The organism is Gaetbulibacter sp. M240, assembly GCF_043876815.1.
In the GTDB taxonomy this organism is placed as follows: Bacteria; Bacteroidota; Bacteroidia; order Flavobacteriales; family Flavobacteriaceae; genus Gaetbulibacter_A.
This window is the reverse complement of sequence record NZ_JBAWKA010000002.1, coordinates 749730-843440: the sequence shown is the minus strand read 5'-3', so window position 1 is coordinate 843440 and position 93711 is coordinate 749730. Positions and strand designations below refer to the sequence as shown.

Here is a 93711-nt window from a genome sequence, read left to right as displayed (position 1 = left end):
TATCAGATGTATCAGATGGTAACACCTGTCCTGAGATCATCACAAGAACATACAACATTGCTGATGATTGTGGTAACCAAACTTTAGTAACACAAACTATTACAGTAGATGATAATATTGCGCCTGCATTCACAGCACCTGCCGATGTTGAAATATATACCGATGCCTCATGTAACTATGATATCAGTGTAGCCAATACTGGTGATGTAACCGATGAAGCCGATAACTGTTCTACAGGTATTGAAGCCACCTATACAGATAGCGATCCTGTGGCTGGCCCATGTGAAGGCACTTTTGTAATTACCAGAACCTGGTCACTAGTAGATAACTGTGGTAATGCCGCTGAGAATCAAACACAGACCATTACTGTCTCTGATGATACTGCGCCTATAATCGACAATACGAACACAAATAATATTGAAATTGAATGTGGTATTGGTGATACACAAACTGAATTAGAAGCATGGTTGAACTCCAATGCCGGAGCAATTGCCAGTGACAACTGTAGCACAGTGACCTGGACAAATGATTATGGTTCAGATACTTCTGTGCAATGTGATAATGGAGCCATTACCGTAACATTTACTGCAACGGATGTTTGTGGAAACTCTTCTACAACTACGGCTACCTATCTTATCAAAGATACAACAGCACCAATTGTTGAGACTACTGCAGGAGCTTTTGATGCAACATTAGAATGTAGTGATACTGATGGTATTGCCGCTGCTCTAGCTCAAGCACCAACTGCAACTGACGATTGTTCAACAGTAACTATGAATTTAGTTAGTGATGATACCACTGTAGATCCAAATTGTCCTAATGCATATGTTCAAGTTCGCGTTTGGAACTTTACAGATGCTTGTGGAAATATTTCTGATGACTTTACACAAACCATCACAGTTCAAGATACGACAGCCCCTATGTTCGTTGAAGCCTTACCAGCTGATGCTACCGTGGAATGTGATGCTGTACCTACTGCTGAAACACTTACCGCTACCGATAATTGTGGGGTAGCTATAGTAACTTATGAAGAAGTAAGAACCGATGGTGATTGTCCATCTAGCTATACCCTAGCCAGAACTTGGACAGCAACAGACGAATGTGGTCTAACAACCGTACATACTCAAACCATTACGGTTCAAGATACTACTGCTCCTGTGTTTGTAGAAACCTTACCGGCTGATGCTACCGTGGAATGTGATGCTGTACCTACTGCTGATACACTTACCGCTACTGATAATTGTGGCGCGGCTATAGTAACTTATGAAGAAGTAAGAACCGATGGATCTTGTCCTTCTAGCTATACCTTAGCTAGAACATGGACTGCTACAGATGAATGCGGACTAACAACTGTACATACTCAAACCATTACCGTTCAAGATATTACAGCGCCTGCTTTTGTAGAAACCTTACCGGCTGATGCTATCGTGGAATGTGATGCAGTACCAACTGCTGAAACACTTACCGCTACCGATAACTGTGGTGCTGCTATAGTAACTTATGAAGAAGTGAGAACCGATGGTGATTGTCCGTCTAGCTATAGCTTAGCTAGAACTTGGACTGCTACAGACGAATGTGGTCTAACGACTGTACATACTCAAACCATAACTGTTCAAGACACTACTGCTCCAGTTTTTGTAGAAACACTTCCAAACACCAATATTATGGTAGAGTGTGATGCTGTGCCTATAGCTGAAACACTTACCGCTACGGATAATTGTGGTGCAGCTACAGTAACTTTCGAAGAAGTGAGAACTGATGGAAGTTGTGCTAATGATTATACTTTAACGAGAACATGGACCGCTACAGATGAATGTGGTATAACAACGGTATTCGTTCAGAATATTATGGTTCAAGACACAACAGCTCCTGTGTTCGTTGAAGCATTACCAAGTGATATTACCGTGGAATGTGATGCTATACCAGAACCCGAGACTTTAACAGCGACGGATAATTGTGGAACAGCTAACGTAACAGTTCAAGATGAAATAACCGATGGAGCTTGTTTAAACAGCTATATCATCACAAGAACTTATACAGCTGTAGATGAGTGTAATTTAATTACAACACATGTACAAACAATTACTGTCCAGGATACAACAGCTCCTGAAGTAATAACACCTTTCGATCAAAACTTAAATGTAAGTTGTGCAGATATTACCGAAGTACCACAACTGGAATTTTCAGATAATTGTTCGACTGATGTAAACGTTGTTTTCAATGAAACAAGTACGCTTGATCCGAATTCAACCGATGATTACGTAATTACCAGAACATGGACAGCGACTGATTCCTGTGGAAATGAAGCAACTTTTACACAAGTTCTGAATGTTTCCCGAGATGAGATCATTACTGAAATTACGGCACAAGACAGATGTTTTGATGACGGTATTGTGAACCTAAATGATATATTAGATTCAGATATAAGCACTACTGGTATCTGGGAAATGCTTTCCGGAGATACGGCAGCTACCTTGAGCTCTAATGGCGTGTTTGATCCATCCGGTTTAGAAGTAAGTCAAACCTTCTTGCCAAGTGACGGTGGAATCGATTACTTGTTCCGATACACAACAACTGATGGAAGTTGTATTAACATAACTGAGATCACCATGAATATTAATGCAGATTGTGTTGTTTTACCATGTGGTGAGAATGATATTGAAATTTCCAAAGCTGTAACACCTAATGGAGACAACATAAACGATTACTTCTACATTTCTGGAATTGATTTATGTGGTTTTGAAGCTGAAGTTCAGATCTTCAACCGTTGGGGTGCTTTGATATTCAAATCAGATAATTACCCATTAATCAACGAATTTGAAAAAGGTATTGCACCTCCTTCAGGCAGTTGGGATGGAAGATCCCCTAAGAATTCGTTAGGAAATAACGGAAGAGTCCCCAATGGCACCTATTACTATATCATAACCCTAAAAAATAGTGGATTGAACCCATTTACAGGTCCGGTTTACTTAGGAACCAAATAATTTAACCTATGAAATGTATTAAGTTTAACATAATTGCTTTTGTATTGTTAATCGGAACTTTTGGCTTTGCACAACAATTGCCGCAGTTCACACAATACATGTACAATACTATTTCTATAAACCCTGCCTACGCAGGAAGTAGAGAAGCCTTAAGTATTATCGGCCTCCACAGAAGTCAATGGGTTGGGTTTAAAGGCGGCCCTATTACGCAAACCTTATCCATTCACTCCCCTACCAGAAACGATCGTGTAGGTGTTGGTTTATCTTTTATTGAAGATGATTTAGGCCCTGAAAATTTCACCTATTTATATGGGGATTTTTCATATGCGATTCCTGCCGGAGTTGATGGTAAAGTTGCTTTCGGAATTAAGGGTGGGTTTACCCAATACAGCCTGGATGATGATTTTAGAAATTACGAGAGCTTCGACCCTACTATTTACGGTATTGAAAATCGTTGGACGCCCAACGTTGGGTTGGGGGTTTACTGGAGTACAAATAGGGTTTATGCCGGATTATCCGTACCAAGAATCCTAAATTGGGATAGAAATACTGATAACGCATACCAAGCACTCGATCGCTTAAGTTATTATTTTACAGTAGGTGGTGTTTTGGATGTGACTGAAGATATTAAATTCAAACCAGCCTCTTTGCTTAAAGCTACTAATGGGGCACCAATATCTGTCGATTTAACAGCGAATTTTTTATTTTATGAAAAATTCTGGTTTGGTGCTTCTTACCGGATGAGTAATGAAACGGCAGCGATTGGTGGTATTGTAGATTTACAAGTTTCAAGACAATTACGTGTGGGATATGCCTATGAAAAACCAATATCTGATATTGCCGCATATACCTCAGGAACGCATGAAGTTTTGGTTATTTTCGAATTTAATTTTATAAATTCCAGACTTAGATCACCTCGATATTTTTAATAAACATATCCATGAAGTTTAAAAAATATATCCTCTTTAGTTTTATCCTCTTGGTGGGTTTTTCCGGGTTTTCCCAACAAGGAAGACAACGCCGGGCCGACACCCTCTTTAATAAATTTTCGTTTGTTAAAGCTGCCAAGGTATATCAGGAACTCGTTGAAAACAATTATAATAAAGATTATGCCTTACGGAAATTAGCCGATTGCTATACGTTTTTAAGGGATCCGCGAAATGCTTCCAGATATTACAAAACAGTTGTAGAGCAGGATTATGTGCCTATAGAGTATTACTATAAATACGCTCAGGCTTTACGGGGTATGAAAAAATATGATGAATCTGAAGCATGGCTTAAACGCTACAAAGATTCCGGAGGTGTTGTAAACACCAATGATTTCTCAAAGAATGCTAATTTTATAAGCTCCATTTTTACCGCAAAACAACAATATTTTTTAGATCGCGTCTATTTCAATTCAAAATTTAGCGATTTTGGAGCCTTTGAACAAAATGGCAAAGTATATTTTACCTCTTCAAGAGATGAAGGCCTTGGTATAAAACGTTTATACGGCTGGAACGAACAACCATTTCTGGATGTTTATGTTACTGACGCTAAATCCAAAAAAAATGTCGATTACACCAATAAGCTTCCGGGGGACGTAAACACGATGTATCATGATGGCCCAATTGCCATTACAAAGGATGGTAGAACCATGTATTTTTCCCGAAATAATTTCAACAAGGATATTGAGACCAAAGACAAAAAGGGGCTTACAAATATGAAAATTTACCGAGCTACTTTTGTTGACAGTGTTTGGACCAACATTGAGGATTTACCAATAAACGGAGCTAGTTTTTCAACGCAGCATCCGGCGCTTAATAACGATGATACCAGATTATATTTCGCCTCAGACCGAAAAGGATCTATTGGTGGATCAGATATTTGGTATTGTGATATTAATCCTGATGGCTCACTATCTAATGTTACGAATGTAGGACCTGTTGTAAACACTGAGAACGCTGAAGGATTTCCCTTTTTAAACAATGAGGGTGTACTTTTCTTCTCGTCCGACGGGCACGTTGGCCTCGGCTTACTCGATATTTACGCTACTATCAAGGGTGAAAATGAAGAGGAAATTGCCAGTATTATTAACCTAGGAACCCCTGTAAATTCTAGTTTGGATGATTTTTCATTTTTCATGAATCCAAATGGTATTACGGGCTACTTCGCATCAAATCGTAAAGGCGGGCGCGGTAGTGATGATATTTACGCTTATCACAGAGAACCTGAACTTCATGTGGAAGGGGTCGTAACTGATGCTATCAATACGAAACCAATTCCATTTGCCAGAATAACTCTTTTTAATGACAAGAACGAGCAGGTTGCCTATATGGAAACCGACGAAGAAGGTTTTTATCAAATTAATATTGATCGAAATCAGGATTACAAAATTGTGGCCAATCAAGACAAATATATTGATGATTACAGAACATTTACATCTAAAAATATTCAAACGGAATTAACCAGTATTACAGCTAATTTATTGCTTAATCCGAAACCAAACGTGGTTAAATTAGCGGAGCTTAACACCATTTATTTCGATTTTGATAAATTCAATATCCGTCCGGATGCTGCCTTGGAATTAGATAAAATAGTGGATTTAATGCTGAATGATTATCCTGAAATGGTAATCCGCATTGAATCATATACTGATCCTCGCGGTACCGATGAATACAATAAAAAATTATCAATTGACCGTGCTAATTCTACTTATGATTATTTAATTTCTAAGGGCATTGATCCCGATCGCATCACTTCGCACAAAGGTTTTGGTGAGCTCAAAAAATTAAAGGTAGATTGTGGTGATGATCAAAATTGTAAAGAAGAACAATATCAATTAAACCGTCGTACACAATTTATTGTGGAGAAAATGGAGTAAACAAACCTATTAAATACGTTTTTTGTGAAACATCCAAACACCAAAGCATTTCAGAGCTTTTTAAAAGTTCATCATAGCATCCTTTTAATCTTATTAGTGCTTTCAAGCCATACCGTATTCGCTCAACAAGGCACTCAAAAGAAAGCAGATCGATTATTCGATAAATATGCGTTTGCAGATGCCGCATTAACGTATAAAAAACTTATTGATAAAAACTACAATGCAGATTACAATACCAGGCAGCTGGCCGATTGCTATGCGTTTATGCGAAATCCTGATAGTGCTGTGGTATATTATCAAAAGGTTGTTGAACAAGAAAATTTTCCTATCGCTTATTATTATAATTATGCGCAAGCCTTAAGGGGCGTTGAAGACTTTAAGGGGTACAGAAAAAATATGCGTTTATTTAAAAAGGCAGGAGGGTTTCTAAATGATGAAAACCTACAAAATGACAAGGATTTTTTACAGATCATTTTTAATGCTAAGCAACGGTATTTTTTAGAACCCGTAAGCTTGAATTCTATATATAGTGATTTTGGAGCCATAGAAAATAATGGAAAAATTTATTTTACATCTTCACGCGATCGTGGAGCTGCTGTAAAACACACTTATGGTTGGAACAATGAACCTTTTTTGGATATTTATGCTGCTGATAGTATATCGGAGGTTTCAATAAACCATAAAAACAAAATCAAAGGTGATGTAAATACCTTATTCCACGAAGGGACTCTAACCATTTCCAAGGATGGAAAAACTATGTATTTCTCTAGAAATAATTTTAATGATCAGGTTTTAGGACAAGATGCCGAAGGAATTTCAAAATTAAAAATATACAAAGCTTCATTAGTCGATGGAAAATGGACTAATGTAACAGAATTACCATTCAATAGTAATCGTTATTCCACATCGCACCCGACTTTGAATGCCGACGAAACGAAATTATATTTTGCATCAGATAGACCGAGTAGTTATGGAGGAACGGATATTTTTTATGTGGATATTAATGCCAATAGAACTTATAGTAAACCCGTTAACCTAGGTCCCATTGTAAACACATCAAAAAATGAGCGTTTTCCGTTTATTAACAGTGAAGGTATTCTGTTTTTTGCCTCAGACGGTCATCCCGGTCTAGGATTGATGGATATATTTGGAACGGTTCAGGATAATAATAAAAAAATTACTGAAGTTTTCAATCTTGGTGTTCCGGTAAATTCAAGTAAAGATGATTTTTCATTTTTCATGAATCCTGATGGCCTCTCAGGTTATTTTGCCTCAAATAGAAATGGCGGAATTGGAGGAGACGACATCTATGCCTACAAAAGAGTTCCTCCCTTGAAACTGGAAGGGATTGTAACCGATGATTCTAACGCACCAATCGCTAATACCACAATCAAAATTTACGATTCAAAAGAGACTTTATTAGCTCAGGTTTTCTCAGATAGTGTTGGGAATTTTGAAATAAACATAGATCGCAATGCCGATTATAATGTATTGGCTGAGAAAGACACCTATGAAGCAGCCATGAAATTCGTTACTTCAAAGGATATTTCAGATACAGAAAAGATCATTTCAGTCGACTTTGTTCTCAACGAAGAAAAAATAGAATTACCATTTACTGAACTATACCCTATTTATTTTGACTTTAATAAATATAATATTCGAAAAGAGAGTACAAAAGAGCTAGATCGTATTGTCAACCTGTTGATGAATGTTTATCCGAACATGATTATAAAGATTGAATCCCATACAGATTCGAGAGGATCTGCTAATTACAATCAAAGGCTATCGATAGAGCGCGCACAGGCTACTTACGACTACCTTATTAGTAAAGGTGTACTATCGGATCGAATATCCAGTTATAAAGGTTTTGGCGAATCTCAATTAGTTAATGATTGTGACGGAACGAAACAATGTACAGAGAAACAACATCAGTTGAATAGACGCACACAATTTATTATCCTAAAAATGGATTAAATAAGAACAAAACAAAAACGCTTTCTAAAATTAGAAAGCGTTTTTGTTTGTTGTAATGAATTGCAGTACGATAATTGCAAAAAAAAACAGGGAAGTCATCCACTTCCCTTTAAAATATTTTTAAGCTTTACCAAGAATTCTAAACATTCCTGTTCCACAAGATGGACAAACGCCTTTCATAGCTTTTCTACCATTTTTCATAGTAACTTCAGCAGCGTTCTTGATTTCTTTCTTGTCTTTACATTTTACACAATATCCTTCCATAGTATAATTATTAGTTGATTAAAGTTAATTCTTTAAAGGTATATTATTATTTGAAGGATTACAAATAAAAATTAAATGCATTTGGCGTAATATTAAATTTTAACTTTTTAAGAAATTTTTCATAAAGCATAAATAACTAATAAATAGAGGTTTAAAAATTTATCCTAAAAAACGGTAATAAAAAAAATCCCCCCAAATAAATGAGAGGATTTCATACCTAAAGCTAAATTCAATAACAATTAAGTTATCAATAATAACCTGAAAAAGGTCATTCCTCAATGACAATCCTCAAGTTATGTCGTTATACTTTTCTTAAAAAAGTATCTTATTTCTTTATAAACATATTGGTATAATACCACTTTCCTTCACTATTTTGTTCTGCCGAAATTTCAAAGTAATTAAAATCTCCTTCAATAGTAGCTCTGTGAGAATCGCTATTTATCCAAGCGTTCACTAATGATTCTGAAGACGTGTATCCATAAGCAACATTTTCTGATACTTTGATAGCACCGGCATTTTCCTTTAAATACGAGCTACGTTGATAAAAATTATCATGATTTACCTCGTCCAATTGAACCATGTATTCAGTATGCGTTTCTGCTACTGATTTAATTAAGGTCATACTTCCCAGAGTATTTAAGCCCTTGGATGTACGATAATCATTTATAAGTTTTAGTGTTTCGGCCTCTATAGGCTTTGTTTTAACTGTAGTTATTTTGAGGTTCAGGTCACTGGGTGCGGCTTCAGGACTATCAACAGAACACGAAACCACTGAAAAGGCCAGGACCACCGCAAGGGAGAATTTAATTAGCTTCATAAGTAGGTATTTTTTGGGCTTAACCAAATTTAGTATCTACTTATGTAAAAAAGAATTAATTCGACCTAAATTCGACAAAATGCAACTTTTTATCTGATTTTAATGCATTTCATCGATTAAAATAATCCTGTTTGTAAGTTTTATTCGATATAATTAAGGAGAGAGTCGATCAATCTTCCAATAAAAATCGTTATCCAATTTATATCGAATGCGATCGTGTAGACGATTGGGACGACCTTGCCAAAATTCAATTTCTATGGGTTTTACAATAAAACCACCCCAATAATCAGGACGTGGAACTTCTTTTCCTTTAAAGGTTTCTTCCAACCCTTTTAATTTATTTTCTAAATATTCGCGACTTTCAATTATTTCACTTTGCCGTGAAACCATAGCACCTAGTTGACTACCTCTAGGGCGCGTTTCAAAATAACCGTCACTTAAATTTTCAGCAATCTTTTCCGCCCTACCCTTAACAATAACCTGTCGCTCTGCTTTTTCCCAAAAAAAGGATAAACACACGTTAGGATTTGCTGCTATGGCCCTACCCTTTTCACTTTCATAATTAGTAAAAAAAACAAAGCCTTCATCGGTATACCGTTTTAATAAAACAACTCTGTTTTTAGGGAATCCATCTAAACCAAAGGTGGAAATGGTCATGGCATTAGTTTCTTCACCTTCAAAATGGGAGTCTACCTCATAAAACCATTTTTGAAATAATTCCAGAGGATTTTCAGGCACTTCATTAAGTTCTAAACTTCCTTTATCGTATGTTTTTCTATAATTACTTAAATCCTTTTCCATAAATCAATTTTTTCAAAATCTTTTTTAGGCTATAACACGTATTTATTTGCAGAAATGAGGTTTTACCTAAATTAGAATAACCTCTCAACAAAGTTACTATGAAATTTGAAGATTCAGAATTTTTTGAACATTTAAAACCGCATACCCTTAAAATGTCGTTTGGAACTTTCTATTTATGTGATCGTTTTTTTGTTTCTGAATTAAATGAAGGTATTCATTTTGAATGGGATAAAATTGAAGCTGTTATAAGTGAACTATTCAATTATTATGGCGAAGATGCCCGTTTGGGGTATATTCCAAACCGGGTAAATTCATATTCTGTAAATCCCAATTACTGGGCAAGAGTAGACGAAAAATATGAAATTATTGCCGCCAGTGCTATTGTATATTATAATTATTCAAATGCAATAAATGCTCAGATTGAAGAGCGTTTTTATAAAAAACCAATGAAGCTCTTTAACGATTTAGGGGAAGCCATTACCTGGATGCAAAGTCTGGAAGTTCTTAACTAAAGTTAAATACTTTTCCGTCTTTACTCAGTTTAACCGGCTTAAAAACCGTTTCTGCTTCTTTCTTGAAGATATCAATATCATCATAGCGCGTAGAGTAATGCCCAAGCAATAACATGCCCGCCTGCGCTTTTTTGGCAATTTCTGCTGCTTGTTTAGCTGTTGAATGCTTAGTTTTCTCCGCTAAATGCTTATGCTTATCCAAAAAAGTTGATTCGTGGTACAAAACATCCACATGCTCAATAACAGGAACTATAGCCTCTCTGTAAAGCGTATCACTACAAAAGGCATAGGATTTAGGTTTTTTAGGATCGCTGGTTACAGTGGCGTTTGGAATGATTTCACCAACTTCATTTTCAACATCAAAGCCTTGTTTTAATTTGTTAAAATAAGCTTTATCAATATTTGCGCGCTTTGCCGCACTCGCATTAAGTTTACGCTCTCCTGGTTTTTCCTTGAATAAATAACCGTTTGTATAAACTCGATGGTCCAACGGAATGGTATACACTTCTACCTTCTCATCTTCAAAAATAAGTTCAGATTCTTTAGAGGTTAATTCATGGAAAATTAGATTATAATTCGTCCACGAATCAGCTAATCGCATTTGCAAAGTCACCACCTCCTTAATGCCTTTCGGACCATAAATATGAAGATCTGTTTCGCGAGTTAGTAACCTGAAAGTAGATATTAATCCTACCAAGCCAAAAAAATGATCGCCATGAAGATGAGAAATAAAAATGTGCTTAATGCGATTAAATTTAATTTTATGTCTCCTTAGTTCTACCTGAGTTCCCTCGCCACAATCAATAAGAAACATGTGGTTGTTCATTTCCAAAACCTGAGACGTGGTATTATTTAAAGTCCTTGGTGTGGCACTGTAACATCCTAGAATGGTTAATTTCATATATGCAATATGGTTTTTTTTAGATTCTGTAAACTTATTTTAGAATCCTAAATCGCGTTCCATTTCCTCCATTTCTATAACATCAAAAGCCTCCTGAAGCGTTGGAACCACAATAATTTCATCGGGGACCATATTCAAATCCATTTTATCAGAGACGATAACAAAAGAATTTTTAGCCTTTCTATGCAAATTCGACAACTGCAAAAACTCCAAAATATCTTCTAATACTATAGGTCGTAAAGAGGTTAATGAAATAATGATGTTATTACCTTTAAATTTCGGATAAAGGGTTTCAATTTTTTTAACCAATTCAATAATCGTGGCTTTTTCCTGAGTGATAATGGAGATATTATCCTTTTGATCAATAATCATAATGAACTATTTAATTTTTGATGCTAGCAAATAAATTACAGCCATCCGCACTGCAACACCGTTCTGAACCTGATCGAGTATGATAGCCTGTTTGGAATCTGCGACATCACTGGTTATTTCTACACCACGGTTTATGGGACCGGGGTGCATAATTGTAATTTCCTTATCTAAGGATTCTAAAATTTCCTTAGTCACTCCAAATTGTTGGGTGTATTCCCGGGTTGTGGGAAAATAACTGATAGCCATACGCTCGTTTTGAACGCGAAGCATATTAGCTACATCACACCAATTCAAAGCTTTTCTTAAATTGGTCTCGACCTTTACTCCTAGTGTATCGATGTATTTTGGTAATAAAGTTTTCGGACCACAGACCATAACCTCGGCCCCTTGTAATTGTAATGCAAAAATATTGGACAGCGCTACTCGGCTATGCAAGATGTCGCCAACGATAACCACTTTTTTTCCAGCGACGCCACCCAAACGTTCCCTGATAGAATACGAATCTAATAAGGCTTGTGTAGGGTGTTCATGTGCTCCATCTCCTGCATTAATAATACTGGCTTTCACGTGATTAGATAAAAACACACCTGCTCCGGGATTGGGATGTCGCATGACGATCATATCCACCTTCATGGATAGAATATTATTTACGGTATCAATAAGGGTTTCGCCTTTTTTTACTGAGGATTGAGCCGACGAAAAATTAATAACATCAGCTGATAAACGTTTTTCAGCAAGTTCGAAGGATAGTTTGGTTCGGGTAGAATTTTCAAAAAATAAATTAGCTATGGTAATATCGCGTAAAGAAGGCACTTTTTTGATGGGACGGTTAATAACTTCTTTAAAATGATCGGCAGTTTCAAAGATCAGATCGATATCTTTTTTAGTTAGATATTTAATCCCAAGTAAGTGATTTACACTTAATTCACTCATGCTTTTATTTTTATTTTTCTATTAGATAAACCGTGTCTTCCTGATCGTTCTCCATCCAGTTTACCTTTACTTTTTCATCATTTATAACATCTACCTGACGTCCTTTATAATCGGGCTGAATCGGTAAATGCCTGCTAAATCGCCTATCTATTAAGGTTAAAAGTTCTATTTCTTTAGGCCGTCCGAATGATTGGATGGCTGTTAAAGCCGCGCGAATACTTCGCCCGGTATATAATACATCGTCAATAAAGACTACTTTTTTATCTTCAACCAGGAAGTTTATATTGGTTTTATTTGCTTCCAGAGTTTTATCACCACGACGAAAATCGTCTCGGTAAAAGGTAATATCAAGCTGACCTAAATGAATTTTGGATACTTTATAATCTTCTTTTAAAATTTTAGCTAAACGGTTGGCCAGATAAATACCTCTTGGTTGTAGGCCAATAAGAACCGTATTTGAAAAATCGTGATGCCGCTCGATAAGTTGACAAGCCAATCGATGTAGAATGATGTTTACCTCTTTTGCGTTAAGTAAAACTTTTTGACTCATAGACTTCCCAAACGTATTCGGCTTACAAAGGTAATGTAAAAATTTAGAAGTTTATACATCTTTGTTTGTGAAAGGTTAGTTTTGTTATTATACGAAGAAGTAAGACGTTGTAATTTTATGAAATAACGTAATTAGTTTAAAAGATTGCTTCGATGCACTCGCAATGACGCTTCCTATTTGTCATTCAGAGGGAACGCAGTGACTGAAGAATCTCGGCTTTATAATATAGATTCTTCGCTTTGCTCGCAATAATGGTTGAGATTCTTCGCATTCGCTCTGAATGACAAAACGCTTTGCTCTGAATGACATAACTCTTCAGTCATTACGGTAGCCGCGTTAGGGATTGAGGCTTTGTTGGAGCGCCTTGAAAAGCGCGACTGCCGAAAGCCCGACCCTCAGGGGAACGCCCAAATAAAGATTCCAGCCTTCGCTCGCAATGACTTAAATAAAAAAAGCCCTCAGTTTCCTGAAGGCTTTTTTGCTTATAACTTTAAAACGTTACTACTCGCTTTTCTTAGCTTTTGTCGTTTTTTTCGGTTTCGCCGCTTTACCATCCATTTTGTCTTTAAGCGCTTGTAAAGCATCATTAGCATCACCTAAAGTTGGTTTTGCTTCTGCTGCTGCAGCTTCAGCTTTCTTAACTGCTTGCTTAACGATCTTAGCTTCTTCTGCTCTGAAAACAGCAGTATGAGACGCTACGACACGCTTAAATTCTTTACTGAACTCGATGATCTTGAATTCGGCTTCTTCACCTTTTTTAAGTTTAGAACCGTCTTCTTTCTCTAAGTGACGCGTTGGCACAAATGCCGTGATATCATCATTGAATTGAACAGTTGCACCTTTGTCTACGATTTCAGAAATAGCCGCTTTATGTGTTGTATTTAAAGCGAATTCTTTTTCGTATTTATCCCAAGGGTTATCTGTGGTTTGTTTGTGACCTAAACTTAATTTACGTCCTTCAACATCCAATTCTAATACGATAACATCTAACTTATCACCTACTGCACAGAATTCTGATGGGTGCTTAATCTTCTTAGTCCATGATAAATCAGAGATATAGATCAATCCGTCGATACCTTCTTCTAATTCAACAAAAACTCCAAAGTTTGTAAAGTTTCTAACAATTCCTGTATGCTTCGATCCTAATGGATATTTCGATGTGATATCGGTCCATGGGTCTGGTGTTAATTGCTTGATACCTAGAGACATTTTACGATCTTCTCTATCTAAAGTTAAGATAACCGCTTCAACCTCATCTCCTACAGAAACGAAATCTTGTGCAGATCGTAAATGCGTAGACCATGACATTTCAGATACGTGAATTAATCCTTCAACACCATCAGCCACTTCAATAAATGCACCGTAATCAGCAATAACAACTACTTTTCCTTTTACTTTGTCTCCAACTTTTACGCTGTCGGCTAAAGCTTCCCAAGGATGTTTTGTTAATTGTTTTAAACCTAATTGGATTCTTGATTTATCTTCATCAAAATCTAAAATCACCACGTTAAGTTTTTGATCTAAATCAACGATCTCATTCGGATGATTGATTCTAGACCATGATAAATCAGTGATATGGACTAGTCCATCTACACCACCAAGGTCAATAAATACACCGTAAGAGGTGATGTTTTTTACAACACCTTCCAATACCTGACCTTTTTCTAACTGGCCAATGATCTCTTTTTTCTGTTCTTCAATATCGGCTTCAATAAGCGCTTTATGAGAAACAACTACGTTTTTGAATTCATGGTTGATTTTTACCACCTTGAATTCCATAGTTTTATTTACATACTGATCGTAATCACGGATTGGTTTCACATCAATTTGAGAACCTGGTAAGAAGGCTTCGATACCGAATACATCGACGATCATACCTCCTTTAGTTCTGCATTTTACAAAACCATTCACGATTTCACCGGTTTCGTGTGCTTTATTAACACGATCCCAAGCTTGGATTACTCTGGCTTTTCTATGAGAAAGCACTAATTGTCCAGTCGCATCTTCACGCACGTCAATTAATACCTCTACTTTATCACCAACTTTTAAATCTGGGTTGTAGCGGAATTCATTTAAGGAGATTACCCCTTCTGATTTCGCATTGATGTCGATAATAGCATCACGATCAGTGATGTGTATTACCGTTCCTTCAACAACCTCATCATCAAGTGTGTCTACAAAATTTTCTTCTACTAATTTTTCAAATTCTTTTAATTGCTTGTCGTCAACTTCATCAATACCTTCTTGGTAATTGTGCCAGTTGAATTCTTTTAAGAATTTTTCGGGGTTTTTTTGAGCTTCCGACGGTTGTGGAGCTTCAACAGTTGTAGCTTCGATCGTTACTTGATCTTCAGCTTGCTTTTCTTGGTTTTCAGCCATGTGCTGATTAAGATTTGTATTCTGTGCAGTTCAAGAATTTTCGCGATTAACACACAGAAGGGTTAAATTAAATTTTATCTCGTTCCTTTTTATTCTTGACTATTCGCTAAAAGGAGTGCAAAATTAAATATTTTAAACCAATAAACCTAATATGAAAGTGAATTTTAAACAATTGATTTTTAAGTGAATAAATTGCGTGAATTTTGTGACTGAATCTATACTAAAACAAATTCCGAATTATTTAGACTCCATGGCCTTTTTTACGAGGTTTAAAATGGTATCGAATTGTTCTTCCAAACTGAGGTCTGAATTATCAATTTCAATAGCATCTTCAGCTTTGATAAGAGGTGAATCTTTACGCGTTGTGTCGATATGATCACGCTCCTGTACGTTCTTTAAGACTTCCTCATAGCTTACATCATCACCGCGTTCTTTTAATTCATTATAACGACGCATCGCCCTAGTTTCGGCTGAGGCAGTCATAAATATTTTGAGATCAGCATTTGGAAAAACTACTGTTCCTATATCTCTGCCATCCATCACCACACCAGCATGCTCTCCCATGTGACGTTGATATTGCACCAGTTTTTTGCGCACTTCAGGCGTTGCTGCCACCTTACTTACCAAATTTGAAACCGCCATAGTACGGATGGCCTTTTCTACGTTTTTTCCATTCAGATACATTTCGGCAAAGCCTTTTTTGGGATTGAACTTAAAAAGCAGATCAATTTCGTTTAAGGCGCTGATAAGTCCTTTTTTATCAAAATGGTCTGATGAAATCAATTGGTTTTGAATAGCGTATAGCGTAACGGCCCGATACATAGCTCCAGAATCAACATACACATACCCCAAATAATTGGCAATTTGCTTGGCTACAGTACTTTTTCCGGTAGAAGAAAAGCCATCAATGGCTACAGTTATTTTTGTCATAATGATTCTGCTGATGCAAAAATAGGTATTCTATTGTAAATTCAACTGCAATCCGAAGAAGTTTGCATTCGCAGCGCTGGTGTATTTTGCATGGGTGTAGCTGAAGCGCAGGGTATTCATTTTAATGGAAAACCCGGCTGATAGTCCCGAAAAATTCCGCTGATCGATAATCTTTAATTCTTCACCTCTTCTGAAATTATACCCTAATCGTATGTTGAATGCTCCTTCAGGAAAGAGCTCCGCTCCTACTATGGTGTGCCTAATAACCTGACCCAAAAACCCAACTTTCTCCTGACTTTGGTTGCCTCCCAAATCACTGCTCACACGAGCCGGATTTGGATTCGCGATTGGCCAGTCTTGTAAATTTTCAAAGGTGACATGCCAGCGTATTGGCACGTGTTCTAATCGTTGTGACATTCCAAAAGCGATCTCAAAAGGCAAAGGTTCCCTCTGGCCGGCATAGGTTGTTATTTGCGTTCCGAAATTCCGCACTACTAAAGCGGCATTGAAATCAATATCTTCATTAATGTATAATAACCCGAGATCAGTAGCCATACCGAAGGAACTGTATTGTTCTAACTTGGAAGTAATTAGCTTTACATTGGCCCCTGCATAAAAATCTGAATAACCAAGTTGTAAAGCATAACCAAAGGATAAAGCCGTTTCACTACCCGAAAAGGTTCCTGTAGGATTTCCTTGTTCATCATAACCATCAAAACTCCCATAATTCACATAGCTTATTCCGGCGTGAAACGTTTGTGTGCGTCGGTCTACGGTGTAAGCATAAGCTGCATTACCGTAGCTAATACCACCTAAATAACTGGAATAGTTAAGCGCCAATTGATTGTCCATGTCCACATTAATGGTTGCAGGGTTAAAAAGCCCTTGTGTAACGTCGTAATCAACGTTTGTTAAAACTTTACCACCCAAAGCAGCCTGCCGAGGCGAAGCCACAAGATTAAGAAATTGATACGTAGCTTCACCCCCAACCTGCGCCAGAGCTAGCGTACTCAAAAGAAGACAAAGCCATGTGGTAATTTTTCCAAGCATAAGCTACAAAGAAAGTAAATCTATCTTAAAACGAAGCGTCCTACCTTTTATTTTAAAGCATAAAAAAACCCCGCAAATATCGGGGTTTTTACACTTTGATTAAAGTTTATAGTTTTTTAGCGTTTTTAACCTTTTGATTGGTAAGAGCAAATTTAATAACTTCACTCATATCTGAAACATAATGGAAGGTCAAACCTTTTAGATAATCTTGTTTTATTTCTTCGATATCACGTCGGTTTTCTTCACATAACAGAATTTCCTTAATTCGAGCGCGCTTGGCAGCCAGAATTTTTTCCTTGATACCACCAACTGGCAATACTTTTCCTCTTAAGGTGATCTCACCGGTCATAGCTATATTTTTCTTTACTTTTCGCTGCGTAAATAAAGAAACTAATGAGGTTAACATCGTAACCCCGGCACTAGGACCATCTTTGGGCGTAGCACCTTCCGGAACGTGTATATGCACATTGTAATTTTCGAATACCGAAGGATCGATGCCAAAATCATCAGCATATGATTTTATGTATTCCATGGCTATGGTAGCCGATTCCTTCATTACGGTACCTAAATTACCTGTGATAGTTAAATTACCTTTTCCTTTAGATAACGTTGATTCAATAAATAAAATATCACCACCTACACGCGTCCAGGCTAAACCTGTTACCACACCTGCAACACTATTATTTTCGTATTTATTGCGCTCCATTTTTGGTCCGCCTAAAACTTCTAGAATATCCGCGGTGGCAACTTTCACGTTGTATTCCTCTTCCATCGCGATGTTCTTAGCAGCATATCGTACCATTTTTGCGATTTGTTTTTCCAAGGCACGCACTCCTGACTCCCTCGTATAACCTTCTACAATTTTTTCTAATTGTGGTTTTCCAATTTTAAGGTGACTCTCATCCAAGCCGTGCTCTTTTAATTGTTTTGGTAATAAATGACGTTTAGCAATCTCAACTTTTTCCTCTATGGTATAACCTGACACATTGATGATCTCCATACGGTCCAATAAAGCTGGTTGAATAGTTGATAAACTATTACAAGTGGCAATAAACATAACCTTCGACAGATCATAGCCCATTTCCAGGAAATTGTCATAGAATTCACTATTCTGCTCAGGATCCAGCACTTCTAACATGGCAGAAGAAGGATCACCCTGATGCGAATTAGACAACTTATCGATCTCATCAAGAACAAAAACCGGATTTGAGGTTCCTGCTTTTTTGAGACTTTTTATAATACGTCCTGGCATCGCGCCAATATAGGTTTTTCGGTGACCACGAATTTCAGCTTCATCCCGCAATCCTCCTAAGGACATACGAACATACTCACGACCAAGAGCTTCGGCTATCGATTTACCTAAAGAGGTTTTACCAACACCCGGAGGGCCATGCAAACACAGAATGGGAGACTTCATATCGTTTCGCAACTTCAAAACGGCTAGATATTCTATAATACGGCGTTTCACATCATCCAATCCAAAATGATCACGATCCAAAATCTTTCTGGCCCGTTTTAGATCGAATTTATCCTTGCTGAATTCATTCCAAGGAAGTTCTAAAAATAACTCCAAATAATTACGCTGTATGGAGTATTCAGACACCTGCGGATTCATACGTTGCATTTTCGCTAATTCCTTATCGAAATGTTTACCGACCTTTTCATCCCATTTTTTAGATTTTGCCTGTTTCCGCATCTCATCTATTTCTGCATCATGACTTACACCCCCCAATTCTTCCTGGATGGTTTTCATTTGTTGATGTAGAAAATATTCCCGCTGCTGCTGACTCATGTCGTTTTGAACTTTGGACTGAATATCATTCTTCAGTTCAAGCTTTTGAAACTCCACATTCATATACTTCAAAGTCGCCAGTGCCCGTTTCTTAAGATCGTTCATTTCTAAAAGCGATTGCTTTTCAGAAACCGACAGGTTCATATTTGAAGACACAAAATTGACCAAAAATGAGTTGCTCTCAATATTTTTAATGGCGAAGGATGCCTCCGTTGGAATATTTGGGCTTTCTTTTATGATCTGCAATGCCAGATCCTTGATCGAATCAATAATGGCCGTAAATTCCTTGTTCTTTAGAGTCGGACGAGCCTCAGGCAGATCCTGAATAGTGGCCGATATATAAGGAGTTTCAGTGATTACCTCTTCAACCTTAAAACGTTTTTTCCCCTGAATAATTACGGTAACATTCCCGTCAGGCATTTTAAGCACGCGAAGGATTCGTGCTACTGTACCAATATTATACATTTCATTGGCCGATGGATTTTCAACGGTCTCATCCTTTTGTGCAACAACACCAATGACCTTACTGCCATTATTGGCGTCATTGATCAATTTTATCGACTTGTCTCGTCCTGCGGTTATAGGAATAACGACACCTGGAAACAATACCGTATTACGCAACGATAAAATTGGGAGCGTTTCAGGCAGTTCTTCATTATTAATGGCTTCTTCATCCTCAGGTGTCATCAATGGAATTAATTCGGAATTTTCGTCAAATTCCTCTAATGACAAACTGTCAAATGTTATGAAATTAGATTTCTTCATATATATATTTAAGCCAATCTGTCATTAAAACAAACTGAACTATTAAATTTTGAGATTACTAAAATTAATTTAAATATTTGAAAAACAGGCTATTGTATTCAAATAAGTGTCTTTCTTCACCTTATTAGGTCAATTCCTATGCCACAGTCACCACATCAAAACTTCACCTCTTACAGCTGACCGGTTTTTTTCAAAATAAAAAGTAAAATAATCGGGATAGACAGTAAGCCGATCATTAAGAGGTCGGTTTCAAATAAACTAGGTTGGGCAATCAAGGTAATAACAAAACCACCTATAGCACCACCAAAATGAGCGTCGTGGCCAATATTACCCACGCGGTTTTTCATTCCATAAATGGAATACAGTAAATAAGCGATACCAAAAATATAGGCCGGTATTGGAATGGGAATAAAAAAGAGATACAGACTCATGCCAGGTTGCAATAGTATGGCCGAATAAAGTATCCCGGTTACCGCCCCACTGGCACCCACAGCACTGTAATAATATTCATCTTTGTGAAAGTAAAGAGACAATAAGCTTCCTAAAACCAGACTTCCCACATATACTAATATGAAATGAAAAGGATCCAGTAGCTGAATAACAATGTCTGCAAAGAAATAGAGCGTAATCATATTGAACAGCAAATGCTGCATATCGGCATGCAAAAATCCTGAACTGAAAATCCGGATTTGCTCCCCCTGTCGAATGGGACCTACCTGAAACTTATATTTTTCAAAAAAACCAAAATCGTTAAAGCCTTTAAAGGATACCAAGATATTGGCTGCAATAATAATTATAGTGATGGTACTTAAATTACCCATAAGGTCTGAAGGTTTAAATTCTATTTAATATATCTTTGCGGCTACAAAGCTAAAATTATTTCATGCAATTTCTAGCCTATATTCTGGTTTATCCGTTTTTGTGGTGTATTTCAATACTTCCCTTTAGATTATTATACGCTGTTTCAGATGGTGTATTTGTATTACTTTTTCACGTTTTTGGTTACCGAAAAAAAGTGGTCATAGAAAACTTAAGGTTGGTATTTCCTGAAAAATCTGAAAAAGAATTACGTGCTATTAGAAAAAAGTTTTACCATCATTTATGTGATATGATTCTGGAGTCTATAAAATCTATAACCATATCGGAAAAAGAGATGACACAGCGCTATGTTATTGGTAATGTAGATCAAATCCATCAATTAGAAAAAGAAGGGAAAAGTATTGTTTTAATGATGGGGCATTACGCAAGTTGGGAATGGGTTTTTATTCTGCAAACGTTAATAAATCATAAAGGCTATGCCATTTACAAACAGTTAAGTAATAAATATTTTGATGCTCTGGTAAAACGAATTCGGGCGAAATATAACAGTTATTTAATCACCACTAAAGACACTTTTTCCACACTTATAAAAGCCAAAGAAAACAATGAATTAACCATCAATGGTTTTGCCTTCGATCAATCTCCAAAACTAGAAAAAACCATTTATTGGCAAAAATTTATGGGTATTGAAGTTCCGGTTCATGTTGGTGCGGAGGTTCTGGCAAAACGTCTGGACATGGCTGTCGTTTTTCTAAAAGTAAAAAAAGTGAAACGTGGTTTTTACCATGGAACCTTTATTAACCTGACAAAAACACCTCAAGAGTATCCTGATTTTGATATTACCGATAAAGCTTTAAAATTAGTGGAGGAACAAATTCATGAAGCCCCCGAGTATTATTTATGGACCCACAAACGCTGGAAACATCGCGGGAAGAAACCTCAATAAAATAATTTTTTGGGCGTTACCCTGCGGGTCAGGCTATCCGCTGCAAGTCCTCGCTCGTACCTCGCTGTGGGCTTTTCACTACTATCCTTAACGCGGCTACCGGAATAACTTAGGTGTAATGTCATTCAGAGCGTAAGCGAAGAGTCCAAACCGCCATTGCGAACATGTTGTCATTCCAGCGAAGGCTGGAATCTCCTTCAACAGATTACCACGTCACTGCGTTCCTCGTAATGACGTTCCATTTCGTCATTGCGAGCGTAGCGAAGCAATCTGTCTATCGGTACTTTCTTAATTGCAACATTACTTTCATTCAGAGCATAGCAAAGAATCTTTAATTAATCTTAGAGATTCTTCAGTCGCTCCGTTCCTTCTGAATGACAAAAAAACAACTAATAATAAATTTATAATTTCGCAACCTCTCCTATTTCCGCTATAAATTTATCAGCCAAGTCATCAGCCTCTTTTTGAGATTTCGCTTCTGTGTAAATACGAATAATCGGCTCTGTATTACTTTTTCGTAAATGAACCCAGCTTTCAGGAAAATCTATTTTAACCCCATCTATAGTCGTAAGATTCTCATTTTTATAGCGCTCTTGAATCGTTTTTAAAATCCCATCAACATCCAGCCCGGGGATTAATTCAATTTTCTTTTTACTCATAAAGTAATTGGGGTAAGTTGCCCGCAATTCACTAACGGTCATATTTTTATCGGCCAACAAACTCAGGAACAAGCCAACACCCACTAAAGCGTCACGCCCGTAATGTGCATCAGGATAAATAATGCCTCCATTACCTTCACCACCAATCACCACGTTATTTTTTTTCATAAGTTTTACAACATTTACCTCCCCTACAGCACTAGCTTCATAAGTACCGCCATATTTTTCAGTAACATCGCGTAAAGCTCTGGTAGAACTCATATTACTCACTGTATTTCCCGGAGTCCGACTAAGCACATAATCGGCACAAGCCACCAAGGTGTACTCTTCGCCAAACATATCGCCGTTTTCATCCATAAAGGCAAGACGATCAACATCAGGATCGACCACAATACCAAGATCGGCATTATGTTTCTTTACAGCTTCAGACAAATCGCCCAAATGTTCTTTTAAAGGTTCGGGGTTATGCGGAAAATAACCATTGGGTTCGCAATGAATTTTAATAACATGAACACCAAGCCGCTCTAAAAGCAAGGGTATTGCTATACCTCCGGTGGAATTAACACCATCTACAACCACTTTGAAGCGGGCTTCTTCGATCGCTTTAACATTAACCAGATCCAAGTCAAGAACCTCAATAATATGAAGATCTATATAAGCTTTGTTTTTGGTAATCTTTCCAAGATCATCCACCTCAGCAAAAGTCATAGAATCACCTTCTGCGATTTCCAAAATCTTAGCACCGTCCTCGGCATCCAAGAACTCTCCTTTTTCATTCAATAGTTTTAAGGCATTCCATTGTTTGGGGTTATGGCTCGCCGTTAAAATAATCCCGCCATCAGCATGTTCTAGGGCTACAGCTACTTCCACCGTAGGTGTTGTAGACAAACCAATATCTACGACATCAATACCCATCCCGATGAGTGTATTCATTACCAGGTTTTGCATCATTTTACCTGAAATTCGGGCATCTCGGCCCACAACCACACGATAATGCTCTTTTCTGCGGTTTTGTTTTAACCAAACCCCATAAGCCGAAGCAAATTTTACAGCGTCTATAGGGGTTAAATTATCACCAACAGCACCACCAATAGTGCCTCTAATTCCGGAAATCGATTTGATTAATGTCATAATATTTTCAAAATATGATACAAATATACAATTAGAAACTTGTAATTCTTAGCGGGGAATTCGTAAATTTCCATAATGAATTATTTGGCTCATATTTATTTATCAGGAGATGACGAACTAATAACGATTGGTAACTTTATGGCCGATGGTATCAAAGGGAAACGCTATAAAAAATTCCAAAAGCCACTACAAATTGGAATTTTACTGCACCGCCATATCGACACCTTTACCGATGCTCATGAAACGGTAAGAAAAAGTACTAAACGCTTACACCCAAAGTACGGACATTATTCCGGTGTGATCGTCGATATTTTATACGATCATTTTTTGGCTAAAAATTGGGAACGTTATTCGAACATTCCCTTGGAACCTTATGTAAATGATTTTTATGATTCTTTGGAAAATTATTATGATCTCTTACCTGAACGCATTCAAAAAATGATGCCATATATGCTGACTGATAATTGGTTGCTAAGTTATGCATCTATCGATGGGATATCACGAGTATTACATGGCATGAATCGCCGAACCAAAAATAAATCGGGAATGGATCGTGCCGTAAACGAACTTGAAATATTTTATGAGGAATTTGAAACTGAATTTACCCACTTTTTTGAGGAGCTGCGTCATTTTTCAAATGAAAAATTAATCGAATTAAACAATCGTGTTTTATGAAAAAACTGATTTATTTTCTTTTTGTTCTATTTATTCTCGCCTATTCGTGCCAAAAACAAGAAAAAGCAGAACCTGTTCTAGGTTTAGTGACCGATCGTGCCATGGTAGTTTCGGCTCGTGAGGAGGCTTCAAAAATTGGCTCTGATATTTTACAACAAGGCGGCAATGCTTTTGATGCCATGGTTGGCACTGGTTTAGCCCTTGCCGTCACCTACCCTTTTGCAGGTAATCTTGGTGGCGGTGGCTTTATGGTTTACAGAAAGAACGATGGAAAAATCGGAGGTCTGGACTTCCGGGAAAAAGCACCGTTGCTCGCTACTAAAAAAATGTATCAGGATGAGAACGGTGATATTATTCCCGATAAAAGCACCTTGGGCTCAATGGCTATAGGGGTTCCGGGGAGTGTAGCAGGTCTATTCGCAGTACACGAGAAATTTGGATCGCTTCCACTGGAATCCATTTTTCAACCTGTTATCGCTTTAGCCAAAAAAGGTGTTGTGGTAACATCGAAACAGGAAGCCCGAATAAAAAAATACCAGCCTTTCTTTCGTCTGGTGAATAAAGATTCAATTCCGTTGGAATATGATTGGAAAACTAATGATACAATAAAATATTCTGCTCTAGCACTTACCTTAGAACGCCTTTTAGAAAATGGTCAGGATGAATTCTACAAGGGTGAAACCGCAAAAACACTTGTCTCATTTATTCAAAGTCAAGGTGGTATCATAACATTGGATGATCTGGCTAAATATGAAGTAAAATGGCGCCACCCGATTGAATTCAATTATGACAACTTAAAGATTATTTCAATGGCTCCGCCATCAAGTGGAGGTGTTTGTTTGGCAGAAATCATGAAAATGATCGAACCTTATAACCTGGATAAATACGGCCATAATACCGTAAAATCTATTCAGGTTATTACTGAGGCAGAACGCCGTGCTTTTGCAGACCGAAATTACTTTTTGGGTGATCCTGATTTTGCTACAATGCCACTAAAAACCTTGATGGATGATACCTACTTAAATGAACGCATGAACAGTTTTTCATTTAAAAAAGCAACGCCATCTGAAGAAGTCTCGCATGGTGACATTGAAATTATTGAGAGTAATGAAACAACCCACTATTCGATAGTAGATCAATTTGGAAATGCCGTTTCCGTTACAACCACCTTAAATGGTGCTTATGGATCGAAATTGTATTGTTCAGAACTTGGTTTTTTTCTGAATAATGAAATGGATGATTTTAGTAGCAAACCTGGAACACCCAATATGTTTGGGTTAATTGGGGCAGAGGCCAATAGCATTGCGCCTGAAAAACGTATGCTCAGTTCTATGACTCCAACTATCGTTGAAAAAGATGGTGCATTATATATGGTTGTTGGATCACCGGGAGGATCGACTATAATTACCTCTGTTTTACAAACGATACTAAATGTTCACGAGTATAATATGACGATGCAAGAAGCAGTTGACGCACCTAGGTTTCATCATCAATGGTTACCGGATGAGATCAGGATGGAACCCAATAGTTTTGACCCTGAAATAATAAAACAACTTCAGAAACGGGGTTTTACAACAAATGAAAAGGATTCACCTGTTATTGGTAAGGTCGATGCTATACGTATTTTACCTGATAAGCGGTTAGAGGGCGGTGCAGATCATCGAGGAGATGATACTGCTGTCGGATTTTAATTATTTTCCTTTAGCAACTTAATACTATTTAATACTTTGTAACATTATTAACCTGTTTTCCAAGGGACTTAGAACATGAGTTTTAAAAAAACACTAAAAATTATCGGTGGTATCGTTATCTTTTTAACGCTGCCAAGTCTGCTCCTATTTGGATTTTTATATTTCAAATATGACGAGGAGTTGCCTCAAGGTATTTCAGGCGAACAAGCCGATATTTTAGCCGAAAATATGTTGACAGCCCTAGACTACAAAGCGTTTGAGGATACTGTAATTATTGAATGGACCTTTAAAAACCGAAGACATTATAAATGGAATAAAGAAAAAAATACCTGCGCTGTAGAATGGCAGGATTATAAGGTGGTTCTAGATCTCAAAGATCATGATAAAAGTAAAGCTTTTGTGCATGGTTTCACTCTAGACAGCGACTTGGCTAAAGAGTATATCGCTAAAGCTTTAAAATACTACAATAATGACTCTTTCTGGTTAGTTGCGCCTTATAAAGTATTCGACCCCGGTACAAAACGACAAAAAATTGATCTTACATCAGACAAAACAGGACTCCTCGTAACCTATACCTCCGGCGGTACCACCCCCGGGGATTCTTATTTATGGATCCTGGATAAGGACTTTAAACCAACGGCCTTTAAAATGTGGGTTTCCATTATTCCAATAGACGGATTAGAAGCCTCATGGAGCGACTGGACTACAACTCAAACTGGAGCGCAACTACCTACTTTTCATAAGTTTTTGATCTTTGGGATTGAGAATACTGATATAAAAACAAGTGACTAACACTACCAAAAAAAGGCAGAAATATTGCTCAAGCTTTAAAAACCAAAATAAAACTTCACAGCTTTTTAACAGTTAAAATTGTACCTTTGCACTTTTGCTGATTTATGACCAAATTTGACGAATTTATTGAAGTAAAAGGTGCTCGTGTTCACAATTTAAAGGACATTGATGTTTCTATCCCTAGAGAGAAATTGGTGGTAATCACGGGTCTCTCAGGTAGCGGTAAATCATCTCTTGCCTTTGATACAATCTATGCAGAAGGACAGCGCCGATATATTGAAACATTTTCAGCTTATGCCCGTCAGTTTTTAGGAAGTTTAGAGCGGCCGGATGTTGATAAAATTGATGGTCTATCACCTGTTATTGCCATCGAGCAAAAAACAACCAGTAAATCGCCGCGATCTACGGTAGGTACTATTACAGAAATATATGATTTCATGCGATTGCTTTTTGCCAGAGCCAGTGACGCCTATAGCTACAACACGGGTGAAAAAATGGTGAGCTATAGCGATGAGCAAATTAAAGAATTGATCTTACAGGATTTTAAGGAAAAACGAATCAATGTGCTGGCACCGATTGTACGATCCAGAAAAGGACACTACCGCGAATTGTTCGAGCAAATCGCCAAACAAGGTTTTGTGAAAGTTCGCACCGATGGTGAGATTCGGGATTTGGTTAAGGGTATGAAATTGGATCGTTACAAAACTCACGATATTGAAATCGTGATCGATCGCCTCAAAATTGATGAAGGTGCCGATAATGACAAACGACTCACGGAAACCATCAATACAGCCATGTATCACGGTGATGATGTTTTGCTCGTAATCGATCAGGACACCCAAGAAACACGTTATTTTAGTCGTAATTTAATGTGTCCTAGTAGTGGGATCTCCTACCCAAACCCGGAGCCGAATAATTTTTCATTCAACTCCCCAAAAGGGGCCTGTGATCACTGTAATGGCATCGGCGAATTGTATGAAGTGAATGTGAAAAAAATTGTTCCTGATCCATCACTTTCAATTAAAAATGGTGCCTTAGCCCCTCACGGTCCAGAAAAAAAGAGTTGGATATTCAAGCAGTTTGAAACCATTGCACAACGCTATGATTTTAAATTGAGTGACCCATACAAGGATATTCCTGAGGAAGCTAAAAACATGATTCTATTTGGAGGTAATGAAAAGTTCACTGTTGAAAGTAAAACTCTTGGCGTAACTCGAAACTATAATATCGATTTTGAAGGTGTTGCTAATTTTATTGAAAATCAATATAAATCTGCTGAAACCACTTCTTTAAAACGTTGGGCTAAAAATTACATGGACAAAATTACCTGTCCTGTCTGTGAGGGCACCCGCCTTAAAAAGGAATCGCTTTACTTTAAAATAAACAATAAGAATATTGCCGAATTGGCGCAATTGGATATCATAGAATTAGCAGATTGGTTTGAAAACCTGAATAAAAACCTTTCTGAAAAACAATTAAAAATTGCCGAGGAAGTATTGAAAGAAATAAAAACACGTCTTCAGTTTTTATTGGATGTTGGTTTGGATTATTTAAGTCTTAATCGTAGCTCTAAATCCCTTTCCGGTGGTGAAGCCCAGCGTATTCGGTTGGCAACACAGATTGGTTCGCAGTTGGTTGGTGTATTATATATTTTAGATGAACCTAGTATTGGCCTGCATCAGCGTGATAATGAAAAATTGATAAATTCGCTTATAGCTCTCCGAGATATCGGAAACTCGGTTATTGTTGTGGAGCACGATAAAGACATGATCGAACGCGCAGATTACGTTATTGATATTGGACCGAGAGCAGGAAAACATGGAGGGAAAATTATTAGTATCGGATCTCCAGACGAACTAAAAGAACACCAAACCTTAACCGCTGATTATTTAAATGGTACAAAAGAAATTGAAGTGCCTAAAATGCGTCGGGAAGGTAACGGCCATATTTTAGAGCTCAAAGGTTGTACAGGTAACAACCTCAAAAATGTTTCTGTAAAATTTCCACTAGGAAAAATGATAGGTGTTACCGGTGTTTCCGGTAGTGGAAAATCAACATTGATCAATGAAACGCTCTACCCTATTTTAAATGCTCATTTCTTTAACGGCGTTAAAAAACCAATGCCTTTCAAGAGCATTAAAGGTTTAGAACATTTGGATAAAGTTATCGACATTAATCAATCACCCATTGGACGTACACCGCGAAGTAATCCGGCGACATACACTGGAACTTTCAGTGAAATTCGTTCTTTATTCGCAAAAATACCGGAGGCTATGATCCGCGGGTACAAACCAGGACGATTTAGTTTCAATGTTAAAGGAGGGCGCTGTGAAACGTGTCAAGGTGCCGGTGTTCGGGTTATTGAGATGAATTTTTTACCCGATGTTTATGTGGAATGTGAAACCTGTCAGGGGAAACGCTTCAATCGGGAAACCCTAGAAATTCGCTACAAAGGAAAGTCAATTAGTGATGTATTAGATATGACCATTAATGAAGCCGTGGAGTTTTTTGAACATATCCCGAAAATTCATCGAAAATTAAAAACCATCAAAGATGTGGGCTTAGGCTATATAACTCTGGGACAGCAAAGCACCACCCTTTCTGGTGGTGAGGCACAACGTATTAAACTGGCAACCGAATTATCTAAACGTGATACCGGAAATACCTTTTACATTCTGGATGAGCCCACTACAGGACTGCACTTTGAAGATATTCGAGTGTTGATGCAGGTATTGAATAAATTGGTAAACAAAGGAAATACAGTACTCATTATTGAACATAATCTGGACGTTATAAAAACCGTCGATCATATTATTGATATTGGATATGAAGGTGGTAAAGGAGGTGGTAAAATTATAATAGAAGGAACACCGGAAGATATCATAAAACACAAAAAAAGTTACACCGCTAAGTTTTTGGAAAAAGAGTTACATTAGCATAAAACGAATAAGAAAATGAGAGGAGAACACCACCCGAAAGGCTGGAACGAAATTAAGACCAATGATGCCTGGGCTATTTTTAAGATCATGGGAGAATTTGTTTATGGTTTTGAGAACATGAGCAAAATTGGGCCCTGCGTGTCCATATTTGGTTCTGCCAGAACAAAACCTGACCAAAAATATTATAAACTTACTGAAGAAATCGCTAAAAATATTGTTGAAGCTGGTTACGGCGTTATTACCGGTGGTGGTCCCGGAATTATGGAAGCTGGTAACAAAGGAGCGCATTTAGGTGGCGGTACTTCAGTTGGATTGAATATTGATCTGCCTTTTGAGCAGCATGATAACCCATATATTGATCATGATAAAAGTCTTGATTTCGATTACTTTTTTGTAAGAAAGGTAATGTTTGTTAAGTATTCGCAAGGTTTTGTAGTTATGCCGGGGGGATTTGGAACCTTAGATGAACTTTTTGAAGCCATGACGTTGATCCAAACACATAAAATTGAAAAGTTCCCCATAATTCTTGTTGGAACTGAATTTTGGGAAGGCTTGATGGACTGGGTTAAAAACACTTTATTAAAATCCAATAATAATATTAGTGAAAAAGATCTGGATTTAATTCATCTTGTCGACAGTTCAAAAGAGGTTATTGACATACTTAACTCCTTCTATGAACAATCCGGTTTGAGTCCGAATTTTTAAACCCTTTTCTTAAAAATTTCGTAATTATTGTTAAGCTTTCTATAAATGAAATTTTCTACTAGTTATTTCATTATATTGCAAAGCCTTAATTGCTAGATATTACCTAAATCGTTACTTAAAGTTGAAATTACGTTACTATAATCTTATTGTATTTATACTTTTTAGTGCTTTAAGCTTTGGTCAGAATAAAATCGACCTGAAGGCTGATTTCAACGCGCAGGACCATACCATAAAGATCCAGCAACAAATAACGTATCAAAACACTTCTCAAGATACATTAAGTATTATTTACCTGAATAATTGGCCTAATAGTTACGCCACCAAAAAAACTGCATTAGCTACTCGTATTGCTGAGGAATTTATTAATGATTTTCATTTGGCCAAAAGCGAAGATCGGGGCTATTCCGTAATAACGGCTCTGCAACAGAATAGTGTTCCAGTGGAATTCAATTCATTGGAAGATCAAATTGATGTTTTAAAAGTAACATTAAACCAACCTGTAGAGCCCGGTGAAAGTTATACACTAGACCTTCAGTATGTGGTGAAAATTCCAAACAATAAATTTACAAGTTATGGAGTAACAGATTTAGGCGATTATAATTTACGATATTGGTATATAACTCCTGCTGTATATGATGGTTCCTGGCATTATTACAGTAACAAGGGTCTAGATGATTTATACATTCCAAAAGCTGATATAAATATGGAAGTATATTATCCTAAATACTATGAATTGACCTCGGCGCTGGATAAAGTAAAAAATAAAGTTCGGGATAGTGTAAAAACTCAAATTCTGGAGGGTAAGGATAGAATTAGCACCAAATTATTTCTCACCAAAGAACCGCGATTCAATAGAATAAAAGGCGATGACTTTTCTTTGATATCAAGTATTCCAGATAAAGATCTGCCGGTTTTAGATCAGGTTTTGATCACTGAACGTATCAGTAAATATTTGTTCAATAATTTTGGAAAATATCCATTCCGAAAATTGCTTATTTCACAAATCGACTATGATAAAAACCCAATTTATGGTTTAAATTTTTTACCCAAATTCATAAAACCATATCCCGATCATTTTCAGTATGAATTAAAAGTTCTAAAAGTTGCCCTAAATAATTATCTGGAGAATACGTTGCTTATAAACCCAAGAAAAGACCAATGGCTACTAGATGGTATTCAAATTTTTTACATGATGAATTATGTAGATGAATATTATCCGGATATGAAATTCCTTGGTTCTATTGCCGATTTATGGGGCGTTCGCTCCTTTCATGCCGCTGACATGCGCTTCAATGATAAATATGTATTGGGTTTTATGCTCATGGCGCGTACTAATAGAGATCAGCCATTATCTATGGCTAAAGATTCACTGCTTAAATTCAATAATAATATTGCGAATAAATACAAGGCCGGTGTTGGATTTAAATATTTAGATGATTTTGTGAACAGCAATACTCTGGAATCAGCGATTGAAGACTTTTTATATTACCATAAATTACAGCCCACTTCAACTCAAGAATTTGAAACCTTTATGAAATCGCGAACCACGAAAGATATTGATTGGTTTTTTAATGATTTTATAAACACCAGAAAGAAAATCGATTTCAAAATACAGAAGGTTAAAAAGACAAAGGATTCCATCACCTTTACAATAAAGAACAAACGGAACACTAACGTACCTGTGTCCCTTTACACACTTAACAACGACTCGATCGTCTCCAAACGCTGGATAGAGAATATCGATTCATCCAAAACAATGACGATCCCAAGGGAGAACGCTGATCAGCTTGTACTGAATTACAACAAAGTTATTCCTGAGATCAATCTCAGGGATAATTGGAAATCACTCCGAGGCTTCTTTTTTAATAACAAACCACTTCAAATTCGTGTTTTTCAGGATGTTGAAGATCCCTACTATAATCAGCTATTTTTTATGCCGGTTATTGAGTTTAATAATATTTATGACGGATTAACTTTAGGTCTTCGGGCATACAACAAAACACTTTTACGTAAACGTCTGAATTATAAATTAGAACCTAAATATTCTTTACAATCAAAATCTATTACAGGATCCGGATTTGTTTCTATGACCCATTATTTGGAAGATTCAGATTTATATGACATTACTTATGGTGCAGGATTCGGATATTCCTCCTACGCCGAGGATTTGTTTGTTCGCCAGTTTTCGCCCGTTGTTAAATTAACCTTTCGGGAAGACGACGATTTTAGATCGAATAAACGCCAGTTAGTTACCTTAAGGTACATCGATATACATCGGGACAGGGACGCTAATAATATACTCACTGCCAATGAGCCAAATTATGGGGTATTCAACGCGCGATATGTTTATTCAAATGATAACTTAATTCACTTTAATAAATGGTATACCGACTTTCAATTAGGAGAAAAGTTCAGTAAACTTTCCTTTACTTATGAATACCGTCGTTTGTTTGAGAATAACCGGCAGTTGAATATACGCTCATTCACTGGTTTTTTCTTAAAAAATAACAATGCGTTGGATTCCGATTATTTCAGTTTTGCGCTAGATAGACCTACAGATTATTTATTTGACTATAATTATTTGGGGCGTTCAGAGGCTTCCGGTATATTCAGTCAGCAGTACATAGATGCTGAAGGTGGCTTTAAATCGAAATTAGAAACGCCATATGCTAATCAGTGGATAAGCACTTTGAACATGAGCACCACGCTATGGAAATATGTCTTAATGTACGGTGACCTGGGTGTGGTTAAAAATAAATTTAACGATCCGTTTATTGCATACGATTCCGGAATACGTCTCAATTTGGTTACAGATTATTTTGAAATATATTTCCCTGTTTATTCCAATTTAGGCTGGGAAATAAGTCAGCCGAATTACAGCGAAAAAATTCGCTTTAAATTCACTGTAGATCCCCAAGTTTTACTTGGTCTGTTTCGCCGCAGATGGTACTAAATATTTCATTAATTTCAGTAAAATGAACTTTTAGATGTAAAATCGATAAAATAAATTCGTTTAATTCATAATAATTAATTATATTCTAAGAATTACTATCCAATAATTATTGCAAAAACGATAAAGTTTAAGTACTTTTGCGCGTGCCAAAGCATAATAAAAAATGCAAGACTTACCAGATTTGAAAAACAACCTGTCTTATGAAGATTTTAAAACGGAAGTTTTAAATGACTACAAAATTGCCGTCAGAAGTCGCGAATGTAGTCTTTTAGGTCGTCGTGAGGTACTTACAGGAAAGGCTAAGTTTGGTATTTTTGGAGATGGAAAAGAGGTGCCACAATTGGCCATGGCAAAAGCCTTTTTAAAGGGCGATTGGCGCTCAGGATACTATCGTGACCAAACGTTTATGATGGCTATTGGCGCGTTGAGTCCAGAGCAATTTTTTGCAGGTTTATATGCTGATACCGATCTGGAACATGAACCCATGTCGGCCGGACGTCAAATGGGTGGTCATTTTGCTACTCACAGTTTAAATGATGATGGTAGCTGGAAGGATTTAACCAAGCAATATAATTCCAGTGCAGATATCTCACCCACCGCGAGTCAAATGCCGCGATTATTAGGACTCGCTCAAGCTTCAAAACTTTTCAGAAAACTTAAAGATTTAAACGCTTCAAAATTTTCAAATAATGGCAATGAAGTTGCCTGGGGAACTATAGGTAATGCCAGTACCAGCGAGGGTGTGTTTTTTGAAACCATAAATGCGGCCGGTGTTTTACAAGTTCCTATGGTTGTTAGCATTTGGGACGATGAATATGGTATTTCTGTACCAGCTAAATATCAAACTACTAAAGAAAATATCTCAGAGATTCTAAGCGGATTCCAACGAACTGAGAGCGAAAAAGGATTTGAGATCCTACGTGTTAAAGGATGGGATTATGCTAATTTAATAGAAACTTATCAGGAAGCCGGAAATATAGCTCGTGAAGAGCATGTACCTGTATTAATCCACGTCTTGGAAGTTACGCAACCTCAAGGTCATTCAACTTCAGGATCTCATGAGCGCTATAAAAGTCCGGAACGATTGGAATGGGAAAAAGACCACGATTGTAACGCTAAAATGCGGGAATGGATTATTGAAAGTGGTATTGCAACGAATGAAGCCATTACAGAAATTGAACGTAACATAAAACGTGAAGTTAGGGAGGCTAGAAAAAATGCATGGAATACCTTCCTAAAACCAATTATACTGGAACGTCAAGAAGTTGTAGGCATGCTAGGCGATTTAGCTTCCAAAAGTGTCAATGGCGTTTTCATTAAAAAACTAAAAGAAAGTTTGGCTAATATTGATGAGCCAAACAGAAAAGATATTTTTTCTCATGGAAGAAAAGCACTTCGATACCTAATTGGTGAAAACCTTCCAGAAAAAGACCATTTAAAAAACTGGTTGAACAAAACTTATGATATTGTAGAGCCAAAATTTGGTTCGCACCTATATTCTGAAACGAATCGTTCAAACATTCTTATAAAGGAAGTAAAGCCCGTTTATGAGGCTGATGCAGCTTCTGTTGATGGCCGAATTATTCTTCGGGATAATTTTAACGCTCTATTTTCCAATAATCCAAAAGCCTTGATATTTGGTGAAGACACCGGTAATATTGGTGATGTAAATCAGGGATTAGAAGGCTTACAGGAAAAATTTGGCGCTTTACGCATTGCTGATACTGGCATTCGGGAGGCAACAATTATAGGTCAAGGTATAGGGCTTTCTCTGCGAGGCTTCCGTCCTATCGCAGAAATTCAATATTTGGATTACTTAATGTATGCTATTCAAATTATTAGTGACGATCTAGCAACAACACATTACCGCACAAAAGGAAAACAAAAATCACCCTTAATCATACGAACACGGGGACATCGACTGGAAGGTATTTGGCACTCAGGTTCTCAAATGGGCGGTATTCTTAATTTAATACGTGGTGTTCATGTTCTAGTTCCCAGAAATATGACTAAAGCTGCCGGTTTTTACAACACCTTAATGCAAGGTGATGACCCAGCCGTGGTTGTAGAATGTCTAAATGGATACCGTTTAAAGGAAAAAATGCCCTCCAATTTAAGTGACATCAAAACGCCAATTGGTGTTGTGGAAACCGTAAGAGAAGGCACCGATATTACAGTGGTATCCTATGGGTCTACCTTGCGCCTAGTTGAAGAAACGGCTAAGGATCTGGCAGCAGCAGGTATTGATATTGAAATTATTGATGTACAATCATTAATTCCGTTTGATCTCAATAAAGACATTCTAAAAAGTGTTCAGAAAACAAATCGCCTTATCATTATTGATGAAGACGTGCCTGGTGGTGCTTCTGGTTTTATTCTAAACGAGATCTTAAATAAGCAAAACGCTTACAATTATTTAGATAGCCAACCTAAAACGCTTACGGCGAAAGACCACAGACCAGCTTACGGGAATGACGGTGATTATTTTTCTAAGCCTTCGGCGGAAGATATTTTTGAAGCTATCTATGACATAATGCACGAAGTAAATCCGAAAGATTTTCCAAAATTACGCTAAGTAACATAGAAAACTAAATACAGATTAACCATTGTACTTACAATGGTTTTTTTATTTTTATACAAAACCGATCCATGCTATGAAGGCCGCTTCTATTCGAGATATTAAAAAAGAATTATCTTCTCACACAAATCAGGAGTTACAAGAGCTTTGCCTAAGATTGGGAAGATTTAAAAAAGAAAACAAAGAACTCCTCACCTATTTACTTTTTGACTCTTTTGATGAAGACTCTTATGTGGCTAGCATCAAAAATTATATGGATGAATCCTTTGAAACCATAAACACGGCAAGCTTTTTCTATATTAGAAAATCAGTCCGTAAAATTTTAAGAAACGTCAAAAAGTTTATTCGCTATTCTCCTAAAAAAGAAACCGAGGTGGAATTACTGCTTTATTTTTGCGAAAAATTACGTGATTTTAAGCCTTCAATAAAACGAAGTTCCCAGTTACGCAATTCATACAACCGCCAATTAGTATTGGCAAAAAAGGTATTACAAGATTTGCACGAAGATCTACAATTCGAATTCGAAGAAAAATTGGAAGACTTATCCCCACTTTAATCACTCGTTTAATAATTCGGTTACAAAATTATCTAAATCAGAGGTAAACTCCGCATATTTTTCGCCGGTTGCCGGCCCATTAAAACCAGTATGTATCTTTCGTACCACGCCGGTTTTATCGATGTAAATAAGCGTTGGATAGGATAATACGTGGTTCAACATGGGCAACTTGGCATTCGCCTCATTTTTACTGGAAGAACCATACTGCGCTAACAAAACAGGGTAATCAATTCCTGTATTTTCTTTAAGCCGTCTTATATTGGTAAAAGCCGCTTCTTCGGTTTTAGCATATTCAAAAGACAAAGCAATGATTTCAAGACCTTTTGACTTGTTTTCCTGATAATATTTTGCTAAAAAACGGCTTTCATCCAAACAATTTGGACACCACGTTCCCATAATTTGAACTAAAACGACTTTATCTTTAAATCGTGGATCATCTAAACTCAGTTCATTTCCTTCGCCATCAGGAAACGTAAAACTAATGGTTTTATTACCAGGTTTTAAGAAAGTAAGCGAATCAGCGTCCGGTAATTCAAAATCTTCATTTCGCCAAGCAACAAAATCTTCCTTCCAATGATTTCCAGAATAAAACGTTCCCTGAATACTATCATTTGTTACATTTCCGGTGAATAAAAAAACATGAGACCCATCAAAAGTGGACAATTTTAGTTGGTTACCATCCATCACCCCATCTAAAAACCGATAATCACCGGTAGTGGTTCGAAAGGTTCCGGAAACTTTGGCGCCATTCTGAGTAAAAATACCTTTTGCGTTAGACCCATTATCCTCGGATCTAGGTCCAAAAACAGTTTCCCAGTTTCCTGAAATATCAAATTCGGGTGATTCAACTACATGGAAACGAACAGAATCTGGTTCAGACTCAAATGGTATTGACCTCTTAAGACTCGGTGTTATTAAATTTCCTTTCATGATTTTATTCTCTAACTTAGCGGAAATAAAACCCTCAAAAACAGGTATTTGAATAAAAACAGAGTCGTTTTTATATTGAATATCGTTTACCTCCACCCTTTCGCTCGCATTTTTAATGGTAAGGCTTGTATCCGAAGTAACTTCGAAAATAAAAGGAATATCCTGACCATCCTGAGTTTTAAAAACACCTTTGTAAGTTCCCTGTATCAAAGTTTCAGGTTCAGTGTTTTTATTGCAATTCACAAAAAATAAAACGATAATAACTAGTACAATATACCTCATAAATACGCTTTTGATAATGAAAGTTCTAAATAACGACAATAGCTGCAGAATTAAAAAAGATTCCTCCTGTTTTTTATTTTAGCTTTATTTGAATGCTAACACCTTTATTTTATCTTTGCCGATAAATCCAAGGACTACGATTTATGAAGATTTCTTACAACTGGTTAAAACAGTTTTTAAAAACAGATTGGACCGCCGAACAAACCAGCGAATTATTAACTGATCTAGGTCTTGAAGTTGAAGGGCTAGATTTCTATCAGTCTGTTAAAGGCGGATTGGAAGGTGTTGTTGTTGGGCACGTTTTAACATGTGTAAAACATCCAAATGCTGATAAATTAAAATTAACCACTGTAGATATAGGTACTGGTACCTCGCTTCAAATTGTATGTGGAGCACCCAATGTAGCTGTCGGTCAGAAAGTACCAGTAGCAACTATAGGAACAACCTTATATTCCCCGGAAGGTGAGCCCTGGACCATTAAAAAAGGGAAAATTCGAGGTGAAGAAAGTCAGGGAATGATCTGTGCTGAAGACGAATTAGGCCTGGGCTCATCGCATGCGGGAATAATGGTTCTAGATAACGATCTTAAACCGGGAACACCATGTGCTGATATATTTAAAATTGAAAACGATCGGGTTTTCGAAATCGGATTAACACCAAACAGAGCGGATGCCATGAGTCATTATGGTGTTGCTCGTGATTTAAAAGCAGGTCTTCTACAAAAAGATATTAGCCTGGAACTTATTACGCCTTCAGTTAGTTCTTTTAGAATTGACAGTCGTATTTTAAAAATTGATGTTGAAGTTTTAAACAAGGAGCTTGCACCGCGTTATTGTGGGGTCACCATTTCTGGATTGAAAGTTAAGGAATCCCCGGAATGGCTTCAACACCGATTAAAAGCCATAGGATTAACGCCTATTAACAATGTGGTTGATGCTACAAACTATGTTTTACATGAGTTAGGTCAGCCCTTACACGCTTTTGATGCATCTAAAATTACAGGCAATTCCATTGAAGTAAAAACCTTGAAATCGGGTACTAAATTCACAACATTAGATGGTGTAGAGCGCGAATTACATGAAGATGATCTGATGATCTGCGATGCTGAAAAGCCTATGTGTATTGCAGGTGTGTTTGGTGGAGAAAATTCAGGAGTATCCGAAACAACGACCAGTATTTTCCTTGAAAGTGCTTATTTCAATCCTGTGAGTATTCGAAAAACGGCTAAACGCCATGGTTTAAATACCGATGCCTCTTTTCGATTTGAGCGTGGTATCGATCCGAATATTACAGAATATGCCTTAAAAAGAGCGACTCTGCTCATTCAGGAAGTCGCCGGAGGTGAAATTACCAGTGACATCGTTGATATTTATCCTAAAAAAATTGAAGATTTTGAAGTTCGTTTAAGCTTCGATAATGCCAAAAATTTAATTGGGGAAGAAATTCCTCGAGAAAGAATTAAACAAATTTTGACCTCACTTGAAATTAAGGTCAATAATGTTACCGAAACCGGCTTAGGGCTAACTGTTCCTGCGTATAGAAATGATGTTCAGCGTGAAGCTGATATTATAGAAGAAATTCTTCGGGTTTACGGTTATAACAATGTAGGGACTACAGAAAAACTGAATGCTTCTATATCAAGAACTTCCCGATTTGAGGATTATAAGATCCAAAATATTGTAGGGAACCAGCTTGTAGCTCAAGGTTTTTTTGAAATGCTTTCTAATTCTTTAACCACTCCGAATTATATTTCATTAAGTGAAGATCTAAAGGAGGAACATAACATTACGATGTTAAACCCTTTAAGTAATGATTTGTCGGTACTTCGCCAAAGCTTATTGTTTTCTGGTTTAGAAGCTGTAAGTTTTAATATAAACAGAAAACGAAACGATCTAAAACTCTTTGAATTTGGTAAAACCTATCACAATTTTAAAGACAGCCGTGAAGAGTTTAAACATTTGGCCTTGTTTGTAACAGGAGATCAACATCAAGAAACCTGGACAAATCCAAATAAAAAAAGTGATTTCTTCTACTTTAAAGGTATTATTACGAGTATACTGGAGCGTTTAGGTATTTCAAGATACAGAGAATATCCTGTTAGTGATGATGTGTTTAGTGAAGGTCTATCGCTGCAACTAGGAAAATCAAAACTCGTGGATTTTGGAATAGTGAAAAAAACAGTTTTAAAACATTTTGATATTACTCAAGAAGTATTGTATGCTAATGTTTACTGGGACGCCATTTTAGAAATCATTAAACGGAATAATATAACTTTCAAATCTATTGCTAAATACCCTGAAGTTCGTCGTGATTTCGCCTTATTAGTGGATGATAACGTAAGCTTTGAATCCATATACAGTATTACGCAACAAACCGAAAAGAAGTTGTTGAAAGCTGTTAATCTTTTTGATGTTTATCAAGGTAAGAATTTGCCTGAAGGCAAGAAAAGCTACGCGGTGAGTTTTACCTTCCAGGACGAAAATAAAACTTTGACCGACAAGCAAATAGATAAGATCATGTCGAAATTACAAACCAGTTTTGAAGAACAATTGGGTGCTGAATTACGTTAAGATTCGCTTGGCTAAATAATACTTCATGATTGAATGAAGTAAAATCATTTCTAAGGAAATAAACAAATAGAGATTGAAGAGTCCTATCTCGGGACCGATCGTTACCCTGTAAATGTTAAAGGACAGTACTGAATTAATCAGAGACAAAATTACAAACAAAAAAATCGGTTTCAATTTTGAGAAGATTTCCAAATAGTTTTGTTTTTGCAACACTATTGACAATTCTTTTTCTAAAGCTACACCCAAAATAGGCCATAAGAAAAATAAAGGTAAAACCAAAAGCCTAAGCTCTCTAACCCTTGTTAGTAAAAGTACAACAACGGTATTTAGACAAAAACTTAATAAAAACGCTTTACTAAATTTCTGCATTTTTGCATCGTAATAATCGGATCCTAGAGCTAATATCAAAAGATAAACGGGAATCAAATAAATAATAAGGAAAGAACCTATGGTTTCAATGATAACCTCGCTCGTACTAAAATTAAAACCGATTCTTGAAAACCTTAAAATAAAATACTCTTTTGACGATTCAGCACGCGAAGAATCATAAAAAAAAGTGTACAGATATAGCCCATAGACTAATACTGGTAGTAAAAGTGCCAGCGAGTTTTTAATTATTTTTAAATATGAAATTTCACTTTTCCACCTATTTTGATTGTCATAAACAAAATAATAAAACAAACCAGGAAGAAGAATTATGGCTGTTTCTCGAACTAGGAGTGTTAAAGAAAAAGTAAATACAAATGCCCAGATTTTTCTTTTAAAGAATAATATCAAACTTAGAAAAATGAAGCTATACTGAATAGGTTCATCGTAAGTATATACCGGTGGGAAAAATGCAAAAATATTAGAAAAACAGAAAAAATAAATCAATAAACTAAATAATGAGGCACTTCTGTTCTTAGTTATTAGACTTGAAAGTTGATAAACTCCTAAGCCACTAAGAAAAAGAAATGAAAAGTTTACAAAGACAAAGGACCACCCTAAATCCAAATTTAAAAATTCAGAAATAGTCTCAATTAAACCTGTTGTTATTTTTCTTCTACTAAAAACAGGATGCTCTGCGTGTAAAATTATGGTTTCGCTTAAGGCAGTGTTAGAAACCGAATGCTCACCTCCATTTATCATTGTGGTAAATCCAGAATACAAATGCAACAAGAAAGATATCAGGGTTAAAACTGCACTGAGAAAAACAAATTGAAATTTTCCTATTAAATTCATATTGAATACGAACTTAATTATTTTTTAATAAACTTTTATCTTTTATTTCGTATCTTATATGAACTTATAAAAACCTGAAATTATGTCCCATCACGATTACATAAAAATTTATACCGGCGAATTTATAACAGTACAACGTATTGCGGAGGCCTTAGAAAAGGAGAATATTTCTCCTGTTCTAAAAGACCGTACCGGTAGTGGTTTAACACCGCTTTTTGGAGCTTCTAATCCTTCGGTTCAGGAAATTCATGTTCACCAAGACGAACTGGATGTGGCGGTTAAAATTGTTGAAAGTTTTACTAGCGAATTACAAAATGATTAAGCTTCAACAGCGTACATTTTTTCGCGGATTTCCTTAATGTTTTTATCTTGCATATACTCCTCGAAAGTGGTATAGCGATCAATAATGCCGCCAGGGGTCAATTCAACAACTCTGTTCGCTACCGTTTGAGCAAATTCATGATCATGTGTGGTAAATAACACTGTTCCCTTAAAATTTTTCAATGAATTGTTGAAGGCCGTAATGCTCTCCAAATCTAAGTGGTTTGTTGGTTCATCTAGCATCAATACGTTTGCACGCTGCATCATCATTCTACTCAACATACAACGTACTTTTTCACCTCCAGAAAGCACATTTGATTTTTTCAAAGCTTCATCACCACTGAAAATCATTTTTCCTAGGAAACCGCGAATGTAAACCTCTTCACGCTCCTCCTCTGTTTTTGCCCATTGGCGCAACCAATCTACAAGGGATAAATTGTTATTAAAGTATTCACTGTTATCCAAAGGTAAATAAGCCTGCGTGGTGGTTATACCCCACTGGAATTTTCCGGCATCAGCCTTTTCTTTATCATTAATAATTTGGTAAAAAGCGGTAGTAGCTCTCGAATCCTTTGAAAATACTACAACTTTATCGCCTTTGGCTAGATTGAGATCGATGTTCTTAAATAAAAGTTCACCGTCAAGGGAAGCTTGTAATCCTTCGATATTTAAAATTTGATCACCGGCTTCACGATCGCGCTCAAAAATAATGGCCGGATAACGACGACTTGTTTTTCTGATATCTGAAATATTAAGCTTTTCAATCATCTTTTTTCTACTGGTAGCTTGTTTGCTCTTGGCCACGTTAGCAGAAAAACGACGAATAAATTCTTCCAACTCCTTTTTCTTCTCTTCAGCTTTTTTATTCTGTTGTGCGTGCTGTCTTGCGGCTAACTGAGACGACTCATACCAAAATGTATAATTTCCAGAATAATGATTGATTTTTCCAAAATCGATATCCGAAATATGCGTACAAACCGCATCTAAAAAGTGACGGTCGTGAGAAACCACGATCACACAATTATCATAATTAGCCAAAAAGTTTTCCAACCATGATATTGTTTCGTAATCCAGATCGTTGGTAGGCTCATCCATGATAAGTACGTCAGGATTTCCAAATAAGGCCTGGGCTAAAAGCACGCGTACTTTTTGTTTCCCATCTAAATCACCCATCAAACTGTAGTGTAAATCTTCCTTTATGCCAAGGTTCGACAGTAAAGCAGCAGCATCACTATCGGCATTCCACCCATTCATTTCTTCAAAAGAAACCTGCAATTCCCCAATTTTATCGGCATTTTCGTCGGAATAGTCAGCATACAAAGCATCAATTTGGGTTTTAAGATCATATAAAGGCTTATTTCCCATCAATACCGTTTCAAGAACCGTATTCTCGTCATACAAGTTGTGGTTTTGTTCTAATACAGACATACGTTTTCCGGACTCTAAGGATACATGACCTGAAGTCGGGTCCATTTTACCAGAAATAATTTTTAAAAAAGTAGATTTTCCAGAACCGTTAGCGCCAATAATACCATAGCAATTCCCGGTATTGAAGGTGGTGTTTACATCGTCAAAAAGAACGCGCTTTCCGAATTGAACTGATAAATTAGATACTGTTAACATAGCCGTATTTTAATATTTCGGCAAAAGTAGAAAATTGAATTGTTACACCGAAACTTAAATGCTTATTTTTAAATCGCAGAACCTTGTAAAATACAATGTTATGTAAATATTAACAACGCCTTAACAGGACTTTATTAGAACAACATTTATTTTTGTTATCGATAAATATATTAAGTAGGATTTATGAGGTTATATATTTTGATGGGTTCTATTTTAATGTCCATCCTGTTTTTAGGATGCAATAAAACAAATGAAACCAACAAGACACATGCATTTATTGGGGGAGAAATTATAAATCCCCAAAGCAACTATATTATTTTAACGAAAGATGAAACCACGATTGATACCATTAAGTTGGATGGTCGAAACCGTTTCACTTATAAGTTAGATCATGTAGAAGAAGGACTATATTCCTTTCATCACGGTGGCGAACTTCAAATGATGATGCTGGAACCTTTGGATAGTTTGCTTATTCGGTTAAATACCCTTGAATTTGATGAGTCCCTGGTGTTTTCAGGTGAAGGATCCAAACGCAATAATTTTTTAATTAACGATTTTTTAGAAAACGAAAAGACTAAGCAACGTTTATACGGTTCTTGTCAATTATCCCCTGAAGACTACTTAAAACATATTGATTCTGTTAAAACCGCGAAGTTAGAAAAGCTTGATAACTTCGAAAAAAAACATGGAGCTTCGCAAACGTTCAAGGATTTTGTAAAAACAAATGCAGAGTATAGCTACTACTCTAGTAAGGAGATATATCCATTTTTACATCGTGGAAAAAACAAAAAAGAAATTTTGGCGTCCTTACCCAATAATTATTTTGATTACAGAAAAAAAATTGATTATAACGACGAGGCATTAAAAGACCACTTTCTTTACAAATCCTTTCTTCGTTATAGTTTTAATACAGCTGCACTTCAAGAACATTTGAGTCATTCCGATCAAGACATTTTCGGGCGTACCTCATTATGTTATAATATGGATAAATTAAAACTGATCGACAGCTTAGTGAGTAATCCCAAAATGAAGGACGACCTTTTGTATTATTTCACCATAAATTACCTTACTAAAAGTCAAGATATCGAAAACAACGAGAAAATCCTGAATTATTTCTTGGCTCACAGCCAAAATGAGAACAATAACGATAGGCTTAAGCGCTTTAATACTTCGGTTCAAAATTTAAAAGTAGGTAGTGATTTCCCAAATATTGATTTGGTGAATTATAATAATGATCATGTTAAAATAAATGATGTTATAAACCAACCAACCGTTATTTCATTCTGGTCTAACAACTACTATAATCATTTCAGAGAAAGTCATTTTAAAATAAAAGAACTTAAACAAAAGTATCCTGAAGTTCATTTTATTATGATCAATATAGACGGGCTTGTTGATACCGGTAGATCAAAATTAGCACTTAGTAAAAATCGTTTTGGATATAAAAATGAATATCATTTAAAATATCCCAAAACATCAGCAGAAACTCTTGCTGTCTATCCTATGACCAAATCATTTTTGGTTAATCCTAATGATAAAATTGTAAATAATAATACGAATATTTTTTCAGTGCGCTTCGAAGATGAATTATTAGGCTTGATTAATCAATGATCTTAAAGTTTATAATGTTTCATCAACATTTTTTCATAAGCCTTATCGGGTAAAATTCGCTTTAATACTATCGAGAACTTCTGAAGAAAATCACCTACTTTGTAATGCACTTTAGGGCGTTTCGTCTGTATTATTTTAAAGACTGCTACAGCCATTTCCTCCGGATTACTGCCGCTGTTCACATGAGCATCCATTAATTCTAAAGTATTCTTGTAAGGGGTCTTATAGGGAGAACCTTCCACTATTGGAGCATGGTAACGACCAGATGCAATATTAGTAGCAAAATCACCCGGAGCTACATTGGTCATGTGAATATTGAAATCCTTTATCTCCATCCGTAAGGCTTCGGTAACTAACTCCAAGGCTCCTTTGCTCGCACTGTAAATTCCGCGATACGGAAGCCCCATATAACCAGCAATGGACGTCACATTAATAATCAAACCCGATCCTTGTTCCCGCATTTTCGGCAGTACTGCTTTGATCATGTTAATCGGACCAAAAAAATTAGTTTCAAAGTTGTTCTTAATTTCTTTCTCAGGTATCTCTTCTATAGGTCCCGTAATACCAATTCCCGCATTATTAATTAACACATCTATCCTGTTTTCAATAGAAACAACACGATTTACCGCTCTCTGAATACTAGAGACATTGGTAACGTCGAGGTTTAAAATTGGAAAATTACTGTCGGTATATTTCTCAGGAGTACGACTAGTACCGTAAACTATAAAATCCTTGCTTTTTAAGTACTCACCAATAGATTTTCCGATGCCCGAAGACCCACCGGTAATTAAAACAACTTTACCCATGTGCTATTTATTTAACTTTAAAGATAGAAAGATTTATGAAACTGAAGAGCATAAAAAAAGGGCAAGCTACCTACATCACACCGCTACGACCATCTACCTTTGCTTCGTTCCCGACCTGGAGGATTCGACAGGAGCTGGTTGTGCAGGACTTGCCCGTGCAAAGATACATACTTTTAAAATTTTCACAATGATTTTTTAAACTGATTTTAAATAAATACCTTGCTTTAAAATTGAAAATAAAATGATATTATTTAAGTCCCTACCAATCATATTTTTAGGTGTGTTTTTTATTGGATGCGGCTCGAATTCAGGTTCCGGTAAAGTTGATTTCAGCATTAATACAAATGCTACAAAAGGTAGTATTAGTAATGATAAAACGCTTAATCTTAGCTTAGAGAACAAAAAACAGCATACTATAGATTCTGTGGTTTATACCCTGGAAGGTAAGAAGATAGGTGCTAAAGCAGATCTGAAAGATTTTAAGCTTGGAAAACACTTTATTGAGGCCACAGTCTATTTTAATGGTGGAAAACAAGTTGCAAAAACAGCTATAGAGATTTTAAATAGTGACCTACCAAAAATATATACGTTTAAAGTTATTCATGAATATCCGCATGATATAAGCTCCTACACCCAAGGTCTGGAATTCTATAATGATACACTTTACGAAAGCACCGGGCAATTTAAAGAATCGAAATTGCGACAAGTGGACTATAAAACCGGTAAGGTTTTAAAAAACATCGATCTACCTAATGCGTTTTTTGGTGAAGGTCTAACTGTTCTTAATAATAAGATCTATCAGCTTACTTGGCGGGCTGGTAGAGGTTTTGTTTATGATCTAAGCAGTTTTAAAAAACTGAAAAGTTTTGAATACAATAAGAGTAAGGAAGGCTGGGGTTTATGCAACGATGGTAAAACCATCTACAAAAGTGATGGCACAGAAAATATCTGGCTGTTAGATCCTGAGACCCTTAATGAAGAAAGTTATATACAAGTCTACACTAATAAAGGTAAGATTATCGAGATAAACGAAATGGAGTGGATAAACGGTAAGATCTATGCTAACCGTTATCAAAAGAATGGGGTTGCTATAATTAATCCTAAAAATGGTGCTGTCACTGGTGTTATTGACTTTACACCGCTTAAAAATAAGGTCACACAGCATGCTGAATTGGACGTATTAAATGGTATCGCTTACAATCCAAGAACAAAAACGATCTTTGTAACAGGAAAACATTGGGATAAACTCTTTGAAGTGGAGATCGTAGAAAAAGAGTAGATTATAATTTTTAATTATAATAACCTATCTCTCCGGGTATTTAAGTGATTTATTTACTAAATTAGTGTAAACTACACAACGAACCAAACACAAGACGTTATGAGTACCGCACTAAAAGAGCAGCCCGACAGAAATAAGACCAGACTTCTTTTAAAACTTTTTTCACCTATAATTGCAGTGATCATCTTAATAGCCACTGATGCCAATTTCTATGTATATCCCATTATATTTAGCCTCGTTATAAGCTTAACAAACCTGGAACATTTAAAACCAAAAATAATAATAGGTATCACCCTTAGCATAGTATTTTCTTATGTTTCCTTCTTTATAGGTATTTTAGGAGCTAATGTGTTTGATAAGGTTATAGAGATTCTTAGTCTTCAAAAAGAATTCAAAGTTGGAATATGGTTAACTGTTGATTTGGTATATACCTTATCAACCTTTATTCTATCGCCTTTAGCCGTGTTTTTTCTTTTTAAATTTATTTTCGAATTCCCAAAAACCAAAATCACACGTTGGACACAATACATCGCCATCATTATACTTATTATGAATAGTGTGATTCCTGAGTCAGCCTTTGGTTTATTTAATGTGTTCAATTTTTGGCAAATTATTATGATATTGAGTTTGCAGATTATCATGAACCAAAGGGCTTTAGTTTTTCCGGAAGGAAATCAGGTAAAATCTTCAGTCTAAATTCTAAGGCCATAATAGTTCAACATGTAACTGAATTCTATAACACATTGATTTATAGTTATTCTAATCCATTAATAAAACTTCGATTTATCGTTAAATAAAGTTATCTTTAAATAATTGAAAGCTTTGCATTGTATTGAAAACGTTGAGATTTCAAACCCCAATACCTTGATTATAACTTCTGAACCATAGTGATTTTGGGGAAGCCGAAAACCACAAAGAGTAGGCAATCACTAATACAAGCTAACATGAAATTTCTAATTAAATCACGTACTTTTTTTTCTATTCTCCTCATCCTCATAATATTTTGGAGCTGTAAACAGGAAGACAAAAGTCCTGAAACTATATTAATGCCTAAACCAGCAACCGTTGAAGAGCTTGGACAAATGAACCGGGATTTTGCTAAAGCCTTAATTGCTCATGATGCCGCTGCTGCAGCTATGGTTTATGATGAGAATGCCTCACTCCTACCACCAAATGAGAATATTGTAACAGGAAGGGAAAACATACAAACATATTGGCAAGGAGCTATTGATGCCGGTATTATTGACGCCCGTGTAAAAACAATAGATGCCAAAAGTGATGGTGATCTAGGTTACGAAATTGGCACCTTTGAACTACGCTTTTTGGGTCCGGATAATGATACCATTGTAGACACTGGAAAATATACAGAAATATTACAACGAAATAAGGAAGGCAAATGGGTTTCTTTATACGGTATGTGGAGTAACAATGCTCCTGCTGAAGCGGAATAATTATTACCAGTAACCTAGTTATTTACAATAATAATTTAAATCCTGCTAATTTTGTTGTCTAGTTAAATTCTGATTACATTTATTTAAATTTTTAATTTCTATCTATTTCCTAGAAGAAAATAGAAGTCAATTTAAACGAAAGTATAATGTCGGATACCAGACAATCTGTTTTAGCAGGATTAATTTCAGGATTGGTTTATTCCTTGATTATGGCCGGGTTTGATTACTATGAGGACCAACAATTCTCCTTAAAAAATTTCGTTGTAAACTTTATGATTATTGGTCTTTTTATAGGATTTTATACAACCTACAAACTAAGAAAACAGGCGAAAACAAAGGATAAGAACGGATAACAAGATTTCCTACTTTCCATTGTCATAAAGTGTATTAAAACTTAAAAACTGAAATATTCAAAAACTCCACTTTGTCCTAAGGAAAATATTATGTGAAAGTCCGTTAAATGTATTTTGAAACTCTGCGAAAAATGATTGCATTACAAAATCCAGGTCTAAATTGGTCGCTATATTGTAACTCAAACCGGGAAGTACCAGAAACAGATTTGTGCCTGGAGAATAAATAGTCGTTAACCCTGTTGTAAATAATGGCGTAAATTGTTTTCGGACGGTCAACGTGGCATTCCATTTTGTTGGCATTAAATTTTTTGGAGATAATTCAAAGGAAATAGTCTCCCAGTTATCCTGAGGTTTAGAAACACCATAACTGTTAAACAATAGCCCGCCTCCTAAATACCAACTATTTTCTAAAAGATAATCGGCCTCCAAAGTAATGTTTAATAGATCATCCTTTTCCTTATGAGAAAAAAAGTATTGACATTCCCCTTTAAACCCAATGTTTTCAATACGCCCAGACCAACCACCGCCTAAGGTCACAGTATCGTTAAATTGGCCAGCAATGAATTGAAAATCATAATACTGTTTGTTGAAAAAATATTTAAGAGCTATAACCTGCTGTTTCATTCCTTCAGAAGTAGCTATAGCTAATTCAATATTCGACATACCTCCAAATTTATACGTGAATTTTACGGCATCACGACCCGGTCGTTCTTCATAATCAAAATCCAAAAAGTTATAAGTATTGAATATATCATTCGGATTCCAAAGCGTCCCTATACCCCAGTTTATGCGTTGACGCCCCAAACGAGTTTCAAAATGTTTCAGACTAAATTGAAGCCATATTCTATCAATATTGGTATGCATTAAAAGATCAGGCCGTTTCAGATACGATACAGACAGATCAAAAAAATCACTGGGGTTTTCTAACTGTTGTGAGAAATTTGAGTTCAGTCGCACTGCTTCACCCCAAAAAATACGATTCCGAAACTCGGCAGCTGCACTAAAAGCTGAGCCATAATTATATCTTAAATTTATACGGTTATGAATTAAATTTTGATCCAAGGTTTGCTCGCTATTTCTAATGAAACTCAGGCGTTGTAAATCTTTTATATAACCGTTAATTTTTAGTTCTCGCCTTCCAGTATTTAAACTATCATAAGGTTGGGAATACATCATTAAACACAGGAACATCAGGTTGATTAAAACTAAGATTCTTATGACCAACGTTAAAGTTTTCATAGCGACTAAATAACAGGCATACTCTGATTTTGTTTTACACTATTACTAACATCCGAACTTACACTGCCATCTACCAAGGTAATTACTCTTCTAGCCCTATCAATAACCCGCTGGTCGTGCGTTGAAAATATAAAGGTCATGCCTTCGTCCTGATTTAGTTTCGCCATAATATCCAATAATTTTGATGCCGATTTCGTGTCTAAATTGGCAGTAGGCTCATCAGCCAAAACAAATTTAGGTTTTGAGGCCAAGGCCCGCGCCACGGCTATGCGCTGTTGTTGACCGCCAGACAATTGCGCAGGTCTCACATTTAGTTTATCAATCAGGTCAATTTCCTGAAAAAGCGTATTAACACGTTTTTCTATCACAGACTTCTTCCAACCTTGTAAATGCATGATAAGCTCTACATTCTCCTTAGCGGTTAAAACAGGTATCAGATTAAAAGATTGAAAAACAAAGCCAATATTATGTAGTCGAAATTCAATCAGTTTATTGGGTGATAACTTGGTAATATCAATATCGTTTATGATAATATTACCATGATCCGGTTTGTCCAAACCTCCCAAAAGATTCAGTAAAGTTGTTTTTCCAGATCCTGAAGGCCCTACCAAGGCCACGAATTCTCCTTTTTCCAAATGAAGATGAACATTTCTCACGGCATGCACTGGGATAGTATCCGGGTTAAAGGTTTTACTAATTTTATGAGCATCAATTACAGTTTTCATATTATTGAATTTTAGCGCCTTAAGGCCTCGGCAGGTTGAAGTTTTATGGCTTTTAGGGAAGGAAATAAAGCTGATAATAAAGCTGTTAAAACAACTATTAACATTACTCTGGGAAGGCTTTCCAAAGGAAATTCAGGATAAATCATGGAACTAAATCCAAATCCAGACATCGCAGCACCGGAGAACGACGAAATATCAATACCAACATGACCGAAATAATTAGAAGTGATCCATGATAAAAAAAGGCCTAAGGGAACACCTACAAGAGTTAATAATATGGTTTCTGTTAAAATCAAAGAAAACACTCGCTTTCGATTCATACCTAAAGCCGTAAGCATGCCAATTTCGCGTGTGCGCTCAAGTACAGACATTAACATGGTATTGATGATTCCAAAAGCGAGCGCAAACATAATAATAACAATAAATACCATGGAAAACTCATCAACATACCCCACCATAAGATTTGTTTCAGGACTGGTTTCTTTCCAGGTCTCTACCAAAAGATCAGGAAATAAATTTTGAATATAAGTTTGGGCGATTTGAAGGTCTTCATCGCGTTTTAATATGATAGCAACTTCATGACTTTTTTGTTCTGAACCGAGATAATTATTTAGAACATGTTTTAAAATATATACGTTCAACTCATCGAACGGAGTATTATCCGATTGGTAAATACCCCTTACTCGAAATGCTCCGGCGGTTAACTCGTTTTCCTTATCAGCTAAGGTCAAAACTAGCTTACCACCAAGTTTTAATTTCATTTTATCCGCAAGTTTTTTACCTATCAAGACGTCATTTTTATTTTCAGCCCTTAATGCTTCACCCTCTATAATCTTATCTTTAAGACGTGATACCTGATTTTCACTCCTTGTAGTAATACCATTGATTTTAACATCAGCACTTCCGGTCGTTGTGGAAAGCATGCCATAAGTGATACTGCGCACTGTGATATATCTAATTACCTCGAATGAGTCCAGTTTTCCCAAAATAGGATTTGGATTGAAACCAAAATTGGGGTCGTAATCCGATTTAAATTTTGCATTATGAATTTGTAAATGCCCCACTTCCGTATCGATCACAGTTCTTACCCTTGAATTCATTATACCCTCGTACAGCCCCAAAACGAAAATTCCGGCAAAAAGCCCAACAGCCACCGAAACCATAATGATCAGGCTTCGCGTTCTATTTCTCCAGATATTTCTCCAGGCTAATGATAGTTTCATATTACATTTTTTTCATGGATTCAACAGGTCGTAATCGGATTACCTTGATAATGGGGTAAAGCGATAAAATAAGTCCTAAGGTCAATACAATTAATCCTTGTTCTATAAACACACTACTATCTGTAGAGGTTGGGAAAATAGGCTCAAACCCAAATTCCTGATACGTCTTTGCAAATTCCCCGGTAAATCTGATTGGATGTACTTTTAAGTACCACACAATCGGAACACTGATACCTATACCAAGAAGGCATCCGGTTATTACAGTGAATGATGACTCCAGAATAAGAAGGTAGATCAACTTAATCTTTTTCATTCCGATAGCTACGAGCATACCAAATTCATATTTTCGTTCTACCATCATCATGAGTAAGGTTCCAAAAATCCCAAAACACACCAGTATATACAACAGCATGAAAATGATATACATACTGCCTTTATCAGTTTTTATATGCTGACTCACCTCCGGCATCATTTCTTCCCAGGTCATGACCTCATAATTCGCATCAAGTAAATGGGCTAAAGACAAAGCTGTAGCATTCATCGCCCTAGTATCCTTCAAATGGATTACATATGAGGTAAGCTTATTGGGTGCTCCAAACATCTCTTGTGTCACAGGAAGGTTTAAATAGAGGGTTTGTTTATTCAATTCCGGAGAGCCGAATTCAAGAACCCCTTTTATTCGGAATTTACCACTGGCCAATGCGCCGTGGTAGCCCTGCCCCAAAAGGATGATAGTATCATTTAGCCCAACACGTAACCTTTCAGCAAGTCCCTTACTCATTAAAATATCCGTATCATAATCTCCAAGGTAGTCACCGTCAATGATCTTACTTTTTAATTGGGTAATAACATCTTCTTTTGAAGGTACTATACCAACTATCAGACATCCTTTCGTGATCGAATCTGTAGCAACGAGCACAAAAGATTCGAAGCGAGGTGTTATACTACCAATATTTTCAACTGATAGAATCTTATCCTGAAGTAATGTCTTATCATCAAAAACATTATCCAGGATTTGTTCTTCCCAATAACCATTTTTATGCACCTGAACATAGCCATTATAAAAACTCACCACATTTTTAATAAGATTATCAAAAACCCCAACTTGCAAACTACTTGTAAGAACCGCTAAAAGCACAGCAAAAAACACTGCAGACATTGTTATTGCCGTACGATAGTGATTGCGCCACATATTTTTCCATGCCATTTTAAATAACCACATACTAATTCAGATGTTTCATTTGGTTCAATGTGAAAAAGCCATTATTAATGGTTCTGTTAAAAATGACCCTTTTGTAAATAATCTCTGTTTTCTGGTTTTTCTTATCCATAGGAATCATCTCAAAGTGGGTCGGAATTAATCTGCCATCCATTTCCTTGATATCATAAGCGTTCATAATGTTAACCACCCTGCCGTCCTCATCATAAAATTTAGTATACAACTCTAGAAAATCCTTTTTATCAATACAAACAACAAGTTTACTCCAAACTACAGCGGTTTCAGGTTTAGGTATCATTTGAATTATAAAACAAGGTTTATTTTGGATGATGGTATCTCCGATGATGGTATGCTCGTAATCTTCGACTACAGAAGATTCTTTTACAAGATCATCGTTAGTAAAGTCGGTTCCCATCCAGGATTGACTCATCATAGAGGGAGGTAATTTAATAACACGTTCAATGGCAGGTATCCAATTCCAAACTTCTTTGCCACGCTTTAGAAACACTATTCCCTTATCTTTTGCAGGAGATTGTATAAGGATTAAGGCGAACTCTGAACCCTTCATCCATGTTTTTACAGCCATCTCACGAGACCATGTTGCTCTTGAGGTAATCATGAGTAATTCCGCCTGAGAGTTCTCACCGCGCATATTGTCATCCGCTTTCTTAACAATATCAGCTGCGTTCTGTGCCACAACATCGCATGTGAACAAAAAAATCACTAAAACCGCACCAATAGATTTAATCTCTGCGAAGACCTTTTGAAAGACTTTCATAACAAATTGAAATACAATTTAAACAAGAACTAAGGTATTTGTTTCAAGGTGAAGCCGAAATGATATTGGTCAACTAAAAAGACCTTTAACACTCAGTGAGATGAGCTGTTTAAGAATATTTTGTACCTTGTTATACAGTTTAAAAAACCTGCTTGAATATTAAATTTCATCCTAAGTCAAAGAATTTCCATATGAAAAAATTAATCCAAACATATTATAGCGAAACATTGGTTAACCTGGTATCACTTTTTTTAAGAATCGGTGTAGGTGCCATGATGCTTACCCATGGATATCCCAAATTTGAAAGGCTATTCGGTGAAACCATAAGTTTCCCAGAAGTTTTAGGGATGAGCGCTTCAGTTTCATTGTTTCTCGCCGTATTTTCTGAATTCTTTTGTTCCATTTTACTGATTCTTGGCTTATTCACAAGATTGGCAAGTATTCCTTTAATCATAACCATGCTTATTGCGGTTTTTTTAATTCATGGCGATGATCCGTTTTCAAGGCAGGAATTAGGCCTACATTATATCATAGCTTATGTTTCCATTTTAATACTGGGAAGCGGAAAGTATAGTTTGGATTATTATATCATGAAGAGAAATTCCTGAAAGTACTCTTAACACTATTTTCCAATACAATATCTATTAATCCCAGTAAACACACTAGGTTTTCAGAGATTGAGACGTACTTAAGGTGTACAAATTCAGTTATTTGGATTAGTTCCAAGAAAACATAAAATTTATCCCAAAACACTGCTTAACTTAAACATTGGTAAGTACATGGCCACTAGAATCACGCCAACTAGAACACCTACAACTAAAATAATAATAGGTTCCATAATCGTGGATAACATTTTTGATTTTTGTTGAACCTCAGTATTGTATTGTTGATTAAGTCTTTCAAAAATAAATTCGTTTTGATTGGTTTCCTCGGCCACCTTAACTAATGCAATCATCTTTGCATCGAAAAGCTTATGTTTGCTTAAACTTTGACTTAACGATTGGCCTTTCAATATGTGACCCGTCCTGAATAAAGGCTACATAATTTTAAACATTATTTATAAAAATTACTAATATGAGATTTACAATAATTATTACAATGGCTTTAGTTATTTCATTTAGTTGCCATAGCAACAATGCCACAGATGAAATTAAACCCAACATTGTCATAATAAATATTGACGATATGGGCTGGAAAGATGCAGGTTTTATGGGGAGTGATTATTATGAGACTCCCAATATTGATAAATTATCAGCCTCTGGAATGGTATTTACTGATGGATATGCAGCCTCAGCGAATTGTGCGCCTAGTAGAGCATGTTTAATGACTGGTAAATGGACCCCTCGGCATGGAATTTATACAGTTGGTTCTTCTGAAAGGGGTGCTTCAAAACACCGAAAACTGATTCCTATCGAAAACACTAAGACATTAGATAAAAAGCATAAAATTATTCCTGAGGTATTAAAATTAAATGGTTATACAACTTGCCATGCAGGTAAATGGCATTTAAGCGATAATCCATTAGAATATGGTTTTGATAAAAATATAGGTGGTGGACATAATGGACATCCTAAAAGCTATTACCCACCATATAAAAATGTAAATATTAAAGGAGGTGATGATGATTACTTGACCGATCTGATAATGGAAAAAACCATCGCATTTGTTGATACCGTTTCGTCTCCATTCTTTCTCTATTATTCTCCTTATGCTGTACATACTCCGATTAATCCAGTAATTAGTTTATTTGAAAAATATAATCAAAAACCAGGATCAAATGGTCAGAATAATGCGAAATATGCTACTATGGTAGAAAACCTTGATAGAAATATTGGATTATTAATTAAAAAATTGAGGAATAAAGGAATACTTGATAATACATTAATAGTTTTTACCTCTGATAATGGGGGATTATATGGTATAACCAAACAACCTCCCTTGAGAGCTGGTAAAGGAAGCTATTATGAAGGCGGTATTCGAGAACCATTTTTCTTTGTATATAAGGACAAAATTAAGTCGCATTCAAAAATCAGTATCTCGATAACTAATTTAGACATATTTCCAACAATTTTACACTATGCAGGAATCAATGATAATCAATTTGAATTTGATGGCATTAACCTCTCTTCAATTTTAGAAGGAAAAACAGAAAAATTAGATCGCCCCTTATATTGGCATTTCCCAATTTATTTACAAGCATATAATGTAAATAATAATGAAAATCGTGATTCTTTATTTAGAACGCGCCCAGGTTCTGTAATAAGATATGGGGAATGGAAGCTACATTATTATTTTGAAAATGATGAAGTTGAACTTTATAACTTGGCACAAGACATTGGAGAAAGAAATAATCTTGCAATAAAAGAACCTGAGAAAAAGGAAGAAATGATGGATTACCTAAAAAAATGGTGGAATGAAACAAAAGCCCCAATTCCCAGAAAGTTAAACCCTGAATATGAGGATTGAAATATGAAAATACGATTGTAGAACAAAAAATATAGCAAAAAGCGGTGAAGTGCATTATTGGAGCAGTTTTAGCCTGTTTTGGCTTTATCTCGATTTGATAGTAAACAACACTCAATCCCCTTCATACCGAATTGCAAGACGCTAGCGGTCAGATAAAACCGATCAACATTTACCGTCTTTTACATCTTGAATGCCTTCGATAAGCATTTTTTTAACACGCTTGAATTGTTTGATTTTAGAGTCAATTTCAATGATTTTAACTTGCAAAGCTTCAATTTTCTTTTCTTCTGATAATTGATTGTTAAACCAGTCTTCCAATAAATTCTTTATTTCCGATAAGGTAAAGCCAATTTCCTTCCCCTCCTTAATTAATTGAATCTTTTCAATCAGACTTTCATCGTATTGTTTGTAATTATTTGTCTTTACTGTTTTATCATTTTCACCCTTAAACAATCCATAATTTTCATAGTACCGCAGAGTATGAATTGATACACCTGTCCTTTTCGCTAATTCACTTATTAACATTACCAAATTATTTGTTAAAAAAAAATATAAAGTATAGACCATACTCTATACTTGTAGGTTTCAAATTTAAGACAGATATTTGGATTCTCAACAAAAAATATTCGTATGAACAGATTAACAGACTTAAAATTTTTATTTACAGCTGTTGCCATATTGGAGTTTTTCTACTTTGCAGCGGCTATGCTACCACCTTCATTAATTCCATTAGCCACAGGTTGGAATTTATCTCCAGACGGACATTGGATTGCCAAATTAATCGGATTGTCTCTTGGAACAATGGGTTATATGGCTTGGATTTTCAGAAAAAAGCCTCATTTAGGCGTTGCAAAAGGACTTGCGTTTTACCAAATGGCGAGTGCAACTATGGATTGGGTTATGTGGTTGATAATGAAAGATGAAGGTGTTTTCAATAACTTATTGGCTGAAACAACAGTAATTGCGGCAATTGTTTCTCATTACTTTTTCGGTATTCTTCTTATTATCGCCATTAATAAAGCAAAAACGGATGGATAGTATCGTAACTTACTTCAATGGTGAAAAATTTCAATGCACGATTGGTGCAATTGCTTCGATGATATTAATTGCTTCATCAATCTTTTTTCTGTTTCAGCAAAAGGCCTTTCTAAAGGGGATGGCTTATGCTACCATTCCACTATCAATTCTGCTTTTGGTCATTTGTGTTGGCGTGATTTTGAGAGCTTCAACAGATATTGAACGAGTTACCACTTTTTATAGAAATACACCTCAAAATATCCAGGTTGAAGAAATACCAAGAATGGAGAAAGTAATGAAGAGCTTCAACATTATAAGAAAAGTTGAAATAGTGTTTTTTATAATTGGCTTGGCTTTGACTATTATCTTTTGGCGTAATGAACTTATTAAAGGTCTTGCAGTCGGGCTAATAATAATGAGCGTTTCTATTTACACTTTTGACTTTATAGCAGAATCAAGGGGGGAAGCTTATATTCAATTCTTAAAATCCTTGTAAATTAGGAGTGAAAAGAAGAAACCCGAACTGCTAACTATGTATATAAAAAACAGGCGAGATACTGCTAAATTCAAAGCTTTTGGCTCCTATCAAACTATGTGTTTATGCGAAAGTTTGGTGCTTCGAAGTCACCTATTTTTTATATACTAACCGTTGTAACACCTTAAACCAAAAATGTGTGTAAAGAATGAATCACAAAATTATTATTTGATTAATAATAACTTTAATATATCCAATTTTTTTAAGCCTATTAAAATTGAAAAACGACATGATATTTTCACTAATTGAAAAGAAATCATGCACCTTCTACTTCTTTAATAAAGTCTCGGGCTGATCTTAGGTCATAGGATCTATCCTTCGGGCTTTTCCCTTTTAAAAGTCCCTTTACTGAATCCAGAGCGGATTTAGCATCTTTTCCATACAAACGTAGAACATTCAGTGCTTCAACCCTAACCATTATGTGATCACTACTTAGAGATTTTTCCAGTGTCTTCAATCCCATTTCTATTTCTCCTAAATAATATAGAGCTTCAGAAGCAGCAATTCGAACACTTGGCGATTCATCTTTTAAAAGTTTTAAAATCTCCCTTTTCGCTGGTAATGACTTGCCTTTTAAAATGATACAACCGGTAACTGCCCAATAGCGAACTACTGCTTCTTTGTTACGCATCTTATTCATTAAGACCCTTAAATTTTCCAGATCGCCGGTTCTAGCCAAGATTGCCGTATTGATAATATGTTTCATCGGTAAGGATTTTTTCTGCATCATGTCGTAAATCGTGCTATTCTCCTGTTGAGCTCGAGCTACCAATTCAGCTTCCGGAAAAAACCCGGTATCTCTGGTTTCTAAACAAAAGTTATTTGTTACCTTTCGCATGCGTTCCAAAACCTTTTTATACTTGGGATCTTTGGCCAGATTAATAACATTATCAGGATCATTAATTACATCATATAGCTCTTCTGGTGGTTTCGGTTTCCAAAATTCTAATTGCGTATCATTACAATTTCCAGTCTCACATGCTTTTTGCCAGGAGGCCATAGAGGGAGCCCGCCATAAGTATTCCAGATATTGCCCATATATTTTATGCGGCATAAAATTGCTGATGTAGCGATAACGCTTATCTCTGGTACTACGCATCATATCAATAGTTTCGTCCATCCGTCCTCTGACTCCAAAGGTATAGGTCTTTGGTTTTTGATTTTGAAATCCTAAAAAAGCCTTTCCCTGCATGTATTCCGGAACTTTTACTCCGGCCAAACTAAGAACTGTTGGACCAAAATCAACAAAGGAAACTAATCTATCTGTACGTGAGCCGGGTAAATCTGGAGCTAAATATTGGTACTTTTTTGGAAATCTAATGATCAAAGGCACTCTCAAGCCCGATTCGTAAACAAACCTTTTGCTGCGTCCCAAAACGCCTCCGTGATCGCTATAATAAAACACAATAGTATTATCGGCAAGTCCTTCCGTTTTAAGCTCTTCTAAAATTCTACCTACATGGGTATCCATCATAGTAACATTATCATAATACTGAGCCCAATCCTGTTTCATTTCCATGGTACTAGGATGATATGCGGGAAGAGGTACTTTTTCAGGATCGTGAATTAAGGTGTCCACTGATGTGTGAATCTTGCCTTCATGAGTTTCTCCTAAATTAAAGACTGCAAAAAAAGGCTGACCTTCTTTTCTATCCTTATAAGTCGCTTTATCGCTTGATTCATCCCAGGCTTCTTTCATTAAATTCTCAGAATAAGCAATATTATAATCTGTTTTTGCATTGTTTGTGGTGTAATACCCGGCAGCTCTTAAATACTTAGGGAACATCTCAATAAAATCAGGGATTTCATAGGTACTTCGCATGTTTAACGTCCCTGTTGTAGTGGGATACATTCCTGTGATCAACGCTGAGCGCGCAGGCGCGCAAACAGGTGCAGTAGCAAAGGCATTTTCGTATAAAACGCCTTCTTTAGCCATTTGATCAAGAACTGGAGTTGTCGCAAAGCCATCCCCATAACAACCTAACAAAGGACTATTATCTTCACTAACAATCCATAAAATATTTGGTGGTGGAATATTAGGGTCAGGTTTCTGGCCAAAGGTGAAATGTGTTGCTATCACCAGTAAACTTGTGGTAAGGATTACATGATTGAGTTTTAATATCATAACTTATTATCAAAGATTTAATTTAAATTAATACTTTATTAACTTTTTATAGAGTATAACAACCATCCCTTTTATTCCCAGTTTCCATTTTAAACGCCTTTCTATTCCAGCCTTCTTGATTGGGAATTAAGATTCAGCATGGTGGGAAAATAATTAACTGGTCCATTATTTAGAAAAAAACGCTTTGAGCCTTTAAGGTTATGTGCATTAAATGATTGTTTGTACCATGCCCAATTTACATAATAGAAAATCAGCATCCTGATTATTTCAATCTCCACAAAGTTTTTTAGTTGTGCCATATCAAAATTATACTCTAACAGACCCATTTTATATTCAACCTTTTTATTGAGGAAGAAAACTCCTGCACAGGGTTATTAAACCTATCAAAAGGTTCCCAACAATAGTTGTGGAAACATGTTTCATAAGAACCAACTAAATAATACCATGTTCCCTTTTACTTAATACCCTGTCTTTTTATAACTTAAATTGAAAAGCAATATAATTTTTCAAAATTTGTTGCCGTTAATTCTTAGCCAAATTAGATTTTATGATAATCACTCCAAAATTTTTCCTTTTGAGAATGAATAGCATCGAGAATAAGATCTACAGATTTGGAAACATAAGCTCCCGTTTCCACATTGGATATGGGTTGCTGTTTGGTAAAAACTGCTTCAGCAAAATCCTTTAAGGCATAAAGGGTAGCATTCGTGCCATCCGCATCTATGGACCAACCTTCATCGGATTCCCAGGCCTGAGTAGCCCCTGAAACACCATCTACAAGCCCTTTTTTTTCGGCCTTGGTGTTTTCGGAATATACATGACCTTTCTCACGTGTAAGAACTATGGTTGCTTTCTTACCAAGAATCTTGATCTGGTAACCACCATAAGCGTTGGCTGTAGTTGAGGATAAGGAAAGATTTACCCCGTTTTCATATTTACAATTCACATGGACATTATCAAAGGTTTCTCTTCCGTCCTTATAGAAATCGATACCACCGATCCCGGTGAATTTTGTTAACTGACTTTCTGTATACCAATTTGCAATATCGATTTGATGAGATAACAACTCGGCTACCAAACCTCCGGAATATTCTCGATACATGCGCCAATTGATCATACGTCCCCATTTTTCATCCGTTACAACACGGCGCCAATTATTATTTCGGTTCCACTGACAGTCAATGGAAACCAAATCTCCAATATACCCTGAATCAATTATTTTTTTTACTTTTTGATACAATGGACTACTGCGATGTTGATGCCCCGTCATGAAAATAAGATTGCCCTGTTTTACTTTTTCCAGTACCATTTGAGTTTCTTCATAACCCCGTACCATGGTTTTTTCACAAAACACATGTTTACCAGCATCTAAGCTGTCGAGTGCCATTTTACCATGCATACTGTATGGTGTTGCTATAATAACAGCATCGACATTCTTATCATCAAGTAACTGTTTGTAATCTTTATAAGCTAAAGCGTCAGGTGCTAATTTCATGGCATCTTTTAATCGGAATGGCATAATATCACAAAAAGCAACAACTTTTAGATTATCCATTTTCTTTATGAGTCTCATATGCCCGGAACCTCTGGCTCCGGTTCCAATTATACCAATCTTCAGAATATCGTTTATAATTCTATTTTCCGGTTCAGTTTTGCCGTGGAGCATATACTGCGACAACAATACACCTCCTACTGCCAGAGAGGTGTTTTTCAAAAATTTTCGTCTTTCAATCTTTGGGGTCATTTTGAATTTATTAATTAAAACTTCGGATCTAAATTTAACTAAATCTCCCAGCCTGGTTCATAGGCTCTACTCCAAAGCTTCATAGCTTCACGATCGAAAATTTTACCACTGGTTTCATCAACATCAAAACCTTTGTTTATTCGGAATGCTATGTTGGCATAGTGTACCATGGCCATACTTTTACTGGCATCGTCTATAGGAGCATTTAATTGGGCTTTACCACGTATGCTCTCAAAAAGATTTTGAACATGGGTAGTAGACATACCACCTCCTCCACCAAGCGCTGTCCCAGCCTCGTTGTTCCCTGAATCGTATTTTTTTACGACCTTCCCTTTACGATCGTAGTGAATATATTTATTTCGATCTACCCAAACAGATCCATCTGTCCCGTAAATAATCGTTCCACGACCGGCACCATAAGTTTCATAGCCATTTCGAGATTTTCCATCCCACTTAATGACTTTGTTATCTTTAAATTTAAACGTGGCCAACATATCATCATACATTTCCCAGCCATCACCCGGAAACTGACGCTTTTCAGCCTCAACATCAACGTGCTTAGGAAAATCGACCTGAAGTGCCCAACGCGCCACATCCATTTCATGAGTTCCGTTATTTCCGGCCTCGGCTGTACCATAATCCCAGCCGTACCAATGCCAATTATAATTCCAAGTTTCAGAAGTGTAATCTCGTCTGGGTACCGGACCCTGCCATAATTCCCAGTCTAATCCTTGAGGTACTGCAGCCTTTTGCTGTAATGGTACTTCACCTCTTCCGTTAGTGTAAAAAGCCAAGGCTGAGTAAGGTTTTCCAATAGCGCCGTTATGAATTTCATTCATAATTTCAATGGTATGTTTTGAAGAACGTTGTTGGTTTCCCATTTGTACAATCTTGTTATAATGTCCAGCCGCACTCACTAGCTGTTCGTTTTCGTGCATGTTATGGCTACATGGTTTTTCCACATAAACATGCTTTCCTGCTTTAATCGCCATAATCGAACCTGGTGCGTGCCAATGATCTGGTGTTGCATTGATCAATATATCCACATTCTTGTCGTCCAATACCTTACGAATGTCATTTTCTAATTTTGGATCGTAGTTTATATGTTCTCTAATGGCTTTCGACGCCTTGAGTCGTTGACTCTCCATCACATCACACAAATACAACAACTTCACATTACTTTCCTTAGCCCCAATTGGAGGATAGAACGCCTTTACACGTCGCCCTAATCCGACGATAGCCACATTCAGTCTTTCGTTGGACCCAATGATATTATTATAACTTTTTGCACTCATTGCCATGGCCGAGCCACCTAAAGTGATCGCTGTGCCGGCCATTGTAGTTTTCTTTATAAAATTTCTTCGTGTTGTCATCCTTAAAATTCTCTTATTTTAATACTTCTGTAGCTTACTTTGTTCCCGTGATCCTGCAATAAAATAGTACCTTCCGGCCAACGACCGAAATTTTCCCATTTTTGATACTTACTGTAGTTCACAACCGCTTCAAACATTTGAGAATAACGGTCGTATTCTACCACTTTTTCATTATTTAACCAATGTTCTACTTTACCATTCTTAGAAACAATTCTAGCCTTATTCCAGTTACCAATACCCTTAAAGTTCTTCGAGCGGCCTGGCGTAGATAGGTTTTTGGCGGTTATAAGATCGTACAAGGATCCGATGGTTCTATTTCCCATAACACCTAATTTGGCGTCCGGGTGATTCTTGTCATCCAAAATTTGAAATTCGCAGCCAATCGCTGAACCCGTTCCTTTATTTAGGCTTGGATCTACAAAATATTTAATTCCACTGTTAGCACCTTCTGTGATTTTAAATTCAAGTTCCAATTCAAAATCACTGTACATTTTGGTTGTTACGATATCTCCGGGACCTGTTGCTTCTCCACCACCGGTGTCTAAAACAGTTAATTCACCATCTTTGATCTCCCACCCGGATTCTGGAAATTCATCCAACTTGGCTCCACGCCATCCTTGCGAGGATTTTCCATCCCAAAGCAATCGAAAACCATGACTCTTTTCCCAGCCGGTAAGTTTATTCTTAAGATAACTAACTTGTTCCACTCTAGGGTCCGGAGTGGTTCTATATTTTGCGACATCCTCTGTTAGAATTCGAATGTTCCTCCACATCACTTGACGACCAACTTCGTCCTTAGATCCTACGCGATGCACCTGTAAACCAATAAATCCACTTGAGGTCATATCATCCACAACTCTACTGGCGAGTTGTCCGTTTACATAGGTATTGATCTCATCCCCCAAAGCTTCAATGCGTATAGTATTCCAGGTTCCCAATCTAAAAGCATCTTGCGCTTTTTGGTTTCTGGCTAATGGATACATCCACTTACGTCGGCCTTCATCATAAAGACCTCCTGTCCATTTTCTTGGCGAAGGGTCTACCTCACACTGGTATCCAAAAACACGCGTACCATTTTTCTCTTGCCTGGTATTACTTCTGAATTGAACACCGGAGTTCAAAATATTAGGAAGATATATATCAACTTCAAAAATAAAATCTGAATATTTTTTTTCCGTGCACAGAAAAGTGTTTAACTTATCCATTTTACTGGATCCAACAATCATACCGTCCGTTACTTCAAAATCAGCAGTTCCTCCAATAGGCTTCCATCCATCCAGATTTTTACCATTAAAAAGGGTTTCCCAGTTCTGACCGAAGCTTAGGGTACTCATAAATAAAACAGCATATATTAGTATATGGCTGAGTGTTGCTTTTTGGTTTTTAGATTTCATGTTTTTATTAATCATTAGTTGTTATTGGTTACGATTTTATTGGTTGTTATTAATCAGTATGCAATATTGGAATATCACCCTTTCGGATCCGCTCTGATATCTTTCCTTTTGATTCAGATGAATCTAAACAAGAAAAATTAATCACAAAGCCGAAAAGAACACAATCTTTAAAAACATTTTTCCCTTTAAACATTTATAAAACAGTGTTTAATTGGGTGACTTTAAATTGTGATATTTTCATGTGGTTTCGAACCGTTCTAAAAGCAAACCAACCTTCATGATATGGTAGTTTATCCACCATGGTGAAAATGGTATCACCATCATGTGCATAGATTATTTTATTTTCTACAACAGAGATCTCAACATGAATTGGCAAATTGGCCTCGATCGCATGGGGTTCACCCAGATCATGTTCCGGTAAAACCGGTCTTTCTTTTGTATAACCTTTATAACGTCGCATCCTGATTGTCGAATTATCATGACCTCCATAACCCACATAATAGGTTCTTAACCTATGGTAATCCGAAAAGCGACCGGTTCTTAAACTATCCGGACAAGAAAAAATATCAGATGGACATTTAGGATCTAGAGCCATAAAAAAACAATTCAGATCACTTACCCTATCATTATTACCTCCTTTGGCAATCAACTCAGCGGTATATTCAATCTTAACAGGAGCTTCAAGCTTTTTCTTAAACCAAACCGTAGCACCTTTAATAGCATCAATATCAAGTGCTTCATCTTTGATACTTACTTCTTGGTCGTTAACCTCAGTTTCAGCCTCAAATAAATTAGCATCAGCAAGGTCATCGAAATTAATCTTATAAAGGATTTTATTCAAACCTTTGGTATCGTTTTTACATTCACAACACGTAAAAAGAAGAAAACCAAAAATTCCTGTAAGCAAAAAAAACTTGTTATTTAACATAGATACTTAATACCTTTTAATGATATAATTGAACTGATTTTGACAAAATTGAAAAAACCAAAGGCTTTTAGAAAATTCATACTTATGACATAACTATAAACACTTTGGTTCTTTGTAACTAACTAAAACAAATTATTGGTTTCCCTTCATTATGGATAACCTTGAAACATTTATTCTATAACATAGATAATCCTCATGGTGGTTGATTAAGCCACACGAGTAATTTCTAATAGCGATAAATGAAATAGGCGCATATGTAAGTTGAGGTTCGATAGTCGTTAAGGCGAACTGTACAGTTTTTTTCAATTTATTAAAGATTTTTTTTAAAAACATGATCATTATATTAGTTGTGACCAGAGACCTTGATTTGTAAAATTTTGTGCTTTTGTAAAAATCCTAATATAAATTTAATTATTTGAGATTTTAGAGGGAACAAAAGTACATTTTAAGTATCTAAATAGTATAAAAACTTGATAATCAGCACTTATTTTATACATATAAGATTACTTCTTTATGGAAAGAAAAGAAGATATGGATACCTAAACTCCTTAATTTCTCTAGAATAAAACGAACTTTAAGGGATGGATTTTATTCTTCAAACCACCTATATATTTTTAATTTTCGAATTTTGATTGAACTATCAATTTATCAACTTAAGGTTTATTAATATAACCTATGTATGAATAAAAAATTTTGAAGAAGCTTGTTCGTATCTGTCCTGTTCATTGGTATTTTAACCCATAGTAAAATTTCTACTTACAAGTTTTCTGTGAAATTCTAATTTGATGATTAACATTGAACTAAATACTGACGAAGTAGGAAATAAAGAATCAAATAAAATAAGCTCATGCTAGTAAAGTATACAAGTTTTCATCTTCATGAACTATTAATTACTATTCTTATTAAGATAATGGGATAGCTTGATATTAAGCTAAACGGACTTCCTATTTTCGGCAATTCTTGAAAAAAGAACATTTTTTAGAACCATGCCGTAAAGGACCGTCTTTAATCTCATTTTGAATTTTCATTTTCTCCCTAAATGAATATTTTCAACAAATTTAGAACCGATAATTTCAATAACCGAAATAGCAAATATTCTTTTGTAACCTTCACCTAAAAGTTAAAAAGATGACTTCGACATTTAACTTTAAGAAAACATCAATTTAATTTTCTCTTTTCGAACTTAACCTTTGGTTTGGTAGATTAGAGCTTTCAGCTTTTAAATTTAACCTAATAACAAAAATCTAAGGATTTCAATCCGTTATACTTTTTGACTACCTTAAATGTACTTTTGTTCCCTCTAAAATCTCAAATAATTAAATTTATATTAGGACTTTTACGCAATCGTTTCACTTTTGTTAAATTTTAAGTTAAATTAAATATGAAAAATGTTATCACAGTAATTCTTTCACTGTTTATTGGATTATACACGTCTTATTCCCAAGAAATAAAGCCAACTGAAGTAATTAAAATCATGGAAAAGGTTGCTGACTGGCAAATCTTTCATTTCCGGGACACTTACAGCAGATCACAAGCTCATCATCCTTTAAATTGGACAAACGGAGCATTATATGTTGGGATGATAAAATGGGCGGAAATGGCCGATAACGATAAGTATTACAATTGGCTTAAAAATATTGGAACAGAAAACGAATGGCAATTACATAAACGAATATACCATGCAGACGATCAAACTGTGGGTCAAATGTATATAGACCTTTACAGGAAGTATAAAGATGAAGAAATAATTGCTCCAACCAAGAAACAGCTTGATTTTATTTTAATGCATCCCTCACAATCTGTTTTAAATTGGGAAACACCATATGATCATGATCGCTGGAGTTGGTGTGATGCACTATTCATGGCTCCGCCTGTATGGGCCAAATTATATAATATCACGGGAAATAATAAATATCTACATTTTTTGATGACTGAATACAAAGCTTCAACAGAATTTCTCTTCGATAAAAAAGAGCACTTATACTATAGAGATGAATCCTACATGAACAAATTAGACAATGGCACTAAAATATTTTGGTCTAGAGGAAACGGATGGGTTTTTGCAGGACTTGCGAACATAATGAATGAATTAAAGCCTAACACAGACGAGTATAAATATTTTTTAGAAATCTATAAAAAGATGGCAAAAAAGCTACTCGACATTCAAAAATCTGAAGGTCTATGGGCCATGAGTTTATTGAGTCAAGAAGAATATCCTACTCCGGAAACAAGTGGCTCATCGTTCTTTATTTATGGTTTAGCCTGGGGTATTAATAATGGTATTTTAGATAAAGATTTATACATTGAGTCAGTTCGTAAAGGTTGGACTGCTATTACAAACCATGTAACAGATGATGGTATGTTAGGATATGTTCAACCAATTGGGGGAGCTCCGGGAAATGCCTGGCCAGATAAAACAGAAGTTTATGGAACAGGTGCACTTTTAAGTGCCGGCTCTGAAGTTTATAAGCTTTTTGGCGGCAAATAATCTATTTTTCATAGGAGATGAATTATAAATAAATTCTTAATTGGAAATAGATTTGAGCCTTGAGAGTTTTTCTTTTAAAAGAGCTTTTTCAAATTCTATAAGTGCATATGGATGCCTTAATTTATGCCTGTTTTCTATCTCCCAAATCTTGCCCGAAATAACCTTGGTTTCTGTAATGAGCAATTGAAATTATATGGGCTAGGAATTACACAAAAAAGTTAATCATGAAAAAACATAATTTATTCATTTTCATAACTCTAATCTCACATGGCATATTCAGTCAAAATGATTGGGAGAACCCTAATATTTTCAAAGTTAACAGAGAAGAAGCTCGTGCCTCTTTTTACCCCTATTCATCCATAGAAAACGCTTTTAATGATAATTATTCGGAAGATGATTATATACAAACATTAAACGGTAAATGGAAGTTTCAATATGCTACCAATGCTTCAAAAAGAAATCTTGAATTTCAAAAATTAGGTTATGATGTTAGCGGATGGGATGAAATACCGGTTCCGGGTAATTGGGAATTTTATGGTTACGGCTATCACCATTATACAAATAAAACCTACCCTTTTGACCGTAATCCTCCTTATATTAAAGATGAACAAAACCCTGTGGCCTCCTATGTAACTTTTTTTAACCTACCGGATAAATGGAAAGATCGGGATATCTATATTCAGTTTGGTTCAATTAAATCAGGATTTTACTTATGGTTAAATGGCGAAAAAGTTGGGTATAGTCAAGATTCAAAACTACCAGCAGAATTTAATATCACCAAGTATTTAAAGGAGGGAGAAAATAAAGTAGCTGTACAAGTTTTTCAATTTACTGACGGCAGCTATCTTGAGGATCAAGATTTTTGGCGTTTTTCAGGAATTCAAAGAGATGTTATGCTATACGCAAGGCCAAAAACTCAAATAAAAGATTTTTTTGCTAAAGCGTCTTTAAATGAAAACTATCAAGACGGACACTTCCACTTAGAAGTAGAGGTTAAAAATTTAGATAATAAAAACAACAACTTTACTCTTAATTGCCTTTTATTAGATGCCAGCGGGGAAACAATAAAACAAAATCAGATTAATATTACTCAAAAAAAAGGCACCTCACAGTATTCTTTTAATACTACAATACTTAACGTAAAGAAATGGTCAGCGGAAACTCCATATTTATATAAACTAGCTTTATCCATAAATGATAAGGAAGGCAAACTTTTAGAAGCTACAGCAATCAATATAGGTTTTAGAACATCCGAAATAAAAAACGGTCAATTGTTGGTTAATGGTAAACCCATTCTAATAAAGGGCGTAAATCGGCATGAGCATACGCCTTATAATGGTCATGTTGTAAATGAAGAATTGATGAAAGCCGATATAAGGATGATGAAGAAATTTAATATTAATGCAGTGAGGACTTCTCACTATCCAAATGATCCTCTTTGGTATAAACTTTGTGACCAATTTGGACTTTATTTGTATGATGAAGCGAATATAGAATCCCATGGTTTGGGTTATAATCCGGATGAAACATTAGGGAATAATCCTAATTGGAAAAAGGCACATTTGGAACGTATGTTAAACATGGTTGAAAGAGATAAAAACCATCCGTCTATCATAGTTTGGAGTATGGGAAATGAAGCTGGAACAGGGCTAAACTTTTTAGCCGGATATAAAGCAATTCATAAGTTTGATGGTAGTCGTCCGGTACATTATGAACGTGCAGAAAGAAAGACCGATATTAAAGAAAAGCATACAGATATTATTGGAAATATGTATGCAACAATAAGTTATCTTAAAAACAGTTGGATAGGAACAGATACAGAACGCCCTTTTATTTGGTGTGAATATTCACATGCAATGGGCAACAGTAGTGGTAATTTTAAAGAATATTGGGATTTGGTTTATTCTAATCGCCAAATTCAAGGTGGATTTATATGGGATTGGATGGACCAAGGGATTGCACAGTATGATGATAACGGTAAAAGATATTGGGCGTATGGAGGTCTATTCGAACCGGAAGGTGTTTATCACGATGCGAATTTTTGCTTAAACGGTGTTGTTGATGCTGATTTAAAACCTCATCCGGGATTATTTGAAATTAAAAAAGTATATCAAAACATAAAATTCAAAAATTTTGATAAAAAAAGCGGAAAAATAATTGTAGAGAATGACTATTTCTTTAAAACTCTTGATGATTACATTGTTAAATGGGAATTAGTATCGAATGGAAAAGTGACAAAATCAGGGCTTTTCAAACCTCTCGAGATATTACCGCAATCAAAAAAAGAATTTATTTTAGAACTTCCTTCAATAGATAATAATTCTGAGTACTTTATAAACTTTTATGCGATGCAATATGACTATGATCCTTTAATTCCATTTGGCCATATTGTAGCTTCAGAACAATTCAGTTTAAACAATTACAAGTTTGCCAATAACACTAAGAATCTAAATTCTTTGGTTCAATTATCGACAAACCCAAGTGAAATCAGAGTTTCTGGAAATGACTTTACTGTTGCTTTCTCTGAAAAATCAGGGGCATTAATATCTTATAATTTCAATGGGAATGAATTAATTAAACAACCTATGGTGTTAGATTTTTGGAGAGCTCCAACAGATAATGATTTTACAAAAAAATTTCCAACACCTGTTTTAGTTTGGAAAGAAGCTGCTCATAAATCAATATTACAGAGCATGGAATTTAAAAAGATTTCAGGTTCTGAAGTAGCCGTCACTTCTTCTTATAAAAATAATCAAATTGATGCTGAAATAGTTTTAAATTACATTATACGAGGAAATGGAGAGATTGAAGTAAATTATAATTTTGAAGCTAAAAAAAGTGAATTACCAGGAATGCCGAGAATTGGTTTAAAACTTCAATTACCAAAAGAATTTGATAATCTAAATTATTATGGACGTGGTCCTTGGGAAAATTATATCGATAGAAATACAGCTGCTTTTGTTGGTCTTTACACATCGAAAGTAGATGACCAATATTTTGCGTATAGCAGACCACAAGAAAACGGACATAAAACTGATGTGCGATGGTTAACTTTAAAAAATCACTCTGGTATAGGGTTAAAAGTAAAAGCCAATAATGGCGTAATAGAATTTAATGCCTTGCACTATAGTACTCAAGATTTTGATCCTGGAACAACAAAACTATTAAGAACAACCGCAGATATCGTTAAAAAAGATTTTGTTGAACTCCATATTGATTATAAAATGCAAGGTGTTGGCGGTGATAATAGCTGGGGAGCTTTACCACACGAGCCCTATATGTATTATCCGGATAAACCTTATAAATTTAGTTTCACATTGAGCCCTGAAAGATAGGTTTTATTAACCTATATTTTTAAACGAGTCAGGAACTTGGATGAAATCATTTGTAAATCATAGTCTCTCAACCTTGAAATCTCTATAAATAAACTGCCGGGTCGACATATGCCTAAGGCCGATACGTCCTTTTTCAATCCGTTTGAGATCATTATCCATTAAAATATTACCAGTGTTCCATAACTGGTCGATCATAAGTTTCTGACTTTCCTTCTCAAACAAACGAAGCCTGAGTGAATTGGTTCGCTTTTCCACTTCTACTAAATAGGTTTTTCCAGGAAGAATTTTTCCATAGTCCACCATTGGCTGAATCAAACCTTTTCCAGGATACCATTCAAGATTTTCATCCTTCCAAGGGTAACGTTTGCAACGCATGTTTTCACGAAAACTTAGACTTAAAAGGTTCATATAAGTGAAGTAGGTCTCCATACTAGGAATTTCACGAAATTTACTCCAAGCTGAAATGTCCTTCACATAGGGGCTCGAACCTATTCCTTGAGCTTGGATATAAAGCAATGTTGTTCCATAGTCGCTATCATCAACTCGAGTCATTTCGTAACAGATTTTGATATCACCTTCAAATTCCTGCTTAGTCCAAAGTACGGCATGATGAGCGTGGTATTGAATAGGGTCATCACTCTTGGTCACGGTGCCTGCCGAAAAAAATAAACCATCCTTCGAATTGGATAGCGTTGCCTCCTTCCCATCGAGAAACCAGTTTTCCTGCCAATTTCCAGTCATGGCATCTTCAAGGAGGATTATCCCCTGTTCTCCCCCCTTATCGTCTTCATTAAATCCGAACAATTTTTTGTCTCGTCCGTTCTGGTTAATTTCCAGATTAGCATAGTGGCATTTGGGGTTATCCTTTGAAAACTCATTTTCAATAGAACCCTTGTCCATTTTTCCGTAATAAAACTTAGCTTCTTGAGGATTAGTACATTGACTTAAATAAGTGTTGCCATATTTGGTTTCCTTGGGTGTGAAACTTTCTTTTTTTACTCCAGTGAATCCAATCTTAAAGTAATTTTCTACCTCTTTTTCCTGGTCGAGCACTACGATATTAAAGATATCAGACTTCCAGTCTCCTTTAACTTTGGCAATACAACTAGGGCCAGTGCTAAAGTTTCCAAAATTGAAATTATTAACATAGCCTTTATTCCCATTTACCAATTTCATTTCGTCGGTGATAGCAGAAAACTCCTTTAAACATGATCGAAAATATATGGGGAATTCATTTTTCCCAGAGTCCTCCGGTCTATCAATGTAAGTTGATGAATCAAGCAAATTTTCTTTACTACTATTAATCCTTAAAGTATCGGAAAGGCTATCATATTTGTACTCCAATGAATCAATTTTCAAAAAATTCAAAGTGTCCATTGTATAATTAATGTCGTTGGAATTTGGTTTTAAAAGTTTTTCTCTAAAATTATTATACTTCTTGGAAGAAAAATCTAATTCGACTTCAAAATTATGTGTCGAACAATAAGCAACAGACTGAAATCCAAGAATTACCAGAATAAAAACGGAATTATAGATCATAAAAGGTATACCTCTTTTCATGCCACGTTATTTTATTTTTGATTTATTAAAGATTCGAAACATAAATTTTTCCAATTCCTTCTGACGCGTCTCCTTACTTTTAATTTCAATTTTACAATTAACGCCTATAGAATCAGCGGCCTCTTTCAGTATGTTACCAAATTCAGCATTATGAATACCATCCTTCGTTATTGGCTTTTTACTAATGCTGGTATAGCTCAAATAAAGTGGAGGATCATTTTTACTAAGATGTGTGAGGGGCGAGCATTCCACCGACAAATCCTTATAATTTTCCCAGTTCTCAAATAAATCCTTTGGACTGGTTGCTCCAACAGACTTCCAAATCATTGAATGGCTAGTGGCTGAGTTTCCAATTCGCTGTTGTATTATCCATGGATCTATGGTAGTTTGTGCTGAAATCACTGCGGCTGCGAGAAGTCGTGTGGATTCCCTCTCAATAGGATCTTCACTATTCAGATTAGCCATGTCGTCATGGCAAGCCAACCACAAACTTGAACAACCTCCTGCCGATCCTCCTGATGCAATTATTCTATCGGGATCAATATTCCACTCCTTAGCTTTACTTCTTACAAATTGAAGTGCTCTCGCGGCATCATGAAGGCTACATGGTAGTACGTTCCCGTTTCGAGCTAGGCGATAATTAATACTTACATAAGAAATACCTTTTTTTAATAAACTGAGATAGGGACCGTTGTTAGATTCTTTACTGCCACCACCCCAACCACCTCCATGGATATAAAATACCAGAGGTGTTGGAGTTTTAGATTCAGCTTTCCAAAAATCCAGTTTATTCCGCTCAAAAGGACCGTATGAAATATCTCTTAATGTGGGCTCAAACTTCTTCTTACGAACGGTTATCCACTTGCCTTCCAACATTATTGAATCTTGGCTAATAGACTCATTTTTAGCAGAAAATGCCTGATCCTTGGTTTCAATTTTCTTAGGTTTTTTCCCTATCCTTATCTTCCCAGGAATACTCATTACTCGAGCTAAACGTTTACTGCCAATACGATCCTCCAATTGCTGTATAAAAAGGCTTCTTGGAGCTACCCGTCTATCCGGGTGTTCTATGTAACCGCTACCCATGAGGACAAATCCTTTGTAAACAGCTGCATTTGGTGTGCCAAGATAACCGGATCGGGCGTTTGCATATTCCAGTCTGTCGGTTGGATACGAATCATGTATTTCACCTGAATAACCAATAGCGAAGTTCTGTTCCGAAGTCGGTGGATCCATAACTACAACCGCTTCCGCATTACTGTTCCAAAAAACCACATTTGCGCCGGCCCAGCCATGACCTGACCCAGAATCACCGCGGTTCAAGGCTGCAAGAGTCCCTCCTTTTTTCAGAGTAATATTGTCGTAGAGGATTCCTGTGCTCCACCGATGATGTGGTTCAGATATTGATGTAGAATTAATGGCTGTACAATTAACGAATGCGTTAGGGCCCGAAACCCGACTACCTACCACGAAATCATGACGTCCCTTTTCAGCATAGCAGTTATAGAACAATATTTGACTTCCACCATTGGTTAAGAAAGAATATCTTCTCCCTCCCTTGATTGGAGAAACAGGCTGAAGCGATTTACAGTCCCGAACGGTACAAAATCGAGCGTTATTACTCGCTCTAACGGCAGCAAGGCGCACATGTTTTACTGTACAATTTTGAACCCAACCGTTAACGCTGGCTAGGTCTATTCCACAATTGAGATTGCTCTTCTCATCACTGAAGTATTCTTTGTTCTCTTTATCGACAGCTTTGATAGATGAATCATAATTCGAAACAATGCGTAAAGACTCTACCCCGCAAAATGAATCAATTTCGTCAATACTTATTTTTTCAATTGTTCCACCACCATGCTCAGTAGCAATTGACTGCGGTAATGGAACATCCAATGTTAACCTATTTCCTTTTACATCTGTGATTTGACGAACATGTTCCAGTTGAAAGGAATTAGCCTTCCAGTTCTTCACACGTTTATTATTTGGTCTAATTTCTGTTATCCGATCCATTCCGAGATCTTTTATCCATTCATCATTCGTCGTTTTGGTGATGAGCACATGGTCTCCCTTTCTAAAAGTACTTGGATCTTTTACAGATACATTCATACTAGCTGCAGGAATATAGGTGTCCGTAATTTTGGTTGGGTCTCCTATACTCACAATTTCCGCCTCCGAATCACCCACATAAATTCCTGTTCCCTTGGGATTTTTAAAGATCAGTGTTGTTCCCAAAGGACCGTCGCCTTCGCCTCGCAAAACAACACCGGAACGAATAAGCAAGCTTCCATTCACATAGTAAGTTCCTTTAGTTAAGAGTAGGGTTCCTCGAAAACCATCCACATTTGGGGGAAGAGAAGCTATGCTATCAAGCGCACTCTGAATTTTTTCCTGGCTATCAGGACCACTTAAATAGGCCATCGTACCTACCTCAGTTGCTTTTCCTGAAGGTGGTTTAAGCTGAGCAACAACGGGGATATCAGGAATCGGCGTTTCACTGCGTTGGTATCCACAATATGAAAAATCTAATATCTTATCACCATTTTCCGTATATGGCTTATAAACAAGACTCCCGTCTTCTCCAGGGTAAACCAGAGTGCTATTTGAAGCTTTTTTAGACGCCGGCCCCATTTCAATAAAATAGACGTTTTCCAATAAAATAGAAGATTTTTCACCTTTGATATTAATTATCTGAGGTTTATTGCTATCGGTTGTTTGTAAACTAATCCTCCAATTTCCACTTGAATCCGCATGTGTATCTAAAGGCTTCCCTAACCAGGATGTTTCAATGGTTATTTTCTCCATTGCATCTGCCCATCCCCATAACATCACCTCAGAATTTGGATGAAACGTCATATGAGATGAAAAAATGGCTGGTAGTTTAATTTGCCCCTGAACTGATTGCAAATTTATTAATATGCTTAAAGCTATAACTAATAAAAAAGGTCCTCGTTTAATCATCATATTTAAATTTATTTTTAGTTTTAAATAATTCTTAATTTATTTCATAGGAAAAGCTATAAACCTTTGAACGGCAATGTTCTTTCTCCATAATATTTGCAATTTCTTCCACAATTTCAGGATTTTTAGAAGCAATATTATTATTTTCACCTATATCAACAGCTAGATTATAAAGCTCTATGGGTGCAAGCGGATTATTATCCATATTCAATCGTATACCTTTCCAATCCCCCATTCTTACAGCCTGGCGACCTCCTCTTTTATGAAATTCCCAATATAAATACTTATGCTTCGATTGTTTCTCTCCCAAAAATTCAGGTAACATTGAGATACCATCTAATCCCTCCGGGGTTTTTGTATTTGCTATTTCGCAAATAGTAGGCAGAATATCCCAAAAAGCAGAGATATGATTGGAAGTTGAATTTGCCTTAATTTGACTAGGCCAGTATGCAATCATGGGTACTCTTATTCCTCCTTCATATAAATCACGTTTATATCCTTTTAACTCTCTATTACTATTAAAATAATCAGGATCGGCACCACCCTCCTTATGAGGGCCGTTATCAGAGGAAAAAATAATTATTGTATTTTCTGCCAAACCAAGATCTTCTATTTTTTTTCTTATCTCGCCTACCTGATCGTCTAAAAGACTCACCATGGCAGCAAAAGCAGCATGAGTTTCTTTTTGAGATCCGTAACCGCCTTTCTTATACCGTTCACTACCATAATCTTGACCCTCAAATACTATTTCAGGTAAAAGTTTTCCTCTAAATTTTTCCATATACCTTTCAGGTGCCGCAAGTTCCGCATGAGGAATTATAGACGGATAATACATAAAAAAAGTAGTGTCTTTATTTTTCTCAAGAAAATCGAGTGCCTTTTGATGAATAATATCGGGAGCATAAGATTCCGTTTTATTTCCACTATTACCTTCTAGTATGTCTTTGCTTTGATTATGCCACAAATGATTTGGGTAATAATTATGACCCATGCGTTGACAATTATATCCATAGAATTCATCAAACCCCTGATTGATAGGGTCTCCTTCGGAACCAGGATAGCCTAGTCCCCATTTACCAAAAGCCCCAGTTACATAACCACCCATTTTTAAAAGTTCAGGAAGTATAATTATTGAAGAATCTAATGGGAATTGTCCTTCAGGCCTAATTTCTCTATTTCCTCGAATAAAAGTGTGTCCGGTATGTTTTCCTGTCATTAACGAAGATCGTGAGGGAGCGCAGACTGTTGATCCAGAATAATGTTGGGCAAAAAACATTCCATCCTTTGCCAACTTATCAATATTGGGTGTTGAAAACTTAACTTGCCCTGTTAAACTTAAATCACCATAACCTAAATCATCTGCCAATATATAGATTATGTTTGTTCTTTTTGTTTTATTAATTTCTTTAATCTTTTCTTGATCTTTACAAGCAATAAGGATTATCAATAAAATAACAGTTCCTAACGAGCTTATTGATTTTTTCATTTATTAATTCTTAATTAAATGTTTATTAACCTAATATTTTTATTCCATAATCCCAGATTGGCTTTTTGCTAATTCCAACAATATGAGTATTGCCATTATTTGGCACATGTTACTTTTAGAGAATCAGGATCATTAAAGATTTGAATATAGTAGAGGAAATACGTAGCCGCCATCGACCAGAATTTATTTTTCAGCCTAGAACATATATTGGACAATAACCTTTGCCACTTTAATCATGATTAAAAAGTTTAACTTTGTGAATTCTAATCTCGTCAAGTACCACGTTTTCAATCAGACCGAATGGCTTTGCGGGAAATTTTATTCCAAATTCATCACCATTGAAAACCTTCCCTTTTTGCCATTTACCATCTACAAACGATCCTTCCTCCACAGAAAGAAGTTGCGCATAGGGTTTATTCTTATCTGTTGATTTATATTTAAGTTCAAAAGCATTACCAGCAATAATAAATTCATTTTCGCTTATTTGGATAATAAGACCAAATCCTTTTATATGTGGCGCTTTATTAAGGGCATAATTTGGGGTAAATTCAAAGTCACCCAAAATAAAAGAAGATGGAGATGAGTCTTCGATTTCCATAAAGGCATTTACTTTATTCTCGAGTTGAGCCACAACAATTAAAGGCAACAAGTTGTCCAGCGCTTTATAGGCATTTTTTATAGGGTGATTGCTGTGGTAAACATCATGATCGATCCCGAAAGGAGAAAAGCAAATGGCGTTATAATGACCAATGGTATAAAATGCTTTTGCAGGAGCACTTATGGTATCTTTAAGCCAAATAGCACATGCCTCTGGAATGAATAGGGGATTTCCTTGATGTTTAAACGCTTTACACTTGGCATCAAATTTTTCTTCGTGATGTATAAACGCTTTAGATTTGATATCAAATTTTTCTCCGTAATTATCAGTTGCAAAAATATCAATGTTTGGTGCTCCAGCCTGCCAAATATCCAACATTCTGTAATTTGGTCCACCGCTTGGCCAATCGCCAGGAATTTGATTTTCTTTTGCAGCCCAAGCATTTACCAATGTAGGAATGTTATGAACCACCTTACCTGCCGCTGAGATCTGGTTAATATAGGTAGCATAATTCCAGGCCATAAAGATTTCATCACTAAGTAAAGACTCTCCAAAAACCTCCGCCCATGATCCCTTCCTTTTTGAGCCATTATTTTGATATGCCTCCCGAATAAAAGGTTTTAACTTATCTATATTTTTGTTAATATACTCTATTAATTCCTTCGGTACTTGTTTTTCAAAAAGTGTAATTGCAGCAGGAGAAAAATCTCTAGAAGCCCCTTTTAGTCCAACTTCATTTTCAATCTGCACCATTAATACAGTATGATGTTTATCCACATGTTTAATTCTCTCCATTAACTTTACATAGGCTTTCTTATCGGCTATCAAGCATTCATTATTCAAATTAGAAATTGTATTACTTGTTTTTTGGTCTTTAAGGTGCATACGGGGGAAACGATTCACATCCATTTTAACCCAATCAGGCGTGTAATGCGATCTTCCATTTTTCCAGCTACCAAACCATAAAACGACGAGGTGTAAATCATGCTCATGCGCCCTCTTTATGTATTCATCAATTAGTGTGTAATCAAATTTGCCTTCAACCGGTTCAAATTGTTGCCAATTTATTGGTAAAAAAACTGTGTTAACGTGTAACCCTTTTAATCTTGACCAAACTGAATCCATATATTCAATACTGGATGCCGATGAGTTTAATAATTCACCACCAAGCATTACATAAGGAGCGCCATCTACAATTAGTTGTTTTACCCCGTTTGTTTCTTTTATATATGGTAAGGACAAAATACTTTGTCCCTTTGGATTTATACTTTTGTCTTCTGAGTAATTACATGATGCTATAAATAGTAATAATATTGTTAGTAGTTTTGATGATAATAAATATTCTCTAATATTTCTGATTCTTTTCGCCTCCATTCATGAATAAATTTTAATAATCAATTGTTAAATAAGTACCTTTAAAACTTTGGTTAATCACCATCATCTTAATCGGCCTATTTTTTTCATCGGGAATAACTTCAATACTTGCTTTTCCATTTGCCATAGCAATTTTTTCGCTTCCAGTATAAGTTCCTTGAAGTTTTAAAGTTTTCCCTCCGGTAAGACATTGAAAGTATACGGGTTCTTCATAATCTAAACATTTAAGCCCATTTTTATCAACAGCCGTTGCTATAACCAAATAATTTCCGTTTTCTAATTTCTGGTAAGTTAATAAAAGTTCGTAAGCTGGTTCATTTTTAACAAAGCGATAATTTACAGAAAGTGTATCATTTATAATAATCCCATTATTATTAGAAGTTGCTATCAACTCATTTTCACCTTCAATAAACTGTATATCCCAATTAAGACCAGATGCAGGAAAATCATTTATGTCTTTTTGTTTTAGTCCTAAATTTCTTCCATTGTGAAACAAGGTTACTTCCTTGCAATTACTGTAAACACTTATGTTTCGAGCTAAATCTTTAGGGCCTTGTCTTTCTGTCCATGTATGAGATTCTATATAAATAAAAGGCTTTTTCGCCCAATAACTTTTAAAGACATAATAGGCATCTTTTGGATTTCCGTTGCTGGCTACCAATCCCTTTTGATTCATATAAGGAATATCATTTTCTGGACGTAATGGAGTTCCAAAATCTTTGAATGCCCATTGAATATTACCTACAAAGCTAGTGTCTGTCTCAGAAATTCTTAAATACCAATCAAAGAGATCTACTATGTAGTTTTCACTCCAATCACCTACTTGGGCAATATTTGGCACATCGCTTTGAACAATGGCTTCCTCCCATCCATCAGCGTTGATAATACCCTCTCCAGTAATAGGATTTTCTGAATGTCTACCTAGGTGACTTGAACCACCATACTCTGCATGCACAAAATGAGGGTATTCCTTTTTATATAAATCCAGGGCTTTTTGATAACTTTTGTAACTTCCCGAATACCACCCCGACCAAATTGAAGGTGAAAATACATCAACTATATCAGATCCTTCATAATATTTTCGAAACGCTGTTTTTCTTGATGGATCTATCTCATGAACCAGGGTATTCAACTCTTTTAAATAACTATTTATTTCTTCAATATTGTCTCCATCTTTAAAATCCGGTAACCAATCCATTTCATTTCCCAGTGACCATATAATAATACTTGGATGATTATAATTTTGTGCTATGATCTCTTTCAACATGTTTTTTGTATTCCTTTTCCAGACATCCCCTCCTATGCCTCCTCGGCACCATGGTAGCTCATCCCAAACTAAAATTCCTAATTCATCACATGTTTTATAAATTTCTGGATCTTGCGGGTAATGCGCTAAACGAACAAAATTGGCACCCATGTCTTTTATTTGCTCTATGTCTTTACGATGTTGGGCGTTGCTCAAAGCTGAGCCTAAGCCTGCATGTTCTTCATGTCTGTGAGTTCCTCGCAATAATAAACGTTTTCCATTTAGATAAAAAGCACCATGATCTTTAAACTCAAACCAACGGAAACCAACCCGCTCAATTATTTCGTCAATAATTTTATTATTTTTTAACAACTGAATTTCAATTGTATATAAATTAGGAGTTTCGGTATCCCATAATTTTGGGGATTTTATATCATCAATTGTCACCACTGTATTAAACCCTGATGGGCTTACAATTTTGGATTTCACCTGTTTCCCAATGGGATCTTTTAAAATTAATTTAACTTTTATATCATTCAGATTCTTCTCAGGAATTTCTAAGTTGGTTATAACCCTTAAGCTAGCTTCTTTTTCAGAAACTTTTGGTGTAGACACTTTTACCCCGGCAATCGCTTCAATTGGTTTTGTTATTAACCATACATCGCGGGTAATGCCTCCATAAATAAAAAAATCACTTTTTTGCGAAGGAATAATATCCGGATTATAACTACTATCAACCCAAACTAATATTTCATTATCTCCATTTTTTAAATAATTACTTATATTAATGTTAAAACCAATATAACCTCCAATATGTTGCCCTGCTTTTTTTCCATTTATATAAACTTTTGATGTAATATTTGAGCCTTCAAAATATAGGATATATTGTTGGTGCCTTATTTTATTGATTTTGAGATTTTTCTTGTACCAGCTAGAACTTCTGCGATACCCAGGTTCCATATCCATTACATCTTCAGAATTCCACGTATGTGGCAGAGATATAGGACTCCAATCTAATGTTTCATTTATTTGACTGATATCTTCTGTTTGGTTTTCAGAATATAACCAATCATTATTAATATTTGTTTTTGTTCTATTAATCTCTACTTCCTGTTTTTGATTACAAGATAAAAGGAGAAATAAAGATAATATAACTGAGAAGGTTAGGCTATTTTTCAAATTAAAGATCATAAAATCTTATATTAATTAATTTGTTAATTTAATTGACCATTAAGTTGAAAATTATCACTTCTTCTCTTTTAGTTTCTGGCTGTTTTCGATCTCAAGAAAAACATCTTGATAATCTAATGAAATGAATATCCTATTACTCCATTTTAGAATTAACAGCGTTCGCTGCCATAATGCTAGAAATGAAAACTATTGTTATTCAAAATTTTGAAAACTTTTTGAAAGACTTATTTTTTCAACGAATTATTTTTGCTTTTGGGTAAAAACATAAAAAAACACACTATTTTAAATAGTCTCAATAGTGTGTTTTTAGAAAATATCAAAAAGGTTTATACTTATTAATACCCTGGATTTTGCTCCAAGACACCCGATATATTTAAATCAATTTCACTTTGTGGAATAGGGAATTTACTATGGAACGGTTGAATACCTGCTCCTGTCCCACCACCAGCTACAGGATTATCCATATATTGGATTGTATATTCAACCAGCTTACCTAACCTCATTAATGTAAGTAACCTAAAGGTTTCTGAATAAAATTCACGAGCTCTCTCGTCTAAAATATAATCAATAGTCACATCGCCGGCGTTAACAAGTGTAGCTTTAGCTCTACCTCTAACTACATTGATATCATCTGCAGCTAGTTGCGGTGATCCATTACCTAGATGGGCTTCTGCCCGTAACAAATAGGTTTCAGATAAACGCATTGCATACCTATCTACTTCGTGATATCCATTACCAGATCTATTTTCATTTGTAAAGTGAATACCTGGTGAACCGTATTTTGTAAAAAATGGATAAAGATACTGTGTGGTATCATTCAATACGTTTCTTGATCCGGGCGGATAATCATTAACAAAATCAATTTTTTTACCGAACCAGTCAGGCGAGTTTGGATTATTATATCTCCAGTCACGAAAAATGTTATGTCGGGCATTTCGAATATCCGCATCTGGGCCATTACGCGATTCCGACCAAATGGTATAGGCGAGATAATTTGTAGGTTTGGCCCAGGATACACCTCTACCAAAGGTTGATAAATAGATGTTCGGAGATGCGTCAGGATTGTCACCAATAATCGCTTTTTTACCGGATGGATCACTACCTATTCTATAATATGCGTTTCCAAACATACGTTCACCTCCATATCTATTTCCACCATCTATTTCAGGTTCAATTTGCATAACCCAAATAGCTTCTGTGTTATAGGAAGGGTTCTGATTTCCATAACGAAATAAATCATAGAAGGCATCGGCCTGTTGTCCTTCAGGAATAAGAAGGCGGTCATCATTATTAAGTTGCTCACCAAAACGGTTTTGCATTAAAGCATATCCGGCATCATCAATTACTGCACTAGCAGCAGCAATAGCTTCAATAAATTTTCCTTGAGCTAGATATATTTCACTCAATAAATGGTTTGCAGCCCCCTTGGTAATTCTTCCTGGTTGCTCCTCTTCACCTCTTCCAGGCAAATACATGGCACCAAATTTTAGGTCATCTTCTATTAGGGCAAAAACTTGACTTTCTGGAGCTCGCACAAAATCGGTTTTAACCCCTTCGACGGGTTCTGTTTGCAAGGGAACACCTCCATACATAATAACTAACATTCTATAACACCAAGCTCTAAAGAACTTAGCTTCAGCAATGATAGCATTTTGAGTATTTGGTTTACCCAACCAAATTTTATCGTTACTATCAAAAGCCTCGGCTTCTGAGATCAATACATTAGCATATTGGATAACCTCATAGGAATTTTGCCAATAGTAACTTGCGATATTTGATGTTGGTGTGAGTTGGGTAGACCAGTCTGTTAACCACCGACTTCCAGCCGGATTTTCACCATCATAACACATATCAGACCCCTTACCTGCTAATATAACAGTGGTATGACGTCCCCCAGAATAATAGAATTGTCGTACTCTTTCATGTAAGGCATAAATGGCCTGGTTCATTTCTTGCACAGTGCCATATAGATTTTTAGTTGATAAAAAATCTTTTGGAGTTTCCTCCAGAACACTCTCATTGCATCCTAAGACACTTGATAGAATCGCTATTATGGCGACTATTCTTATGGATAATAAATTTTTTATAAATTTCATACTAATAATAATTATAGTTTGTTTAAAAAGAAGTTTTTATTCCAAATATATAAGTTCTCATGATTGGAGAAATACTATTTCCAACCTCGGGATCCCAACCTGGCCATTTTGTCCATGTTACTAAATTTTTACCACTCATATAAAATTGTAAGTTTTTAACACCAATCTTCTTAAGGGTAGTTTGAGGAAGGTTATAGGATAAAGTTATATCCTGTAATCTTATAAAACTGCGATCTACTAATAGAGGACCCGTTTGACTTTGTGGCCAAAACATACCGGGAGAATTGGTTGTTGGTGCGTCTGGTCTCCAATATGGACGTATTGCCGGTCTGTTCTTTCTTCTTTCGATATCGGTCCCACCCGTAATAAGATAATCCGAGCCATTTCCAAGGTAATAACCATTACCTCCTTGAATAGAGTTAATGAAAATACTTAGATTAAACCCTTTATAATTAAAATTGTTTTGGAAACTCACTCGATAATTTGGATCTGGTGTCCCAAGTATTTTTCTGTCATCATCCGGATCATATTGATCATTGCCTTCTGGGGTTATAATATCTTCAACCTTGAAATAGCCAGGAAAAAACCCTTCAGGAGTTTCTCCGTTAAAAAATTCTTCTTCTGACCATACGACCCCTAGATTATTCCAATCGTAGAACACATTAATTGGTTCTCCCGTAAACCATCTATTCCCAAGATCAAAATCATTTTCCCCACCATAAAGCTTTGTAATTTTGTTTCTGTTTAATGAGAAATTTAGATTTGAAGTCCATTGGAATTCTTTTGTTTTTACATTTATACTGTTTAAACTAAATTCAATCCCTTTGTTATTGATTTCACCAATATTTTGCAAAATACTATTGAAACCCGTAATAGTTGGTAAATTTCTTGAAACAAGTACATCTTCAGTTTTTGAATCATAAACATCTATCGATCCCGATAACCTATTATCCATAAATCCAAAATCAAAACCTAAATTGAATGACGTTGTTGTTTCCCAAGTAAGATCTGCATTACCTAAATTTTGAGGACTGATAGTTACATAGGACTGATCACCAAATACCATGTTTCGGGTTCGAGCTCTGGCAAAGCTACCATATCTTCCAACATCTTGGTTTCCATTAACGCCATAGGAAAGTCTCAATTTTAATAAGTTTAACCAATTATTAGCCTGATTCATGAACTTTTCATCTGAAACTATCCAGCCGAATGCAGCCGAAGGAAAAACAGCTGTTTTATTACCTTTTGCAAATCCTGAAAAACCATCTTGCCTTACCGTACCTGTAAATAAATACCTGTTTTTTAGCTTATAGTTCAACCTTCCCATATAGGCTATATTATTTTCTTCTTCTGCTCCAGAATTAACCGATTGAATAAGTGATAAACCTATTCCCTCATATCCCAAAGATGGAATAGAGAAATCAGTTCCAGTTAAAGAAGAACTTCCAAAAGTTCTTTTTTCTCGGCTACCCAACAATGTCACATCAAAACTGTGAATACCGTTAAACGTTCTTCTGAAAGAGATAATATTATTTAAAATCCAACTTGTATTGAATACGTGAAGTTTACTGGCCTGCCCATTTCTATCAGTGCCAATTCTTGTCTCCTTGGGATAAAATTGAAATCTTTTTCTGTTTTCGCTAAAATAGGAGTAGTTAATTTCATATTTTAATCCTTCAATTTTAGGAATAGAAAATACTAATTTAGGAGCTAGGAAAACACTATTTCTAGTATTATCATTCACCCCGATGGTATTTGAAAATGGATGCGGCTGTGCTCTTTCTCCAGCCAAATCAAGTGGGTAGGTAATACCATCTTCTAGATATTTATTGGCCCAAGGGCTTGCTTCTAAGGCATCTTCAAGATTGGCTTTTATACCGGAATTATCGACAAAAGAGTAGGATGAGTTTAAACCAAACTTTAACCAAGTTGCAATATTGCTTTCGAAATTTGCCCGGAAAGTTGAGCGTTTAAATTGATCTCCGACCTCAACACCTTCTTGATCAACGAATGAACCAGAAATGTAATAACTAGAGCCCTCCGTTTTCCCAGACACACTAAGGTCATAATTCTTAATCATTGCTACATCTCTCAATACTTCATCCAACCAGTCAATTTCGTTTCCTGCTAGCCAGTTTTCGTATTCTTCAACAGAACGCGCGGCACCTCTAACCACTTCAGGGTCTGTAGGATCAGGCCGTACAGGTCGCCCATCAGCACTTGTAGGCATAGTTCTATACCACGCAGCCAATTGTCGCGATTGATAATCATAATCTACGAGTCTTGTCATAAACTGATCGCCGTCCATTATGTTTGTGGCATCCGACGGTGATAAGTTCTGAACTCCGGAAAATACATTTAAACTAATCGTTGGTTTTCCAACAGTACCCATTTTCGTTGTAACTATGATAACGCCATTCGCAGATCTCGATCCGTAAACAGCGGCAGCACTGGCATCCTTTAAAACATCAATAGATTTAACATCATTAATATTTAAATCATTGAGACTCCCGTTAAAAATGATACCATCCAATACGATCAATGGTTGATCAGATCCAGAAAGTGATGTTCTACCTCTTATGGATATACTAGGTGACCCACCTACAGTTGAATTTATACCTACATTTAAACCAGGAACCGATCCCTGTAATGCTTGGAGCAAACTAACATTTGCCCTTTCTGGTTCCTTTTCTAAATCAACCCGGATAATTGAACCGGTAAGATCTCGCTTTTTAGCGGAACCATAACCTACAACAACGATTTCATCCAATTGATCCAGGTCCTCTTGTAAAGCAACATTAATTACTGATTTTCCAGCAACTGAAATTTCTTGTTTTACATATCCTATGTAACTAAATGATAAAGTAGCATTATTACTAGAGACTTGAAGAGAATAGTTACCGTCAAAATCTGTGGCAACACCATTTACTGTCCCCTTCTCAACAACACTTACTCCCGGTAAACCCATTTGGTTTTCATCAGTGACCTTACCGGAAATTACTGTTTGCCCGATCATACTTGCAGAAATAATAACGGTTAATAACAGCAAGTTCTTTTTGATTTTCTGTAAAAGTTTTTTCATACGTTTATTTGGTTTAGTTAGTTGAAGTGATCTAATTTCACTATTATATTCGTTGTGTAATTTTACATCAAAAATTAATAACTAAGTTTGTTGAACCAAGATTTTGGACTATTAGAGACCTTATTTGGGACTTTTTTACTCAAAAACATATGTATATTAGAACAAAAATTTCAATGATCCGTCCTGTACTATTTGTCATACTTTTTATAACCAGTTATCTTAATGCTCAAATAGATGACTACAGATTTGATAATATATCTTCTCTGGATGGTCTTTCTAATAGTTCTGTAATTGCTATTCATCAAGACCAATTTGGTCAAATTTGGTTTGGAACACGAGATGGATTAAATATGTTCGACGGAAATCACTTTACGGTTTATCGTAATAATCCCGAGGGTTCCAATTCTATTAGTAATAATGATATTCTTTCTATTCATGAAGACTCTTTTGGTTCTATTTGGATAGGGACTTATGATGGATTAAATAGATTTGATCCTTATAGCAAAACCTTTAAAAGATTTATTCATAATAATAAAACCAACTCTGTTAATGACAATACAATAAGGACTATTTTTGAGATTAACCGTGAGATTTGGATTGGAACCAACAACGGACTAGCTATTTATAATATTGAAGAAAATTCATTTCTAGAAGTAAATCAGAATATTAAAAATGGGAATGGCATAAATGGTTCAGTAGTAAATTGTATTCTTCAAGATAAAAAAGGGAATATCTGGATTGGAACCTCCAAAGGATTAAGTAAATTAATTTCTCGAAATAATAATGAATTTAAATTCAAATATTATGAAGTAAATGAAGATAATATTAATGTAGTAAATATTGTAGAAGATAATAATTCTAATTTAATGATAGCTACTACAAGTGGATTATATAAAATAAATACTGAAACCGGAACATTTTCTTCTTTAAGTAAAACTAAATTTTTTCAAACACTTGATAATGATATTAGAGCACTACAATATGACAATGATGATAATCTATGGATAGGAACAAGTTCTGGTGTATACCTATTAACACCCAACAACATTCTAAAATCATTACCAAATAAGTCTTCTGACTTAAATCAGGTAAAATGTATTTTTAAGGACAAAGCTGGTTCTTTTTGGATAGGTACCTATTATGCTGGTATTAGCTTTTGGGATAAAAGCAATAATAATTTCGGCAAAATTAATTTGGATAAATTATCCTCTAAGGTAATCAGTTCAATAGAATCAGACGCCAACGGGAACCTATATTTTGGAACTGTGGATACTGGAATTACAGTATATAATCCTCAAACCCAAAAAACAGAGTTTATTAACGAGTCCAACACATTAGGTTTATCAAGTAATCATATAAAATCTTTATTTATTTCGGACAATGAATTATGGATAGGAACACTCAGAACAGGTTTAACAATTTATAACTTAAAAACAAAAGGGTGTGACAACGATAGAATACCTAAAGAATTAAGCGATCTCTTAAAAATTGGGCTGTATTCCATTAAAAAAGATAAGCAAAATAATTTGTGGTTTGGTACTTTTGGAAATGGTTTGATTCGTTATAATCAATCAAATAATACTTGGCTACAAATACGAAACGATCCAACAAATGTTAACTCGATTTCCAATAACAGAGTAAGAATAAATTTTATTGATTCTAAGAATAGGATTTGGGTGGGTACTCAAAGTGGTCTAAATTCATTTTCTATTGGTGATATTGGCCAAAATAATTTTAAAATAAACCGTTATTTTTTTAATGAACGTGATTCTAAATTTGATATTCAGACCGTGTTCGAAGATACTAATCATAATATTTGGGTAGGCACTAAATCGAAGGGTTTATACCTCTTTAATGAAAATTCATTTGAAAAAATTGAGTTAATAAATGGAAAATCAGAAATAACTTCCATTCATGGTATCTTGGAGGACGAAAATAAAAATCTTTGGTTAAGTTCTAATAAAGGTATAGCGCAATTAAATCCTGCAAATAATAAGCTTATAATATACAATCAAGCAGATGGTTTACAAAGCAAAGGATTTAATGACAACTCTTGTTTAAAATACAACCCTAGTCTCTTTTATTTTGGAGGGAATTCTGGTGTTTCGTCTTTTGACCCCAAAAATATTTTAACAAATAATTACACGCCAGAAGTCATTTTAACAGATTTTAAAATCAATAATGAAACTATCGAAGTAAATGATAAAAATGAAATTTTAAAAAAGAACATTTTATTCACAAAGAATATAGAGCTTGCTTATGATCAAGCGAACTTCTCTATTGGTTTTTCAATACCAAATTTTATAAATAATTCTAAAAACAAATATTCGATTCGTTTGTTAGGCCTGAATGATCAATGGGCAATAAACACCAGTGGACAGGCCTCGTATACCATTCAAACACCTGGAGACTATATTTTTGAAGTAAAAGGATTTAATAATGATGGGAAATGGAATCAGAAAATAACCCAATTAAATATAACCGTTCAACCTGCCCCATGGCTCAGTTGGTGGGCATTTACTATTTATTTTTTACTTATCGGTTCTGCAATTTTCTATGTGATTAAATTTTTCAAATCGAGAGAAAACCTAAAATATGAATTGGAATTAGAATCTTTTCAAAATAAAAAAATAGAAGAAACCAATAAGGCTAAAATTGATTTTTTCACCAGTATCTCTCATGAATTTAGAACACCATTAACATTAATTATTGGGTCGCTGCAACAGCTCATTGAAAATTACAAAGGAAGTAATATTGTATATAAGAAGTTATTGATAATAGAAAATAGTTCCAACCACTTGTTGAAATTAATTAACAGACTTATGGATTTTAGAAAATTAGAAAGTAACCTTTTAAAATTACAAGCTGCTGAGGGCAATATGGTTAAATTTATCAGAGAAATTTATCTCTCTTTTACTGAATATGCAAAGGTTGGAAATTACACCTATAATTTTACCACAACAGACAAAGAAATATTTGTTTATTATGACCGTTTAAAATTAGAGCGAGTTTTATATAATTTAATTTCAAATGCTTTTAGATATACTCCAAAAGGTGGTACTATAAATGTTGAAGTTTCTAAAAACGATAATTTTATTCTAATAGCAGTAAAAGATACAGGGGTGGGAATTTCAGAAAAATATTTTGATGAAATATTCGACAAGTTCTTTGAAATTCCAATTCATAATAACCCGGAAGGTAATTACAATAAAGGTGTAGGTATAGGCTTATCGATTGTAAAAAAATTGGTAGCCCTTCATAAGGGAAATATAACCGTTGAAAACAATAATCCACATGGAGCCATTTTTACAATAGCAATACCACTAGGAAGAGATCATTTATCAGAAAATGAAATATTCAAAGATTTTAAAATAAGTGACGAACTCACTCAATATCAGGAACAACTAAATGATGATGAATTGAGAATTGACATGCAATTAGAGAGTTTAGTTAAGGATAATGATAAATCAACCATTTTAATTGCCGAAGATAATTTGCAATTGCGATTATTTCTCAGAGATTTCCTAAAACCAAATTACAATATTATTGATGCGGAAAATGGTAAAATTGCTTTTGAAAAGGCTTTAAAATATACTCCAGACCTTATTATTAGTGATGTTATCATGCCAGAAATGGAGGGTACAGAATTATGTAGAAAAATTAAAGAGAACTTAAAGACAAGCCACATTCCTGTCATATTACTTACCTCCAGATCAACTCTAGTTTACAAGATTGAAGGATTTGAAAATGGCGCAGATGATTACATAAGTAAACCTTTTAATTTAAAAGAATTTAGGTTTCGTGTTAATAATATTCTAGAGTCTAATAAAAGACTTAAATTAAAATTTACAAATGACGATTATTTAACACCAAGTGAAATCACTATCTCTTCGTTAGATGAAAAATTATTTAAAAAAGCTTTTGAAATTGTTGAAACAAACATCGCTAATCAACAATTCGATATTCCCAAGTTTTGTTTAGAATTAGGAGTAAGTCGTACCCTATTATTTTCTAAAATTAAAGTTTGGACAAATCTTACCCCGAATGAATTCATTAATGAAATTAGAATGAAGCGTGCAATCCAACTACTTGAACAAAATAAATTGAGTGTTTCTGAAATAGGTTATAAAGTAGGATTTAATTCTCCTAAATACTTTAGTAAATGTTTTCAAAAAAAATTTGGTAAAACACCTACAAAGTATTTAAAAAAGTTTCATGATTAAACATAACCAACAAAAAATAATTTTACCTTATCTTAAATTATTTCACAAGAGGTTTGTAGATTTCTAAGAATAACAGAGTCTCAAATAATGATACATCCAAAAGTGCAATTTCAGTTTTCGATTCTATTCATTACGATCCTATTATTAAACCCGTAACTCTAAAAAACCAGATACTTAGAAACCAAAAGAATGATAATTACTTCCCAATACAATATTTTACAACACCAGTATTGACAAGACCTTAGAGGAATTCAGGTGTACATAGGGTGTACATTTTTAATTGCTTTTATTTGAAATTCAACAACAAAGTACAAGAATAAATTGAATTTAATATATTTTTGAAAATTATTCAGAAATTACACTATATTATCAAATGAACTTATTTTAACAAAAAGAAAGCGAAATGGAAAAAATTTTAGACTTTTTTAAAAGACACCAATTAGATAGAAATTTAGAAGCCTTCGATTTCTTTGAAGTATTGAATGCAAAAGACAAAATACCAATATTAGAAAATTTAGTTTCAAGAAATGATAATCGATTTTCCGTCTACAGTATATTGTGTAACAGCTATGCAGAAATCGGTGAAGTAGATAAGGCATATGATCTCATTGATTACATGTATGATAATCTATCTGACTCATTTTTTGCCAGTACAATTATTTCAATCAGAGATCGAATTGATAAGATACCTGTAAGAACACCTAAATCAATAATTGAGCAATACAAGGAAATTGAAAGTTTAGAAATGGAATTAATGATTGATAATGAAACAGAAATTCTAATTGGACTGATAAAAGAATATTTAGAAAATAAATATTAAGAATTATGTTCAATAAAAATATTAGGTAATCTAAGTTGAAATTACCAAGAATAAGGTATATCAACCATTAAATTAAGGTATTAAGAATCGTTTACTCTATGAAAAAATTTGGATCACTCATGAAAATTATTTTTTCATCAAATTATTATAGCAATAAACCAGTGATCTCATCAAACCTTTGTTCAAATTTACTTTTATTTAAAACCTCATTATAAAATGGCATCCCCCATATGATGTAGTTTTTGCCTTTCCATAATTGCTCCAAAAAGTGTTCTTCTCTTAATTGTACTAGGAATTTCTCTTTCCATTGGTCTTTTTTTAAAAGATGCTCCCCTTTAGGCTCAATAAAGATTTGATAATGCATACTTTCTTCGGGTTGATGATTAACCATAAACAGAACAAAGTCTGGTTCAGTAGGTCTACCATCATCAAAGTTGTATAGCTTAAAGTGCCTTTCATTACGCACTAAGTAGATTTCCTCGAACTTTGGTTTTAGTTTCTCGTAGGCTTTATCAATGAATTTAATAAGTAGCTTTTCTTCTGAAGTACCAAAGCAATCTTCAAACACATACCAATCCCTATTACTTAAATCAAGGTGGTAATTGGTTTCTGTTGGATTTATCATTGATTTACCAAACTCCTTATCGGTACTATCACTAAGAGCAAAATTTAATACCTTGTCTGTAATCTTATCCTTAATCATAAAAGGCTTAAACTCTTTACTTCCTTTAAACTCAATCTTATCAGAAGCAATTACAGCTGCAATATCTTCTAATACCTTAATAGCCGCTTCAAGTTTTTCTCTTGGTGTAAGGTTTTCAATTTGCTCTGGTAATCCTGATACATCCAATTTTACTTTACCCAAATAGTTCTCTGAGGTAATAAATTCTGAAATAGATGTAAGATTAGGAAGGTGTACTCTAAGATTAGAAAACTTATAAAAATCAAGTTTATTGATTGCTTTACGTACAATATGCGCTCCAAAATCAGCTAATTTGTATTCCTTTTCTTTTTTATCTACCGCAGCTGTAGAAGTTTTGCCGAAGGCAATACTTGACTTAGTGTAACCTGTTTTAAGAGAAACTTTGTGTGTTTGCTCTATAAGAGTGGATTTCAAACTGAATACATCTTCACGATTGTATTTTTCTTGCTTATTAAGGAATATGAAGCCCGCTTTATAAAAGGATGTTTCCTTGAATTGAGGTTTTAGCTTCATAGGTCTTTCAATAGACTGTTTGGCTTTAATACCGATTTCTTCTAAAGCTGTATTTAACTCCTGAATATATCTTGGATTGTAAGCACTATGGTAGTATAGTTCTTCACAAACTCTCAATTCATTGGTAACATCTTCATCAAACTTACGGCTAAAGAATTGCTGTTCTTCTGAAATTTGAAACGGACAATATCTTGCACCTCTACCAATAAGTTGAGCTTCCGCCATTGTGGTTTTACCGGGCTTTCCTTTTTTGGCATCCCTGGTATCATACAAACGAACAATATCAAAGAGGTTTAAAACATCCCAACCTTCGTTTAACTTATCTACTGCAAATACCGCACGGTATTCGTTTTCTTCATCTTCTAAGGAATTGACAGCTAATTGCTTTTCCTCACTTTCATTCTTACTGTTTACAGAAATGAGTTTTTCTTCTGAAAAATCTTCTTTTAGCTCTATAATAAGGTTTTCAAGACTAATACTATTATCCTCTA

66 protein-coding genes and 1 other RNA gene (1 of these 67 cut by a window edge) are annotated in these 93711 nt (G+C 35.5%); 29 read left to right on the top strand and 38 right to left on the bottom strand.

What is annotated here, in order from left to right; genetic code table 11:
- The 4 genes from V8G61_RS09270 to V8G61_RS09255 form a co-directional block, all read left to right on the top strand.
- The coding region (locus V8G61_RS09270; protein ID WP_394875290.1) for a gliding motility-associated C-terminal domain-containing protein at nt 1–2984 on the top strand (2984 nt) is incomplete at its 5' end.
- Between the two features lie 8 nt (nt 2985–2992).
- Nucleotides 2993–3913, top strand: coding sequence for a type IX secretion system membrane protein PorP/SprF (locus V8G61_RS09265; RefSeq protein ID WP_394875289.1), 921 nt, complete (start codon nt 2993–2995; stop codon nt 3911–3913).
- 11 nt (nt 3914–3924) lie between these two features.
- Complete coding sequence (locus tag V8G61_RS09260; RefSeq protein WP_394875287.1) at nt 3925–5847, top strand: OmpA family protein; 1923 nt, start codon at nt 3925–3927, stop codon at nt 5845–5847.
- A gap of 24 nt (nt 5848–5871) precedes the next feature.
- Nucleotides 5872–7821, top strand: coding sequence for an OmpA family protein (locus V8G61_RS09255; RefSeq protein ID WP_394875286.1), 1950 nt, complete (start codon nt 5872–5874; stop codon nt 7819–7821).
- A gap of 120 nt (nt 7822–7941) precedes the next feature.
- On the opposite strand, the gene V8G61_RS09250 is transcribed toward V8G61_RS09255, so the two are convergent.
- The 3 genes from V8G61_RS09250 to pdxH all read right to left on the bottom strand — a co-directional run bounded on the left by V8G61_RS09250 (nt 7942) and on the right by pdxH (nt 9703).
- Nucleotides 7942–8085 (bottom strand): DUF5679 domain-containing protein, encoded by a 144-nt coding sequence (locus V8G61_RS09250; protein ID WP_394875285.1) that lies wholly within the window; start codon nt 8083–8085, stop codon nt 7942–7944.
- Nucleotides 8086–8410: 325 nt separating this feature from the next.
- Nucleotides 8411–8902 (bottom strand): CAP domain-containing protein, encoded by a 492-nt coding sequence (locus V8G61_RS09245; protein ID WP_394875284.1) that lies wholly within the window; start codon nt 8900–8902, stop codon nt 8411–8413.
- A 153-nt stretch (nt 8903–9055) separates the two neighbouring features.
- On the bottom strand, nt 9056–9703 hold the full coding sequence (pdxH, locus tag V8G61_RS09240; protein ID WP_394875283.1) for a pyridoxamine 5'-phosphate oxidase: 648 nt from the start codon (nt 9701–9703) through the stop codon (nt 9056–9058).
- A 98-nt stretch (nt 9704–9801) separates the two neighbouring features.
- Between pdxH and V8G61_RS09235 the strand changes: the two genes are divergently transcribed.
- Nucleotides 9802–10215 (top strand): hypothetical protein, encoded by a 414-nt coding sequence (locus V8G61_RS09235; protein WP_394875282.1) that lies wholly within the window; start codon nt 9802–9804, stop codon nt 10213–10215.
- Here the strand turns inward: V8G61_RS09235 and V8G61_RS09230 are convergent.
- From V8G61_RS09230 to V8G61_RS09190, 9 genes are all read right to left on the bottom strand, one after another.
- On the bottom strand, nt 10208–11116 hold the full coding sequence (locus tag V8G61_RS09230) for a ribonuclease Z (protein ID WP_394875281.1): 909 nt from the start codon (nt 11114–11116) through the stop codon (nt 10208–10210). The two genes, V8G61_RS09235 and V8G61_RS09230, sit on opposite strands and share 8 nt — an antisense overlap.
- 39 nt (nt 11117–11155) lie before the next feature.
- Nucleotides 11156–11488, bottom strand: coding sequence for a ribonuclease Z (locus tag V8G61_RS09225; protein WP_394875280.1), 333 nt, complete (start codon nt 11486–11488; stop codon nt 11156–11158).
- 6 nt (nt 11489–11494) lie between these two features.
- Complete coding sequence (locus V8G61_RS09220) at nt 11495–12421, bottom strand: aspartate carbamoyltransferase catalytic subunit (protein ID WP_394875279.1); 927 nt, start codon at nt 12419–12421, stop codon at nt 11495–11497.
- A 10-nt stretch (nt 12422–12431) separates the two neighbouring features.
- On the bottom strand, nt 12432–12971 hold the full coding sequence (gene pyrR, locus V8G61_RS09215) for a bifunctional pyr operon transcriptional regulator/uracil phosphoribosyltransferase PyrR (protein WP_394875278.1): 540 nt from the start codon (nt 12969–12971) through the stop codon (nt 12432–12434).
- Between the two features lie 501 nt (nt 12972–13472).
- Nucleotides 13473–15350 (bottom strand): 30S ribosomal protein S1, encoded by a 1878-nt coding sequence (gene rpsA, locus V8G61_RS09210; RefSeq protein WP_394875277.1) that lies wholly within the window; start codon nt 15348–15350, stop codon nt 13473–13475.
- Nucleotides 15351–15587: 237 nt separating this feature from the next.
- Complete coding sequence (gene cmk, locus V8G61_RS09205) at nt 15588–16280, bottom strand: (d)CMP kinase (RefSeq protein ID WP_394875276.1); 693 nt, start codon at nt 16278–16280, stop codon at nt 15588–15590.
- Nucleotides 16281–16310: 30 nt separating this feature from the next.
- Nucleotides 16311–17330: a type IX secretion system protein PorQ gene (gene porQ / locus V8G61_RS09200; protein ID WP_394875275.1), complete on the bottom strand. Its 1020-nt coding sequence runs from the start codon at nt 17328–17330 to the stop codon at nt 16311–16313.
- Between the two features lie 106 nt (nt 17331–17436).
- Nucleotides 17437–19887 (bottom strand): endopeptidase La, encoded by a 2451-nt coding sequence (lon, locus tag V8G61_RS09195; protein WP_394875274.1) that lies wholly within the window; start codon nt 19885–19887, stop codon nt 17437–17439.
- 170 nt (nt 19888–20057) lie between these two features.
- Complete coding sequence (locus tag V8G61_RS09190) at nt 20058–20708, bottom strand: rhomboid family intramembrane serine protease (protein WP_394875273.1); 651 nt, start codon at nt 20706–20708, stop codon at nt 20058–20060.
- A 62-nt stretch (nt 20709–20770) separates the two neighbouring features.
- On the opposite strand from V8G61_RS09190, the gene V8G61_RS09185 reads away from it, so the two are divergent.
- Nucleotides 20771–21652 (top strand): lysophospholipid acyltransferase family protein, encoded by an 882-nt coding sequence (locus V8G61_RS09185; RefSeq protein ID WP_394875272.1) that lies wholly within the window; start codon nt 20771–20773, stop codon nt 21650–21652.
- Nucleotides 21653–22053: 401 nt separating this feature from the next.
- Here the strand turns inward: V8G61_RS09185 and glmM are convergent, their stop codons facing one another.
- Nucleotides 22054–23442, bottom strand: coding sequence for a phosphoglucosamine mutase (gene glmM / locus V8G61_RS09180; RefSeq protein ID WP_394875271.1), 1389 nt, complete (start codon nt 23440–23442; stop codon nt 22054–22056).
- A gap of 75 nt (nt 23443–23517) precedes the next feature.
- On the opposite strand from glmM, the gene V8G61_RS09175 reads away from it, so the two are divergent.
- The 8 genes from V8G61_RS09175 to V8G61_RS09140 all read left to right on the top strand — a co-directional run bounded on the left by V8G61_RS09175 (nt 23518) and on the right by V8G61_RS09140 (nt 36331).
- Nucleotides 23518–24117 carry an ACP phosphodiesterase gene (locus V8G61_RS09175; protein ID WP_394875270.1) on the top strand — a complete coding sequence of 200 codons (600 nt, stop codon included), beginning with the start codon at nt 23518–23520 and terminating at the stop codon, nt 24115–24117.
- Complete coding sequence (gene ggt / locus V8G61_RS09170) at nt 24114–25808, top strand: gamma-glutamyltransferase (protein ID WP_394875269.1); 1695 nt, start codon at nt 24114–24116, stop codon at nt 25806–25808. The genes V8G61_RS09175 and ggt overlap by 4 nt, the downstream gene beginning before the upstream one ends.
- Nucleotides 25809–25883: 75 nt before the next feature.
- Complete coding sequence (locus V8G61_RS09165) at nt 25884–26600, top strand: hypothetical protein (RefSeq protein WP_394875268.1); 717 nt, start codon at nt 25884–25886, stop codon at nt 26598–26600.
- A 104-nt stretch (nt 26601–26704) separates the two neighbouring features.
- Nucleotides 26705–29536: an excinuclease ABC subunit UvrA gene (gene uvrA / locus V8G61_RS09160; protein WP_394875267.1), complete on the top strand. Its 2832-nt coding sequence runs from the start codon at nt 26705–26707 to the stop codon at nt 29534–29536.
- An 18-nt stretch (nt 29537–29554) separates the two neighbouring features.
- Nucleotides 29555–30244 (top strand): TIGR00730 family Rossman fold protein, encoded by a 690-nt coding sequence (locus tag V8G61_RS09155; protein ID WP_394875266.1) that lies wholly within the window; start codon nt 29555–29557, stop codon nt 30242–30244.
- 121 nt (nt 30245–30365) lie between these two features.
- Complete coding sequence (locus V8G61_RS09150) at nt 30366–33197, top strand: metalloprotease (protein WP_394875264.1); 2832 nt, start codon at nt 30366–30368, stop codon at nt 33195–33197.
- Nucleotides 33198–33360: 163 nt separating this feature from the next.
- The gene (locus tag V8G61_RS09145) at nt 33361–35772 is read left to right on the top strand and encodes a thiamine pyrophosphate-dependent enzyme (RefSeq protein ID WP_394875263.1); all 2412 of its coding nucleotides are present in this window, start codon (nt 33361–33363) and stop codon (nt 35770–35772) included.
- Nucleotides 35773–35851: 79 nt separating this feature from the next.
- Nucleotides 35852–36331, top strand: coding sequence for a hypothetical protein (locus tag V8G61_RS09140; protein ID WP_394875262.1), 480 nt, complete (start codon nt 35852–35854; stop codon nt 36329–36331).
- Here the strand turns inward: V8G61_RS09140 and V8G61_RS09135 are convergent, their stop codons facing one another.
- Nucleotides 36332–37543: a peroxiredoxin family protein gene (locus V8G61_RS09135; RefSeq protein ID WP_394875261.1), complete on the bottom strand. Its 1212-nt coding sequence runs from the start codon at nt 37541–37543 to the stop codon at nt 36332–36334.
- A 143-nt stretch (nt 37544–37686) separates the two neighbouring features.
- Here V8G61_RS09135 and pheT point away from each other — a divergent pair, with 143 nt between their 5' ends.
- Complete coding sequence (gene pheT, locus V8G61_RS09130; protein ID WP_394875259.1) at nt 37687–40113, top strand: phenylalanine--tRNA ligase subunit beta; 2427 nt, start codon at nt 37687–37689, stop codon at nt 40111–40113.
- Here the strand turns inward: pheT and V8G61_RS09125 are convergent.
- A complete protein-coding gene (locus V8G61_RS09125) occupies nt 40105–41334 on the bottom strand; it encodes a hypothetical protein (protein WP_394875258.1) in 1230 nt (409 codons plus the stop codon). The two genes, pheT and V8G61_RS09125, sit on opposite strands and share 9 nt — an antisense overlap.
- Before the next feature lie 82 nt (nt 41335–41416).
- On the opposite strand from V8G61_RS09125, the gene V8G61_RS09120 reads away from it, so the two are divergent.
- Nucleotides 41417–41656, top strand: a complete 240-nt coding sequence (locus tag V8G61_RS09120; protein ID WP_394875257.1) for a putative signal transducing protein — start codon at nt 41417–41419, stop codon at nt 41654–41656.
- Here V8G61_RS09120 and V8G61_RS09115 read toward each other — a convergent pair.
- Complete coding sequence (locus V8G61_RS09115; RefSeq protein ID WP_394875256.1) at nt 41653–43278, bottom strand: ABC-F family ATP-binding cassette domain-containing protein; 1626 nt, start codon at nt 43276–43278, stop codon at nt 41653–41655. The two genes, V8G61_RS09120 and V8G61_RS09115, sit on opposite strands and share 4 nt — an antisense overlap.
- Nucleotides 43279–43461: 183 nt before the next feature.
- Here V8G61_RS09115 and V8G61_RS09110 point away from each other — a divergent pair, with 183 nt between their 5' ends.
- Nucleotides 43462–44889 (top strand): TlpA family protein disulfide reductase, encoded by a 1428-nt coding sequence (locus V8G61_RS09110; RefSeq protein ID WP_394875255.1) that lies wholly within the window; start codon nt 43462–43464, stop codon nt 44887–44889.
- A gap of 2 nt (nt 44890–44891) precedes the next feature.
- Here V8G61_RS09110 and V8G61_RS09105 read toward each other — a convergent pair whose 3' ends face one another.
- Both V8G61_RS09105 and ffs read right to left on the bottom strand, forming a co-directional pair.
- Entirely contained in the window at nt 44892–45695 is an 804-nt protein-coding gene (locus tag V8G61_RS09105; RefSeq protein ID WP_394875254.1) for an SDR family oxidoreductase, read from the bottom strand.
- Nucleotides 45696–45751: 56 nt separating this feature from the next.
- Nucleotides 45752–45850, bottom strand: an RNA gene (ffs, locus tag V8G61_RS09100) — signal recognition particle sRNA small type.
- An 86-nt stretch (nt 45851–45936) separates the two neighbouring features.
- On the opposite strand from ffs, the gene V8G61_RS09095 reads away from it, so the two are divergent.
- The 4 genes from V8G61_RS09095 to V8G61_RS09080 all read left to right on the top strand — a co-directional run bounded on the left by V8G61_RS09095 (nt 45937) and on the right by V8G61_RS09080 (nt 48778).
- A complete protein-coding gene (locus tag V8G61_RS09095) occupies nt 45937–46974 on the top strand; it encodes a glutaminyl-peptide cyclotransferase (RefSeq protein WP_394875253.1) in 1038 nt (345 codons plus the stop codon).
- A gap of 99 nt (nt 46975–47073) precedes the next feature.
- Nucleotides 47074–47670: a hypothetical protein gene (locus tag V8G61_RS09090; RefSeq protein ID WP_394875252.1), complete on the top strand. Its 597-nt coding sequence runs from the start codon at nt 47074–47076 to the stop codon at nt 47668–47670.
- A 248-nt stretch (nt 47671–47918) separates the two neighbouring features.
- The gene (locus V8G61_RS09085) at nt 47919–48425 is read left to right on the top strand and encodes a YybH family protein (protein ID WP_394875251.1); all 507 of its coding nucleotides are present in this window, start codon (nt 47919–47921) and stop codon (nt 48423–48425) included.
- A 146-nt stretch (nt 48426–48571) separates the two neighbouring features.
- Nucleotides 48572–48778, top strand: coding sequence for a hypothetical protein (locus V8G61_RS09080; protein ID WP_394875250.1), 207 nt, complete (start codon nt 48572–48574; stop codon nt 48776–48778).
- Nucleotides 48779–48835: 57 nt separating this feature from the next.
- Here the strand turns inward: V8G61_RS09080 and V8G61_RS09075 are convergent, their stop codons facing one another.
- The 5 genes from V8G61_RS09075 to V8G61_RS09055 are packed head-to-tail and all read right to left on the bottom strand — an operon-like array spanning nt 48836 to nt 53962.
- The gene (locus tag V8G61_RS09075) at nt 48836–50017 is read right to left on the bottom strand and encodes a hypothetical protein (protein ID WP_394875249.1); all 1182 of its coding nucleotides are present in this window, start codon (nt 50015–50017) and stop codon (nt 48836–48838) included.
- 5 nt (nt 50018–50022) lie between these two features.
- Nucleotides 50023–50742 carry an ABC transporter ATP-binding protein gene (locus V8G61_RS09070; protein WP_394875248.1) on the bottom strand — a complete coding sequence of 240 codons (720 nt, stop codon included), beginning with the start codon at nt 50740–50742 and terminating at the stop codon, nt 50023–50025.
- 11 nt (nt 50743–50753) lie between these two features.
- On the bottom strand, nt 50754–51965 hold the full coding sequence (locus tag V8G61_RS09065; protein WP_394875247.1) for an ABC transporter permease: 1212 nt from the start codon (nt 51963–51965) through the stop codon (nt 50754–50756).
- Nucleotide 51966: 1 nt separating this feature from the next.
- The gene (locus V8G61_RS09060) at nt 51967–53157 is read right to left on the bottom strand and encodes an ABC transporter permease (protein WP_394875246.1); all 1191 of its coding nucleotides are present in this window, start codon (nt 53155–53157) and stop codon (nt 51967–51969) included.
- A 31-nt stretch (nt 53158–53188) separates the two neighbouring features.
- Nucleotides 53189–53962, bottom strand: coding sequence for an outer membrane lipoprotein-sorting protein (locus V8G61_RS09055; protein ID WP_394875245.1), 774 nt, complete (start codon nt 53960–53962; stop codon nt 53189–53191).
- 191 nt (nt 53963–54153) lie between these two features.
- Between V8G61_RS09055 and V8G61_RS09050 the strand changes: the two genes are divergently transcribed.
- The gene (locus tag V8G61_RS09050; protein WP_394875244.1) at nt 54154–54570 is read left to right on the top strand and encodes a DoxX family protein; all 417 of its coding nucleotides are present in this window, start codon (nt 54154–54156) and stop codon (nt 54568–54570) included.
- Between the two features lie 131 nt (nt 54571–54701).
- Here V8G61_RS09050 and V8G61_RS09045 read toward each other — a convergent pair whose 3' ends face one another.
- Nucleotides 54702–54974 (bottom strand): type II secretion system F family protein, encoded by a 273-nt coding sequence (locus tag V8G61_RS09045; protein WP_394875243.1) that lies wholly within the window; start codon nt 54972–54974, stop codon nt 54702–54704.
- 62 nt (nt 54975–55036) lie between these two features.
- Between V8G61_RS09045 and V8G61_RS09040 the strand changes: the two genes are divergently transcribed.
- On the top strand, nt 55037–56428 hold the full coding sequence (locus V8G61_RS09040) for a sulfatase (RefSeq protein WP_394875242.1): 1392 nt from the start codon (nt 55037–55039) through the stop codon (nt 56426–56428).
- 162 nt (nt 56429–56590) lie between these two features.
- Here the strand turns inward: V8G61_RS09040 and V8G61_RS09035 are convergent, their stop codons facing one another.
- A complete protein-coding gene (locus V8G61_RS09035) occupies nt 56591–56953 on the bottom strand; it encodes a MerR family transcriptional regulator (RefSeq protein WP_394875241.1) in 363 nt (120 codons plus the stop codon).
- 105 nt (nt 56954–57058) lie between these two features.
- Here V8G61_RS09035 and V8G61_RS09030 point away from each other — a divergent pair, with 105 nt between their 5' ends.
- Both V8G61_RS09030 and V8G61_RS09025 read left to right on the top strand, forming a co-directional pair.
- Complete coding sequence (locus tag V8G61_RS09030; RefSeq protein WP_394875240.1) at nt 57059–57466, top strand: hypothetical protein; 408 nt, start codon at nt 57059–57061, stop codon at nt 57464–57466.
- On the top strand, nt 57459–57941 hold the full coding sequence (locus V8G61_RS09025) for a hypothetical protein (RefSeq protein WP_394875239.1): 483 nt from the start codon (nt 57459–57461) through the stop codon (nt 57939–57941). The genes V8G61_RS09030 and V8G61_RS09025 overlap by 8 nt, the downstream gene beginning before the upstream one ends.
- Nucleotides 57942–58236: 295 nt before the next feature.
- Here V8G61_RS09025 and V8G61_RS09020 read toward each other — a convergent pair whose 3' ends face one another.
- The 5 genes from V8G61_RS09020 to V8G61_RS09000 all read right to left on the bottom strand — a co-directional run bounded on the left by V8G61_RS09020 (nt 58237) and on the right by V8G61_RS09000 (nt 65457).
- Nucleotides 58237–60105: a sulfatase-like hydrolase/transferase gene (locus V8G61_RS09020; protein ID WP_394875238.1), complete on the bottom strand. Its 1869-nt coding sequence runs from the start codon at nt 60103–60105 to the stop codon at nt 58237–58239.
- A gap of 538 nt (nt 60106–60643) precedes the next feature.
- Nucleotides 60644–61849: a Gfo/Idh/MocA family protein gene (locus tag V8G61_RS09015; RefSeq protein ID WP_394875237.1), complete on the bottom strand. Its 1206-nt coding sequence runs from the start codon at nt 61847–61849 to the stop codon at nt 60644–60646.
- 38 nt (nt 61850–61887) lie between these two features.
- Nucleotides 61888–63222 (bottom strand): Gfo/Idh/MocA family protein, encoded by a 1335-nt coding sequence (locus V8G61_RS09010; RefSeq protein WP_394875236.1) that lies wholly within the window; start codon nt 63220–63222, stop codon nt 61888–61890.
- A 2-nt stretch (nt 63223–63224) separates the two neighbouring features.
- Complete coding sequence (locus tag V8G61_RS09005; protein ID WP_394875235.1) at nt 63225–64616, bottom strand: DUF1080 domain-containing protein; 1392 nt, start codon at nt 64614–64616, stop codon at nt 63225–63227.
- A 193-nt stretch (nt 64617–64809) separates the two neighbouring features.
- Nucleotides 64810–65457, bottom strand: coding sequence for a DUF6250 domain-containing protein (locus tag V8G61_RS09000; RefSeq protein ID WP_394875234.1), 648 nt, complete (start codon nt 65455–65457; stop codon nt 64810–64812).
- Between the two features lie 1561 nt (nt 65458–67018).
- Between V8G61_RS09000 and V8G61_RS08995 the strand changes: the two genes are divergently transcribed.
- Entirely contained in the window at nt 67019–68032 is a 1014-nt protein-coding gene (locus V8G61_RS08995) for a glycoside hydrolase family 105 protein (protein ID WP_394875233.1), read from the top strand.
- A gap of 224 nt (nt 68033–68256) precedes the next feature.
- On the top strand, nt 68257–71367 hold the full coding sequence (locus tag V8G61_RS08990) for a glycoside hydrolase family 2 TIM barrel-domain containing protein (protein ID WP_394875232.1): 3111 nt from the start codon (nt 68257–68259) through the stop codon (nt 71365–71367).
- A 57-nt stretch (nt 71368–71424) separates the two neighbouring features.
- Here V8G61_RS08990 and V8G61_RS08985 read toward each other — a convergent pair whose 3' ends face one another.
- The 7 genes from V8G61_RS08985 to V8G61_RS08955 all read right to left on the bottom strand — a co-directional run bounded on the left by V8G61_RS08985 (nt 71425) and on the right by V8G61_RS08955 (nt 86961).
- Nucleotides 71425–72927, bottom strand: a complete 1503-nt coding sequence (locus V8G61_RS08985) for a hypothetical protein (protein ID WP_394875231.1) — start codon at nt 72925–72927, stop codon at nt 71425–71427.
- Nucleotides 72928–72933: 6 nt separating this feature from the next.
- Entirely contained in the window at nt 72934–75891 is a 2958-nt protein-coding gene (locus V8G61_RS08980) for an alpha/beta hydrolase fold domain-containing protein (RefSeq protein ID WP_394875230.1), read from the bottom strand.
- 31 nt (nt 75892–75922) lie between these two features.
- Nucleotides 75923–77374, bottom strand: coding sequence for an arylsulfatase (locus V8G61_RS08975; protein ID WP_394875229.1), 1452 nt, complete (start codon nt 77372–77374; stop codon nt 75923–75925).
- A gap of 229 nt (nt 77375–77603) precedes the next feature.
- On the bottom strand, nt 77604–79346 hold the full coding sequence (locus V8G61_RS08970; RefSeq protein ID WP_394875228.1) for a DUF5597 domain-containing protein: 1743 nt from the start codon (nt 79344–79346) through the stop codon (nt 77604–77606).
- Nucleotides 79347–79359: 13 nt separating this feature from the next.
- Nucleotides 79360–81783 carry a glycoside hydrolase family 2 TIM barrel-domain containing protein gene (locus V8G61_RS08965; protein WP_394875226.1) on the bottom strand — a complete coding sequence of 808 codons (2424 nt, stop codon included), beginning with the start codon at nt 81781–81783 and terminating at the stop codon, nt 79360–79362.
- A gap of 335 nt (nt 81784–82118) precedes the next feature.
- Nucleotides 82119–83879: a RagB/SusD family nutrient uptake outer membrane protein gene (locus V8G61_RS08960; RefSeq protein WP_394875225.1), complete on the bottom strand. Its 1761-nt coding sequence runs from the start codon at nt 83877–83879 to the stop codon at nt 82119–82121.
- 22 nt (nt 83880–83901) lie between these two features.
- The gene (locus tag V8G61_RS08955) at nt 83902–86961 is read right to left on the bottom strand and encodes a SusC/RagA family TonB-linked outer membrane protein (RefSeq protein ID WP_394875224.1); all 3060 of its coding nucleotides are present in this window, start codon (nt 86959–86961) and stop codon (nt 83902–83904) included.
- Between the two features lie 149 nt (nt 86962–87110).
- Here V8G61_RS08955 and V8G61_RS08950 point away from each other — a divergent pair, with 149 nt between their 5' ends.
- Both V8G61_RS08950 and V8G61_RS08945 read left to right on the top strand, forming a co-directional pair.
- Nucleotides 87111–91184, top strand: coding sequence for a two-component regulator propeller domain-containing protein (locus V8G61_RS08950; RefSeq protein ID WP_394875222.1), 4074 nt, complete (start codon nt 87111–87113; stop codon nt 91182–91184).
- Nucleotides 91185–91587: 403 nt separating this feature from the next.
- Nucleotides 91588–92004 (top strand): hypothetical protein, encoded by a 417-nt coding sequence (locus V8G61_RS08945; protein ID WP_394875221.1) that lies wholly within the window; start codon nt 91588–91590, stop codon nt 92002–92004.
- Between the two features lie 145 nt (nt 92005–92149).
- On the opposite strand, the gene V8G61_RS08940 is transcribed toward V8G61_RS08945, so the two are convergent.
- Nucleotides 92150–93711, bottom strand: partial view of a DEAD/DEAH box helicase family protein gene (locus tag V8G61_RS08940; RefSeq protein ID WP_394875220.1) — the 3' portion only. Its footprint extends 1063 nt past the window's final position; 1562 of the gene's 2625 nt are visible here — the last part of the coding sequence; its start codon lies beyond the right edge, outside the window — the gene reads right to left on this strand; its stop codon occupies nt 92150–92152.

Excerpts from the sequence above, each read along its gene's own strand:
- V8G61_RS09265 (WP_394875289.1), top strand. The coding sequence starts at position 2,993 with ATGAAATGTATTAAGTTTAACATAATTGCTTTTGTATTGTTAATCGGA.
- V8G61_RS09260 (WP_394875287.1), top strand. The coding sequence starts at position 3,925 with ATGAAGTTTAAAAAATATATCCTCTTTAGTTTTATCCTCTTGGTGGGT.
- V8G61_RS09250 (WP_394875285.1), bottom strand. The coding sequence starts at position 8,085 with ATGGAAGGATATTGTGTAAAATGTAAAGACAAGAAAGAAATCAAGAAC.
- V8G61_RS09245 (WP_394875284.1), bottom strand. The coding sequence starts at position 8,902 with ATGAAGCTAATTAAATTCTCCCTTGCGGTGGTCCTGGCCTTTTCAGTG.
- pdxH (WP_394875283.1), bottom strand. The coding sequence starts at position 9,703 with ATGGAAAAGGATTTAAGTAATTATAGAAAAACATACGATAAAGGAAGT.
- V8G61_RS09235 (WP_394875282.1), top strand. The coding sequence starts at position 9,802 with ATGAAATTTGAAGATTCAGAATTTTTTGAACATTTAAAACCGCATACC.
- V8G61_RS09230 (WP_394875281.1), bottom strand. The coding sequence starts at position 11,116 with ATGAAATTAACCATTCTAGGATGTTACAGTGCCACACCAAGGACTTTA.
- V8G61_RS09225 (WP_394875280.1), bottom strand. The coding sequence starts at position 11,488 with ATGATTATTGATCAAAAGGATAATATCTCCATTATCACTCAGGAAAAA.
- V8G61_RS09220 (WP_394875279.1), bottom strand. The coding sequence starts at position 12,421 with ATGAGTGAATTAAGTGTAAATCACTTACTTGGGATTAAATATCTAACT.
- pyrR (WP_394875278.1), bottom strand. The coding sequence starts at position 12,971 with ATGAGTCAAAAAGTTTTACTTAACGCAAAAGAGGTAAACATCATTCTA.
- rpsA (WP_394875277.1), bottom strand. The coding sequence starts at position 15,350 with ATGGCTGAAAACCAAGAAAAGCAAGCTGAAGATCAAGTAACGATCGAA.
- cmk (WP_394875276.1), bottom strand. The coding sequence starts at position 16,280 with ATGACAAAAATAACTGTAGCCATTGATGGCTTTTCTTCTACCGGAAAA.
- porQ (WP_394875275.1), bottom strand. The coding sequence starts at position 17,330 with ATGCTTGGAAAAATTACCACATGGCTTTGTCTTCTTTTGAGTACGCTA.
- lon (WP_394875274.1), bottom strand. The coding sequence starts at position 19,887 with ATGAAGAAATCTAATTTCATAACATTTGACAGTTTGTCATTAGAGGAA.
- V8G61_RS09190 (WP_394875273.1), bottom strand. The coding sequence starts at position 20,708 with ATGGGTAATTTAAGTACCATCACTATAATTATTATTGCAGCCAATATC.
- V8G61_RS09185 (WP_394875272.1), top strand. The coding sequence starts at position 20,771 with ATGCAATTTCTAGCCTATATTCTGGTTTATCCGTTTTTGTGGTGTATT.
- glmM (WP_394875271.1), bottom strand. The coding sequence starts at position 23,442 with ATGACATTAATCAAATCGATTTCCGGAATTAGAGGCACTATTGGTGGT.
- V8G61_RS09175 (WP_394875270.1), top strand. The coding sequence starts at position 23,518 with ATGAATTATTTGGCTCATATTTATTTATCAGGAGATGACGAACTAATA.
- ggt (WP_394875269.1), top strand. The coding sequence starts at position 24,114 with ATGAAAAAACTGATTTATTTTCTTTTTGTTCTATTTATTCTCGCCTAT.
- V8G61_RS09165 (WP_394875268.1), top strand. The coding sequence starts at position 25,884 with ATGAGTTTTAAAAAAACACTAAAAATTATCGGTGGTATCGTTATCTTT.
- uvrA (WP_394875267.1), top strand. The coding sequence starts at position 26,705 with ATGACCAAATTTGACGAATTTATTGAAGTAAAAGGTGCTCGTGTTCAC.
- V8G61_RS09155 (WP_394875266.1), top strand. The coding sequence starts at position 29,555 with ATGAGAGGAGAACACCACCCGAAAGGCTGGAACGAAATTAAGACCAAT.
- V8G61_RS09145 (WP_394875263.1), top strand. The coding sequence starts at position 33,361 with ATGCAAGACTTACCAGATTTGAAAAACAACCTGTCTTATGAAGATTTT.
- V8G61_RS09140 (WP_394875262.1), top strand. The coding sequence starts at position 35,852 with ATGAAGGCCGCTTCTATTCGAGATATTAAAAAAGAATTATCTTCTCAC.
- V8G61_RS09135 (WP_394875261.1), bottom strand. The coding sequence starts at position 37,543 with ATGAGGTATATTGTACTAGTTATTATCGTTTTATTTTTTGTGAATTGC.
- pheT (WP_394875259.1), top strand. The coding sequence starts at position 37,687 with ATGAAGATTTCTTACAACTGGTTAAAACAGTTTTTAAAAACAGATTGG.
- V8G61_RS09125 (WP_394875258.1), bottom strand. The coding sequence starts at position 41,334 with ATGAATTTAATAGGAAAATTTCAATTTGTTTTTCTCAGTGCAGTTTTA.
- V8G61_RS09120 (WP_394875257.1), top strand. The coding sequence starts at position 41,417 with ATGTCCCATCACGATTACATAAAAATTTATACCGGCGAATTTATAACA.
- V8G61_RS09115 (WP_394875256.1), bottom strand. The coding sequence starts at position 43,278 with ATGTTAACAGTATCTAATTTATCAGTTCAATTCGGAAAGCGCGTTCTT.
- V8G61_RS09110 (WP_394875255.1), top strand. The coding sequence starts at position 43,462 with ATGAGGTTATATATTTTGATGGGTTCTATTTTAATGTCCATCCTGTTT.
- V8G61_RS09105 (WP_394875254.1), bottom strand. The coding sequence starts at position 45,695 with ATGGGTAAAGTTGTTTTAATTACCGGTGGGTCTTCGGGCATCGGAAAA.
- V8G61_RS09095 (WP_394875253.1), top strand. The coding sequence starts at position 45,937 with ATGATATTATTTAAGTCCCTACCAATCATATTTTTAGGTGTGTTTTTT.
- V8G61_RS09090 (WP_394875252.1), top strand. The coding sequence starts at position 47,074 with ATGAGTACCGCACTAAAAGAGCAGCCCGACAGAAATAAGACCAGACTT.
- V8G61_RS09085 (WP_394875251.1), top strand. The coding sequence starts at position 47,919 with ATGAAATTTCTAATTAAATCACGTACTTTTTTTTCTATTCTCCTCATC.
- V8G61_RS09080 (WP_394875250.1), top strand. The coding sequence starts at position 48,572 with ATGTCGGATACCAGACAATCTGTTTTAGCAGGATTAATTTCAGGATTG.
- V8G61_RS09075 (WP_394875249.1), bottom strand. The coding sequence starts at position 50,017 with ATGAAAACTTTAACGTTGGTCATAAGAATCTTAGTTTTAATCAACCTG.
- V8G61_RS09070 (WP_394875248.1), bottom strand. The coding sequence starts at position 50,742 with ATGAAAACTGTAATTGATGCTCATAAAATTAGTAAAACCTTTAACCCG.
- V8G61_RS09065 (WP_394875247.1), bottom strand. The coding sequence starts at position 51,965 with ATGAAACTATCATTAGCCTGGAGAAATATCTGGAGAAATAGAACGCGA.
- V8G61_RS09060 (WP_394875246.1), bottom strand. The coding sequence starts at position 53,157 with ATGTGGCGCAATCACTATCGTACGGCAATAACAATGTCTGCAGTGTTT.
- V8G61_RS09055 (WP_394875245.1), bottom strand. The coding sequence starts at position 53,962 with ATGAAAGTCTTTCAAAAGGTCTTCGCAGAGATTAAATCTATTGGTGCG.
- V8G61_RS09050 (WP_394875244.1), top strand. The coding sequence starts at position 54,154 with ATGAAAAAATTAATCCAAACATATTATAGCGAAACATTGGTTAACCTG.
- V8G61_RS09040 (WP_394875242.1), top strand. The coding sequence starts at position 55,037 with ATGAGATTTACAATAATTATTACAATGGCTTTAGTTATTTCATTTAGT.
- V8G61_RS09035 (WP_394875241.1), bottom strand. The coding sequence starts at position 56,953 with ATGTTAATAAGTGAATTAGCGAAAAGGACAGGTGTATCAATTCATACT.
- V8G61_RS09030 (WP_394875240.1), top strand. The coding sequence starts at position 57,059 with ATGAACAGATTAACAGACTTAAAATTTTTATTTACAGCTGTTGCCATA.
- V8G61_RS09025 (WP_394875239.1), top strand. The coding sequence starts at position 57,459 with ATGGATAGTATCGTAACTTACTTCAATGGTGAAAAATTTCAATGCACG.
- V8G61_RS09020 (WP_394875238.1), bottom strand. The coding sequence starts at position 60,105 with ATGATATTAAAACTCAATCATGTAATCCTTACCACAAGTTTACTGGTG.
- V8G61_RS09015 (WP_394875237.1), bottom strand. The coding sequence starts at position 61,849 with ATGACCCCAAAGATTGAAAGACGAAAATTTTTGAAAAACACCTCTCTG.
- V8G61_RS09010 (WP_394875236.1), bottom strand. The coding sequence starts at position 63,222 with ATGACAACACGAAGAAATTTTATAAAGAAAACTACAATGGCCGGCACA.
- V8G61_RS09005 (WP_394875235.1), bottom strand. The coding sequence starts at position 64,616 with ATGAAATCTAAAAACCAAAAAGCAACACTCAGCCATATACTAATATAT.
- V8G61_RS08995 (WP_394875233.1), top strand. The coding sequence starts at position 67,019 with ATGGAAAAGGTTGCTGACTGGCAAATCTTTCATTTCCGGGACACTTAC.
- V8G61_RS08990 (WP_394875232.1), top strand. The coding sequence starts at position 68,257 with ATGAAAAAACATAATTTATTCATTTTCATAACTCTAATCTCACATGGC.
- V8G61_RS08985 (WP_394875231.1), bottom strand. The coding sequence starts at position 72,927 with ATGAAAAGAGGTATACCTTTTATGATCTATAATTCCGTTTTTATTCTG.
- V8G61_RS08980 (WP_394875230.1), bottom strand. The coding sequence starts at position 75,891 with ATGATGATTAAACGAGGACCTTTTTTATTAGTTATAGCTTTAAGCATA.
- V8G61_RS08975 (WP_394875229.1), bottom strand. The coding sequence starts at position 77,374 with ATGAAAAAATCAATAAGCTCGTTAGGAACTGTTATTTTATTGATAATC.
- V8G61_RS08970 (WP_394875228.1), bottom strand. The coding sequence starts at position 79,346 with ATGGAGGCGAAAAGAATCAGAAATATTAGAGAATATTTATTATCATCA.
- V8G61_RS08965 (WP_394875226.1), bottom strand. The coding sequence starts at position 81,783 with ATGATCTTTAATTTGAAAAATAGCCTAACCTTCTCAGTTATATTATCT.
- V8G61_RS08960 (WP_394875225.1), bottom strand. The coding sequence starts at position 83,879 with ATGAAATTTATAAAAAATTTATTATCCATAAGAATAGTCGCCATAATA.
- V8G61_RS08955 (WP_394875224.1), bottom strand. The coding sequence starts at position 86,961 with ATGAAAAAACTTTTACAGAAAATCAAAAAGAACTTGCTGTTATTAACC.
- V8G61_RS08950 (WP_394875222.1), top strand. The coding sequence starts at position 87,111 with ATGTATATTAGAACAAAAATTTCAATGATCCGTCCTGTACTATTTGTC.
- V8G61_RS08945 (WP_394875221.1), top strand. The coding sequence starts at position 91,588 with ATGGAAAAAATTTTAGACTTTTTTAAAAGACACCAATTAGATAGAAAT.